The sequence below is a fragment of the Bacillus bruguierae genome (genome assembly GCF_037104725.1).
Taxonomy (GTDB): Bacteria; Bacillota; Bacilli; order Bacillales; family Bacillaceae_G; genus Bacillus_A; species Bacillus_A bruguierae.
On sequence record NZ_JBAWSX010000012.1, the window covers coordinates 57,672 to 164,716 of the forward strand.

Genomic DNA, 107,045 nt, shown 5'->3' on the forward strand with positions numbered 1-107,045 from the left:
GAAATGCCGCTCGTTATTCCATTTGCTGCAAGTTATGGGACGTATAAAAAGCGTGAAAGTATTGTGATAGAACTAATAGATGAAGAGGGACGAAGCGGTTGGGGCGAAGTGGTCGCTTTTTCGGAGCCTTGGTATACAGAAGAAACAGTCGTAACGGCGTTTCATATGCTGCAAGACTTTTTGTTGCCGGTGTTATTTGAGCAGGAGCTTTCCCATCCTTCTGATGTTACGTCTCTTTTTCAACATATAAAACGCAACAATATGGCCAAAGCAGGAATCGAGGGTGCATTATGGGATTTGTATGCAAAGCGCAAGAATCAATCGCTTGCCGCGCTGCTTGGCGGTGTAAAACAGGAGATTGAAGTTGGTGTAGTGATTGGCCTTGATACAGTTCCTAATATGTTAAAATGGATTGAAACATACGCTGAAGAAGGGTATAAACGTTTTAAAGTGAAAATTAAACCAGACAATGACTATGCTTTGCTTCACGAAATTCGCAGAGCGTTTCCAACTATTCCATTGATGGCAGATGCCAATTCTGCCTATACGCTGGCGGATATGAAGCAGTTACAAAGGTTGGACGAATTTGAGTTAATGATGATTGAACAGCCGTTAGCAGATCATGATTTTCTTGATCATGCCCGTTTGCAGCAGCAAATTGAAACGCCCATTTGCCTAGATGAAAGCATTCATTGTTTAGAAGATGCAAGAGTGTCCATAAGACTTGGGAGTTGCCGTATCATCAACATAAAACCTGGGCGAGTTGGCGGATTAACAGAATCCATTCGTATCCATGATTATTGTCAGCAGCATCGTATTCCTGTTTGGTGCGGGGGCATGGTAGAAATGGGAATTTCCCGGGCGCAAAATATTGCGCTCGCATCGCTGCCTAATTTTACAATTCCCGGTGATATCTCTGCTTCTAAAAGACATTGGGAGCAAGATATTATCTCGCCGGAAGCAACGCTGCAACATGGGAAAATTATTGTTCCTAAGCAAGCTGGGTTTGGATATAACATAAACCGGACAAGACTAGAAGAGATAACGAAACAATGCATTGTATGTGAGAGGTGAACATATGCAAAAGCATGAACAGGTGCTGCGTCATATACAAAATCGTTTATTAGAAACACCATTTGTAAAAGTGGCATACATTTTCGGATCTCATGCCAGAAAAGAAGCAACACCTTCTTCAGATTATGATATAGCGATTGAGACAACGCATATTTCAGTAGGTGAGTTTCAATGGCTTTTGTTTCAATTAATGGAAGAGCTAAGCGGAGTGGGAAAAGTAGATGCGGTTCATTTGAATACATTGTCCGATAGCGAGTTGAAGCGTCATATTTTACGAGAAGGCCGGTTGTTTGCACAGCGTATATAAAAGAGTGGCGTCATTCATATCGCCGCTCTTTTTGTGTGAAATAGCATTATTAGCTGAAAATACTTTCTCTTACTTTTTAATCTACTGCACTTTTTGGAGCGTTACCATGGATTGTTCCATCTTCATCTTTTTTCGAAATTCTTCATGGGAGTTTTTACTACGGGATCTGTTTGGAATCTTATAAGATCTTATATTAGAACAAGCCTGTTTTTAAAAAGAACAAGCTTCTTATTTTTGTCCTAAACATAGGATAAATGGAATCCACTGAAAGGATCCGACAAAGAATAAGGATTTTTATTAAAGGAGGAAAAGAGTAATGGGTGAAAGTTGCGAACATGGACATGGACATGGGCATCGTCACGGCAATGGCTTTGCGCTTTTAATCGTATTATTTATTTTGTTAATCATTATCGGCGCTAGCTGCTTTGGTGGCTGCGGTGGTTACGGTGGTTATGGTGGTGGTTATCCAGGCTACGGTTATGGCGGCGGCTTTTGTTGCTAATAAGCTAAAAACTATTGAAAATAGCCTTGTGCAGAGCACAGGGCTATTTTATTCACAGCTTAATATGTTGTGACAGTTTTTGAATGTAAAACGAGCGTATCAGGAAAAAGAAGATGATTTCAATAATGCCGAAGAGACCTAATATTAAAATTTCTTCTTTTAATAAAGAAAAAGAAAGTGTACTTTGTATGAATTTAATTGCAAATATTGTATGAATCGAAGCGATAACATAAGGAACGAAAAATAGAATTGCTAATTGAATGGTTGCTGAACATGTCATTTCGGCTTTTGTTAATCCAATCTTTGTAATGGTCTTATATTTTTCGGCTTCTCTAGTTAAATCGGTATACATACGGAAATAAAGAACGCTTCCTGCTCCCATGAAGAAAATAATGCCAAGAAATGTACCGATAAAGAAGTTGGCAACGTTCCAGCGTTTATCAACATATAATTCATCACTTGATGTAAAAATTTGAAAAGGAACCTTCTTATCTTGTTCTCCCTGCTGATCTGTATGTGGAGAAACACTTTTTATATCTTCTGTGGTCATATGCAAAATACGCTTTGTAAGCGGCATTGTATTTTCCCAATCATCCACTTGAAAATTATAAAACGTCATTGGTTCGAGATGTGGAATTTCGTTGTCGACAGCATGATCTTGCAGTACGATCAAGTAAGCATAAGCGTCCTCCGGTATAATCGGTTTGGTAGCTGTTTCTTTTATATGAAATTCTTTTTTATTAGATTGTAACGTAATCTTTGTTTGTTTAAGAAAAGGATTTGTTAATAGCTCTAATGGTATTGGTGAATATCTTGGAACTATATATGTTTCATGTCCCGTTAATTGAACTTGAGGACGGTTTAGAAATTTAGCAAGAATATTATAGTCACTTTGCTTTATAATCCAAATCTCTTCATTAGCAGCCTTATCTTTATAAATAATTGCTTTATGCTTTTGGTAAGTAAATTTATCTGTACGTAATTCTGTTTCTAATGCTGCAATATGCTTTGCTTCTAAAATATTTCCTTCGTAAGATACATAAGTAAATGGAAAAGGAAATGCCTCTAGTATAGAAGCCTTTGTGTATTTATTAAAAGCATATAATGTTGTGATAGTCGTAAAAGTTATTACAGATAGCATTGTTACTACAAAAAGCATATTAATATTGATGCGAACGCGTGATGCTAAATCAGAGATCCATAGCATATTCGTTTTTTTCATATAAAAGCGTCGACGCTTTTTTAATATCCAAATGAAAAGAAAACTAGCCTGGGAGAATAGAAAATACGTCCCAATTGTAACGAGAGGAATAATGGCCAGAATAATGAGTAGACCAATCCCGTTTGTTAAACTTTTTTCTGTTATATAGCTTTGTGGATAAGCTGCAAAAATATAACCAGAAAATAGACATAGTAAACTAAAAATTGAAATGATAACGGAAGGTGATCTCTCCTTCTTTCCGCGAATTCCTCCTCTTAGAAGATGAACGATTTTTTGTGTTCGAATTAAAGCAGGTGTAAAGATAGATACAATTGTAAAAAGTATGAGAAATGTCGCTACAGTTGTCTGAATTGCTTCTGATGGCCAATATAAATAAAGGCCGTTAATACCTGAAATTTTTGATGTAATCAATAAGAAAAAGTTAGAAAATACAAGACCAGCTTGAATGCCAACAAAAATAGAAAGAAGCCCAATAATCATATTTTCTAAAAAAATAAGTCGTTTAAGTTGCCTGTGTGAAATACCTAAAATCGTTAAAACGCCAAACTGCTTTTTGCGTACGTTCAAAAACGTTCCAATTGAGTACACCAAAAAGAAAAAAGAAAACAGTACAATTACAAATTGTGTAAAACCAATTAAAGTGAAAAGAGGTCCTGTTTCTTTATAGTTTTGTATATGTTGTAAACGTGGATGATACCGATACACAGCAAATGAAAAGAACACCGTAATAGAAAATGAGCTGCTTAAAAAATAGGCAAAATAAGCTCTGGCATTACGGATAACATTTCGTAATGCGAATTGCCAAAACTTCATCCGCGTCTTCCTCCTAGTAATGCTAATACATCTAATATTTCTTGATAGAACTTTTCGCGGTGCAGGCCGCGGTGCAGCTCATTATAAAGCTCACCGTCTTTAATAAAAATGATACGGTTGCAATAACTAGCAGCAAATGGGTCATGTGTCACCATTAAAATTGTCGCTTGTTCTTCTTTATTTAACTTCGTAAATAGCTCCATTACATCAGTTGCAGCTTTCGAATCTAAGTTTCCTGTTGGTTCATCAGCAAGCAGTAATGAAGGTTTATGGATGACTGCACGGGCCACTGCGGTACGCTGTGCTTGTCCTCCGGAAACTTCAAAAATTCGTTTATTTAAAATATGATCGATACCGAGTTTGTTTGAAATAGTATCTAGCTTTTCATCCATTTCCGCAAGCGGAACATTATCTAACGTCAAGGGCAAGACGATGTTTTCTCCAATTGTTAATGTGTCTAATAAGTTAAAGCTTTGAAATACAAATCCTAACTCTTGCCGGCGAAAGATAGCTAATTTTTCGTTGCGAAACGTATGAGGCTGCTTTCCGTTAATAAAGACTTCTCCTGCTGTAGGAGAATCGATAGTCGAAATAACATTTAATAAAGTTGATTTCCCGCTTCCGGACGGGCCCATAATCGCAACAAATTCTCCTTTATCTACATGTAAATTAATATTTTTTAAAGCAGTATGAGGGACTTTCCCCTCATACACTTTCGATACATTTCGAATATGTAATACTTCTTCCATATATCAATCACCTTTCTAACGTTATAAATCCATTTTAATTTTTCAACATATAAGCTATTGCTATGCAGGAACAAAGGCTCTCGTTCATCTAAAAAAGGGGAGCGATTTTTTGCCTTATATTTTTTATAGTTTAATATGCTGGGACAACTTTTGCATATATAATGAACGAATTAAAAGGAAAAAGAGAATTTCAACCGTTCCAAAAATAATAAGGACAACACTAACCTCAGTAAACAAGGATAGTTTGATTATGCCTTTCCACATTTTTGCGGCAAACATCGTATGAATGGAAGCCATTATATATGGCACAAAAAATAAGATAGCAAGCTGAATGGTAGCTGACCGCTTCATTTCTGATTCTGTTAAGCCAATTTTTGTAATCGCAATATACTTGTCTTGTTCATTCGTTAAATCTGTATACATACGGAAGTAAAGTACGCTTCCAGCCCCGATAAAGAAGATAACACCAAGGAATGTACCAATAAAGAAAAAGGAAGCATTTTGTAGTTTCGTTTCATATAGTTGATTGCTTCCTTCAAAAGCTTCATATAAACGTTCTTCAGAATGAATTTGTTTGCGATCTGCATAAAGCTTTTCGATGAATGCGGCGGCTATTGTATGTGTATTTTCCCAATTTTGTACTTGGAAATTGTATAACGTCATATGTTTCATAGCATGTGATAGCGATTGTACCGTATTGTCGGATAAGACGAGTACATTTGGAATAATTCCAGAGGGTATCACATTTTTATCACCAATACCTTGCACGTGTAATTTCAAGGAATTTGGAGAAAGAGTAATTGACTGTTTTTGGTAGTCCCACTTACCAGTTATAATTTCATAAGAGTACCCAGGGAGTACATACGTTTCATCATCTTTCAAGAAAATCTTTTTATGATGGAGTGCAGTAGCTAACTGATTATAATCACTTTGTTTTAATACATACACTTCATCTTCATAAGAGGAATTTGTTCCTTTTTGTAGCGATATACCATATAAGTCTACTTTTATTTTTTTGTATTCAAATTTCTCATCTTTTAATCGCTGTTCTAACCAATCGATATGCTGCGAAGCGATTGGATTAGCATCATAGGAAAGATAAGTAAATGGAAATGGGTTATCTTTCACAATTTGTGTTTTTGTGAATTTACCAAAACCATATATGAAGGTCATCATGGTAAAGGCGAGAGTAGACAACATTGTTACTACAAAGAGCATATTAATATTTGTACGAATACGGCTTGCTAAATCAGAAATCCATAGCAAATTAATTCGTTTCATATAAAATTTCCGTCTTCTTTTCAACATATGAATGAGCAGAAAGCTAAATTGTGAAAAGAAAAAATATGTCCCGACTGCCACCAGTGTTGGAATGGAAAAAATACTAGATAAAATGTATAGTACACCAATCATATCACCTAGTGACATAAAGTACTTTGGACACATTGCTAGTGTGTATCCAGAAAGCAAGCATGAAATGCCAAACAAGGAAATGATAATGGATGGCTTCTTTTCTTTTTGATTTATTTTTCCTTCTTTTAAAAGACGTACAGCTTTTCTCGTTCGAATTAACACAGGGGTAAAAGCTGATACGAAGATAAAGAGTCCAAGAAAGGTTGACGTTGTTAACAGAATTGCACCTTTTGGAAAATATAAGTATAATCCGGGCATGTGTGTAATTTTTGCTGTAACTAATAAGAAAAGTTGTGAAAAGACAATCCCAACTTGAATTCCGATAAAAATAGAAAGAAGTCCAATTAACATATTCTCAATGAAAATGAGTCGTTTTAATTGCTTTTTTGATATACCTAAAACAGTTAAAACGCCAAATTGCTTTTTTCGAACCTTTAAAAACGTACCGGTAGAATATAATAAAAAGAAAAATGAAAAGAATACAATAACAGCCTCAGATACCCCCATTAAGGTGTCGATACCGGAAGTTGTGTCAGCATTTTGCAAACGAGGATGAAATAAATACACGGCAAATGAAAAGAAAATTGCAATGGAAAAGGAACTGCTTAGAAAGTAGGCAAAATAAGCACGGGAGTTACGTGTTACGTTCTTAAATGCAAATTGCCAAAATGTCATATTTTTATCCTCTCAGTCTTAAAATCATTCTTATATGTTGCAAAAGTGTATGAGGAAAGGATTCCTCATACACTTTGTCATAGAATTTCTATAAGCTATATAAATTCATTTTGATCTTTTAACATATAAGTCACTGCTATGCAGGTCAAAAAATGACCGCTACTTGTTGTCTCACTTTGTTTAAACCTTGCATGTGGCAGGGAAAGGCCCTGACCGCTTCTATGCATGGCCAGATGTTCTTGCCTGTCTAAAAAGAACAGGTTTTTATGTCGGTTTTTTAACTTATATTTCTATAAGTTAACCTTCATCTGTTTTGTTTATAGCATTATGGAAAATAATTTTGATACTTGTACCTTTGCCAACTTCAGAGTCTAGTTTGACAGAATGACCTAAATAGGAGCAAATTTTACTCACAATATATAAGCCCATACCAGTAGACTCTCCAAACATTCGTCCATTCTTTCCTGTATAAAACGGTTCAAATACACGGCGAATATCTTCCTGCGGAATACCGACACCTTCATCACGCACTTCTAAAATAATATCTTTTCCGCTTTGAACAGCAGATAAGAATACTTTTTTTCCTCTTTCTCCTGAATATCGAACCGCATTTGTCATTAACTGATAAATAATGAATTTCAGCCACTTTGCATCAGAAGCAACCATTAAATCAGAATGCACTTCTAAAACAGGAAAGACACCGTTTCGAATAAACAGCTCTTTTAAGCTATTTATATTTTTGGTGACCGCGTCTTTTAAAGAAATGGTTTCTACATGAAAGTCTTCATGGAAATTATTTAACCGTGCCATATATAATGCCATATCTAATCCTTGATTTAATTTTTCTAGCTCTTGTTTAAATTTTGGAATAAGATGTTCATCTTCCATTTCAAATACCATTAGCTGCATAACAGAAACGGGCGTTTTCATTTGATGTACCCATTGATTAATAAACATTTGATGCTCTTGCTGTTTTACTTCATATGCTTGCAATTCTTTTTGGAATAGACGATATTGTGTACGAACAAGTTCATTTACGCCATGCGGCATAGGAGCAGTTGCTCGCTCAATGAACGCATCTTCTATTTTGTCAGGCAGTTCACTTAGTCGTTTATATAATCTACGATTTCGAACGTATCGATAAGCAAGAAAACAAATGAATAGATACAAACTTAGTACAATAAAATAAAATTTATTGTTTTTAAACCCATCAACGGAATCATACAAAATGAAGATGATCCCAAAGTTTAAAATATAAAGAAGTAAAAAGCCAATGTGATCACGTAAAAATAACTTCATTCTCTATTCACTCCAAGTTGCGTTTAACCGATAGCCTAAGCCACGTACCGTCTCGATCGCATTTTCAATTCCGAGCTCAGTAAACTTTTTACGAAGACGTGTAATATTTACGTTTAGTGTGTTCTCTTCAACAAAGCTTTCATCATCCCAAAGTGCAGATAACAAATCTTCTCGGCCTGCTGTACGAGGATGTTTAGATAGAAGCATTTCTGCTAGAATTGCTTCTTTTTTCGTTAGTAATACTTGCTCATTCTTAAAATGAAGTTCTGGTCGTTCAGGATATAGTTTTAATCCTTCTACTTCAACAATACGTTCTGTCATACTTGGTGCATAGTCACCGTAAATGCGGCGTAATTGACCTTTAATTTTTGCCATCACTACATCATAGTGGAATGGCTTTGTAATATAATCATCAGCACCGCTTTCGATTGCCATAATTTGCTCCATTTCACCAGCGCGAGCAGAAATGAAAACAATTGGGCAAGTGGATTCATGACGAATTTGACGGCACCAGTAGAAACCATCAAACTTTGGTAAATTTACATCTAATAAAACAAGATGTGGTTTTGTATGATGAAATGAAGCCATAATATCATCAAAGTTATCTGCAACAACTGCTTCGTAACCGTATTTTTGAATGTGAGATTGCAGTAAAGATGAAATACTTGGATCATCTTCTATAATTAAAATCTTGTACATACGTAAATGCCTCCTCTAACTTTGTGTATATATAGTGTAACATTTGTTTTCTTCGTTTTCATTATGTTGAGGGTACCCCATGTATAAATTTTCTCAACGTAAAGAGTACCTATATTGCTAATGAATCTATTTAAAATTACAAACCATTAATTTACAATTATTTATGAACTTTAAATGCCTTAACAATATTTTATAGTAGAGGAGTCTATAAATGAAAAAAGCATGTTCCTTCTTGATGATTGTATGGGTGTGTATATTTGTATCTGCTTGTTCCAGTCAAACAAAATCAGAGACAGAAATGAAATCTGATCGTGAGAAAAATTCCACAACGTCTCAACCGAATGTAAAAGTTAAGCCTTATAAAGAACCATTAACTCAAGTAGGGGATAAAGCACAACATCCACTTGGAATGTTTGTCTTGAACCAATTGAGTGAACCAAATACGACTATTGAACTAGGACCGCTCAATATCAAAGTGGAGCGAATTAAAATCGTACGGAGCACAGAATTAAGTGATATCGGAAAGTATAATTTAGAAGAACGAGGATTGAATACAGAGGAAATGAATGCAATTCAACTAACAACCACTTTAGAAAATACTTCGGATCAACCGCTTGATTTGGAGAAAGGTCCCATAAAAACACTAGTTTTAAGTAACGGAGAACAAGTAGATGTGTATAAAATGAGTGCAGATCCGAAAGAGCGGAGCTTAAAAGCAAGAGAAAAAATTAAATTTACGTTAATCTGTTTTCTATCACAAGTTCCAGGGGATTTAAAGGATGTAAAAGTGACTACAGACGTAGTGCGAGATAAAACGACCAATAATGAGGTAAGCGCTCTGAAAACCGTAGAGATTAAAATGTGAATAAAAAAGGGATGAACCAAGCCCACATGGCTTGGTTCATCCCTTTTTATTTTATAATTAAAATGTACAATAACTAACAACTGGACTAGATGAACCCGTTTTAATAAAATAATCAGGAGCATAACCATAATCTAGATCGCCGCGCCAATAATTATCATGTACCAAATCCCAAACTTTACTTCCATAGTAGGATTCACCATTAACATAGCAGTATAAAAAGAGGCTGTTCCCATCTGGAATATCTGTTTCAGTCCGCGTACCATTTATTGTTGGAGTGTTACGAAGATCCAAGCCTGCACCACCAGTTTTTTGAACTGGATAGAACCCCTGAGCATGGGATATATCCTGATTTGCAAATAAAACAGAACCAGCCACTGCTATTGAAGCTATTGAGAATGCAATCTTTTTAAACATGTCCTACCTCCTAATATATTTTGTTTAGTTTAATAGGGGATTTCCCCCTCATGCCTATCAAACTAAGATAGGTAAATATTTAATTTTTCTTGGTAAGCATGAGGGAGTATCCCCTGAAAATATATTGCTCTACTATAAAATACATATAAAAAATGGTAAAAACAACAATAAAAGTAAGATTTCGTTATTTCTCAACTTTCGTCTTTACTTATTATTCTCAAACCAGTTTTTAAACGTTTCTCGAGATTGTTCTCCTAAAATTCGATTCATTTCTTTTCCATCTTTATAAGAAATAATTGTAGGTGTCCCTTTTATTTGAAACATATTCCAACCATTTGGATAATCTTCTAAATTCATAACTTGCATATCAATATTCATATTTTTAGCCAAAGGAACTACAATTGGGGAAATTCTTGAGCAATGAGGACATGCTGGCTTGTAAAAATAAACAATTTTTGTTTTGTGATTTGAAATATCTTGTTGTAATTGTTCTGGTGTAATTTGATTTTCATAATAATTAATTGTTTCTACACTTGTTGTTTTCTCGCTGTTTGTTTCCTTATTTGTGATAAAAGTAATGATTACAAGTATCGAAAGAATAGTGATAGCAAAAATAAGCATTTTTTTCATATACTTTGTCTCTCCCCTATTTCATTTAATAAGAATACAATTACAAATGATAATGATAAGAAATGCTATTGTTATAAATCCAAATTAAAAAATTGACATAAAACCCTTTTCTTTTTCGATGAAAAAGAGCATCTGGCCATGCATAGAAGCGGTCAGGGCTTATTTCTGCTATATGCAAGTTTTAAAACAAAAGGAGAAAGTAAGTAGCGGTTATGTTGTATTTTGCATAACGGCGACTGATATGTCGAAAAATTAAAATGGATATATAGAGAACTTATAATTACAATGAAGAGTTCAAAAGTTATTATAAATTATTGATTGATTATTTCGAATATTTTTTATGGAATATTCCCAAAATTGATATTGAGAAAATTTTACTTCCAAATATTGGTTTTCTATGTATTGATGCTCCCGCGGTTAGGTACAGTAGTGATGAAATTGACAAATTTAAGAAATGAATTTAATATTTAGATAAATATCTAAATGTCTAATTAATGAAAGGAAGAAAGACATTGAATCAAGCATTTAAAGCGTTAGCAGATCCAACAAGGCGCAAAATTTTAGACTTATTAAAAGAAGGAAACTTAACAGCAGGAGAGATTGCCGATCACTTCAACATGACAAAGCCGAGTATTTCTCATCACTTAAATGCGCTCAAAAACGCAGAGCTTATTCAAGATGAGAAAAAAGGACAGTTTGTTGTGTATTCATTAAATACGACTGTGTTTCAAGATTTGTTAACATGGGTGTTTACGTTTACGAATAGAGGAGAATAGAGGAGGATGGAAAGTGAGGAAACATATTGTTCCATGGCTATTAATTTTTACAATCGCAATAGGCTGGTATATAGCCTGGCCGTATTTACCAGAGCAAATTCCAAGGCATTACAATATCGAAGGAGAGATAGACGGATATTTTTCTAAAGTAAGCATTATATCTTTTTCGATGGGAAGTATGATATTTTTCTATATTGTTTGGATTTTCATAAGAAGAATTGATTTAACAAAAGGAGGGTATAAATACTTTGCTAAGGCCCTTTCAAAGATTAATTATATGATTCTTATCACCATATTTGGTTCTAACATATTGGGTATACTTCATTCCGTAGGTTATGATGTAAAAGGTTCTGTAATAGTCAATTTTGCACTTGGTACGCTATCGATTATATTAGGAAACTATATGCAACAAACGAAACCAAATTACTTAATTGGGATTCGCACATCTTGGACATTAGAGAATAAAGAAGCCTGCGATTACCATCGATTTGCTTCGAAATCAATGGTAATCGCAGGCTTCTTTGTATATGCTGCGGCTCTTTTGAAAGACCCTATTAATCTATTTATTGGGGCAGGTATCGTGCTATTAGGTGCTATTATCCCGACGATAAAATCTTACTCTATTTATAAAAAAGAAATAGGATTAGAAGGCAAATCATAAAAGTATGGTAGGGGAGAAGAAACAAAATGAAGAAACACATTCTTGCCATTATATTTATTAGCATAACAATATTAGCTTGGATTATTTCTTGGCCACATCTTCTAGATACAATCGCTACGCATTGGAGCGGCGATACTCCAGATGGTTATTCCCCTAAATTAATTGGGATGTTGTTGATGGTTGGAATTATGATTGGAACTTATATATTACTAAATGTTGTTCCAAAGATTGATCCAAAGAAAGAGAATTATAAAAAATTCTCGAAAAGTTTTATGATGATCACTTACAGTGTCCTCGTTGTATTGTTCATCGCGAACATGGATATTATTGCAACTGGATTGGGCTATAATTTATCGATAAATCGTTTTTCAGGATTGCTTGTTGGTATTTTGTTTTTAGTGATAGGTAACTATCTGCCGCAATGTAAACCAAACTATTTCATCGGCATTCGTACTCCATGGACATTAAGCAATGAAGAAGTATGGCGCAAAACCCACCGTTTTAGCGGAAAAGTATTTATGATTTTAGGGATTATCATGTGCGGAAGTATTTTTGCTCCTGTTACTTGGGAATCATATATCATACTGACTGTTGCTTTAGGTGGTGCGGTCATCACAATGCTGTATTCTTATTTTGCTTATAAGAAAGAAATATTTTGATAATAACGTAAAACAAGGAAAGAGAGTAGCTTTCCTTGTTTTTATATGTAAATGGCTTTCACCTGAACTGCCGTGGATAGGCTCCAAGTTTTTTAGAATAAGAGACGCTGTTACTGTCCCATTGCGAACAGAACGAATCAATGGCAATAAATCATCTCAATGTTCTTTTATGTTTTTATATGAATTGTCCCGCCAATCATAAATTCCAAGTATGGTTGTTTTGAGGGCTTGTTAAAAATATAAATTTTATTTTTACCAATTGTTTTAATTTTAGGAAGAGAATTTAAAACACATTTTAATATGAAATATTGCATATTAAAATGTATTGATAAAGGTGTGTGCGCTTACTATAATAAAAGCATAAAGACGTAACACATCTTAATATTTAAAAAGAGGAGGAAATAATATGGCAATCGCAATGGCAGTTTTAAAATTTTTAGGTGGATTACTTCCATTCGTACAAGAGCTTTTAAAAGCATTTATGTAAGTTCATTATTTAGCAATTATGTATAGCAATTATTATACAAATGACCTGTATATCAAAGATGAATTGATGTGCAGGTCATTTGTGTGAGCAAAGTCCCTTATTGTAATGTAAAACAGGAGCGATTAGAGTGCCAATTATATGGAAAGCTAATCGCTATTTTTTTATGCTCCTCTACTATATTTAAAATGCGTCAACTTCTTTTGAAAAAGAAGAAAAGAGAATGAAACGAATATAAGCAATTAGAATGATTCAAGATCATTTATATTTGTTGTATCAAGCTATATAACAAAACAACAAGCATAAGGTATGAAAAAAAAGTTCTGTTTTAAAAGAGCATTTTCCCTAATATAAAGATATAATATTATATTGAAATAGTTATATTGAGGTGTAATCATAATATGAATCTTATATCAGTAATCTATTTATTATATTTTATTTAAATAACAACAAGGTTTTCGAAAAAAGACAGAAAGAAAAAAGCCACTTTTCCATTTAGAAGAGTGGCTTTTTTAAACCTTACATAAATGTAAGGTTTATGTAAGAGAAATAGATAGCCGGTTATTATTGAGAATGTTATAGTAGCAAGGTGCTTTGGAAAGAAATTCTAATATAATTTTTTATATAACAATTCAAATTGTGTAAGGAAGTGTGATCGTGGCAACAGTAATGATGAGATAGGATAAAGCGAGGGATATAGTAATGAAGACAGTGTTAGAAGCTAAAGATATTAGAAAAGTATATAATACCGGTGGAAATAAATACGAAGCGTTAAAAGGCATTAACTTGCAAGTGAAAGAAGGCGAGTTCGTTGGAATTATGGGGCCGTCTGGATCAGGGAAAACAACTTTATTAAATGTTCTTTCTACAATTGATAACACGACGAGCGGTGAAATTTTAATTGATGGAAATGATATTGTGAAAATGAATGATGATAAATTAGCGTTGTTCCGTCGTGATCACTTAGGGTTCATTTTCCAAGATTATAATTTATTAGATACGTTAACGGTAAAAGAAAACATTGCGCTCCCACTTGCACTATCAAAAGTAAAGACAAGTGAAATTGACCGCCGTGTTCTTGAAATCGCGAAAAAGTTTGGCATTGATCATATTTTAGATCAATATCCATACCAAGTATCTGGTGGGCAAAAACAGCGCTGTGCAGCTTCTCGTGCCATTGTTACAAATCCAAGTATGATTTTTGGAGACGAGCCAACGGGGGCGCTAGATTCTAATTCTGCAACTGATTTATTGGAGAGTTTGAAAGCATTAAATGAATATGACCAATCGACAATTTTAATGGTTACACATGATGCATTTGCCGCAAGTTATTGTAAGCGCGTTATTTTTATTAAAGATGGTGAGTTATTTAAAGAACTGTACAAAGGAGAATTAACACGCAAGCAGTTTTTCGAGCGAGTATTAGACGTAATGTCTACGATCTCTGGAGGTGCAGTAGATGACGTTATCTAGTATTGCCTTTCGCAATATAAAGCGTAACTTTAAAGATTATGCTTTATATTTTATGTCGATGATTTTTAGCATCGTTATTTATTTTACATTTGCATCGCTTCAATATAATACGCAAATGGAAAAAGCAGCGGAAGGATCAAAGAAAATTAGCGGTGCATTCCAAGTTTCTAGCGTGATGCTCATTATTTTCGTAGCGGTATTTATTATTTATTCCAATGGTTTCTTTACACGTAAACGGAAAAAAGAAGTTGGTTTATATTCTTTACTAGGAATTCGTAAACGCCAAATTGGGAAAATGTTGTTTTATGAGAATATGTTAATGGGGTTAATGTCGCTAGTAATTGGTATTGTAATTGGCAGCGTGCTGTCTAAGTTATTCCTTGAATTATTAGTAGGCTTGATGGGACTTGATTTACAAGTTCATTTTGAGGTGCCGCTAGCGGCGATTATAAATACAGTTATTGTATTCTTTTTTATTATTTTATACACGTCGTTGCAAGGATATCGTTTAATTTATCGCTTTAAACTTATTGAGCTGTTCCGTGCTGAGCGTGAAGGAGAACAAATGCCAAAAGAATCTATTATGATGGCATGTACCGCTGTATTCTTAATTGGATCTGGGTATTTCTTATCACTTATGTTTACGAAAGCTATTAAATACGCAGACTTCATGATGATCACATTTTATATTTTATTTGCGACCGTACTTGGTACGTATTTATTATTTATGTTCTTTACAGTTGTTGTTTTAAGAAGAACAAGAAATCATAAATCATCCTTTTATAATGGAATGAATATGGTAACAACATCTCAGCTTTTATACCGCATTAAAGGAAATGCAAAATCTTTGGCGACAATTGCTATTTTGAGCGCGGTAACATTAACGGCTGTTGGTACATCTGTTACAACGTATTATAATACATTTACTCAGGCGAAAGAGTTTGCGCCGTATAGTTTTTCTTATGAGAAAAAAGATGCCGCTTTCGAACAAAGGGTGAATGCACTCTTCGCAGAAGAGAAAAAGCATAATCCAATTACAGAGCAATTTGAAATTGAAATGGTTCCAGTGAAAGGGAAATTTACAGGCGAAAAAGCAGATATAAGTATGAATGTTCATTATATAATGACAGAGCGATATCAACTTGTATCGCAATCTGCCTTCAATACAATTGCGAAAAAAATGGATGTGGATGCGGTAAGTTTAACTGCTGAGGAAGCATTTGTATTTGATGGCATGTACAGCGAAGGACATGAATTTAGTACAGCATATAAAGGAAGCAAAGCAGTGTTTCCTATTTGGAATGAAACGAAGACATTAACAATTAAAGGTGCTGAAGGTCGTAACGTTACGAATTTAGGAGAATTAGTTGTTGTTGTGCCAGATGACGTATACGAGCAGGCGAAAAAGACAGCTGAAACAAGAGTTGTTAAAAATATTAATGTGAAAAATGAGAAAGACAGTAAATCATTAACGGAGAAGTTAGTAAAGATTATGCCAAGAGAGTCTGAAACTGCACCGGTCTTTAGAGATTTCTATACAGGATTTAAAGGCGGAATGGAAGCAACGGGGATGATGATATTTATCGGTGTTTTCTTAGGGCTTGTATTTTTACTTGCAACAGGGTCTATCATTTACTTTAAACAGTTAACAGAAGCAAATGCAGACCGTGACCGTTACGTCGTTCTTCGTAAAATTGGGGTAACGAAGCAAGAAATGAAGAGAGCAATCGCAAAACAGATCTTCTTTATCTTTGCGATTCCATTGCTAGTTGGAATTTTGCATAGCTTATTTGCGTTAAAAGGATTATCAAATTTATTACCGTTTGAAATTTTAATTCCATTATTAATGAGTATTGGAGTATATAGTGTTATCTATATTGGCTATTACTTTTTAACAGTTCGTTCTTACTTGAAGATTGTAAGTGAAAAGTAGTAGAAAAAGGAGTTGATCAAAAAGTAGACTTTTTGGTCAGCTCCTTTTTTGCTAAGTATGTATGTCGTATTATTTATCTGTTACAACTGATGCAATATACGGTAAGTTACGGTATTTCTCAGCACAGTCGATGCCGTAGCCAACGATGAATTCATCCGGGATCACGAAGCCGACATATTCAGCTGTTAAATCAACTTTACGGCGTTCTGGTTTATCAAGAAGCGTACAGAATTTTAACGTTTTTGGTTTATGCATCAAGAAATGGTCTTTTAAGAAATGAAGCGTTAAACCAGAATCAATAATATCTTCTACTACGATTACGTTTTTATCAGTAATATTTACATCGATGTCTTTTAGTAACTTCACTTTTCCAGTTGTTGTTGTTTGGTTTCCATAGCTAGATGCAGAAATGAAGTCAATTGTTACATCATTTTTAATATGGCGAATTAAATCTGCTGCAAATACGAAAGAACCTTTTAATACAGCAATCACAAAAATTTCTTCTCCTTCAAAATCACGTTCAATTTGCATTGCTAATTCTTTTACTTTTTCTTGCAGTTGTTCTTGTGAGATTAAAGTGTCTTTTATTTGAATATCCATTGAAAGCCTCCTACATTATAAAACTTATGAACAGTTTGACTGTAAAGGATTGATAGGAAAAAGTCAAAAAAGAGAGTACTTACTTTAAATGGAATGTACATAATATTTAGAATATAATAGAGTAAAAAAGCAGGTGAACTATGCGGAAACTTATAGCGAGTCTTGTTCATATTTGTTTGCTTATGGTGACATTTACGATGTTAGTCTGTCTGCCAACATTATTTGTAGATGGAAAAGATGTAGGATTTTATGTGAAACCGTTTCTCTCCCAAATTGCAAATGTTTTCTCTTCGATATTACATCCTTCGCAGCTAAAGATGACCATTGGAACGCAAGTGAGGACCATTCCGGATCATGTAGAAGTATTTGCGGTGCAAAAAAGAGAATACCCGCTCTTTCCTGTTGTGATAAAGCCTTATGTATATTCAATTGGACTTATTTTTGGCGCATTTGTTGTATCCGTTTTGTTAGCGGTTATCAGTAGTATAGGAACTGCTATGCTGCCAAGAAATATTCGCATAATAATAGAGGGATTTGTATCCATTCTTAAAACAGTTCCAGATGTTTTTTTTATTTTCTTTATGCAGCTTCTCGTTATAAGTGTATATCGAAATATAGACTTTTTAGTATTGAATCCAATTTCTACAGAACAAAATCCATCCATCGTACTACCGATCCTCATTCTATCTTTTTTACCAACTATCTCATTATTTCAATTGCAACTATTACTTATCCGTGAGGAACAAAAGCAAGATTATGTTACTTTCGCAAGAGCGCGAGGCTTTAGTGAAATGTATATTTTATGTAAGCATATTTTTCGTAATGTTATTGTTTCTGTTATGAATCACGTGCAATATATATTGCTAGTTCTCGTGACAAATTTGCTTATTTTTGAATATCTGTTTCATGCAAAAGGGATATTGTCCATTATAATGAGCGGTCAAGATCCAGCGGTCATTGTGTATTTGCTTTTGCTTTTTATCGTACCTATTTATGGAGTCGTTCTATTTCTACAATGGGGAAAGGAGAAGATGTATGCATAGGTACTTCCATATTATATTTGTTACCGTTGTTTTTCTTTTGCTTCTTATAAGTTTTTTCCTGCCATATGTCCAGCATGAACCTGCGGTGAAACAATATCGTTATGATGAAAGTGACACACTTGTAGAAGCGGCACCATTCTCTCCATCTCGTAAGTATTGGTTTGGAACAGATCGAAGAGGAGAAGATTTATTTTATAAGATAATGGACGGGGCAAAATATACGATTTTCATTGCGTTATTTGTTGCGGTTGTAAGAGTCATTGTATCGCTATGTATAGGTTTTTTAATGAGTAATGTAAAAAGAAAATCAGCTTTCTTCCATCACTTTGTGATGAATTTGCAGTTATTTCCGCAAACAATATTTTGCTTTTTCTTACTCACTCCTTTCGTTATGTATGAAATACGGACAGAACAGGTCGTCACAAATATTCAATTATTATATATACAAATTGCTGTGTTCATTCTCGTTGCCGTTCCGAGTTTAACACGGTTATTTCAGCAAGAAATTCAGCAGCTTTGGCAGAAGGAATATGTGCAAAGCTCATTCTTATTGGGTGGAAGTAAAGGGCATGTATTTCGAACGCATCTTATTAAAGCATTAGGCCCACAAATTGTATTTCAAGTTGGAGAGCAAATGGTACAAGTGCTCCTTCTTATGCTGCATTTGTCTATTTTTAAATTGTTTCTCGGAGGAACGAAGATTGTTTCCGGACAAACGCACGATGAATTTAATTTGTATTTCCCATATTTAAACGAATGGTCCAATTTAATTAGCTATTATTATGTAGAGCTCATGATTGAACCAAGAATTATTATGATTCCAGTTCTGCTTTATATGATTCTATTATTTTGTATGACGAAAATTGTGAATGGGTATAAGGAATTACAGTTTGAGAAAGGAAGATTGTAGGGAATAAAAAACAAATATCTCTTTATATATGAGTTGAAAAAACAACATCAAAACCCCTTTCTTTTTAAGGGAGGACGAGAGCATCTGGCCATGCATAGAAGCGGTCAGTTCCTTTTTCTGCCACATGCAAGGTTTGAAACAAAAGGGGAAAGTAAGTAGCGGTCATGTTGTACTCTGCATAGCAGTGATTTACATAGGATTGCAAGCGGAATTTTTATATTTATATATCTTTATTGACTATTATAACCTTACAAAAATGTAAGGTTTTTTGTAAGGTAAATCGATAGTTTAGCGGTATTATTTTGAATAAACTTATCTATGTAAGACACACACATTTTAGGGAAAAAAGACGTTAGGCACTACAACTGAAAGGAGAAAGAGAATGGAGAAGCGCTCAGCGGCTCTTGCTTTATTATTAGAGAATGACGCGATTATGTTGGCTAATAATAAGGATTGTACAACTGTAATTGATCGGCAAGAAAGGCCAGTAGATTCATGCGATAAAATAGTATGGTACAAATGGAATGAGAATTACAAAGAGAACATAAATGAGCAATATCACATAGGGTATGATGTGCATAGAGTTGTTTTATGGAATGAGATGAAATCTTGGATTCATAGGCAAAACGGTAAGGATAATTTTGAAAGCAGCCGCGCACTCCATTCTCAAACTCCTGAAATGGTAAGAAACAGAGAGTCACATTAGGAAAGTAATTTAGAAAACTGAGACACAAAAAAAGATTGCTGTTTAAGCAATCTTTTTTTGTGTCACCTGACAATTCTTTTAACAATTGTCAGGTTGTTTAGGTTGGCTAGATAAAGATTCCGTTAATGCTAAATTGACTTGGAACCTTGTTTAACGATTTAGGATTGGAGTCCCTGTTTTTTATTGTATTCTAGCTCTTTTGCTCCGCGATGGGCCAATATACAGCATATGATGCAGCAAACAGTTGCTGCTAGTAATACATAGAAACCACCGTTCCATCCTACCTTGTCAACCATTACACCAAAGAGGGTAGTACCTAAAGATGCACCTAGAATGTAGCTCATAAAACCTCGCAAGCCAACTGCAGAGCCAACGGCGAAAGATGGAACTACCTCCATAGTTTGTACTGAAGCTAGAAACTGTGGAATGTAAATCAAGCATCCAATAATAGCTGCGAAGATAGTCACCCAATGTAAAGATGTGCTTTGCCAGTAACCAATGATACAGATAAGTATCATTGTCATAGCAATGATTGCAGGCGGCATACGGTGCCCTTTGAATAACTTGTCTGATAGATAACCAGCCAGAAGAGTAGAAGGAATAGCTGCCCATTCAAAGAATAAAAAGGCAACACTCATCTCTTCTTTAGTGAAATGTTTTACATGTAACAAATAAATAGGCAACCAGCTTATGATGCCGAAACGAACCATGTAAACGAAGACATCTACGAAGGAAACGAACCATGCATTTTTGTTAAATAAAACATAATTCTTAAAAATCTGCCAGGCACTCATGTCTACTGGCGGTTTTGAATCAGCGCTTTGTTGCACTTTCGAATCGGATTCGTCCTTGATAATTTCGCTTAACGGAGGCAAGCCCTCACTTACCGGTGAGCCTTTAATAAGGGTTAGTATTACCAATGCCATAACAATGGCTATAGCAGCTGGAACTTGGTAGCTTGCCGTTTGCCAGTGATTGGAGCCTAACATAGCAAAACTCATACCAACGATAGGTGCTACGATACCTCCACCTATATTGTGAGAAATATTCCATATAGCACCGATAGTTCCTCTTTCTTTACGAGGAAACCAATTTGCAATAGTAATAAAGCTAGGCCCAACTCCCATTCCTTGAAAAAACCCATTGAAAACAACGAGAATTGCAAACATCCAAAATGCCGTGCTGAAGCCCATCATAATATTAACCATAGCGCACAGAAGTAAACCAAGCGCCATATACCTTTTAGGATTAGCTTTGTCGGCTAAACTACTCATCAAACCCTTACTAACTCCATAAGCGATAAGCATGGAACTGCTTAATAAACCTACTTCTGTAGCACTAAGGTTGAGTTGTTCCTTCAGATAAGGAGTAGATAAGGCAAAATTGTTACGTACTATATAGTAAGCTATGTAACCTAAGAACACTCCTAGTAAAGATTGTAGTCGGAAAAGCTTATAGGTTTTTTGAACCTGATCTGGTGCTATTTTTGTAGTAGCAATTTTAGGTTTCAAAAATGAGAACATACTATCTACCTCGATTTCTTTACTTTGATTTACAGAAAAAACTTAGACTAGCATGAAATTTAGTATTTCAATAGAGTGCCAGTTTGGTGAAGACGTTTTCAACAATACTTGTGTTACATCGTTCCCCCTTTGTTACATTATCTTATATGTCAATTCGGTAAACTATCAGTAAATATCTGATTTTATGTAAGATAAAATAGTAGGGTCTTTCAGAAATTATCTTACAAACAATATTCATACCTATATAAATCTGTTTTCATTTTCCAACATATAAGTCGGTGGTATGCAGAACAAAGTATGCCCGCTACTTGCATTCTCCCTTTGTTTTAACCTATGCATGTGGGTAGGGAAAGGACCTTCATTCTATGCATGGACAGATGCTCCGCCTTCCTAAAAAGAAAATGGTCGTTTTTTATTTGTATGTATATAATTTCTGTCACAACTCTGACATGAAAAGTAGTGTTGTATACAATCTTCCATAGATTTCGCGGATCGTTCTGAAGTAATATATAAATATAAATTTCAAAAACCTTGAATCAAGCAGGATTCGGTAAATCGGATTCAATTAGGGTAGTTTCACATAATACATAAAGTGAAACGTCCATCAGTGGGGGAAGCTTCATTTCCCGCTGATGGAAAGCTCTCACCAATCGGGTTTTTACGGGCAGTTATTCCTGCCTGCAAGAATGGAGGAAAGTATGATAAATTGGTTGAGGCTTTTTTTAATATTACTTATTACTATACTTACAATAGGATGTCAGCATGAGCGTTCAAGCCCTCAAATTTTTTTCTCCGAATCTGATACCATGCCTGTTGGTTCACAAGACGACAAGCCCTCACCTGTACGGATCGCAATTTCAAGTGTGTTATCAAAGGCTGATACAATTATGTACTATAGGAAAATAGCTAACTATATTGGAGAGAAGCTCCATAGACCCGTAATTCTAATTCAGCGCAAGAGTTATAATGAGATTAGTATGTTGATGATAAATGGAGGTGCCGATATAGCCATCCTTTCAACAGGAGCATATATTACCTACAGACATGTTGAAGGGCTCGAAGCAATTGCCATGCAAGAGCGAATGGGGGTTCCATATTATTATGGTTATGTCGTCGTACACCGGAAAAATGAAATATCCAGTATAAATGATTTGAGAGGGAGAGACGTTGCTTTTACCGATCCAACCAGTTATTCCGGATATATTTTTGTGAGGAAAAAATTAGCTGAATTAAGTGAAACGCCAGAACATTTCTTTGGTCGTTATGTTTTTACATATAATCATGAAAGCTCACTAAACGCTGTGATAAATGGGGTTGTTGATGCTGCAGCTGTTGATAGTTTAGTCTTTGAGCGCACCAAACTTAAAAATCCAGAACAGATTAAGGATTTGAAAATCATTGCAAAAACAGAACCGATTGGTACTGGTCCTGTTGTCATCAACAGTAATTTACCTGATGAAGAGAAGCGAATTATCAAAGAAAGTTTCATTTCTATGCATGAACAAGAAATAATAAAACCAGCATTTCATGGATTGTTCATTGATCGCTTTGTTCCATTTGAACCAAAGCTATATGAGGGTCACCTATGAAATGGATGAATAAATTACAAATAAACCAGAAGATATTTGGAGCTATACTCGTTTCGTTACTCTTTCTCGCTCTAGTATTGGGATGTATCATTTGGGAATCACTCACAAAAATCATGACAGAGGATTTAAAAAAACGTGGGATGAATATTGCCGAAAATATTGCGGCATTGTCCTCGGATTATGTTTTGACTGACGACTACTATTCGATTCATCTTCTCATTACCCGGGCACAGGAAGCTAACAAAGATGTTCGTTATATACTGGTCATTAACAATAATAATGTTCTTGTCGGAAATACATTCTCCAAACACCTACCGAAAGGAATATTAAACGCACATAAGCCTGATGGTATCAATACCGAAAATTACGCTATTCTAACTTCAGATGAAGGAAATATCCATGACATACTTGTTCCAATCGAAGAAGGAGATGTAGGATTTGTTAGAGTGGGAATGGCAGAGAAACAGGCGAAAAGCTATATTTTTACTAAAATAATAGAATTGGTTTTTGCTACATTTTTGGTCTGTATGGGAGCGGCAGGTATAGCTTATTATGTGACTCGTATTATTACTCGACCAATCAATAGTTTAGTTGATACAGCAGCAGGCATATCGGCCGGTAATTTATCTTTAAGGGCTAAAGCAGTGGGGGATGATGAAGTTGGAAAACTAGCACGGGCTTTTAATGAAATGGCCGACAATCTGATTAGTTCCAGCACTGCAGTAGAAAAATTATTGAAGGAACTTCAAGAAAAGGACGCCCTTCGAGATACGTTGATTTTGAAACTATTATCCGCGCATGAGGAGGAGAGAAAAAGAATTTCTCGTGAACTTCATGATGAAACAAGCCAAGCCCTTACTTTTCTAATGGTTACAATGCGCATTTTGGCTAATGAAGCTAAAGATGCCGAGCAACAAGAATTGCTTAATGCAAGCCGAGAGACAGCAGCCGGTATTTTACGAGAAATTAGAGATTTAGCGGTAGAATTAAGGCCACCCATCCTTGATGATATGGGGTTAATTCCCGCATTAAGAAAATATGTAAGAAAGTTTGAAGAAAAATTTGCCCTTACAGTAATTCTACATGTTCCTGATGATGACGCCTTCGTCATAGATAGTCATACTGCTGTAGCACTATATCGAATCGTTCAAGAAAGTCTTACTAATGTAGTGAAACATACAGTAGCAACTGAGGTTGTGATTAACATGGAGATAAGGGATTGTTCTATCGAGTTAAATATTCATGATAACGGTCACGGTATAAATGAGAATGATTTTGAAAAAGCTCGCCAGCAAAATCGAATCGGAATATATGGAATGAAGGAAAGAGCAGAATTATTAGGTGGTTCATTTTTTATCAGAACTCACAATATCGGTGGAACTGAAGTTATGGTGTCGATCCCATTAAAACAGAGAGAAGGGTGTCAAGATGGAAAAGACAATCAGCATAATGCTAGTTGATGACCACGCTTTAATGAGAGCGGGTTTAAAACTACTATTACAAAAAAGGCCATCTTTAAAAGTTATAGGTGAAGCCTCTGATGGATTTGAAGCACTCCGACTTTACGTCGATTTAAGGCCCGATATTCTGATATTAGATATATCTTTGCCACGCGTAGATGGAATTCAGGTTCTAACAGAGGTTAAATTACGTTATGAACAAGCAAAAGTCATAGTGCTTACCATGCATGAAGATGAGGATTATATAACATTAATCATGAACGCGGGAGCTTCAGGTTATGTCCCTAAAGCAGCTGTAGATGAAGAATTATACAATGCTATTGATTCCGTTATGGACGGGTACATATACCTTCGTCCAAAGGAAATTTCAACTATGCTAAAAAAAATACAAAACGAAACAGATTCTCGAAATCCGTATGTAATTTTGAGTCCACGTGAACGAGAGGTATTGCAACTTCTTGTTCAAGGTTTTTCAATGTCTGAAATTGCTCGAGAATTAACGATCAGTATAAAAACGGTTGATACTCATAAGACGAGAATGTTGAACAAACTTAATCTTTCTAAAAAAAGTGAACTTGTTCAATATGCTATAAAGTATAATTTAATAAACATGATATAGCGGGATAATGTTTGTTATAAAGTAAAACTTCCATCAGTGGTTTTTTTCATCTCCACTGATGGAAGTTTCATGTTATCTACAATATTTTTCTCTTAAAGCTAGTATATAGTCTACAGATTGTTGAACACCTTTTTCTTGATCTTCAAGCATTTGTTCTAATAGATGTTCAGGTGGATAATAGTAATCTGCTGTCTTCAGAACATTTAAGTCATATGGAGGATTTTCTACTTTGAATGCTCCCGTGCCGACTTCATATACGCCTCCAGTTCCTTTTGGACGTTTAAATGGAGCTACATATGGAAAACACATTTCTACATTGATTCTTGTTAGTGTTGATTCATTCACTAATATTTTAAAGCATTCTTCTAAGTCAATATTTCCAGTTCCTGCTGGGACCCCACAAACTATATGATCTTCACCGTCATGAATGACAATATGATCTTTAAAATGAGTTGTGTAGGCATACGGAGCTAACTTTCTTACTGCTTCAACTGGATCTTCCCATGCCATCATTCCATTTCCTAAATCACAATGTGCTCCAACCCAAGGGCTATTCACTTCTTCAATAATTTTAATTACTTCAGCTGTTGTTTCTTCTTCGTGGTTTTCAACACCAAGTTTAATTCGATATTTTTTTAATAATGGCACGACTTGTTTAAGTTCTTCAGGAGCTTTAGCCATCTTTTCGGCATCGTATTCACCTACACAAACGTAAGTCCGGATAACATCTGCACCAATTTGATTTGCAATGTCGATTACTTTTGTTAAATGCTCTATGTCTGTACCTCTTGTATCAATTTCAGCATATAAACCATATTTTTGAATTTCATCTCGAACCTTTTTCAAGTGATCAGGCTCGTTCCCGCCAAGCACTCCCCACTCTGGATGTAAATGTTTGTCTGCCGCATTTGTAATAATATTAATTTGTACTCCATCCAATCCGAGTTCAGCAGTTTTTCTTATAAAGTCAAAAATATCCATACGTTTGTTGTGAAAGAATAAATGATAGCTTTCTGTTTCTAATCCAATTTTCATGATAATCTCACCTTTCCTATCTCCATATTATTAATCTCATGCTTCATTTAAAATTGAACTTTCCTCATTTATTTGTAATTCTTTTTTCTTTTTGACAATTCGAACTAAATAACTACTAATAATTAGACCAAGTACGGAAAAAGCAATCATTGTTAAAAATACATGTTTATAACCAGCCATTCCTGGTGCTCTATCTAACATGTTTCCGTATAGAGAGAATGCAAACATCGAAGGTGAATATCCTATTAAACAAGCAATGGAAACAGATGCACCACTGATTTCTCTTGGGATTCCCACCTCATCAATAGGGGCAAAAAATACTGCTCTTTGAGTAAAAATAATTGTGCCAAAACTAAGTGTAAAGATCATTCCAGTATATACATTCATCGTCTCGTGAGGTAAGAAGATAAAAATAGTCATTCCAATAATTGCGACTATAAAAGCAAGTCTCAAATATTTAGATGGAGACTTAAATTTTTTATCAGCTAAGAACCCTCCTAGCGGACCACCAACCATTTTTATAGCGTATTGATTGATAATTCCATAAGCGCCTACTAGTGCAACAGGCATACCATAGATATCTTTTAAAAACGGAATAAAATATGTTAAACCTATATAGACGGAATAAACAGAGAATATAGTAAATGCTACGGCCCATACTTCAGGCATCTTTAATGCTTGTAGAGCGCCGTCAAGTGCAGCTTTACTTTTATTAATTTTATTACCTTGTTCATCAGTATCTATTATTTCATCGTCTTCTACTAAGAAATAAGAAATGATGCCAATAAAAATTGCTGCTGCTGCAAGGAAAATAATTGCACCTCTAAAGCCAGCTTCTCCTGATCCTAACCAACTAAAAATTGCAAGGGCACCAAAAGCGATAACTGTATCAACCACGCCTCTTCCTGCTTCAAGGAACCCGAACACTCTACCTTGTTCATCTTTATCTCCTAATAACCTTACAGCTTTAATTAACGCAGGCCAATAAGCAGTCTCTGCAAATAAAGCGAAAACAATCCAAACGGTTAAAACGCCATAATAACCAGGAAATGTTGTTAAATACAACCCTGATATTCCAACACCAATTAAGCTGAACGGTATGATTTTCTTCTTGGAAAACCTGTCTACTATGTACATCGATGCGATATAACCAAATGCTTGGATAATTCCATAAACTGATAAGATTACACCTATTTGAGTATGAGATAAGTGAAAATATTCCATCATGGGAATATAAAAAGCATCTTTTAAAAACGGAAGTTTAAAAATTGTTCCTCCACCTAAAATCAGTACGACAAGTGCAAACCACTTATTTTTTTTTGGAGTATCCATCCTTTTCCCCCCCTCAGAGGTTAATTTTTTAAAAAGATAACGCTTTCATAAAACTTAAAGTTTGTCACTCCATCACTATAAAGATTAAGTATTTTAATCGTTTAATAATAAGGGAATGTTATCTGATTTTTCCTATTTAATTTTTCTGCATGAAAACTTTATAAAGTTGCAATCATTCTTTTCCTCTTCAGAGATTGATTTTTTATAAAAGATAGCGCTTTCATAAAGGTTGGAAATTTATCACTCCATTACTATAAAGATTAAGTATTTTAATCGTTTAATAGTAAGGGAATGTTATCTCATTTTTCCTATTCAATTTTTCAGTATGAAAACTTTATAAAGTTGCAATAACTTCGATCTCAACAAGTGCATCTTTTGGTAATCGTGCGATTTGAATGGCACTTCGAGCAGGGAAATTTTCTGTAAAGTAAGTAGTGTAAACTTCATTCATTTGTGCAAAATGATTCATATCTTTTAAAAATACGGTTGTTTTAACAACTTTACTTAAATCGCTGCCTGCTTCTTCTAGGATGGCTTTTACATTCTCTAATGATAGTGTTGTTTGCTCTTTAATTGTTTCAGGCATTTCTCCAGTTTTAGGGTCAATCGGCAGTTGTCCAGAAGTAAAGATAAAATTACCAGCTTTCATCGCTTGTGAATAAGGACCGATTGCACCAGGTGCATGTTGAGTAGAAATAACCGCATTCATCTAAAAAACCCCCTGTGATAATAATTTTTTTTTATTATAATAATTTTTTAACACAAGTTTATTTTAACGTGGTCTTTTTCTTATTTCAATACATATTTTAAAAAAAGTTAAAAAATAATAAAAAATTATCATTGATATAATAATTTTTTATTGATAAATTTGTACTATAGACAGGAAAAATAAAGAAAAATTGGGAATAATTCATCTTGTTATCTTCAAGGAAGGATTGTGTAGTAATATAGTAATGGTTAAAGTTTTTAAGCCAGCTTTCTTTATGTCTTTTTAATAGATATAGGAGGTTATGTTTTTTGTGTTGTATACTATAAAAGGAAGAAAGCAAAGTGTTGATACGAAATTTTATACTTTCTTCTTATCTTAAAAAGAGGTGCGATATCAATGGGAAATAAAGAAAAGTTAAAGCGGTATATTCCTCTTGTTCATTTCATTGCAGAAGTAATTGGAGAAAATTGTGAAGTTGTTTTGCATGATGTTACGAATCCAGACGAATCTATAATAGAAGCTGTGAACGGACACCTTAGTGGAAGAAAAGTTGGTGGCCATTTAACAGATTTAGCTTTAAAGTTTATACAAGAAAAGAAATATATAGATAGACATTTTATTTCCAATTACAAAGGAAACTCAAAAAATAATCAAACGTTTCGTTCGTCAAGTTATTTTATTAAAGATGAAAACGACAGCATAATTGGAATGCTGTGTGTAAACATTGATATTAGTAATATGATAAAAGCAAGAGACTGGTTAGACGGTATAATTATGAGTAATACTAGCATGAATGAAGAGGAAGAGAAGGTTCATCCTAATCTTGAATTAGACCTTTCTGAGAACTTAGAAGAAAATCTGGATAGTCTTCTTTCATCACTTATTACAGGAGTTTTATTAGAATGCAAAGTTCCGCCTGAGAGAATGTCTCCTGATGAAAAAATGGAAGTGATAAAAAAACTTAATGATAAAGGGGTATTTTTACTTAAAGGCGGCGTAAGTGAAGTAGCTAAGCATTTAAAAGCATCAGAAGCAACTATCTATCGGTATTTAAACAAGGTAAAGTAAATGTGCCATTTACTTTACCTTGTTTTGTCCTATTAAGCGATCTAACTTAAAAAGGCTAAAATCAGCAGGGCTTATTATGCAAATTTATACCTCTTATTTAATTAGGGTTTTATAAAATACAATAACATTATAAGGTAAATCGATAGTTTGTATTGCTCTTTTTTCTAGGCTTAAGCGCGTTTCGTAAATAAGCGCGGTGCTGTTGTAAATAAAGCGACAAGTAAAGCCGCACATAATGCGAAAGAACCAATCATTGTAATACCGTTAAAGATAAAGGAATATAAAACAGCCGATTGTCCTTTTGGTGCATATTGTCCAAAGAAAATAAAGCCGGCAATGAAGTGCCAAAAATAACGAGCTAGGCTGCCAATAAACGCAGCGATAATGACATACATGATTGCTTTTGCTTTTTGTTTATTGACAATTGCTTGTTGAATTGGTGCATGAAATAAGCCGGCAAAACCAATAAAAGCAAAGGCGACGAAGTACTCAATAAACGCTTGCACCGGCGTAAAAATAGATGCATCCGCTGCGACAATTTGTAATAATCCCCAAACGAGACCACTTAAGAAACTTGCTTTAAATCCCCAACGGTAAGCAATAATAAAAATTGGAATCATAGCAAATGAGATAGAACCGCCTGTTGGAAGTTTAATAGAGAGCGGCAAAATGTCGATGACTAATGCAAATGCTGCGAGAATCGCTGCCTCTATCATTGCTTGTAAATTTGTGTTACGCATGTGAAAATCCCCCTACATCCAAGTTACAAAAGAAGAATCATGATCATAGGGGGATGAAGATATACAAATTGTAAAACACTACTTATGTATATACGTCTGCACAATTCCTACGTTAGCATTAACTAACAGGTTCAAAGGGTCGGAACAAAATGTTCCCTCTCAGCAACGCGGCTCCCCCTGTGACAACGAGATTCTTAGATTGTTAGTTTCATTGTAATGAAGTTAGAAAAGAATGGCAAACAAATTGTACATAACTTTGTTTCGTAACATAAAAACGCTGGAATTGTACGAAAATAGTAATAAATTCACATAGAATTGTATAGTCTTTACCAAAAAAAACATGATATAATTTTTTTGATAATAATTATCGTTATCTTTTGGGGGAATAATTTATGAACTTAGTTGATATGAGTATAGATGAAAAAGTACGTGTAAAAGATTTACAATCTCTTGATACATTATTAAAACGCCGCTTGGCTTCATTTGGATTTTCTGAAGGGTGTGAGCTTTGTGTAAAACAAAAGGCAATGTTTAATGGTCCGTGTACATTAGAATGTCGTGGGCAATTAATTTCTATTCGTCATTGTGATGCGAAAATGATAAAGGTGGAATTAGCGTGAACAAGGTTGCTTTACTAGGAAATCCGAATACGGGAAAAACATCATTGTTTAATGCGCTTACCGGTTCTTATGAATATGTTGGAAACTGGAGCGGAGTAACGGTAGAAAAAAAGGTTGGTAAGTTAAAAGGTAAGCAAGGAATGTTAATAGACTTACCAGGTATATACGATTTAAATCCTGTATCCCGTGATGAAGGGGTTGTTACGCAATTTTTATTAACAGAAGAATTTCACCATATGTTAAATATTGTAGACTCCTCTCAATTTGAACGTAATATGCATTTAACATTGCAATTATTAGAGTTTGGAAAACCACTTTCTATCGGTTTAAATATGATTGATGTGGCAAAACAACGCGGGATTACGATTGATGTCAAGAAGTTAGCTGAAATATTAGGTGTAACAGTTATTCCTGTTATAGCAAGAAGTGGGAAAGGTTGCGAGGAATTATTAGCTACTCTTCATGAAAGCGATAAGGCGGAGCAGAAACCGTTTATTCTTTCATACGGTAAAGCGGTAGAGACAGGAATCCAGCGAGTTATGGATAAATTGCAGCAGGAAAATGATGAGCATGCAAGGTGGCTTGCGCTGCAATTTTTAGGAAATAACGAAGTGGTAGAGAAAGAACTCGCCAAGTCGCATGTATATAATGAACTTGTAGCAATTCGCTCTGCATTAGAAGCAGAATTAGATGTTACGCTAGAGCAGCACATATACGGAGTACGTGCAGCGTATATTGAAAAGCTGAAAACAAGTGTGATTCGTCAAGAAAAAGAAGGAAGCATTCCTTTTTCGGAAAGAATTGATAAATTAATTACGCATAAAATTTTGGGACTTCCGATCTTTTTAGGAATCATGTTTTTAATTTTTCAGGTTACGTTTTCGTGGATTGGAACACCTTTATCTGATCAATTTGATGCATTTGTCGGCGGTCCATTTACGGATTGGGTAACAGCAGGACTTACGAATATTGGTGCGTCTGATTTCATTCGAGCACTCATTACAGATGGAATCATTGCAGGTGTTGGTGCGGTATTAGTATTCGTTCCGCAAATTTTCGCATTGTTCTTCTTCATTTCATTGCTAGAAGATTCCGGATATATGGCGCGTATTGCCGTTGTAATGGATCGTATTATGGAGTTTTTTGGACTAAACGGAAAAGCGTTTATTCCTATGATTATCGGTTTTGGCTGTAATGTACCAGGCGTTATGGCAGCGAGAACGATTGAACAGGAAAAAGAGAGGCTGCTTACGATTTTAGTGACACCGTTTATGTCATGTTCAGCCCGTTTACCTGTATATGCATTATTTGCAGGGGTCTTTTTCCCACATAGTCAAGCGATTGTTGTATTTTCTTTATATCTTATTGGTATTATCCTTGCATTACTTGTTACAAAAATTATGTCTGTTACAGTTTTAAAAGAAGAGAAGTCTATTTTTGTAATTGAACTTCCACCTTACCGTGTGCCGCAAGCAAAAACGTTATGGCGCAGTACGTGGGAAAAAGGAAAAGGATTTGTACGCAAGGCAGGTACATTTATCTTTGGTGGTTCTGTTGTGATTTGGTTATTAAACTATGCTGGGCCATCTGGGTTCGGTGTAGATATGGGTGATAGTTTCTTAGCAATGATTGGCGGATTATTTGCTCCAATTCTTGCACCGCTTGGTTTTGGAACATGGCAAGCAGCTGCATCTCTGTTAACAGGATTTTTAGCAAAAGAAGTTGTTGTTTCTACAATGGCAATTATTTATTCTGTGAAAGAAGATGTATTAGGAAACGTAATCGGTACGCATTTTACAACATTATCAGCATATGCGTTTATGTTCTTCATTTTATTATACGTACCATGTTTAGCAACAGTTGCGGTTATTCGCCGCGAAACAGGATCTGTAAAGTGGACGATTTTCTCTGTTGTGTATCCGCTTGTTGTTGCATACGTATTAACACTAGTTATATACCAAGTTGGATCCATGCTCGGATTCTAAAAGGAGATGTATCATAATGATAGTCAATATCGTAATTGGAGCTGTCATTTTTGGATATGCAGGATATACGTTAATTAACTTTGTAAAGAGAAGTAAAAAAGGGAAATGTGCAGCATGTTCCTTAAATAAATCGTGCCAGTCAAAAACTTGTATTCCTGATATGGAGCAAGTCGTGAATAAGTAGAAAAAAAGCTTTGCGAATTTCGCAAAGCTTTTTTTGGGGATTACTTTTTGATCTTAACAAGTTGTACAGCTTCTGTTTCTTTAGTAGTATCTTGGATTTTATCTTTAGGGTCCTTATCAAATTTCAGTACACCTACAGATTTCTCTTCACCATTTACTTTTCCATATGCAGCATCATCAACGATTGCAAACATATCTGCATAAGAACGAGCGTCACCGATGATTGTGTTGCCTTCATATTTTAATTTCGTTCCATCAATTGTCGCATTTTCTACTGTTTCTTTTGCAAATAATACACCTTGATCCGCTGTTACAGTTGGTAATTTATCAAGTGTTTATGTTTTAACCTCAGCTTTTGATTTCATTTTATAAGAATAATGTTCTTCAAACTATCGACTTAGCTTACATTAAGATTACAATGATGTAATTTAGTGAAAAGAGTTTAAAATGTGATAAAAGGGAGAGGATTTGGAGGAAATCAAAAGTAAGTGTATAGTATGTAGAAATGTTGTAATGGGAATGTCATATTATTGCTTGTATATTTAAAAAACAAGATGTAAGTGCATTTTATTTTTGATATAATGTACACATAGGTTTAAAGTGTGAATATTCTTACTGTAAAGGAAGATTTTTGGGTTTTCCAAGTACTGAATTTGAAATATGAAGCAATTTATTAGGAGGAATTAGAATGTCTGTATTTAAGCGCTTAAGAGATTTAACGATGTCAAATGTGTATGCATTAATTGAAAAAGCAGAAGATCCAGTTAAAATGACAGATCAGTATTTACGTGATATGCAAGAGGATGTACAAGAAGCGGAGAAAAGCGTAGCAGCACAAATTGCGCTTGAGAAAAAGTTTAAATTATTGTTTGAAGAGCAAGAAGCACTTGTAAAGAAACGTGAAGAACAAGCGCATATGGCTGTTCAAGCAAATAACATTGATCTTGCACGTCGTGCTTTAGAAGAAAAACAAAATGCAGAACAAAAAATGAATGAATATAAAGCAAGCTATGAGCAAAATAAAGCGGCTGCTGATAATCTTCGTGCGAAATTAGAGGAAATGCGTAAGCAATTAACAGAGTTAAGAAATAAACGTGAAACGCTTGTAGCGCGTGTGAACGCAGCAAAAGCACAAAAGAATATTAATCAGGCAATGTCTGGTTTTGATGCGAATACAGCAAAAGCAGGTTTAAGCCGTATGGAAGAAAAAGCTCTTCAATTAGAAGCTGAAGCAGAAGCGAGCGGAGAAATTTATAAAAAAGAAAAGTCATTAGATGAAGAATTTGCGAGTTTAAACAAAAACTCAGCTGTAGATGATGAATTAGCTCGTATTATGAAGCAGTATGAAAAATAATCTATATAAATACAAGTTGAAAAACTGACATAAAAAAAGCTTTCCTTTTAAGGCGGACGAGAGCAACTGCCCGTGCGTAGAAGCGGTCAGGGCCTTTTCCTGCCACGTGTAAAGTTTAAAACAAAAGGAAAAGGCAAGAGCAGGTCATGCTGTATGCTGCATAGCAGCGATGTATGTGTGAGGAATTTACAATGGATTTATAGAAAATAGGCAAGAGAACCGACATGTCATAGAAGGAAATCATGTCGGTTTTCTATTATTTTTTCAGAGGTGGTTTTTTAATGACAGGGATGAATATTTTAGCCATGCTTGTATGGACAGGCGCAAGCGCTATTCTTTTATTTCTATTGATGTGGATTGATTCATTTTTTACTAAATATAAAGATTTAGAAGAAATTAAAAAAGGGAATATGGCGGTTACGACACGCTTTGCTATGAAGTTGTTTGCACAAGGGTATATTTTATCGCAATCGATTACGAAATCAAACGATTTATGGCAAGCTTTACTTGCATCAGCAGTATCTTTTGTAATTTTATTATTTGTAGAAATGTTTGTTGAACTTATTTTGCGAAAAACAGTTCATTTAGATTTAGATGAGGGGACGAAGCAAGGATATGTGGCGCATGCTCTCTTAGCTGGTTCGTTACATATTGTCGGTGCCCTTATTTTAGCAGCATGTCTATAACGAGAAAAGGATGGGTAGGTCAATGAGCTTATTTAAACGTATTAAAAATATAATAAAAAGTCCGGAACCTGCTAAACCTGAGAAAACGGTACTCACGTTAGCACCTGGTGACATGATTGAAGTTTCATTAGTAATGTATGAAGTGATTGGAAAAACAAGCATGCACTCTCGAAATGAAATTGTTTTAACATTGCGAGATGGGAGAACCATTCGGTATTTAAAAATTGAAAATCGCGAAAACACTTATTATAAGCTGTATGCACCTATTGATGGACGGTTAGATTCTATCAATGAGGTTCCAACGACAATTGAAATGGACGATATAGGATATCATATGGAAGAGCAATATAATGGGCGTGTTGTTGTCATGGGGAAAACACCATTTGCAGCATCTGATGAACAATACGTATGGGAGTTCCAATCTGATAATCGAAAGCTGCTTCGTATTGAGTGGCAAGATGGACGTACAATGATGTATGAGGGAGAATCGATTCTTTCAGCTGATGTACAAATTATAAGAGCAACGTAAGGGGGGACGTAATCATGTCAAACCGATTGTTTTCCATGATTAAATCGTTTGCAATCCCTATACTTGCCATTGTTATGTTACTTGTAATTGCAGGTTTTGCCTTATCGGGATGCCAAAATGGAAAGTCGATTCAAGACCGTTACCCGTTAGAATCAGTTGCGAAAGACGGTAAGCAAGAATCTTATGTGTATCGAGCTGCTAATCAGACAGTTCCTCAAGTTGCAAAAGAATTAATGAATGAACAGGAACCAAAACAAGCGTCTAAAGAAGACGAAAATCAAATGTTCCTTGTGTATTCTGACAAAATTTATAATCTTCAAAAGGATAAAGAGAAACCGTCGGATACATTAATTGAAATCAGTAATAAAGAATTTGTTCGTCAAAATTATCAACCATCTTTCTTACAAGGGTATCTGTTAGCGAGTATACTAGACGATATATTTGATTCGCGGAAATCGTATCACGGAGATTACCGCGGGTATACAGATAGACAAAATCATAAACCGGTTATTACGCAACGACCACCGACAAAAGAAGAGAAGAAAACACCGCCGCCAATTACAAAGCAAGGTAAAGGCTCTATTATTAAAAGAAGTGATAAAGTAGAACAAAAACCATCTGTAGGTGATACGGGAAGTATTACGGAAAAAGGCACTCAGACTGTTCCGCCTTCTACGGAGAATAAAGGGAAAATTATAAAATCACCAGGTGGTTCTAGTGAATCCGATGTGCAGCCGAAATCATCGATAAAAAGCCCACCGAAAAATACATCACCTCCGAAAACAAAAGTTGGCGGTTCGGGGAAAGTTACGAAAAGAAGGTAAAGAAAAAAGCGCAAGAAGCATACCATTGCTTCTTGCGCTTTTCTTATGTGTTAGGAGAATAGAAAACTAATCGCTGAAAGGAGTACAGAGAATCCTAAGATAACTCCTACAACCTTAATATGACGTTTACGACCCATGACAACAATCGCAATATATTCTCGAATCATCGCGTTTGGCCAATCAGAAAAACCATCCCCGGATAGAGGATGGTTCATAATTTTTAGTGATACCCTTTTGCAGAGTCTTTATGAATTTTCTCTTTAAAGATTGTGTAGCTCCATAATTGATAGCCAATAACGATTGGTACCATTACCATTGCGACAAAGAACATAATTTTTAAGTTTAATTCACTACCAGCTGCTTGGAATAATGTTGTGCTGTATGCATCATTAATACGAGATGGCAGCATTCTTGGGTACATACCAGCAAAACCAGTTGCCATAAACGTAGCGATTGTTAAGCAAACAAATGTGAAGGCTAAGCCAATTTTACGTTTGAACACCATTGTCATTGCGATAACACTTAGTAACATCGCAAGTGCTGGAATTAAGAATAGTACAGGATATTCCGTAAAGTTTTGGAATAAGTTTGTACGATTTGCTGTTGCAACGTAGAAGATAGCTAGAATGATTGCTGCTGCCATTGAAAATGGTTTCGCAATTTTATAAGCACGATCTGATACTTCACCAGTCGTTTTAATCATAATCCAAAGAGCACCGGATACGACGAAGATTGCCGTGAAGAACAGGCCGCCTAAAATGCCGTAAGGGTGTAATAAGCTAAGTAAATTTCCTTCATAGCCATGTTTACCGATTTGTAGTCCGTAGTAAAGGTTAGCGAATGTAACGCCGAATAAGAAAGCAATTAAGAAACTGCCAACGGTATATGTCCATTTACAAACAGTTTGCCAAACTGGTGAATCATCTTTATGCATGAATTCTAGTCCTGCTGCACGGGCAAACAGAGCGAGTAATACTAAGAATAACGGTGTGTATAAGTAACTGAACATGTTTGCATATGTGATTGGGAAAGCAGCGAATGTTGCTCCCCCAGCTGTAATTAACCATACTTCGTTTCCACCCCAGAACGGTCCAATTGCTTCTTGCAGCTGATTGCGTTCTTGGCGATCTTTCGTAACGAATGGGAAAATCATTCCGTTACCAAGTGCATAGCCATCCAGAATAAAGTAAACTGTCCAAATCACACCCCATAAGCCGAACCAAATAATTGCAAGTGTATCATGAGACATGAGCGACACCTCCCTCTGTAGTCTCTTCTAATGCTTCAGGTCCTTTTTTCGCAAATTTTAACATAAGGTATACATCAGCAATTAATAGTAAAGTGTAGAATAATACTAAGCTAATTAAAGAGAACCAAATTTGCGGTACAGAAATTGGTGAAACTGATTCTGCTGTTCGCATTAGTTTGTATACTGTCCAAGGTTGACGTCCCGCTTCTGCAACAATCCAACCAGCGTTAATTGCTACATATGGAAGTAATACAGACCACATTGTAAGTTTTAAGAAACGTTTTGAGTTTTCTAGTTTTCCTTTGCGGCTTAAATAGAAGCCAAACCATGTAAGTGCCATAAAGAATGTGCCAAGTGCAACCATTAAACGGAAGCTATAATAAACAAGATTTACGTTTGGACGCTCGTCCTTCGGAATATCTTTTAAACCGACAATTTTTCCATCAAATGAGTTTGTATAGAAGAAGCTGCCGAGTTTTGGAATTGTTAATGCTTCGAAGTTTTTCTCATTTTTCACATCAGGAATTTGAATAATTGAGAAACCTTTTCCTTCCCCAGTGTCCCAAACAGCTTCCATTGCTGCACCTTTTGCAGGTTGCATTTTCGCTGCGAAAGCACCGGATTCGTGACCGATGAATGGTGTTGCAGTTGCTGCAAATAAACCAAATATTAAACCGAACTTAAATGATTTTTTAAAGAATTCAACGTCATTTTTACGTAGTAAGTGATATGCACTAATTGCCATAACGAAGAATGCACCAACGATATAACAACCAACAACAGTATGGAAGAATATATGCCATGCATATGGATTTGTAACCAGTGCCCAAAAGTCATTTAATTCAGCGCGGCCATTGCGGACTACGTAGCCAACTGGGTTTTGCATGAATCCGTTCGCTGTGATGATCCAAAGTGCGGAAATATTTGTTCCAATTGCGACCATCCACATAGAGAAAGCACGGAACTTTGGTGAAATTTTATCTTTACCGAACAACCAAATTCCCATGAAAGTAGATTCTAAGAAGAAGGCAACAAGTGCTTCTATCGCTAACGGAGATCCGAAAATATCTCCCATATATTTCGAGTACTCAGACCAGTTTGTCCCAAACTGGAATTCCATCGTAATCCCGGTAATGATCCCCATTACGAAGTTAATAGTAAATAACTTACCCCAGAAATTTGCCATTTTTCGATATGTTGGATTTAATGTGCGTGCATATTGCGTTTCCATAAACGCTACTAAAATAACAAGTCCGAGTGTTAACGGTACAAATAAGAAATGATAAAAGATTGTAATTGCAAATTGAAAACGACTCAGTAACAGAACGTCGGACATAATAAAGCTCACTCCCTCTTTTCATTATCTACATTTAGTTTATAGTGAAAAGGTGAGCGAAGTACGATGTAGTTGTTACAGAACTGTGTGGAAATTATGGAAGAATTATGACTGTTGTCTGAAAAATTGTATTCTTAAGATAAAGCAATACATTTCTTGTTTTTTTTGTTCTTTGGTAAACTTGCATTGTAGGTACATAAAGAAAAAGGGGGATTGACTATGAAAGCTCTAGAAGAGATTTTGCAATATAATAAGGAATTTGTTGAAAGTAAAAAATATGAAGAATACGAAACGGGTAAATTTCCAAATAAAAAAATGGTAATTATTTCATGTATGGATACGCGTCTCGTCGAACTATTGCCAAAAGCGATGAACATGCGTAATGGTGATGTGAAAATTATTAAAGTAGCTGGCGCTGTTATTTCACATCCATTTGGAAGTATTATGCGCAGTATTTTAGTTGCGATTTATGAACTTGGTGCAGATGAAGTGTGTGTAATTGGTCACCACGATTGCGGTATGGCAAAAATTCAAGCGAGCAGCACAATTGAAAAGATGAAAGAGCGCGGTGTTTCAGAAGAGAAACTAGACACACTTCGTTATTCTGGAATCGATTTAGAGAAGTTTTTACGTGGATTCTCAAGTGTAGAAGAAAGCGTAGAGCATAGTGTTTCTATACTTCATAATCATCCGCTTATGCCAACAGAAGTTCCTGTACATGGACTTGTTATTCATCCGGACACAGGAAAGTTAGATATTGTTGTGAATGGTTACGAAGGTTAATTCTTTTTTTGTTTCTTCTCTGGGACAGGATCGAATCCCCCTGGATGAAATGGGTGGCATTTCAAAATGCGTTTCACTGTCAGCCAACTTCCCTTTAATGCACCATGAGTTTGAATAGCTTCAAGCCCATAGTGAGAACATGTTGGATGGAAGCGGCACGTCGGCGGTGTCATTGGAGAAATAAACTTTTGGTAAAAGCGGATGATACCGATGAAAATGCGTTTCATAATAAGCTCCTTTCCGGCATATGCTGTAAGTATTATAGCACGGTCTGTACATAATACTTTACTAATTTGTAATTCCGTTATATCATATTGGATATATAGGGATTAAAAATGAAAGCGGGAGAGATGAATATGCCATCAGTAGAAAGCTTTGAATTAGATCATACAATTGTAAAAGCGCCTTATGTAAGACATTGCGGCGTTCATCAAGTAGGCAGCGACGGTATCGTAAATAAATTTGATATTCGTTTTTGCCAACCAAATAAACAAGCGATGAAGCCAGATGTCATTCATACGCTAGAGCACTTATTAGCATTTAACTTACGTAAATATATCGATCGTTATCCACACTTTGATATTATTGACATTTCGCCAATGGGCTGCCAAACAGGATATTATCTTGTCGTAAGCGGTACGCCAACAGTACGCGAAGTCATCGATTTATTAGAGTTAACACTGCAAGACGCAGTGAAAATTACCGAAATTCCTGCGGCAAACGAAACGCAGTGCGGTCAAGCGAAACTTCATGACTTAGAAGGTGCAAAACGCTTAATGAATTTCTGGTTAAGCCAAGATAAAGACGAACTTGAGAAAGTATTTGGATAATATGTGGGAAAGCTGCCTGGGAAAGGCAGCTTTTTTATTAGTAAACGTATGTTTAATTTTGTCGAATCGCCGGTATAAAGTAGTGAGAATATTACCGGAACATTTTTATGAGGGCGACAAAGGATATAAAGATAGCACCACAAATGAGCAAAATCCCCATTAATTTGCGCTGCTCTTTTATCTCAGAAATCCCCCATGTTAAGAAGGTAAGACTTAGGAATATTTGTATATAAAAAAGCAACTGATCTCCTTCATGAGAAAAGGAATAAATAACTAAAATTAAAACAATTGTACTGAATAGAATGCGAAGTACCCTTAGCATCGTAGTCCCCCTTATCACTTTTTGTGGTCGTTGCACTCATATAGTGTTTTGTTTAGCGAAAGAACTGTGAGAGCGGTACATATAACGTAAATGCGCCAGTAAGAAACAGGAAAATCCCAGCAGCTGTTTGTTGTTTTTGAAATTCCGCAATACTAGAAATGAAACACATGAGTCCTAAAGAGATGAGCATATAAGGTAAAATGAATGGAATGTTATCTGTAAAAAATCCGAATGCTCCTAAAAGTAGCGTGATGATGGGAAAAGTAATCCGTAATATTTTGAGCATGTTATTTCTCCTTTACATTTTCTTCTTGATACGGATTATCCTCGACAGAATCTACTGAATGTTTATAGGAATATCCTTTATTAATTGTTAGTACTGAGAGCAATAGCACAACAATGACTACAATGATTGATATAATTAATATCTTCACCATAGAAAGACCTCCTTTTTCTTTATTTTATCATCGCAGATACCTCTCTTTACATATTTTTGTAAAAAATGAAAACAATAGAAAGTAAAGTAGGTGAAAGAAGGGGCGTTCTATGGATAAAAAGACATACTATATTTCAGTTGCAAATGGCGAAATTTCACAAGTGAAAACGGCCAATACATATAGTTTTACGATTGAAGCGACGGATGAGGAAATTTTGAGGCTGCGAGAGTACTTTGATAATGCGTATCGTGAAGATCTTGGGACGTTTGTACGTTCGCATGTGCCGTTTGTAGAATATCATCATGATTCCAATAATGATCGGTATGATGCACAGCTGCAAAAAGCGTATCGAATGATTTACGAGCTTGGGGACAATGAGGCGAAAGAGTTAATTGCACAGATGGGTATTATCGATGGGTTATGATAGGATAAGATTAGTCATACTAGTCAGAATGTGCTACAATTTATGGTAAGAAATTTGTAACCATCAATAGGGGAGTAGGGCATGTACACATTTAAAGATTACTATCATAACACTGTACAATTATCGTTTGAACGTTACCCATTTTCTCCTGAGCCAAAGCATGTGTGGGTTGTGTGCCGGTACGGGGATCAATGGTTATTAACCCATCATTTGCGCCGTGGTCTTGAATTTCCAGGTGGAAAGGTAGAAGAGGGAGAAACACCGGAAGAAGCAGCAGCTCGTGAAGTTCACGAAGAAACGGGCGGTATTGTGTCGAGTTTAACGTATATCGGACAATATAAAGTATCCGGAAAAGACAAAATAATCATTAAAAACATTTATTTCGCAACAATTAGTGCCGTAGAACAACATACGCACTATGAAGAAACGAAGGGATCTGTATTATTAACACATATTCCAGAGGACATTAAAGAAAATAGACGCTTCAGTTTCATTATGCGTGATGACGTACTAGCGCGCACAATGCAGCATATAGAAGAAATCGGCTGTTTTACAAAGTAGAGCAACCGATTTCTTTTTTATTTTACAGAAGTAGGTCTGTTAGTACGGGATAAACAGTTGCAGCGAACGACGTCGTCTATAAATCCATTTCATTTTTTCGACATATAAGCCGCTGCTATGTAGCATTTCTCCTTTTGTTTTAAACCTCACATGTGGCAGAAAAAAATCTGACCACTTCTATGTATGGCCAGATCCTCTCGCCCACCCTAAAAAGAAAAGGTTTTTATCAACTTGTATGTATATAGTTGATTCGTATTATTGTATCTTTTGCCAAAATTGATTATGATTTCAATGACATAATAGAGTGCAAGGAGGACGTTATGAGGAAACACTATATTCATTTTTTATTTTTGCTCCTATTTATTTGCATAATTAGTAGCTGTAGTAAAGCAAATAATGTTGTAAAAGAAGTATGTAAAACAAAGGAAGAGTGTTTAAAAACCGGGGATGCATTCCTTAGTAAGATTAATAAAAACATGCAGGGAATCTCTGAACTAGAAACATATACAGAAGTAGAAAATAAAGACGAAATAACAGCGTACGAAGAACAAAGAAAAGATGACGAACGTTACTTCTTTTTAGCATCTTATTATATTGATAACAATGAATTAGTAGATCCGTATTTTGAAAAGCTAGATAAAAAAAGATTACAGAAAGTTTTTGCTGATGATAAAGAGGCGAGGGAAGAAATTAGCGCATTTCATGAAGACACGGATTATCACCAAATATTATGGGATATGTACAGTGTTTTAATTCCAGCAAAATATAGAGAGAATATAAAGGAATTTGATATTGTATCGGATGGATATGATAATGTCGTTGCTCATGTGATGCAAAATGAAGATAATCCTGAGGACTGGATATTAAGCTTAGATGCACTAGATTCCAGCATTAATATAAACGAAGTGGTGAAAACGTTAATTCATGAAACTGCTCACGTTGTAACGTTAAACAAAACGCAAATCCCTGTAGATAAAAAGTATGTAAAAGCCGTTACAGAAGAAAAAGATATCTCCGCATATGAATCGAAATGTACGACGCTGTTTTTAACAGAAGGCTGCACAAAGAAAGAGTCGTATGTGAATCAATTTTATGAGCAGTTTTGGAAACCGCTTGAAAGTGAATGGAAAGAGAAGAAAGTAGAAACAGATATAGAAGCGCAAATGCAGTTTTTTGAAGAGCATGAAGACAAATTTGTTTCTGAATATGCAACAACGAACGTCGCAGAAGATATTGCCGATACATTTACAGCATTCATTTTACAAGATTCTCACAAGGTGAAAGAATCAAAAGAAGTAAAGTATCAAAAAATTGCTTTCTTTTATCAATTCCCAGAGCTTGTGAAGATGAGAGCGGAAGTGTTAGCAGGGTTACAGGAAATTTCTGAGGAAGTGGAAGAAGCGTAGAATGAAAAAATGAGATAAAGTCATGATATAAAGAGGGTGAGAATGCATCAGTTATGAATAATAGTGTAACGAATCTATTAAAAAATAAATTTATTTTAATAGTATTTATATTAATCATATCTTTTCATTGGACTAATTTGGGAATATTTTTGTTAACTATATTTGGTGTTTCTATGTTTTTAGACGCTCCAAACGCTGAGTTTCCACCTATAGTAATGTTACAGCTATATCCTCCTTTGATTGGTTTCTTATGTTTATTTATATCTATTCTTTTCTGTTATTTTTATCAAAAGTTTGCCCCAGAATCGCAATGGAAAAAGCAAATAGTTCAAGGGATTTTTCTTGTTTTTGCACTTATCATTCCTGCATGCTTAGGTGCATTTAAAATACCACTTGTGGGAATGTTAATGAAATGGTAATGAGTGAGTATCTCTGTTGATTTGATGTGGAAAAAGCAAATTATCCTAATTAATTAATAATAAGGAAAAAAACGTAAAATTATCCCTAAATCTGTTATACTGTAATATAGTAAAGGTTTGTAGTTTTAAGACTTTGCGAAAAAATGTTTTGTATAAGTGTTGTTGTTTATTAAGTGATTTTTAAGAACACATTTTTAAGTCGATCTTATTGGGTTTAAGACAATTTATAATATATTGCTAAACTAGAATGTACAAGAGAAAAGGAGAGTATAATATGGATCAACAATCAGCGGGGTTTTGGAGAAGGCTTGGGGCTAACATTTTGGATGCACTTATATTTCTTCCGTTTTATTTGATTTTCAGGCTTCTAAACATGTCCGAAGATATAGTAGAGGGGACATTGAATATTTTAGAAGTGTTATATACCCTAATTGTTCCTGTCGTATGGATAGGGTATACGGTGGGTAAGAAAGCTGTAGGAGTTCGAATTGTACGTATTGATGGACAGGAAATTACGATTTGGACTACGTTAAAACGTTACCTATTAGCTGGAATGGTATATGGAATTACGCTTGGAATTGCTATTATCGTAAGTGCATTTATGGTGGCACTGCGAGAAGATAAACGTTCTATTCACGATTTCATTGCAGGAACACAAGTTATTCATGGCTAATAAGAAAAGCAACCTAGTTAACTTAGGTTGCTTTTTTCGTGTGCGTAATGAACTTTTCAAATGCTGCGACAAGCACATACATAAGCGTGGCGAGAATACATGTAAGAAGGACACTCAGCAAGACGAGTGTAAAGTTAAAGACTTGAAAACCGTAGCTAATTAAATAGCCGAGCCCTTCTTTTGAAATGAGCAGTTCACCGAAAATAACCCCGACCCAAGAGAGACCGACATTTACTTTTAATGTGGAAATAATTGCTGGGAACGATGCTGGTAAAATCACTTGTTTATAGCATTGCCATTTGTTTGCGCCAAAGGTTTGCATGACTTTCAAATAATTGGCGTCTACTTCTTGAAAAGCGCTATAAATGACAAGGATTGTAACGATGATGGAAATGATAACACCCATCGCTACGGCAGATGAAATATTTGGCCCGAAGATGACGATAATAATGGGTCCGAGCGCTACTTTTGGCATTGCGTTTAAGACGACAAGGTACGGATCGAGTACACGAGCAATGAATGGGCTCCACCATAAAAAGGTTGCGATGCACGTACCGAGAAGTGTTCCAAGGATAAAACCGAGACACGTTTCAAGGAGCGTTGTATATATGTGCGGCCAAAGGGAATGATCTTGCCATTTTGTGATGAGTAAATGAAAGATGCTAGAAGGTGAGCTAAATAGTAATGGATCAATCCACTCGTTTCGGCTAGCGATTTCCCATAATGCGAAAAAGAGAATGAGCATGAGCAGCTGCAATGTTCGAACGGCAAATGTCCGCTTCGTTTCACGTTTTTGAAAGTCTTGATGAAATTCTTTTATCTTATCCAAGTCGTTCCAACTCCTTCCATATTATCTGGAAGAATGAAGGGAAATCACGGTGCTGACGTGCTTCAAACGGCGAGAGGGAGCGAATGGTTTCTGGAACCGAAAACACTTTGGCAATGCGACCTGGCTTTGCTTGTAACAAGTAAATGCGATCGCTCATCGCAATTGCCTCTTCAATGTCATGTGTAACGAGGAGCGATGTTTTCTTATATTCTTTTAAAATAGAAAAAACGAGTTCTTCTAATTTTAATTTTGTTTGATAATCAAGTGCAGAGAACGGTTCGTCTAGTAATAATATTTTCGGGTTTGTTACAAGCGTCCGGACGAGAGCAGCGCGCTGGCGCATTCCGCCTGATAACTCACGTGGATATTGCTTCTCAACACCTTGCAGGCCAACTTGTTCTAATAGTTGCAAGGCATGTTGCTTCGTCTTTGAAGATAATGTTTTCGTAATCTGTAAGCCGACGAAGACATTATCTTCAATTGTTTTCCACGGAAACAAGTAATCTTGCTGGAGCATATAACCGATGGAGGACGTTGGTTTTGTGATGCATTCACCATCTAGAAAGACACTCCCTTTCATTGGCTTCAGTAAGCCTGAAATGATAGAAAGTAATGTAGTTTTGCCGCAGCCGCTTGGACCGAGGAAGGAGATAAATTCTCCTTCCTCGATTGTTAAGGAAATATTCGATAAAACGAGGCTGGCATTTTCTTTTGAGAAGAAGCAATGAGATACGTTAGAAAGCTGGAGAAGGTTCATTGTCTGCTCCACTATTTCTTAATAACGCTTTCTGCAATGGATGTGTTTACTAACTCTTTATGTTGCACTTCTTTCGGTAATTCGCCAGCTTCTTTCATAATGCTTTGTAGTTGTTTCCATTCTGCCTCGTCTAACAATGGATTCGTTGCGTATGAATGTTGTTGTTTATAACGATCAATGACTTTTACCATAATATCTTTTGACGTATCTTTAAAGCGTGGTTCAACAGCTTTTGTAATTTCTTCTGGGCTATGTGTATCGACCCATTGCTGTGCTTTATAAATAGCACGTGTAAATTTTTCGGCAACCCTTTTATCTTTCTTTAAGAAGCTTTCTTTTGCCATAAAGGTTGTATACGGAACAGTTCCAGATTCAACGCCAAAGGAAGCAACGATATAACCTTTCCCTTCTTTCTCGAAAATGCTAGCAGTCGGTTCAAAGAGCTGTACGAAATCACCAGTGCCAGACGCAAAGGCATTCGCGATATTCGCAAATTCGATATTTTGAATTAAATTTGTATCTTTGTGCGGGTCAATTCCATGCTTTTTCAGTACGTATTCCCCAACCATTTGTGGCATCCCGCCTTTACGCTGACCGAGGAAAGTTGCGCCTTTCACATCATTCCAGTTAAAAGAATCCAACTTTTTGCGAGAAACGAGAAATGTTCCATCTGTTTGTGTTAATTGTGCAAAGTTAATTGCCGGATCTTTTGCCCCTTGCGCATGAACATAAATAGACGTTTCTGAACCGACAAGCGCGATATCAATGCCATTTGATAATAAAGCTGTCATCGTTTTATCGCCGCCAGCAGTTGTTTGCAGATCAACTTCGAGTCCTTCATCTTTAAAAAATCCTTTTTCCATCGCGACATATAACGGAGCATAAAATAATGAATGTGTCACCTCACCAACGCGCACTTTCTCTACCTTTGCACTTTCTTCTTTTTTATTACATGCAATAAATGTAAAGGCAGTAAGAAAAACAATTAAAAAACACGCTAGAATTTTTCGCAATGTATGACACCTCCCAAAATACATTTACTTTAATGTATGTGGGTAAATGCCTATATGTGAGTGGACAGAGGAGGAATTTTTTGAAATAGGAAAGAAGTGAAAGGTAAGAGGGAGCTAACAAAGAAATAAGGAGGATTTCTATGATTGATTTTCTTTTTTTCTTTTTAATATTGGCTACCGGTTTCACAGTACTACAATTTCTGATTCATAGGTATGCAATGAAAAGCATTCAAAAGTATAAGGAAGGAAATTTTATTCATACGTTGTTAGAGATGCATGTGAAGAAGGGACCAAGATTAGATTTCAGTGATTATTCACTCATTTTTATCGTGTGTGTACTGTGGAAATTTTGGATTTTTTTGTCATAAAAATGAAAGTGTCACTTTGTTAAAAGAGATAAAGGAAATGTACACGGAAAAGAAGAGAAGAGGTATATAACATGAACGCAAAAGTCAAAGAAGCAATGCAGTATTTTAGAGGAAAAGAAGAAAGCTGTGTAAAGCTCTCTAGCGGATTTCAAAATGAAGTATATGAATATACATTGCAAGATTTACAGTACCGGATTGAACGTGAAATTCCATATACAAATGTAGACTTTTTGACGTTTGTTTAAGAAGTGTTTTTTTTTAACCCTGTTTAGTAGCAGGGTTCTTTTTGTGCATAAAAAAATACAGCAATCGTTACAATAAAGTACATACAAAGATTATGGAGGATAAACGTGGAAACGAAAGCGATTATAGCACTAGGGATTTTCTTGATTACATACGCTGGGATTATTTCGGAAAAAATCCACCGTACGCTTATTGCTATGTTAGGTGGAATCATGATGGTGGTCTTTGGGGTTATCGATCAAAAAACAGCTATTCATCATATTGATTTTAATACAATTGGTTTGTTAGTTGGGATGATGATTATTGTATCGATTACTGCTCAGACAGGTGTATTTGGATACATTGCTATATGGGCTGCGAAAAAGGTGAAAGGAAATCCAATTCGACTTCTCTTTGTGCTCGGACTGATTACTGCCCTCGCATCCGCTTTTTTAGATAATGTCACGACAGTTTTACTCATCGTTCCAGTTACATTAAGCATCACATCGCAACTAAAGGTAAATCCTACTCCTTATTTAATTACCCAAATTTTCGCTTCGAATATCGGCGGTACTGCCACCATGATTGGAGATCCGCCCAATATTATGATTGGTAGTGCTGTAAAAGAACTAACATTTCTTGCGTTCATGAATAATTTAACATTTATTAGCTTTGTTATTTTATTAGTGTCTCTTGTTATATTTACTCTCATTTATAGAAAAAAGCTAAAAACAACTCCTGATTTAATAAACGAATTACTGAACAAGGATGAAAGAAACGAGATTAAAGATGCAAAGCTGTTAAAAAAGTGTTTCTTTGTGATTGCAGTGACAATTGGCGGTTTTTTTCTTCATCAATTTATTCATATTGAAACGGCTACAATCGCCTTATTTGGAGCTTTTCTCCTGTTGCTGATGACCGGTGACAAGTATTTAGATAGGACATTAGAAAAAGTTGAATGGACAATTCTTTTCTTTTTTATCGGTTTATTCGTTATAGTTGGTGGATTGGTGGAAACAGGACTTATAGCAATGGTAGCAAAAAAAGCTATGGCTCTAACCGGCGGAGAGGTGAAAATGACAACGCTCTTAATTTTATGGATGAGTGCGATTGTTTCTGCTTTTGTGGATAATATTCCATTTGTAGCAACAATGATTCCTATGATAAAAGAAATGGGTTCAATTGGAATAACGAATTTAGAGCCCTTATGGTGGAGTTTGTCGCTAGGGGCGTGTTTAGGTGGTAATGGAACTCTGATTGGAGCAAGTGCCAATTTAGTAGTAGCTGGGTTAGCGGCAAAACAAGGTCATCATATCTCTTTTATGAAATATTTAATAGTTGGCTTTCCTGTGATGATTATCTCCATTATCTTATCAACTATTTACATATATGTTAGGTATTTAATGTGAAGAAAGAATAAAAGAGCAGTTTTCCTTAAAAAAATGTATAGGAGAAACAACTATGAAGAACAAACAAAAAATAATTTATATGGATCCTCCGAAAACGTTAGTAGCAGGATTTGCTTTCATTATTTTCATCGGTTCGCTCCTGTTAACTCTTCCGGTTGCAACAACAGATGGTCAAGGTCTTCCTTGGTTAAATGCATTGTTTACAGCTACGTCTGCTACATGTGTAACTGGGCTTGTCGTAGTGGATACCGGAACAACCTTCACTTTGTTTGGCCAACTCGTTATATTGTTTCTTATTCAAGTAGGCGGTTTAGGATTTATGACGTTTGCTATCTTTTTTGCTGTTTTGTTAGGAAAAAGGATTTCTTTGAAAGAACGGCTGTTATTACAAGAGGCGTTGAACTATTTATCCATTTCCGGTATTGTCCGTTTGGCAAAGAGAATTCTTATTTTTACAGTCGTGATTGAATTGATTGGCGCGATTTTACTAGCGATTCGTTTTGCGTTTGATATGCCGCTTTCTAAGGCTATGTATTACGGGATATTCCATTCCGTTTCAAATTTTAATAACGCAGGATTCGATATAATGGGAGAGTTTAAAAGCTTAACTGAGTATGTAGAAGATCCAATTGTTACATTGGTAGTTTGTGCGTTGATTACATTAGGCGGTATTGGTTTTATTGTTATGAATGAGGTATATGAATATAGACAAATTGGGCGCTTTTCCTTACATACGAAGGTCGTTCTTTTTACAAGCTCCCTGCTAGTAATAGGAGGAACGATTCTTATTTTCTTGTTGGAATTTCATAATCCAAAAACGTTACAACCGTTATCCATGTTTGGTAAATGGTTAGCTTCTTTGTTTCAAGCTATCACACCAAGAACAGCTGGGGCAAATACGCTAAGTATTTCAGATTTACACCATTCAACCCTTTTTATTATGATTATTCTCATGTATATCGGGGCTTCTCCCGGATCTACGGGTGGAGGAATCAAAACAACTACATTTGCAATCCTTTTAGGGGCAGTACGTTCGCAAATAAAAGGAAAAGAAGACGTGATCTTTTTTCGAAAAAGAATTGCATACGATACAATTTATAAATCACTTACCGTTATGTTAGCTGGGCTGTCTATCGTTATAATCGCTGCCATGCTGCTAACAATAACAGAGCCAGGAAAAGATTTTTTAATGATTCTCTTTGAAGCAACTTCTGCTTTTGGAACGGTAGGTCTCTCTATGGGACTGACCCCTGAATTATCTCCTCTTGGAAAAATTATCATTACTTTAACGATGTTTGCAGGAAGAGTAGGACCATTGACCATCGCTTTTGCCGTTACACTGCGAAGAAATTCAGATCCGTTCAGTTATCCGAAAGGAAAAATTATGATTGGTTAGGTGTTCATTCATCCTTAGAGGAGCGATAGGAATATGAAAAAACAATACGCAGTCATTGGACTCGGAAGGTTTGGTTCAAGTATTGTAAATACATTAGTCGAAGCAGGACATGAAGTATTGGCAATAGATAGCAAGGAAAAACGTGTAAATGAGCTTGAGGATGCTGCTACCCATGCTGTGATCGCTGATGCGACAGATGAAGAGGCATTAAAAGCAATCGGCATTCGGAACATTGATACAGTCATTGTCGCAATTGGAAATGACATTCAAGCAAGTATTTTAACGGTTTTAGTACTAAAAGAATTAGGAGTAAACAAAGTTGTAGTCAAGGCGCTTAATAAACGACACGGCCAAGTGTTAGAGAAGGTAGGCGCGGACTGGGTCGTATTTCCTGAGTGGGACATGGGAGAACGTGTAGCACATCAGCTTATGCTACCGAATGTTCTTAATTTTATTGAACTCGCCAAGGATTATAATATTGAAGAAATTAAAGTCCCTCCTAACATGTCAGGGAAAAGTCTGAAAGAGCTGGATATTCGAGCAAAATTAAATTTAAATGTCATTGCCATTAAAAGTAAGGGCAGAATCAATATTTCTCCTTCCCCAGATGAAGTTGTGCAAGAGGGAGATGGTTTAGTTATGATTGGAGAAAAGATAAATTTGCATCGTTTTGCAGACTTTGAATAAGCAGTAAGCTTGAAAAAGATGTAACCGACAAAAAAAACCTTTCCTGCCACATGCAATGTTTAAAACAAAAGGAGAAAGCAAGTAGCGGTGTGTAGGATTTTTAAATCATGTTCTGTTAGGTTGATAGGCATGGGGTATCTCATGCTCCTTAGCTTGATGGCGATGTTTCCGTACCCCTTCATGCTCTATATAAACGAAAACGAAGTTTGCAACAACCAAACTTCGTTTTTTCGACGTAAAGTATAATAAATTACAACAATTTTTTCTGTCTAAATTTTCGGGTTCAGTTCATTATATTTTCTACTTTGTCTTTATATACAATGTATTCTTTCCCATCCACTACTGCTACCACCGCAAATTCATCTTTTGGATTGAATGAAAGCCAGTCAGCCCACATGCTTGTATTTGGTCCTCCACTCCACATGTTATGAACAGTGTTTTTAGTTAAATTCATAACTTTATAAGACGCATTTGGTGCATTTGTTCCAGTCTTTATTTCAAATGTGTATGCGTTATGAATTTTTTTATAAAAGTAGAAAACGTTTGATGGACGAAGCTGATTCATGAGATCCTGTTCTTTTTTCTCTGCAATTTTCATCCCTTCTTGTAATGTGACAACATCTGTTCTTAATGTTTTCCAACTGTCTTTAGCTGAATTCAAGTTAGGGGTTAAGAATTTATATCTATTTTGATCAGCTTTTTGAGCTGCTTTATCAATATGTCCCAGTACGCCCGAATATTGAGAGTCTAAATCATCCCATTGCGTGGACATATAAGTAAGAGCAGTAATAGCATTATCAATCGTACTATGCATATCACTAATATTATGAAACGCAACTCCAACTACACGATTTAATGTTATTTTATAATCTACAGTCTTACGTAATTCTGTTAATGTAGGCTCTAATCGGCCTAAATTATCTCTTGCTGTACCTATCATTATACCACCAGAAATCAACGTGGGAATAAAAGGGATTTTCACCATTGTTAATCCATCAGATTCTAATTTTTTATAATAGTTTACTTGTCCTAAAACTTCATCTAAACGCTTTTGGTCAGTTTCCACATCAGCACCTTGGTTTTTTAAAATCGATTGCAAGGTCTCTTTATGGCTTCCAAATGCTCTGACATCTTCTCCAATATCGTTTTTTAATTTAGTTAATTCTTCTATTAATGCTTTTGCAGACTTTTGATTTTGTTGAATTTCCCCCCGTAAATCTGTAATCCCTGTTTTTAAAGCATCTCCATTCCCTGTATTAATCGCCTCTACTAATGTTCCGTAGTAATTTTCAAATTTTGTATCGTATTCAATAATGTCTGTCCATGTATCTAAAAGTTGTTTTTTTACTTTCGTATTCCATGTAACAGCATGTGCTCTTGCGTTCTTTTGATCTTGTACAATTTTAATAGGTAAATCTGCATACCCATTAATAGTAATTCCTTCAAAACTCACATCTGGATTATGAATTAACAAATACGAATACTCATTCATAGATTTTGCAAATACCCCAGCATCTTGCAAAGCTTTTTTCATCTGTTCTTCATTTGCTGAAAGAGACATATCTCCATTGTTAGTTTGTTCAATTTCACTTGCAAAAGTTGCTACTGGTGTGACTGCATAAGTTGTTGTTATAGTTAAAAACGTCGATACAGCGAGTAGTTTGTAAGGGAGTTTTTTCATCATTTCATATTCCTCCTATATAGGTTTTGATTGTAAGTTCTATTCTTCTTTTGAAGCGCTGTCTTTCGAAATGAATTCTGCATCTTTATGAATATCATTCCAACTTTGTTTAGTAGTGTTTAAATCATCAAATATTACAGAGAATTTATGTTCTTGCATAGAGGCGATATGATTAAGTAAATCTTTATAATTGGCTCCCATTGTTGTTGAATATTTGTTAGAATGTTAAGCTTAAGAAACTCTCGTTATTATGTACTTTCATAGAATGTAAGGACCTTATGCCCTCATTTAAACATTATGTTTTTAAGAAGTAAATAATAAAATTTCACCATATATATTATTAAATTTATATATTGTATATTACGGTAAAGAAAAACATTATAGCTAAAAAATGAAATACTATGAATCACTTTACTAGGTGAAGTAATTATAATCTGATAATTAAATCAAAAATATAATAATGTTCATTTATCCATATGAATTATTTGATAAAAAATGTTTTTAATATAATTAAATAGTGCTTTGTATGTTGATTTACTTTATTTAGGAAATGCAAAATTGCATATAAATAGGGCCATATCAACGATACATAATCCAAAATATTATTATCCTATGAATAGTAATTATATTTCGCGTAAACATTACAGGGGAAAGTTTCTTCTATAGGGAATGAGATGAGATATGCTAAAAATATTTCTAAACGTATAGGTACAAACTAGATAGATCCGGAGAATACAAAGCAGAAAACAAGGATAACGATATAGGAGATAAAACGTTTGAAGGGGATAAAATGAAAAGTAATACAGAGTAGAATTTGATCTCTCATTAACGGACAGCAAGACCCTACTTTAAGATTGAGAAAGAAGCAAAGAAGATAGGTGGGGGATAAAACATTATGAAATGAACAGGTTCTGTTGTAAAGGTTTTAAAAATAAGCAAAACGGCACGGCTATCTTGGCATTTGGATGAAACTTATATAAAAGTGAAAGGCGAAGTCTGTAATCAGACTCCGCCTTTTCGCTTTTATATAAGGAATTATTAATTGCTGTATGAATATTTAACAATGTAATCCTAGATTCTTTGTAACAGAACTGATATTTCCTTATTTTTGCGGGGTAACAGGTTGCACTTTTAATTCTTTTATCCCTTCTTTTATTGTGACTGAATCTTCGTGTAATGTGTTCCAAAGACCTTTAGCTGTCTTCAAGGTAGGTTTTAAGTAGCCAAATTTATTTTGATCAGCTTTTCCAGCTGCCTTATCAATCTGTTGCAGTACTCCAGCATATTGATTATCTAAATCAGTCCATTGCGTGGACATATAAGTAAGAGCATTAATAGCATTATCAATCGTCTTATGCATCTGATCAGTATTATTATACGCAACTCCAACTACACGATTTAATGTTGTTTTGGAATCTACAGTTTTACGTATTTCTGCTACATACGGCTCTAACTTGCCTAAATTATCTCTTGCTGTACCTACTATTATACCACCAATCCACCATAGGCCAAAAACGCCAACCTTCATTGTTGTAAATCCATCAGATTCTAATTTTTTATAATAGTTTACTTGCCCCAAAACTTCATCTAGACGTTTCTGATCGTCCTCAAGCCCAGCTGTTTGGGTTTTTAAAATCGAGTACAATTGTTCTTTATTGCTTCCAAATGCTCTAACATCTTGTCCAATATTATCTCTTAACTTTGTTAATTCTGTTATTAAATCTTGTGCAGTCTTTTGGTTTTGTTGAATTTCAGCTCGTAAATCTGTAATCCCTTCTTTTAAAATATCTCCATTCCCTGTATCAATAGCATCTACTATTGTGTCATAATAATTGTTAAACGTCGTATCGTATTCGACAATGCCTGTCAATGCATCTAAAAGCTGTTTTTTTATTTGCGTATCCCATGTAACAGCATGTGCTCTAGCATTCTTTTGATCTTGTAAAATTTTAGCAGGTAAATCTGGATACCCATTAATCGTAATCCCTTCAAAATTCACATCTGGGTTATTAATTAACAGATAAGAATATTCATTCATAGATTTTGCAAATAATCCAGCTTTTTGCAAAGCTTCTTTCATATTCCCTTCATTTGCTGAAAGGGACATATCTCCAGTGCTAGGTTGTTCAATTTCACTTGCAAAAGCTGCTACTGGTGAGACTACAGAAGTTGTTGTCATCGTTAAAAGCACTGATGCAGCAAGTATTTTGTAAGGGATTTTATTTAGCATTTCATATTCCTCCTATATAGGTTTTGATTTTTAGTTCTTTGCTTCTTGTGTAAAAGCGATGTCTTTCGAAATGAATTCTGCATCTTTATGAATGTCACTCCAGCTTTGTTTAGCAGCTTTTAAATCATCAAGTATTAAAGAGAATTTATGTTCTTGCATAGAATCGATATTATCATGTAAATCTGTATAATTGGCTCCCATTTTATTCCATTGTTGTTGGATACCTGTTAGAGATATTATTGCTTGATCCACTGTTTGATACAGATCTGTCAAAGTTGCTTTCGCGTTAGTAAGCGAAATAACTGCTTGGCTAGCAAGATCGGCTTTCGTACCTAATTCTCCGATTTTTTTAGAAATTTCGTTATAGGAGTCCATATGTTTAGACGCTGTGACACCAGCAGCTGTTCCTAAACCGATACCAGCTGCACCTAGAGCCGTAAGGCCACCAACAACAGCAGGTGTTGCTGTACCGCCAGTCACAACAATTACTACCGTTCCTGCAATGGCTGCAGCAATTAAAATGAATGCTCCCAATCCACCGCCAATTGACCATGCTAATACATTGTTAAAATGCTCTGTCTGAGTAGAACGTAGTTTCTCAATTTCAGCTTGAATTTGTGGAATCAGGGCATTTTTTCCGGCTAATAGTGCTGTTAATCCACCTTGTCCATCTGGGCCACCAACATTATTTTTAAACCCTGTAGAATTGTCATACAGTTTTGCTTTGAAGTCTTGTAACATCTTAATTACTTCTGTAACTTCTTTTGAATTTGTATTAATTGTAGTGATTAAATCATTTAGGCCCTCTTTTAACTCTGCTTTATCTTTCTTTTGTACAGCAGCTTCCAATATATCGTAATAATTTTTAAATTGTTCATCGTAATTTACAATATTACGTGCTGTTTTTTGAATCTTTGGCTTCGCTGTATCTAACCAATAATTTGCATTGATTCGTGACAGTTCCTGATTAAGGTGAATATTTTTAATTAATTCTGCTCCCTCTGAACCTAAATCAATATTGGATAAATTTACATTTGGTTGTTTAATCATTGTTTTTGCGTACAAATCCATTACAAGAATATTAGATCCTGTTGCAGTTAATGCTTTCTTCAGCCCTTCAGGCCCTAATTCATAATTGCCTACTTTTTGTTCTTGAGCGGTCTGTTCTTGAGCAAGTACATGAATAGTGTTACCGTTCGTAGCAGTTATAAATGTTGCTAGAGTGGCTACAGCTAACACTTTAAATGGAAGTTTTTTCATAAATATTCTCCTTCTCAGTTTTTCAATAGATTCCTATTATTTTTATATTATGCTCATTGGATTCGTAATATTAAAACTTATTGGCTTGTTCTTCAAGATAACTAGTTACATTTTTTAATTGTCTTAATGTATCTTTTTGAGACTGCTGGTCAGTTGTATCAACATTAGTAGATAATTTTGTAATATTATTTTTGATTAGATTTAAATCTTCTTTATAGCGTTTTAGTAAGTTAAGTTCTACATCTACTTGATTAGCAAATGTATGTAAATCATTTTGCATAATAAGAAGCATTGATTTTTGTAAATCTGCTACTGTTAGGTTCTTTGTTAAATCATAAAATTTTTGGTTTTGTGTCTCTAAATCAGCTAAATGTGCTCGTTGCTCTGCTGTTAGTTTATTTACTTCAGCGAAGGCACTATATGTTTTTTTAATTTGTTTAGGGTCAATAACTTTCGTAAGGTCATACTCTTTCGTTTTTGCAACTGCAGCTGCAGCTATTTCAGCTTGTTTGCTTTTCTCAATTGCTTCACGAGCTGCTTTTTTAGCCGATTCAATCTCTAAAGCAGATTTACCTTTTTCTGTCGCTTCTTGCTCTGCTTTTTTCTCTGCTTCTAAAATAGAGCTGTTAATTTCTTTTCCTTTGTTATACGCTGCCACCGCTGTTTGAGCAGCAGGTTCAATGATATTTTTTGAAAGATCATAGACTTCTTTGAAGATAACAAACCCTTGTTCATTTAAAGCTCCTGGTAATAACGCTATTTGTTGTAAATCATCTTGAATTGATTTTTGGGTATTTAGTATTTCATTTTTTAGCTGGTTAATTTTTCCTGTTCCATCTGAACTTAGTACACCCTGCGCTTTTGTAACATCAGTATCGAGATCTTTAAGTTTTGTATCAAGCTGTAATTTAAGATCTGTTAATTCATTAATTTGACGTTGTACGTTGTCTTGGTTCGTCATAGTCATGTCTTGAAGAACTTCAAGTCTATCCAAAAACCCCTCTTTATCTTCTTTACTGTCTACAAACGCTTTTAATGCTGGATAATAGCTATTAAATTTAGTTGCAAATCCTTTACTTTTTGAATTTAATAGAATTAATTTTGGATAAAGTTCCGTTGACCATTCGTTCATATCTTTCTTGATTAGATCTTGGTTTGTATTTAAAGATGGGACTTCCATAAGCTGTACATTAGGACTCATTAAAGCTTGATCTATATATGTTTGGATTAATTTAGATTGTGCACCTAATTTTCGTAATGATGAGGAAATATCTGTGTTCTCTTGTTGCGTTTCTGCCTGCGCGATTGGCGTTGCAAGAGTATTGATAGGAATAGCTGCCCCAGTAACAATGGATGTTATTAAAAATCCTGTAATTATTTTATTTTTCATTCCGTACACCTCTTCACTATTGTCTTTTTACAATCTTATTTATACATTTTGAACGACTTAGCGCTTGATTCTTTCCTTGCGCACTTCAGAAAGGAGAATTCTTTCGGATAGAGTGTTAAAAGTAAGAAATTCTCGTTATTATTTACTTCCGTAGAATGTAAGGACCTTACGCCCTCATTTAAACATTATGTTTTTGATAAGTAAACAATAAAATTTTAATATTTACATTCAAAAATATAAATATTAAATATTGTTATTAGAAAAAACATTATATCTAAAAAATTAAATATTAAAAATCACTTTACTAAGTGAAATAATTATACTCTGATAATTAAATATAAAATGTAATGGTTTTCATTGATCTATATGAATTACTTGATAAAAAAATGTTTTTAATATAATTTAATAGCGCTTTATATGTTATTTACCTTTATTTAGAAAATGCAAAATTGCATATAAATATGGTCATATCAACCATAAATAATCGATAATATTATTATTTTATGAATAGTAATTATATTTCCCGTAAACATTACAGGGAAAGATTTCTTATACAGGGAATGAGATGAGATATGCTAAAAATAGTTTTCAATGTATATCTTTACAAACGTATAAGTATGCACTAGATACATCAGAAGAATACAAAGCGAAAAACAAGGATAGCGATATAGGAGATACAACGCTTGCAAAGTATAAAATGAAAAGTAACAAAAAGGATTCGCGTTCAAGCGAATCCTTTTTGTTTGAATCCTCGAAAAGACAAATATCTGTAACATAAACATGCTACAACAGTTGTTAAATAGTAGTTCTTTTATGATACATACAGAGGTGAACGTATGAAAGTGAATATAGAACAACAAAAAGGGAATATTTTTCGCTGGAAACTTAAGAGGATGTGCGCCATTTTCCTTATAATCTTCATTTTTCCGCTCGTTACTTATTTATATGCATTTCAATTTGAACCTAAATCATTGTCTATCACGTGGACCGATATTAAGAATTCAAATATTCCAGAAGGATTTCAAGGTGTAAAGATTGTGCAGTTTTCTGATACACATTTTGGGCCTCATTTTTCTCATAAACAACAGCAAATGCTAGTTGATCAAATCAATGAGCTGAAACCGGACATTGTAGTGTTTACAGGTGATTTAATTGATAAGTTTGGAGAGTATGCTTCTGAAAGAAAAGACTCACAAACGATTTTGTCACAAATTCATGCTCCTCTTGGAAAATATGCGGTGTTTGGTAATCATGACCGCGGAGGAGGCGGAGGGTATTTGTACAAACAGTATATGGAAGAAGTTGGTTTCACTGTGTTAGTCAATGAAACGAAAAAAATTAAGGCAAACAATGGTGATTATATTACCATTTCTGGACTAGATGACTTTTTACTTGGTAAGCCTAAAGTGCAGCAAACCCTTCAGCATCTCCGGGAAAAGGATTTTAACATATTGCTCGTGCATGAGCCTGATGTAATAGAGAAAGTTCTTGCATATCCAGTCGATTTTCAACTATCTGGTCATAGTCACGGGGGACAAGTACAACTTCCGTTTATTGGGCCAATCATCACGACCTCACTAGCAAATCAATATGTAGAAGGGCTGTATTCAATACAAGGGAAGATGAAACCACTACAACTGTACGTAAATCGTGGTATTGGTACGACGAGAATGCCCTTCCGTTTTTTTAGTAAGCCGGAACTCTCTGTTTTTTCTCTAAAGAATTAATAACGTTATAGAAAGACATTTGCAAGACTTTTGTAATAGTTACGAGAGAGAAATGAAAGGTTTGTTAGATAAGATGAAATCAACCTTACTAGTAGATGTTCTAACGTTCCTAGAAAAAAGGAGGAAAACGAAGATGAAAAAATTGAAACCAGCATTTGCTGTATTAAGTAGCGTAACGATGGCATTGACTTTAGCATCCCCTGCTTTAGCAGACATACAACAGCCAAGTCCAGAAAGTAAAGTTGAGAAGTTTAAAGAGAACGCAAATGTAAAAGAAGAAAAAGCTATTCTTGGAACTGACGGAAAAAAAGGAGAGATTTCTCCTGAAAAAATTGAAGTGCAAAATAACGATTGGGATAACGATGGCATTCCTAATGAGTTAGAAGAAAAAGGATATAAAATTGAATTTAATTATCAAACTGGGAAAAATGAAGCACAAGCATGGAATCCAGAGAAAGACAAAGGAAAATTAAAATTTATCACCAACCCTATGAGTGCGAATTCGGATGGAGATCCTTTTTCGGATGCGTATGAAGTTCAGTATTATGGCAGTGATTCTGATACTGATTTTAATCCAATGGTTGCCAATATGCCGAACTTACAAATTGGCATCAAACGTATTGGAGTTACTCCTATTAAGGAGATTACAGATTCAAAAGGTGGATCTATTAATAAAGGTTGGGAGAAAAGTGTATCCACGCAGCATTCTTTTAATGTTGGTCTAACTGTGGGAGGCGGTGTTGAAGGTTCAGCAGCGGGACCTGTACCAAAAGGCGATGCTTCATTAAATGTAGGCTATGGATATTCAAAAACTGATACGGAAACAGAAAGCTACTCTAATAATTTTGATTGGTCTACTGCAACAACAATTGATACAGCAAAAGCAGCAAAAGTAAGCTTGCAGCTAGAATATAAAAATACAGGTACAGCATCGGCTGAAAATGTTTCTCCTCATTTTAACATTCGCTTAGGAGACAAGATTATTAATACAGTAAAGGCAACGCAAGATCGTTATAAAGCACAGCATTTAAGCACAGAAAAAGGCGGAAGAAATAAAACAGAAGTATTAATTGACAGTTTAGAAGGTCAAGCGGATGTTAATATTTACCTAACGTTAGATGAATTAAAAGCTGTTGAGCAAGGTGCGCTTCTTTCTGTTGAAGTATTACCGACTAGCACAATGGACGTGTCTATCGAACAAGACGGGGAATTTAAAAATTTAGGAGATGCAGGGAAATATGAATCTCGTGTAAATGCTTCTACTGCATTACTAGAAACAGATATCGGAAATAAACCGAAGTTTAGAGTGTATGCACCAGACGGTGTTGGTGGGAATACAAATTTAAAATTGAATGAGGTTTTAAAGCATATTAACGTAGACTCTAAAAAAGTAAATGCGCTTGTAGAAAATAGCGGTGGAAAAGCAAACATCTTTGAGAAAGACTCTTTAGAAAATGTAAAAGAAGAGGCTGTAACAAAAGGTTGGAGAGTCGGTGCTTTTGAAAAACTACAGCCACCAACATTATCATATAGTGCTTATGATCCAATTAAGAAAAAGCTTTATGCAGCAGTCGTACCGGGCTTATTTGGAGCAAGTAATGAAATCACCGCTTCTTTTGAAAAGAAAAATTCTAAAACAACACAGAAAGTAACATTGGTGAAAAATGGAAACGTATATGAGTCTAAAGAAACTGTAAGTTTAGATCAATTCGATCCATCAAAAGAAGTTACATTTGAAATCAATGATGCACAAAAGAAACTTCCGACACAAAAAACTTCTACAGTCGTTAAGTATAATAAAGAGTTCGATAACTTATTAGTAGATAATAAAGGTGAATTTATTGTAGAAGGAAAAGAATATTATTTGAAAACAATTGCCAACTTACCTAACGGTGTAAATGAGTGGTGGTCAGTAGGTAATCTACATCAAAATATAAGTGGAAAATATGTGCACTTTAGTGTAAAAGGGAATAATTGGGATGGATTAAGGATTGGACCTAAAAATCAAGAAATACATGGAAAAGATATTCAAGCTACATCAGTAATCATTGAGAGAAAAGGGCAATCTAAACCAGGAGAGCCAATTCGAAAAGATGAAGAAGTATTCCTTAAGTTTACGAACAGCACTCATGGTGGCTATCAGTATCTTAACGTTGGAAATGGATATGATTATAGCTGGTTAGACCAAGAACGTAATAGATCTACAGTTAAGTTAGATAAAATCTCGAATGAAAAGAGCTTCTATTTAAAATCTGATTCTACTTACATCACATATAGAGACAATGACTGGTTTAGTAGTGTCGCAGATAACGGGATTGCCCCAACTGTATTCGGTCATGAAAAAGTTTTAAAACCTGAACATACAACTTCACCGGGCGAGAACCATAAATGGGAATTAGAAAGTATTAAGTAAAGCAAGAAATCATAAGACTGCAAAGCGTTTCTTTCAGAAAGCTTTGCGGTCTGTTTTTATTTTTGGGTGAGAGCAAAGCAGTCTGGGTTTGTTACTGTCACATGCAAAGGTGAAAATAAAGGGAGCAAGCGAGAACAGGTCATGTTTTGTTTTGCGCACCTGTTTTTTCTCTAAAGAATTGATAACGTCATAATAATCATGAAAGATATTTGCAAGACTTTTGTAATAGTTACGAGAGAGAAATGAAAGATTTGTTAGATATGATGAAGTCAAGATGAATGAGAGAGGAAAACGAAAATGAAAAAAACATTTAAAACAAATGGAATTGGAAAGAAAATAATTCCTGCTACAGCGGCATTAGGTATTCTTTTTTCTATGGCTCCTATTGCAGAGAATAAGGCTAGCGCAAGTATAGCTACTGTGCTCGATGTGGGGATTACTTCATTAGGCATCGTGAAAGACATTTATGAAGCACTTGGGATAGAGGTGGGGGATCCTGACTTAACGGATTACACTGGCCCTTATGCAGAAAATGTATCTTATAGAGCTCCTAGTTTTAAACCTGGAGAATTTAATATTTCTATGCATCATACGAAAGATGATTCGAGTTTTACTAAACCAGTTAAAGTACTCTATCCAAATGGAAAAAGTGAAATTCACAAATTAAAATCAGGACAACAGCTTAAGATTACAGAAGCGGGTACAATTATAGATTTAAAGCCCTATGCAAAATCTACTTCAGAACATGATCTTCTTTACATTACACAAGCACAATTGGATGAAGGAAAAACTGGAGTTGCGCTTAATCAAGAGATCACCTTATATGTAGAAAAAACATCTGGTCAAAATAAAGTTCTTGTTGACGAGTTTTATAAGAAGAGATTTGGAGCAAATTCTCTTGACGGCTTTAAAGGTTTAGGGGTAGACCGTTTTTCTTATTTAACAGAAGAACAAAAGAAGGTAGCAACATTGACTTCGCATCCAGTAGGAAGAGAAGTTCTTTCTAATTATGTTATGAATAACCCTAAAGCTCTTGCAGATTTTAATGACCGATCAACGAATATATTGGCGGAATCTACTAATATCTTAGAAACATCTATTGCACTACCATTCAGTACACTAAATGACGGTAAATCTTATCAGATTATCCCTTATAAAAAAGGGACGAATAAGGTATTGATAAAAACAGGTTCAAAATATCTTTCAGGGAAAGAAGGAAAAGCGCTTCAATATTCCGATTCGATTGGTGATGATGAAGTGTTTGAACTTGTTCAGACAGGCAATTCTTATGAGGGGGCATTCCAGTTCCATTTAGTAAATAAAAATGGAGTACGTTTGGCTGGTAATGCTTACGTTCAACAATTTGGTACGGATTGGAGTTTCAAATCTGAAATTCGTTTCACTTCAAAAAACAACAATGAAATTCACAACTGGTTAAGAGACTGGTATCCGGGGAAAGAAAATGAAAAGCAGAAATATGACGAAGTAGAGATCAAAGATGATGAAAAGGATCTTACGAAATGGTCTGCAAAAGATTCTTCTGGGAACGTGATAAAGAACAGTTGGGTAAACCGAGGTTCTGATTATTATTATGCAGGTTCTGATGGAGTTTTCTTAAAGGGCTGGCATGAAATTGAAGGTAAGAAATATTATTTCCATCCAGATTATTTTGGGGCAGTATTATCGACAAGTGGCTCTAATGGAAATCATGAGATTGATGGGAAGTACTACCACTTTGATGATAAAGGTGCTTTGCAAAGATCAACGTGGAGAGATCAAAACTATTCTGACGAATCTGGAGCGTTTATTAAAGAAGGTTTCCGAGAAATAGATGGAAAAACGTATTACTTCCAAAATTACGTGCCTACTACAAAGCAACTACGTCTCGAAGATCAACATGTCATCCTTCACTTTTCTGACAAAGGTGTGCTTGAGAGAGCTACTGATTTGAATGGAAACGCACTAACTAGTCCTAAAACGATTAGTCTTGACGGAAAACAAGTAACATTTGAGAACGAGGGTTCTAGTAGAAAACCAGGATTGACTGGAAAGAGAGCGTTCCCTCAACCTGATGGAACGAAAAAGGATGCAATCCACTATTATAGCTTAGAAGATGGTGCTACTTATACTGGTTGGAAAACAATTGATGGTAAAAAATATTATTTCAAAGATGGTGTAAACTATACTTTCGATGGTCATCAAGAAATTGACGGAAAAAGATATTATTTTAACCATGACGGAGAAGCTAAGCTAACAGGGTTTGATAAAGTTGATGGTAAGATCTACTATTATGACGATAAAGGCGTAACGCAAACAGGCTGGAGAGAAATCAATGGTAAGTGGTATTACTTCCAGAATTCTGGAGAAGCTGCGATAGGCAAGTTCCAAGTTTGGGGATACTTCTTCCCTTATTATGGATATTTCCAATACTACGCTAAAGACGATGGTTCAATTTATCAAAACGAAACAGTTAGACTTGATACAAAACATGGATATAGAGATTATATCTTTGATCATAATGGACATTATAAGGTGAAATGGAATAGTTAGAATAATACCCAAAATTAAAGTAAGAAATTATAAGCCTGCAAAGTATTTCTTTTGGAAAACTTTACAGGCTGTTTTTATTTTTGGGTGAGGTAATATATAAATCCAAATTAAAAAATTTTCTGTTTAGATAGGCAAGAACAAAGCAGTCCGGATGTGTTTCTGCCACATGCAAGGTTTCAAACAAAAGGAGAAAGCAAGTAGCGGTCATGTTGTATTCTGCATAGCAGCGCCTTATATGTCGGAAAATTAACATGGATATATATAGCTTGTTCATTTTCTGTCATTCTTACAGAACTGTCATCTTTATGTAAGGTTATTAGATAGTTTACTTAACGTTTAAATGTAATAATAAAATCATAAGAAGTGATAATAAATTTTTTAGAGATTATAGGAAAGGGTTGTTTTTTAGGGGAAACGAGAGCATATGGCCGCACATAGAAACGGTCCGGCCTTTTCCTACCACATGCAAGATTTTAAACAAAAGGAGAAAGCAGGTGTAGGTCATGCTGTATTCTGCATAGCAGCGACTTATATATTGAAAAATAATATTGACATAAAAGTGGATAATTAATAAAATAGTGTAAAATTACACTATGTTGGAGGTTTGACACCATGAATCCAAAAAGCTTAAATATAAAATTATCTATCATGCAATTATTTGTTTTCGTACTTAACTTATTTATCTTCTCTTCAACGATGCGTTTTTTACCTTGGTTTGTTGAGGATGCTTTTGGTTGGTTTGGGATTTTGATTACTGCTCCATTATTATTAGGTATTGGCGTCATTATGATTTATCTCCAGAAGAATAAAGGATATGCAGTAACAGCAACGAGAAAAATTATTCCTTTTCTTGCTTCAATCTTTTCAATTTGGATTGTGTTATCATATATCACTGATTTATCTGTTATAATAGCTCTTGCAGTCAATTTTGGGATGGCTATCATAACATTTGTATTTTTGCTACAAGATGTTTCTAAGCTTAGTAGAAATTGATTATAGTATTGATCATTTGTAACAAGGTCTTCATTGATAGCGATGGAGACTTATATTATGTAATAAAGCCTTTCCACTTCTATGTCTAAAGTTTAAAACTTCGATATTTAATCCTTCAAGGATTGTAAATATACAGTATTCTCCTTTTAATTATGTCACCTAAATTACATAATTATTTTTCGTAATTTTTAGTGAATGTATGACTATGGCACTTCACTTGGAATGAATAGATTACTAATTATTATATCTATATGAAAGATTACTATAAGTATTTTAAATAAGAAAAATGTTTTTACATTATTAGAAAAGAGCAACGGGGGATCTACATATGAAGCAAAGAATTGTAATTGTAGAAGATGAAGAGAATATTAGAGAAATATGTAAACGGTATTTAGAGAGAGAAGGATATGAAGTATATACAGCTGAAAATGGAGCAGAAGGCTGGGAGGTATTTCAACAATATCAGCCAGATTTAATTATTTTAGATTTGATGATGCCAAAGAAAGATGGTTGGGAACTATGTGAGGAAATTCGTGAACAATCTAACGTTCCTATTATTATGTTGACCGCTAGGGGAGAGGAAAGAGATCGAATTTTAGGTTTAACAATGGGAGCGGATGATTATGTGACAAAGCCGTTTTCACCTCGTGAGTTAGTATTAAGGGTTCAAATTATATTAAGAAGAGGAAATCAGCCAGTAGTGCAAACGAAAGAACCTGAATTAGAAATGATGGAGTTTCCGGATTTGAAGATTTATCCAACGAAGAGAAGCGTGTTTGTTTGTGGACATGCAGTTGACTTAACAGTTAAAGAATTTGAAGTACTTTATACGATGGCAAAACATCCAAAACAGGTGTTTTCTCGTTCACAACTTCTTGAACAAATTTGGGAATTTGAATATGAAGGGTGTACCAATACAGTAACGGTGTTAATGAGTCGTTTACGTGAAAAATTAGATAAACATACGACAAAGAATCGTTGGATTCATACAGTTTGGGGCATAGGGTATCGCTTTGATCCAAATGGAGGAAATGAAACATGAAACTACGTTATCAATTGTTACTAATGAATGTATTAAGCACAAGTATCATGGTCATTGCGATATGGTATGGTGATAGAAAAATGCTGTTGGAGCCGGAACAAACACGGTTATTAACAGGAATTGCGATTGTAGCAATGATTCTTTCAACTTTTATCTATTGGCTATTAACACGTCCGATTATGAGATCCATTCAAAATTTAATTGCATTAACGCAACAATTTAGTGATAGACATTTTGGAACGATGTATATAATTGGAAAGGAACCACAAGAGTTTAAAGAATTAGCAACAGCTTTTCAGAAGATGGCTAAAAAGTTAGAAGAAGGATTTACGAAGTTAGAAGAAGGAGAAAAAGCGCGTACAGAGCTGATTGCAAATATTTCACACGACTTACGAACACCTATAGCCAGCATACAATTGATGATAGAAGCACTACAAGATGATGTAATTGAAGACCCGGACATGAAAAAGCAGTACTTAGCGACAATATTAAAGGAAATGCAAAGATTAAATGGCTTGATTAATAACTTATTTGATCTTTCCAAGTTAGAACTTGGACAAGAAGAGTTTCATCCAAGTTTAACATATGTGGACAGAGTGTTAATAGAAGTACTAGATGCACATTCTATCTTACTTGAGGAAAAACAGATGCAGTTAGAAGTACAGGTGTCTGATACATTGCCTCGGCTTTGGATTATGCCGTGTAAAATAGTGCGGGTTATTAGTAACTTGTTACATAATGCAATCCGGTATTCTCCTGCATCTTCCACAATTGATTTGATTGTGAAGGAAAATAAGCGGCAGCAACATGTTCAATTTATTGTGCGTGATGAAGGAGAGGGCATTGCATACAATGATCAATTACGCATATTTGAACGTTTCTATAGGACGGATCAGTCCAGAAGTTCGCAATCTGGAGGATCAGGGCTTGGATTAGCTATCGCAAAATCATTAGTTGAAATGCACAAAGGAGAAATTGGTGTGCGAGATCGTTCAGATGGGAAACAAGGAAGTGAATTTTGGTTTACCCTTCCTATTACATCAGAAAAGAAATAAGATTGCTGAAAGACTTTTGTAATAGTTATGTTATGAAAATGAGAGGTTTTCTTGCTAACATATAAGTGTTAGAGGAGGGGACTTACTTTATGAAAAGAAAATATATATTCTTTATAGGAGCATTCTTAATTGTTGGGGGGATATTGTGGTCTTTGTTCCGCCCAGAGAAATTATTTATTGATAAGAAAGTAAACGAAACATTACCGCAAACAGAAATGAAGTCAAAAGAAATAAAGCAAGAACAAGTAATAAGCGAAGGACAGTTTCAAAGCGGTGTTCATGAAACAACTGGAACAGCAACAATCTATCAATTAGCAGATGGAAAACGTATTTTACGCCTTACTCATTTTGCAACTTCTAACGGTCCAGACGTTCGAGTTGTATTGGTTCCTACGAAGCAATTGAAAAATAATGAAGATGTTAAAAATTATAAGTATGTTGAATTAGGAAAGTTAAAGGGAAACAAAGGCGACCAAAACTATGAGATTCCTGAGGGGATCGATGTAAGTGCATACGGCGCAGTTTCTGTATGGTGTAAGAGATTTAATGAGAACTTTGGTGCAGCTTATTTCAATACAAATTGAAAAAACTAACCTAAAAGCCCTTTTCTTTTAGGTGGGAAAGAGCATCTGGCCATGCATAGAAGCGGTCAGGGCCTATTTCTGCCACGTGCAAGCTTTAAAACAAAGGGAGCAAGCAAGTACAGGTCATGTTGGATTCTGCATAGCAGCGACTTATATGTCGAAAAATGAAAATAGATTTATATAAAAAACAGGTGATAGAATCAAAATCTATTACCTGTTTTTTTACTTTTTACAGAGGTTTGTTTCTATATATAAGTGCAAAAACGACATAAAAACTTTAGGGGGGCGGTGCACGGAAGCGGTCAGCCACATGCGAGGTTAAAACAAAGGGGGCAAGCAAGTGTAGGTCGTGTTGTGTTCTGCATAGCAGTGACTTATATGTCGAAAAATGAAAATGGATGTATCCCGCTATTTGTGGGCAGTAAGCCCCCCACCTCAAAATTGAGAGAATCGAAGAAGATAGATGAGGGATAACTGCCCGTAAAAGCCCGATTGGTTTAACTAACCATCAGTGGGGGATGAAAAAAACCCCCACTGATGGAAGTTTCACTTTATATACATATAAAAAGCTAATAAAATATGAAAAAAATAATGCAAACGATTGCAATAAATGATAATATGTAAGCGTATACATGTGGGTTTGTAATTACAAGCATAGAATGAAATCCTTTGCTTTCATTTAAGTTTTTGTTATTAGTAGTCTTAATTTTTAGAAAAGGGGAGAGCGTATGAAAAAATATTTAAAAGGCTGTAGTATTGCCATGTTATCCGTTCTTATGTTGCTTGCTTCTTCAATATTTCCAAGCCAGAGTCATGCAGCTGTAAATGGGCAATCGATGAACGGAAATTACAAAGCATATATTATGGCACCGCTAAAGAAAGTGCCGGATATTATGACATGGGAGACGTTTGAAAATGATTTACGCTGGGCAAAGCAAAACGGTTTCTCTGCTATTACTGTTGATTTTTGGTGGGGAGATATGGAGAAGAATGGAGATCAACAATTTGATTTTTCTTATGCGCAGCGCTTTGCACAATCTGTAAGAAATGCTGGTATGAAAATGATTCCGATTATTTCAACGCATCAATGCGGCGGTAATGTTGGAGATGATTGTAATGTACCGCTTCCTTCTTGGATATGGAATCAAAAATCAGATGATAGTTTGTATTTTAAATCGGAAACAGGAACAATTAATAAAGAAACATTAAATCCGCTAGCTTCAGACGTAATTCGAAAGCAGTACGGAGAATTATATAATGCTTTTGCACAGGCGATGGCTCCGTATAAAGATGTCATTGCGAAGGTTTATTTATCAGGCGGGCCGGCTGGAGAAACACGTTATCCATCTTATACGTCAGCTGATGGATCAGGTTATCCGTCTAGAGGAAAGTTTCAAGCTTATACAGAATTTGCGAAAGCACAATTTCGTTCTTGGACATTACAAAAATATGGATCTTTAGCAGAAATAAACAAAGCTTGGGGGACAAACCTGACTTCTATGTCACAAGTACTTCCACCATCTGATGGATATCAATTTTTGGCAAGCGGTTATCAAACAAAGTATGGTGAAGATTTCTTAAAGTGGTATGAAGGTGTGTTAGAAGAGCATACAAAATTGATAGGAGAATTAGCTCATTCTGCATTTGATAATACGTTCCATGTACCAATTGGAGCGAAAGTTGCCGGCGTTCACTGGCAATATAACAATCCAAATCTTCCGCACAGCGCTGAAAAACCAGCGGGATATAATGATTATAGTAGTTTGTTAGACGCTTTTAAGAGTGCAAAATTGGATTTAACATTTACTTGCTTAGAGATGTCAGATAAGGGAACATATCCAGAATATTCAATGCCAAAAACACTTGTACAACAAGTAGCTAAGCTTGCGAATGAAAAAGGGATTGTACTAAATGGCGAAAATGCGTTAAGCATAGGAAGCGACAATGAATATAAGAAAACAGCTGAAATGGCTTTTAACTATAATTTTGCGGGATTTACACTGCTTCGTTATCAAGATGTTATGTACAATAATACATTGATGGGGCAGTTTAAAGATATTTTAGGAGTCACTCCTACTCAACAAACAATTGTTGTAAAAAATGCGCCAACAGCTACTGGAGATACAGTGTATATTGTTGGAGATCGTGCCGAGTTAGGACAATGGGATACAACGTCATACCCTATTAAATTATCGTACAACTCTACTTACGGAGATTGGAGAGGTACAGTTTATTTACCGGCTGAACGTAATGTTCAATTCAAAGCATTTATTAAGCGCCAAGATGGAACGATTAAAGCATGGCAGCCAAATCAGCAATATTGGACGCCAATTCCGGCGACTTCTACTGTGTATACGGATTTGTGGTAGTTTCATTGCTTAAAAGAAATTTTTAGCATGAAAGTATAGTGGCTTTGTTGAAGTAAATAATAAGAGCAAAAAAAGCAACCAAATATATGATAAATTTGGTTGCTTTTTTTCATACAGAAAGAATACCGCTTTCTATATATACAAGTTAAAAAACCGACATAAAAACCTTTTCTTTTTAGGGGGATGAGAGCATCTGGCCGCGCATAGAAACGGTCAGGGCCTTTTCCTACCACATGCAATGTTTAAAACAAAAGGAGAAAACGAGTACGGATGATGCATGAATAGTAAGTCTCTAGCGGTTCCTTCAGCAAGAAATCTATTTAGTACCTCGTCGGTTGGAAATACAGCTAAAAAGATGTTGTGAACAGTATCTGCTCCTCTTAACATGATTCCGTTAAAGTATGTTACGAAATCATCTTCAAAGAAATTTTGCCACGGAAACGAAATAGGATTATAAACAGTGGGAATAAAGCGGCTAAATGTAGGGCCTATTCCGTATTTGTTTATGGAAAATAAAGTATCTCATTGATAACGAATTTTCTGTATATAAAAATCGAATCGATTTATAAAAAAAGAATGCTACAATAGGATAATCTCGATATATGTAGGAGGAAAACCAATGAATGTTACAGTGACGGACGCAGCATATGCGAAAATAAAAGAGATGATTCCAAGTGAGGCAAAATATATAAAATTATTTTACGATACAGAAGGATGCGGCTGTGTAATGAGTGGGATTATTGACTTAGTCGCTGTATCTGAAAAAGATGAGCGCGACGTAGAAATTTCATCAAACCAGTTTCAGTTTATTGCCGATCGAACGAAGCTTGTTTTTATGGATGATAACTTGACTGTTGATTTTTCTGAATCCGGAGGAACTTTTCAATTAAAAAGCCCGAGTCAATATTATAATCCGAATATGAAATTGCATGTTCGGGTGTAATTGCTGGAAAAGAAGAAAGCAGATAAAATTTGCTTTCTTCTTTAATCTATTACTCAATATAAAGTTTCACTTTATGCATATTTCATTATAGAATCCCCACTATGCTGCTGTTCTTTATTTCTTATAATACTTCTTAAAAGAATGAAAATCATCAACAAAATGAAAGTAGTAATAGACGTGTAAAAGGAGAATTTTTGAATACCTGTTCCTGGGTATGATATTTCCATTTTCCCTTTTCCTTGGATTGGTACTTCTATCAATCCGTTGTTAGACATTTTTATCGGAACGATTTTGTTGTTAATTTTCACTTCATAGCCTTTGTAATAAATCATTGGAAGTTCTAAGATATCTTTATTCTTTGCATCAAAATGTATATAAAGTTCATTGCCATCCTTTACTATATGACTTAATTTCGTTGTACGATTTTTTGTTTTAACTTCGTCTTTCTTTCGTGATTTTAAAACATCGATCTTTGTAACAGAAGGTAGGTATTCAGAACCTGCGCCTATATTGTATGAATCTTTAAAAGTTTGCTCTCCTCTAAATTGATTTTTGTCATGTATGCGAAAATCTTTATAATATTGAGCTATTGTCGATGCATTACTGATTGATAGGGAAAGAACAATAAATAGCAAACCGATTGAATGATATTTTTTCTTAACAGAATAGCCTACATAAATCGAACAGCTAAATGCCATTAATAACGTTACAAGTGCAAAAAGCCTAAATGTGAATTGTATAACGTCTAACGTATGGAAGTGTTGCCATGGGAAATAGTTTGTTGTCATTAGTAAAAATATCATTGCGATTAATAAGCATTTGTCAGCAAAATTTATTATTGTATTTTTCTTTTTAATTTTAAATCTGTATATTAATGGTAAAAATAGAACGTATCCTAATCCTATAATTGAAGAATCTTTATAATATAATGTAATACTTCTCCATAATGTCCCGAGTGAATATGTCGTATTGCTAGGTGTTGTTAAAGTATATGTATTGAGATAGAAGGTATTCGATGCCATTTGCTCTACCATTGGAAAAATAAAAAAAGCTGATAATAAAATTGTTACTCCGCCAGCAACAACAAAATAAATTATTTTTGTTTTATCCTCCCGGAGTCTATGAATTGAAAGGAGTAGGAAGAGCAGTAGCATGCAAAAAGCTAATACACTTGATAAAACATGAGTATAAATGATTCCAGTGAATCCAATCGTTAAAATGTACCACTTTTTTTTCTGTCCATATAAAATTTCATAAATTCCATACAATATAACAGGGAGAAAGATAAACGCCAATGATTCCCCAAGCGCGGCTCTTTGATAAACATCAAATGCTCTATAGAGCGAAAAAACATACAATATAGTCATAAAGCTTGATGAAGTTACTTTTTTGCTCATTTTATAGGTGCAATAATAAGTTACGCACGCTGTTGCTATTGTATAAATGATTATATAAGTTTTATAGGAAACTACTAAACTGTATCCTAAATTCAATAAAATAGCCATTGGAAATAGAAAGAGGTTAGGATAAAACCAATTTGCTGCGTAACCATATCCATTTAAAAAGGTACTATCAATATAAAATGGGTAGTGAGATGTTTTGATTGCTTCAGCTAATCCAAATACACGATTTAAATGGAATCCTATATCATCTCCCGTCAATACTAAATCTTTGTCCCAAAATAAATTCATTTGAATAATAGAACATATTAATATAGAGAGTATGATAGCGGAGAATGCTAAAGCATCTTTTTTATTAACCTTTATTAACTTCACGATTTTTTATCCCCCGTATATTTTGATTTTTCATATATTATATAGGAATATAAGGTTGTCTTACCTAACCTATATTAGCAAATAAACGGTGAATACTTTGTCGTATTTTGTCGAATTTGCAAATGAAAGGAAGAGAAAGGTATCACTTATAAATATAGTACTCAAGATGCAGAGAGAAGCGAGGAAGATAGGTGGGAGTAGTTCAATGGTCCTATGGTTTGTAAAGTCAGAGAAACAGTAACTTATAAAATAAATTATATCAAAATAAGAAAGCAGATCTACTCTGCTTTCTTATTTTTTGATTTTCGGTAATAAAATTAGATACAAAATAGCTATAACAAATGGAATCCAGTTAAGAAAAGGGAAGCGGAAATAAGTGACGAGAATCATACCGGTGAGAAGAACGCTGAGGACGGCATAGAAAACACTATGCTTAGGTGTGTACCAATATAATGTTAAGCCGACGAGAGCCGGGATAACGAAATGAATAAGAGCGATGAGAAAGAAGAGCAATGGAAGTCCCTCCTTTATTGTGTACTTACTATATCATATCCATATTTTGTTAGATTGATATCGTATTTTGCAAGAATCATAAAAAAATGTTTACAAAAACGACACAATTCGTCATGCTGCTCGCAAAAGAAATCTTATATAATGTTATTTCGCGCAAATATTTTAATAATGTAAACACTATGTGAATAGTAAAAACTGTTTTGATTATCCAATATATAAATCACTGCTATGGAGAAGTAATTTGCTTTTGTATTGCACGTGGCAGGAAAAGGACCTGACCGCTTCTATGCATGGCCAATCACTCTCGCCTACCTAAAAAAGTGTTTTTTCAATTTGGATGAAGTTTGATATAGAGATTTTGCAGTAGAGGAGTCACAACATGATTAGCATGTCGTTACAAACATTTAAAGTACAAACTTATTATATTTTAGCACTTATGCTGTTAGGATGGGCATTTACTCCTTTTTCTCCGCATTTTTTAGGAATTGGTCTTGGTTTTCTGGTGAGCACATATTGTGTTTGGATTTTAGGACGCCGCATTGAAAAAATTGGAGAGAGTATAGTGAAAAAAAGTAAATCACCAACTCTTGGTATGATAAACAGATTTGCAGCAGCGATACTTGGTGCTATTATTATGTACGAAATTGAGCATCATATGGTAATGTGGGCATTTGCTGTCGGGATTATGGGCGGATATATATTAATCGTTATTAATTTAGCATATTATAGTATGAAAGATACGAAGAAATAGGGAAGAGGCTTGCGAGATTACTCGTAAGCCTCTTTTTATATGTAAGTATGTGCAATGACAAGAAAACGTGGGCTTTGTCGGTGAGTACTTGTTTTCTTGCAATAACAACATACTTATTCACATGATTTAGGATATTTCACAGTAAAGTCAGGTTAAGCGATTGGACCGCCAAGGTTTACAATTGTTTCAGAAACAGTATTAAATTTCTTGAAGTTTTCTTTGAACTTATTTGCAAGTTCAGTTGCTTTTACTTTGTAAGCTTCTTTATCAGCCCACGTTTGTTCTGGCATTAATACTTCATCAGGTACACCAGGAACATGAAGTGGTACTTCAAGGCCAAAGATATCATGTTTTACTGTTTCAGTGTTATCAAGCTCGCCGTTTAATGCAGCTTGCACCATTGCGCGTGTATGACCTAAGTTCATACGTTTTCCAACGCCGTATTCGCCGCCAGTCCAGCCAGTGTTCACTAAGAATACTTTTGCATCATGTTTCTCAATTTTTTCACCAAGCATTTCTGCATAGCGAGATGCATCAAGCGGTAAGAACGGAGAACCGAAGCATGTTGAGAATGTTGCTTGTGGTGAAGTAATACCGCGCTCAGTTCCTGCTAGTTTACTAGTGTAACCGCTTAAGAAATGATACATAGCTTGCTCTTTCGTTAATTTACTGATTGGAGGCAATACGCCAAATGCATCAGCAGTTAAGAAAATAATTGTATTTGGATGACCTGCAACGCTAGGTAATACGATGTTATCAATTGCATCAATTGGATAAGCTGCACGTGTATTTTCTGTTAATGCAGTGTCATCGTAATTTGCAATGCGTGTCTGATCATTAATCATAACGTTTTCTAAAACAGAGCCGAATTTAATCGCGTCAAAGATTTGTGGCTCTTTCTCGCGAGATAAGTTCACACATTTCGCATAGCAACCGCCTTCGATATTAAATACACCGTTATCAGACCAGCCGTGCTCGTCATCACCAATTAATTTGCGGTGCGGATCAGCAGATAATGTTGTTTTCCCTGTTCCAGATAAACCGAAGAATAAAGCAACATCGCCTTCTTCACCTACGTTTGCAGAGCAGTGCATAGATAAAATATCTTGCTCTGGAAGTAAGTAGTTCATAATAGAGAAGATTGATTTTTTCATTTCGCCAGCGTATTCGGTACCCCCGATTAACACGATACGCTTTTCAAAAGAAACAATAATAAACGTTTCTGAATTCGTGCCGTCGACTTCTGGATCTGCTTTGAAGTTTGGTGCAGATACAATTGTGAACTGTGCATCATGACTTTTTAATTCTTCTTCAGTTGGACGAATGAATAATTGATGCGCAAATAAGTTATGCCAAGCGTATTCATTAATAACTTGAAGAGGAAGACGGGAGTTGCGGTCTGCTCCTGCAAATCCTTTGAATACGAATAGTTCTTCTTTATCTTTTAAGTATTCTAGCACTTTTGCATATAATTTATTAAAATGCTCTTCAGAAATTGGTTGGTTTACAGATCCCCAAGCAATTTTATCCGTAACAGATGCTTCGTCTACAATAAATTTATCTTTCGGAGAACGTCCTGTATATTTTCCTGTTGAAACAGAAACAGCGCCAGTAGAAGTTAATCGACCTTCTTTTCTCATTAATACCTTTTCCGTTAATTGCGGAACGCTCAATTGAACCTGTGCATTGCTTCCGTTCAATAGTTCATGTAATCCAATTTGGACATTCGCAGTACTCATATTTATATACCATCCTTTATTTGATTTATGAATATTCATCGTAATCCCCACTAAAAGTATAACACAATCATATAAATAATGTATACTATTTATTTATTTTTGTTTGTGTTATTATCTTATTTTTTCCATAAATTTCTGTGGTTAAAAACTTATAGGAATATGTGTATATGGATTGACAAATGAAAGTCATTTCTTTAGTATAGTTGAGGACGGATACTCTCTTATCCCGAGCTGGCGGAGGGACAGGCCCGATGAAGCCCGGCAACCTCACTTGCATGCAAGGCAAGCAAGTGAATAGGTGCTTAAACCTGTGCGAGGCTAATGGTCTCGAACGATAAGAGCGAAGGGCAAAAAGCAGTATGCAAGTAGCAAATAAAACCTTTCCTCTATAAGGAAAGGTTTTTCTTTTGCACTTGTATGGGAAAATACATGAATGTCGCAGTTTGTGGCAAATTAAGGATGAGTTCCGTACAATATATACAATTACTGTAGGGAGGTTTACCACATGACAAAAAAACGTCATCTGTTCACATCTGAATCTGTAACTGAAGGACATCCAGATAAAATTTGTGACCAAATTTCTGATTCTATTTTAGATGCAATCTTAGCAAAAGATGCAAACGCACGTGTAGCTTGTGAAACAACAGTAACAACTGGTTTAGTATTGGTAGCGGGAGAGATTACAACTTCTACTTATGTAGATATTCCAAAAATCGTTCGCGAAACAATTCAAGGAATCGGTTATACTCGTGCAAAATACGGATTCGATGCAGAAACTTGTGCAGTTTTAACATCTATCGATGAACAATCTGCTGACATCGCAATGGGTGTTGACCAAGCGTTAGAAGCACGCGAAGGTCAAATGACTGACGAAGAGATTGAAGCAATCGGTGCTGGCGACCAAGGTTTAATGTTTGGTTTTGCATGTAATGAAACAAAAGAATTAATGCCACTTCCAATCTCACTAGCTCACAAATTAGCTCGTCGTTTAACGGAAGTTCGTAAGGATGATACATTACCATACTTACGTCCAGACGGTAAAACACAAGTAACAGTTGAGTATGATGAAAATGGTAAACCAGTTCGCGTCGATACAATCGTAATTTCTACGCAACATCATCCAGAAATTGCTTGGGAACAAATCGATCGCAACTTAAAAGAGTTCGTAATTAAACCAGTTGTACCAGCTGAATTAATCGATGAAGAAACAAAATTCTTCATTAATCCAACTGGCCGCTTCGTTATCGGTGGACCACAAGGGGATGCTGGCTTAACAGGTCGTAAAATTATCGTAGATACTTACGGCGGATATGCTCGTCACGGCGGCGGTGCATTCTCTGGTAAGGATGCAACAAAAGTTGACCGCTCTGCAGCATACGCAGCTCGTTACGTTGCGAAAAACATCGTAGCAGCAGGACTTGCTGACAAAGCAGAAGTACAACTTGCATATGCAATCGGCGTAGCACAACCAGTATCTATCTCTGTTGATACATTCGGCACAGGTAAAGTATCTGAAGAAGTACTAGTAGAACTAGTTCGCAACAACTTCGATCTTCGCCCAGCTGGTATCATCAAAATGTTAGACTTACGTCGCCCAATTTACAAACAAACAGCAGCTTACGGCCACTTCGGACGTACTGATGTAGATCTTTCATGGGAACGTACAGACAAAGCTGAAACTTTAAAAGAACAAGCTGGTCTATAATATAGGAAGAAAAAAGCTTTGCGCGTGTGCGCAAAGCTTTTTTTATTTTTGGAAATACATTAAGTTCTCTTTATAAGCTGTGTTCAAACAATGATGTATATTCTTATAGAGAATAATTGCTTATTTTAAAAATATGCAAGGCTGTTTGACTATGTTAGATGGTGTTGTTTCACAAAAAAATGCAAGAAATGACTTGATTTAGCGGTCGAATCTTGAAACAATACTCGATTTTTAATGTTGATTTTTTAGTAACTTATGAAATAAATGTTTCTGTAGTTACCCGATTTTAAGTTAATTAGTAAGCTTAAAGCTTGTATAGTTACATGGACACAATTTAGCTAAAGCTTTATAATCTTCTTTAAGAAAGAGCATGTATTTATATATGGACTGTAGGTGATAAATATAATTACGTTTTTAAAGTAGTGAGTGGCGAATGAAAGAAGGAACTTTTATTGTTTAAATAACGTATAAGCTAAATAATTATCTTTATAAATGACAAACTGAAGGAGGCCAAATTGATGAAAATTTTAAAACGATTAGATAGTGATATGAATGATTTACACCTAATTTGTTTTCCATTTGCTGGAGGATATTCTGCCTCATTTCGTCCACTGCATAAATACTTGCGAGGTACTTGTACAATGCACGTAGTAGAGCCGCCTGGACATGGTACAAACACGATGCCTTTAGAATCTAATTTTGAAAATCTAGTAAATTTATATAGACAAATGTTGTTAGAGTTCAAAAATGATCGTTTTATTTTGTTTGGACATAGTATGGGGGGACTAATGGTCTACCGTCTTTTGCAAGAACTAGAGATGGAAGGTGTGTACCCAGAAGTAGCTATTATTTCTGCTATTCAAGCTCCAAATATAAAAAGGAAGAAAATGTCACAACTCGGTCGCGAGGAGTTTGTGAATTATGTTGCTAAATTAGGGGGAATACCTGAAGAATTATTAGAAAATAAAGATATTTTGGATTATTTTTTACCTTCTTTAAGGTCAGACTATCGTGCTTTAGAAGAATTTAAACATAAAAATCATACAATAGTTCAAACACCAGTACATATATTTAATGGTAGGCAGGATTATAAATGTTTTAATAACCAAACAGAATGGAGTCAGTGGATACAGACGGTAAATTATCATGATTTTGACGGTGGGCATATGTTTCCTTTGTCAAATCCTGAAAAAGTAGCATTAAAAATCCAACAAATTCTTCAAAATATAGGGATATATCATTATTAAAGAAGTAGGTTAAGTTCCTACTTCTTTCATTTTAAACAAATCTGTATAGTTTTTGATTATAATCTCTTTTGGAAAGTATGGATTCGTAGCACACACAGCCATATGATAGTTAGTATCAATTGGATAAGTTTTCAGAAAGACATCGGGTTGCATTTTGGGTACATCAATAGAGGCACCCTTTTTTGGATCGAATTGGACTGAAAATGAATTAAGTGGAATTGTTAATCCTTTTCCTACTTGTTTTACATAGCTTTCCTTCATAGACCACAGTTGGTAAAAGTAAGAAGTTCTTTTAGAAATATCCGTATTCATAAGATCTAAATATTCTTTTGTACTAAAAAAATGTTTTGCAATATCTAAGTCAATAGATTTTACTTTCTCAATATCGATTCCTATAGGAGCATGATCTACAGCAAGAACAACCCAACATCCAGAATGAGATATATTATAGTTAAAGGACTCTAAATTGACAGCGTATGGCTTGCCATAACTATTATTAGAAAAATGAATTTCATGGTTAGAGATTCCGAACTTTTCTTTTATAATGTGACGAACGAGTATTTCCCCAATTAAAGTCCTTTCCATATCTTCTCTAAATTTATATCTTTCTATTTTTCTCCGCGTACTTAATGAAATAATTTGCATCATACGCTGAAATTCATCATCCGAAGGTGATTTATCAATATGAACGGCATATATTTTCATTTAACCCACTCCTTTGTTGGAATTATTAAAAAAATAATAATACACTCAGCCAAGAAGAAATTAACATAGCTCCTTTTTAATAATTTATATATATTTATTTTAATTTTCTGACATAGGATTACTGCTATGCAGAATACAACATGACCGCTTCTATGCATGGCCATATGCTCCCGCCCACCTAAAAAAAGGAGGGTTTTATGTCGATTTTTTAATTTTATATATACTAACTAAATTAGTATAGAGATTTTTAGCTTTATTATATAATCCGCGTGTTAAATATTCCATAATATTCTAAATCTATAACGAGATGAGAGTAGTTGTATGAACACAACTTAGCGAAGTCCTTGCAATAATGGACTTCAGGCAAGTGATGTTTGTATGTTAAACAAGAAATTTGATACATCATTCAAAGAAATAAATTATATCATTTAGGATCATCATGAAAAGAATCAACCAATAATTATCATATGTAAAGGGATATATGATAATCATACATATAAGTGGTTGAAGAGGGGAATCTCAATTGAATAAGTCAATAAAAATTATAGACAAGGCATAAAAAAAGAGTAGTGGTCATGTTGTGTTCTGCATAACAGTGACTTCTATGCCGAAAAATTAAAATGGATTTATATATATTTTGAAAACTAGAAAAATATTTCTATAAGAATATAAATATTTTCTACGTGAATCATTTTTATAATAATTTTGTAGGAAAGTTTATTTTTAATTGAGTACAGGTGTTATTGCTTTATACAATAAGGTGTTTTTGTATGGGGATTAAGTTTATATGTTTTTTTGAATATTGATGTAGATTATATATCAGTAAACCTATATAAAAAATGCTTTTTTTATATTAGGATAGTGAGGATTTTAATAATAAAATTTTAAGGCAAATTACTACAAAAAAAGACATTGACTGGATAAAAAAACAAATATAATCTGTAAATAATTCTAAAAATTTACAATGATTTTACAAAAAAATACAAAATAGTGTGTTATTTTTATAACAGCCCTGTGGTTTTGGAAGTATTGATTGAATATTTAGATTCCAGTTATTGTCAACGTTGATTATTAAATGTCATTAAAAGAAGCCAAATTCTCAGCTTTTATTTGTATTTCAAATGTAACCAGAGAGGTGATTTATTTATGGAAATTGCTATGTTATTTCCAGGGCAGGGCTCACAGTACATAGGTATGGGGAAAGATTTGTTTGAAAACTATCGGGAAGCCCGTTTAGTCTTTGAAGAAGCCAGTGATCTTTTAGGAATGAATATTAAATCGCTATGCTTTAATGAACATGATTTGTTAACGAAAACATCCTATGCACAACCTGCTATAGTCACTGTTAGTTTAGCTGCTTATCAAGCCTTTATGAGTGAATTTGGGATTAAACCCGTTATTTTTGCAGGGCATAGTCTAGGTGAATACTCCGCCTTAATTACAAGTGGTACTTTAAAACTTGAAGATGGATTAAAGCTTGTTAAGTTAAGAGGAGAGCTAATGCAGCGAGCTTCTGAGGACAGTGATGGTAGAATGATATCAATTTCTCATTCAAAGCTAGATGATTTAAGAGGGATTTGTGACAGTTTAAAAAATGAAGGGTATTTTGCTGTGATTTCCTGTTATAACTCTACAAATCAATACACTATTTCTGGAGAGAAAAAAGCAATAGATAAAGTTATACAATCTTTACAGCATTTTAATATTAAATATACAACTTTAAAAGTTTCAGGAGCATTTCATAGTTTATTAATGCAAGAAGCAGCAAATAAACTAACTAAAACTATCAAAGCGATTGATTTTGGATCGGGATGTAATGTCATTTCAAATTTAGAAGGATTACCATATTTTTGCCCTGAAGATGTTAAAAGGGGATTAATATTACAAATTACGCATCCAGTACAATGGTGGAATACAATGAAATATATTAGAGAAAAACATATTATTAAAGCGATAGAAATGGGGCCAAGGGCGGTTTTAAAAAATTTATGGAATCAATTAAATGGCCCAAACCATGCTATTTCAATTACAAACTCAAACGATATGAATCGAGCAAAAAAATGGCTTGATGATATAGAAAGAAATAAGGATGAATCATTTAAAGCAGTTTTATCATCAACTGTTTTATAAGAGGTTGAAATAGGAAATTACATATCTAGAATTATAAATTAAATTTTATTTTTAACATAAAAAAATATATTAGAGAAGGATTTAGGGAATATATTTTATGAGGCCTTGTCATGATTAAAATCGGTATGATTATAACAAGAAGGCACTTAAAGAATATTTCCTTAATACAATGGCTATATTTGAAATATTAATTAAGGAGTGTATTTCTATTGCTAGCTAATCAAACTTTAGTAGATGTTATAGTGGGATTGAAAAATGAAAATAAAACTGGAATTACTTTTGTAGAAAATGGAAAAGAAGAAACTTTTTTATCTTATCGTGAATTGTATATGGAGTCAATGAATGTCCTAGCAAATTTACAATTAAGAGGATTAAAGCCAGGAGATGAACTCGTATTTCAAATTAATGAAAATGACCAAAGAGCTTTTTCGACAGTATATTGGGCATGTATTCTTGGGGGAATTATTGCGGTTCCTGTTACGGTAGGGAGTAATAGCATTCATAGAAAAAAATTGTTTAATATATGGAAAATAATGAACAACCCTCATATTATTACAACTCAACAAATTATAGATAAACTCTTTTTTTATACAAAAGAGTTAGATGATATTGCGATTATAAATGAAATTAATCAAAAAGCAATTCTAATTGAAGAATTTCACGATTCTACCGTAGAAGCTAGTATTAATCAGGCGAATCAGGAAGATATTGCTATGATTCAATTTTCTTCAGGTTCAACAGGTTCACCTAAAGGGGTAACATTAACACACAAAAATCTTATTTATAATACAAAGGCACTTAATGCTCGCATGGAGGTAGGTATAGAAGATAGTTTCTTAACGTGGATGCCGTTGACTCATGATATGGGGTTAATTGCTTTTCATATTGCTCCTCTTGTTGCTGGTGTAAATCAGACTTTGATGCCAACTGCACTATTTATAAGAAGACCTTTGCTTTGGATTACAAAAGCACATGATCATAAGGCGACTATTCTTTCATCTCCTAACTTTGGCTATAAATATTTTTTAGAAAGAGTAAACAAAGAAAAACTAGAGAATTTAGATTTATCTAGTGTGAAAGTGATTTTAAATGGTGCCGAACCAATCAATGCTGATCTTGTTGATGAATTTTTAAAATATCTTGAACCATACGGATTAAGGCAAGATTCAATGCATATGGGTTATGGAATGGCTGAAGCTTCGGTTGGAGTTTCAATTGGTCGTTATCACTTTGATAAGATTTATTTAAATAGGCACATTTTGCAAGTAGGTAGACAAGTTGAGGAAGTTAAGCCACAGAGTGAAGAGGGACTAGTATTTGTGAAAGAAGGATTCCCTATCAATGATTGTAAAGTACGTGTATGTGATGAAAACGAAGAAGTATTACCTGAAAATGTTTTAGGTAATTTGCAAATAAAAGGGAAAAATGTAATGAGAGGCTACTATAATAATCCAGAAGCTACAGCAGAAGTGATAACAAGTGATGGTTGGATTAGAACTGGTGATTTAGGATATATAAGTTCAGGGGAGATTGTAGTAACAGGTAGGGCGAAAGATGTCATATTTGTTAATGGACAAAATGTTTATCCGCATGATATTGAGAGAATTGCAGAAGATATTGAAGGAATTGAACTGGGAAGGGTAGTTGCTTGTGGTGTAAGGAATTCTGAAACACAAGTAGACGATATTGTGATTTTTGTTTTATATAAAAATAGTTTAGATAACTTTATACATTTAGCAAAAGAGATTCGTAGCTATATTAATGAACGTACAGGATGGAAAATTTCTGATGTAATACCAATTAGGCAAATCCCAAAGACTACTAGTGGGAAAGTACAACGTTATCAATTAGCTAAGGATTATTTAGAGAAAAAATATGAAGATATTTCTAATGATTTAAAAAAATTAATATCAAGTAATGATGAGCAATTTAAGGAAGAGACGGAGAGTAATAAGAAGATTGATATAGAAAGAATAAAACAAGTTTTTTTAAGTGTTTTGAAAATTAATGAAGTTGATGTGAACGGAAGATATTTTGAAATGGGGATATCATCTATTCAACTTGTCCAAATTGCAGAAGCAATTGAAAATGAGCTTAATATTAGTTTGGAAGTGTCTGATTTTTTTGAAAATCCGACAATTAGCTTGTTAACTAAATCAATAGAGAAATTGGAAGGCGATAGACAGAAAGAAAAGAAGGGACAAAAGGAGAAGCGTATTAAAGATGATATCGCTGTAATTGGGATGTCTGGGTTGTTTCCAAAATCGAACAATATTGAGACTTTTTGGAGAAATATTGTGGGTGGAAAAGATTGCATTGATTCCCTTTCGTCACAAAGACTTAAAGATACTCAGCATTTTATTCGTAGTTTAGGTTGGAGAACAGAAGATATTACCTTATTAGAAGGGGGATACTTAGAGGACATCGATAAGTTTGATTATTCGTTTTTTAATATGACCCCTAAAGAAGCTAGTTTGATGGATCCAAATCAAAGACTATTCTTACAAATAGCTTGGAATACGTTAGAAGATGCAGGATATGGTGGAGGAAAGCTTTCAAAAAAATCTGTAGGTACTTTTGTAGGTTTTTCTAAAAATGGATATGACTATGAACGTCTTTTATCAGAAACTAATCCGGAATCTTTAGCACAATATGCAGTTGGTAACTTAGCTTCTATTATTTCTGGCCGAATTGCTTATTTATTAGATTTTAAAGGTCCTGCGATGACAATTGACACTGCTTGTTCATCTTCTTTAGTGGCAGTTCACTCAGCTTGTCAAAGTTTGTTAAGTGGAGAGTGCGAAGTTGCTTTAGCTGGAGGAGTAAAAACAACAATTTTACCTATGGAAGTAGGAATTGGAATTGAGTCTTCAGATCAGCGAGCTCGACCTTTTGATAATGAAGCGGATGGAACAGGGCTTGGTGAAGGTGTAGGGGCTGTATTATTAAAACCACTGAAAAAGGCAATTGAAGATGGTGACCATGTGCATGCTGTAATTAAAGGAAGTGCTATTAATCAAGATGGGACGACCGTTGGAATTACAGCACCAAACTCTCAAGCTCAAGGTGATCTTATTGTCCAAGCTTGGAAAAACTCTGGAATTGATCCGAAGACTATTGGATATTTAGAAGCTCATGGAACTGGTACTTCTTTAGGTGATCCGATAGAAATTAAAGGGATTAAAAGAGCTTTTGAACAGTTTACTGATCAAAAGCAATTCTGTGCAGTTGGTTCAGTTAAAGCAAATATTGGCCATCTTTATGAGTGTGCGGGTATAGCCGGCTTAATAAAAACTATATTGTGTATGAAAAACAAGATGATACCACCATTAACTCATTTTAATAAACCAAACAAAAAAATTCATTTTGAAGATTCGCCATTATACGTTCCAACACAGCCGACAATGTGGAAAACAAGTGACCATCCACGTAGATGTGGAGTTAGTTCATTTGGATTTAGTGGAACGAATTGTCACGTAGTTTTAGAGGAGTTTATAAAAGATAAAAATGTGGACAAAAAAAATGCGGATTTAGAAAATATGTACACTTTATCTGCACACTCAGTAGCTACTTTGAAAGAAATGGCTCAAAAGCATGTTGAATATCTTCTTTTGAATACTGAGGTGTCTCTTGAGGATGTATGTTATACGTTGAATACAGGTAGAAGGCATGAGCGGTATAGATTAGCAATTATGGTAAAAAATATTGATGAACTAATAAATAAGTTGACTTCCTTTATTCAAGGAAGTGAAGATACTTATCTGTATACTAATGTATTAACTGTAGATAATGAGTCGTATGGCTTACTACAGCAAACAAATGAGCTTATAGAGAAGAGCAAAATAAATTCTAATAATAGAAAAGAGTTTATAACATATTTATGTAAGTTATATATTTTGGGGAAAGAAGTAGATTGGGAACATATATATAGTGATGGTCAGAAGAGGAGAAGAATTTCTCTTCCAGTTTATCACTTTGATCAACAGAGATGTTGGGTTGAACAAGAAAAGCAAGTAATAGTAAAAACAGAAGAGGTGCCAGATATGATATCAACTGATCGTGTTATATCCGTATTAAAAGAAATCATACAAAAAACAACTGGTTTTTCGCTGGATGAGATTAATAAAGCGAGTAATTTTTTAGAAATGGGACTCGATTCAATTATGCTTACTCAAGTGAGAAAAGAGATTATAAAAGAATTTAACATTGAAATTCCAGTTGAAAATTTCTTTGAGTCACTTACGACGTTGGATAAATTATCTATGTTCATTGCTAATTCGGGTGCAACAATAGTGAATCAATCTGAGCCACATGTGAAAATAATAGAATCAAAAACTAATAGTAAAGATATAGAAAAATCTAATAAATTAGAAGAGCCAGTTGAGCAGATGGCTAAACCACAGTTCGTTCAAAATTCAGTAATGGGAGAGATTATAAGTCAACAGATTGCAACACTTAATCAGCAACAACAAAGCATGACAAATCTTTTTAATCAGCAATTACAATATCTAGGGCTTGAGCGTACAACGGTAGAGTCTGCAGCATATGAGCAAGTTGCGACAAGTTTAGAAGTTCCAACTTCTGAAAGAAGGAATGAGGTAACTAGAAAAAAAAAAATTCTAACTAATGTAATTGAGAAGGAAAAGTCTAAGCCATTTATTCCGTATCAGCCACTTATTCTTGAAGAAGAGGGAAACTTTACACTAGAGCAAAAGGAATTTCTTAATAAATTTATCGAAAATTATACAAAACGTACAGAAAAATCAAAACAATATACTCAAAAGACTCGTTATGTACATGCTAATAATCGAAATGTTGCTGGATTTCGTTCTTATTGGAAAGAATTAAATTATCCAATTATCGCAGAGAAATCATCTGGGTCTAAAATGTGGGATTTAGATGGAAATGAATACGTTGACTTAACTATGGGGTTTGGAGTTAACTTATTTGGTCATAATCCAAAATTTATAAACCGTGAATTAATGCGAAAAATTGATACTGATTTCCCTCCATTAGGCCCTATGTCTAATACTGCCGGGAAAGCGGCGCAATTAATTAGTGAATTAACTGGTGTTGAACGCGTAGCTTTCTACAATTCAGGAACTGAGGCAGTTATGGTAGCTTTGAGATTGGCAAGGGCAAAAACGGGTCGTTCTAAGATCGTTCTGTTTGCAGGCTCGTATCATGGTACGTTTGATGGTGTACTAGCAGTTTCCGATCCGAATAGTGATGAAGGGAACGCATTGCCGATGGCTCCAGGCGTAACTGCAGGAATGATGGAAGATATAATTATTTTAAATTATAACAATCCAAAATCTCTAGATATTATTAGAGAACAAGCCCATGATATTGCAGCGGTCTTAGTTGAACCGGTCCAAAGTAGAAGACCAGACCTTCAACCAAAAGAATTTTTACAAGAGCTAAGAGATATCACACGAAATTCGGGCACAGCACTGATTTTTGACGAAATCATTACTGGTTTTAGAATTCATTTAGGCGGAGCTCAAAAGTGGTTTGATATCGAAGCGGATTTAGTAACCTACGGAAAGATAGTTGGGGGTGGCTTACCTCTTGGAATTGTTGCTGGAAAAGCTAATTTTATGGATGGAATAGACGGAGGTTTTTGGAATTTTGGTGATAAATCTTATCCGGTAAATGCTGATAAAAAGACATTTGTGGGAGGAACATTCTGTACACATCCACTCGCTATGGATGCCGCTATTCAAGTATTGGAGTATATGAAGCAACATGGAAACGAATTACAGGAGAAACTAAATCAAAGATGTGAACAGTTAATAGAAAAACTCAACCAAGTATTTAAACAAAACGAGATTCCTATTTATATGGTCAACTTTGGATCATTATTTAGATTTGTATCTTTTGGTGATATAGAACTTTTCTTTTACTTACTTCTTGATAAAGGTATATATATATGGGAAGGCAGAAACTGCTTTTTATCAATTGCCCATACTGATGATGATATAAATCGTATAATACAAGCAGTTGAAGCTACAATTAAGGAATTACAAGATATCGGTTTTTTTCCTAAGAAGAATATGAAGGAAAGCAAAAATGAACACGTTTTTGATGAAAATGCTCACAAAAAAAATAAAATTATTCCATTAACAAAAGAACAGCAGCAAATATGGTTTGCAGTTAATGCTAGAGAATCTGATTCATCTGCTTTTATAGAAACTGTTGCCTTGGAAATTAAAGGTGAAGTAAGAATAGATATTTTAAATCAAGCCTTTGAAACGATCGTCGAACGTCATGAAGCACTGCGTTCAGTTATTGATTTGAACGGTGAATATCAAGAGGTTTTATCAAGCATCGACATTCCTGTTGAATTTACAGATCTATCAAATAATAAATCGCAGTCTCAAGGTAGGGGATTAAAGAAGTGGTTTGAGGAAGAGGGGCTTGCTCCATTTGATTTTGATTGTAAAAAACCATTGTTCAGAGTGCACGTTGTAAAGCTGGACTATAATCATTATGCACTATTTGCTTCTTTTCACCACATTATCATTGATGGTTGGTCAATTGCATTAATTGTAAAAGAGTTAGAGCAGCTGTATACATCGTATTGTCGAGGAGAAAGAAATGTTTTACTATCAAGCCCGGCTCAATTTCAAGAATATAGCTCTTGGCAAAAAGAACAATTATCATCTTTATTAAGTGAAGAAGCATTATCTTATTGGGAAAATAAGTTACCTGCATCACCGATAGGATTGAACTTACCCTCTACACACGGTGGAATCATAAAGAAGAATTTTAAAGGAAAAAGGGAAAGTTTAAAAATTGGTCCAAGCTTAACAAGGAAATTGAAGGAGTTTAGCCTCCAACAAGGCAACAGTTTATTTGTAACTTTACTAGCGGTATATAAAGTGTTACTTCACCGTTTAACAGGGGAAAAAAGGTTGATTGTCGGAGTCCCAACATCAGGACAAGCACAAATGGACGAGTATTTATTAGTTGGGAACTGTGTAAATGTATTACCTATTTATACTGAAATCAGTGAGAAAGAGATCTTTACTAACTATTTATCTAAAGTGAAACAAGTTATGAAAGAAATGAATAAGTTTCAAAATTTCTCGTTTGCTAGCTTAGCAGAACAATTTGAGAATGCTGTAGTACCGGAAATTAACGCCGTTTTTAATATGGATAGACCATTAAAACAGTTATATTTTAATGAGGCAATAGTAAATGTAATTCCTTCTGTTATCCAATGTTCAAAATACGATATTTTCTTAAATGTTATGGAACAAAGTGGTGAACTGAGTTTTGACTTTGATGTAAATACGGATATTGTGACACCAGGAGTACTTTCATGTTGGAAAAACTATTTTACTAAATTAATTGAGAGTTTAATAAATGAAAGCAATGAAGAGATATCTAATATATCCCTTTTGACAAATGAAGAATTAAGAAATCGGGATAAGTTGGAAAGCGGCACTCATTTATTAGATCAATATGGAAACCCATCTTTAGTTGGTGCAGTGGGTGAACTTTATGAAGCGGATAAACATCAATCTAATAAAATGAAATCTACTGATTTACTAGGTTTATATAATGAGGATGGTAAATTCGTTCATATGGGATCTGTAAAAGAGCGCAAGTTGATTAAAGGGCATAACGTCTATTTAAGTAAGCTGCGGTCCTATTTAGAATCTAAAGAAGAAATAGAACAAGCGTATGTCATGGAATATATAGAAGACAATGAAACAGAGAAAGCAATAATAGCCTTTGTTAAAAGTCATAATAATAATAGTGATGCTGCTCATTTGAAAAAACAATTGTCAGATGAAATTACTGAATATTATGTACCTAAGGAGATAATAATTGTTGATACATTTCCTAAAAAAGCAAACGGAGATATTGATGAACGGGTGCTTGTATCATTAAGAAATAAAACAAGATCTATTGAATTTGAAATATTAACAAAGACTGAACAAGCTGTACTAGAAATCTGGAGAAATGTGTTAAAGACTCATGATATTAGTAAGGATGATAATTTCTTTAATTTAGGCGGAGGTTCTTTAGAAGCAACAACTATACTTGCGCGACTACAAGGTAAGTTTGAGAAAGAGTTGCCAATTAGTACAATTTTTAAGGCTCAGACTATAAAAGAGCTTGCTGAGTTTATAGATGATGCCAAAGAGGATATATATCAACCGATCATTCATTTAGAGGACAGGGAATATTTTGATATATCAACAGCTCAAAGACGGATGTTCATTATGAATGATATGGGTGGTGGTACAGCATATAACATCACTGGTAGATTAGATATTGATGGAGAGCTAGATGTAACGCATTTTCTAGCAGTATTAAATGAATTGTTAGAAAGACATCAATCATTTAGAACATCGTTTGAAGTTAGAGGAGATCGTATTGTTCAAACTATAGATAAGAGCATAGAATTCGATATTAAAGTGACCAATATTAATGAATCTGAATTAAATCAGGTGGTTACTGATTTTGCAAGACCATTTAATTTGAAGAAAGCTCCTTTAATTCGAGTAGAGCTATTTTGTATAAATCCAAGACAATATGTTCTAATGCTAGATATGCATCATATCATTGCTGATGGGGTTTCAATGTCAATTTTTATAGAAGAATTAATAGACTTATATACAGGTAAAGTACTACCTGTAAATAAAATAGAATATACAGATTTTGCTTATTGGCAAAACTCTAAGTTTTTTCAGGATAAAAAAGCGAAGCAAGGCGAATATTGGATAAATAAATTAAAGGATAAATGGCAACCAAATAAATTATTGCCAACTGATTTTACAAGACCAAAATTTCAAAGTTTTGAAGGAGCAGTATTAAAATATGATTTAGATTCAGAAGTTATTAATTATTTACAAGAGATAGCTAATAAAAATGGTGCAACACTATACATGGTATTTATGGCAGCGTACCATATATTATTATCTAAAATAAAAGGAGAACAAGATATTTCTTCTGGAACGGTAGCAGCTGGAAGAACACATTTGGATTTTGAACGTATTATTGGCATGTTTGTCAATACATTAGTTATTCAGAGTAATCCGAATATTGAAAAGAAATTCATGTCATACTTAAATGAAATGAAAGAAAGTTGTATTCAAGCATTTGAAAATCAAGAGTATCCATATGAAGAGTTAGTTGAGAGCTTAAGAAGAGAAATTGATTTAAGTGAGGGGCAACTTATAGATACACTTTTTGTTATGCAGAACTTTGATATGGGAGAGAAAGAAGCTAAAGGTATTACTTTTTCCCCTAGTGAAATTATTCCAAGTGTAGCACAATTTGATTTGATCTTTAGTATTGACGAGTGGAGAGGGAAGTACGCTGTAAGAGTGAATTATTCTTCAAAGTTATTTAAGGCTGAAACAATAAATAACTTAATGGAGCAGTACAAGTACTTACTTAAATCAATTGCTGTTAATAGTGAATCTACTATTGAGGAATTGCATAATAAACTGGAAATAGGAGAACAAAGTTGCATGACGATTCAATCACTTTTCCAATTACAAGTAGAGAAAAGCCCGAATCAAATTGCAGTATCATTTAATGGTCAAAATATCACGTATCAAGAATTAAATGCAAAAGCAAATCAAATTGCAAATGCTCTAACAAGTCGTGGAGTGAGTAATGAAAACGTAGTAGGTATTATACAAGAGCGTTCGATTAATAATTTAATTAGTACGTTAGGTGTGTTAAAAGCAGGCGCCGCATATTTACCTATTGATCCTAATACTCCTAAAGAGCGAATGAAACATATGCTTTCAGAAAGTAAAGCAGATTTTATCATTGTACAGGATCAATTTAAAGATATAGAAGGTTTATCTTGTAAGGTATTAAATATAGCGGATTCATCTTGGTTCAGGGAAGAAAAGACAGCTAATTTACAAGTGACTTATGAACCTAGTCACTTGGCATACGTTATCTATACTTCTGGAACTACTGGTCTACCTAAGGGGGTTTGTATAGAGCAATCAGCAATTACCAACACATTACTATGGAGAAAAGAAGAGTATGCATTTAAGAAAACGGATAAAGTAATGCCGCTTGTGTCCAGTTCTTTTGATGCATTTGTCTCAGCGTTATTTACTCCTTTATTGTCAGGTATAACAGTAATTCTACCTACTCATGATGAAATTAGAGAGCCCGTTTTAATAAAAAGACTAATTTTAAATAAAGAAGTGACGCATATAGTATGCACACCTTCGATTTATGTAACAATTTTAGAGGCCCTAACAGTTGAAGAAGCTAAATCAATACGTGCTATTACTTTAGGTGGAGAAAAAATAAGTAAACAATTATTAGAACGTAGTGAAACAAAGTTACCTCATATTGAATTAATTAATGAATATGGCCCTACAGAGTATAGTGTTATTACTACTTTTAATAGAAATATGAGTAGCAAACAGCTTAATAACATTGGGAAAGCAATTAACAATACTGATATTTTTATTTTAGATGAACACTTACAAGTTCAACCAGAAAATGTACCAGGTGAATTATGTGTAGGAGGAAAAGGACTTGCTAGAGGGTACTTAAACAATGCACAACTTACTAACGAAAAGTTCATTGCTCACCCAAGCTATAAAAAATCAAAACTTTATCGTACAGGCGATTTAGTATGTAAACAATCCGATGGGACATTTGAATATTTAGGTAGAATTGATGAACAAGTTAAGATTAGAGGACATCGCATTGAACCTTCTGAGATTGAAAGTGTAATAATGACACATGAGGCTGTTAAGGAAGCTGTAGTTCTAGCAAAGGAAAGTAGCAGTGATACAGAATTATGGGCTTATGTAGTACTTGTTCATCCTCTATCAGAGGCTGAGTTGAAGAAATATTTAATGACGAAACTACCTACGTATATGATACCAACTAATATTATTTTCCTTAGTAATATACCATTAACGCCAAATGGGAAAATAGATAAAAAATCACTTAGTCAGTTAGACATAAAATCATTAGAACAAAAAGATAAGAACTCACCATCCCATAATATTGAGGCTAAATTAGTTGAGGTATGGAAAGAAGTATTGGATATAGACCATTTAGAAAAAGACACCCATTTTCTTGAATTAGGTGGGCATTCTTTAAAGGCTACGTTACTTACGGCTAAGGTAAATCAAGAATTTGAAATAGAATTGCTTTCGAGGGAGTTATTTCAAGCGCCAACATTTAATCAATATCTAGATGTTGTATCAAAAGCACAAAAGACTAAATACCAGCCAATGGAAGTTATAGAGGAGCAGGAGTATTATCCTGTCTCTTCTTCTCAAGAAAGATTGCTTGCAGTTCAGAATATGGATGAAACTGGTTTAGCTTATAATATGTCGGCGGCACTGATTCTTGAAGGAGAAGTAGATAAAGAGCGTGTAGAGAAAGTATTTAACACTTTAGTGGAGAGACATGATGCTTTTCGCACAGAGTTTGATTATATAAATGGAGAAGCAGTTCAGAGAATATCTAAGAATATTACTTTTAAAATGGATTATTTAGAAATTGATGATGTGAACGAATTAGAACCTTTAATCCGTAAATTTATTCGTCCTTTTAATGTTAATCAGGCACCACTATTACGTGTAGAACTTATTAAATTAAAAGGCCAGTACTTGCTCAATATAGATATGCATCATCTTATTGCAGATGGTATATCGGTGGATTTAATTATTTCTGAATGGAGCCGACTATACAATGGCGAAGAATTGCCACCGTTAAGAGTACAATATAAAGATTATGTATCTTGGGCTAACGCTAAAGAACAAAATGATATGCAAGAAAAAGAAAGATATTGGTTAGATCAGTTTAAAGGCGAAATTCCAATATTGGATATGCCGACTGATTATTTGAGACCTCAAATGCAAAGTTTTGAAGGTGACACGTACAAGTTTATGTTACCAGATGATATAAAAGAAGGTTTAAAAACCTTAAGTGAGACAACTGATACAACGTTATTTATGATTATGCTAGCTGCTTATCACACCTTGCTTTCTAAGTATACCGGCCAAGAGGATATTATTGTCGGAATTCCTGCTGCTGGAAGGATGCATGAAGATACAAAAGGTATTGTTGGCTTATTTGTAAATACATTAGCTATTCGAAATTATCCAATGGCAAATAAATCTTTTCATAATTTCCTAGCGGAAGTAAAGGAAACTATCTTAGGCGCTTTAGATCATCAAGACTATGCTTTTTCAAATTTAGTCAACAAATTAGGATTAACGAGAGATCTAAGTCGTAATTTCCTGTTTGATACGATGTTCTCGTTTTTCAATACTGATTCTCAGCAATGGGATACAAAAGATTTGAGTATTAAACCGTATGAATTTAAAACAAATATCTCTAAATTTGATTTGGTTTTAAATGCAGAGCAAAAAGCTGATGACATTTATTTAGAATTTGAATACTGCACAAAATTATTTAAGTCAGAGACTATTGAACAGCTTGGACGTCACTATATTCATGTATTAAGGGAAGTAATCTTAAAAGGAAATACAGAGCTTTCACAAATAGAAATTTTGGCTAATAAAGAGAAAGCGAGTATGGATTTCAAATTTAATAATACTTTTAAAGATCGTCAGGGAAGTCAACCACTACACTACTATGTTGAAGAGCAAGTACGAAATAACCCTAAGGAGATTGCAGTAGTATTTGAAGATAAAAAATTAACTTATAAAGAACTCAATGATTATGCCAATGAACTAGCAAACTTGCTCCTAAGTAAAGGGATTAATGCATCGCATAGAGTGCCAATTATTATGAACAGGGACCTTGAAGTAGTTGTATCAATGTTAGCGGTTATGAAGATAGGTGCTTCATTTGCACCTATAGACATAAACTGGCCAATTAATCGCAAAATAGATGTTTTAAAAGAACTAGAGAGTCCAGTGGTTATCACAAATGAAAAGTTAACTAATTTTAATGGGGAACTACCATATGAATTTTATTATATCCAATTGGAAAACTTTTCAGGAGTAGATAAAAATCCTGATGTAGAAGTAGATAAAGAGGATCCTCTCTATGTCATCTTTACTTCTGGTTCAACAGGAAAGCCTAAAGGAGTAATTGTTCCGCATAGAGGTGTGATAAATCGTTTACTTTGGATGAATGATTATTATGGTATTGAATCGGCAAAAAGCGTACTTCAAACAACTGATCATATTTATGATAGTGTAGTTTGGCAAATTTTTTGGCCGTTGATGAATGGTGGTAAGACAACTCTTACAAATAAGGAAGATACTTTAAATGCTGATTACATTTGTTCAATTGTACATGAACAGAAAATTACAATGACTGATTTTGTACCATCTGTGTTCAATACGATAGTAAGTCAACTTGAAAAAAATCAGGTTATTCATGAGAAGTTAAAATCTCTTATGCAAGTCATTATTGGGGGAGAAGAAATTACACCTAAGACTGTTCAATATTTTATTAAGGTATTTCCACATGTAAAAGTTACAAATTTATATGGTCCTACGGAAGCGAGTATTGGTTGTATATTCTATGAAGTTAATGGTCATGAGGATAAAATTCCAATTGGTAAACCAATAGATAATACAAAGATTTATATTCTAGATCAATATTTAAAACGCGTACCAGTGGGTGTTCCAGGGCATTTATATATATCAGGTGAACCACTTGCAATTGGGTATTTAAATAATGAGAAAGCTACACGGGAAGCCTATATTGAAAATCCTTATGGAACAGAAGGCTATAAAAAAATGTATAAAACGGGTGATGTAGCAAAGTACTTGCCGGATGGAAATATTGCATATCTCGGAAGGTCAGATCTTCAAATTAAAATTAGAGGATATAGAATTGAATTAAATGAAATTGAATTTTATTTAGAACAATTTGAAGAAATTAACGAAGCGATTGTAACAACTCAAGAAATAAATGGTACTACGTTCTTATTTGGATATGTTGTCGGAGAGAAAAACATCGATTTAGAACAAATTCTCGAAGCGCTGGCAAAACAATTGCCTGAATATATGATTCCGACTAAATTAATGCAAATAGACAAAATCCCAATTGCTTTTAGTGGTAAAGCGAATAGAAAAGCATTGCCGAAGTTTGATTGGACGGATAGTGTAGTCTCTTATGAATCTCCTAAAAATGAGATGGAGGAATTATTGACGCAAATTTGGATAGAAGTTTTAAATATATCAGAAGTAGGGACTCATGATAACTTCTTTCATATAGGTGGAGATTCAATAAAAGGTTTGCAAATTATTTCAAAACTAAAGGCTAAGGGTTATGAATTAACGTTAAAAGACTTATTCCAAAACCCAAAGATTCAAAATCTAGCACTATACGTGAAAAAGAATGCAAGAATACCAAATCAAGGTCCTATTGAAGGAGACGTGATTCTGTCTCCGATACAAAGCAGGTTCTTTAAAGAACAGGGGAAAAGTTTGAATCACTTTAATCAATCTGTAATGTTATTTAATTCCGAAGGTTTTAATGAAGATTACATTAAACTTGTATTTGAAAAACTATTAACACATCATGATGCATTGCGAATGAAGTATGAAAATGAAAGTGGTTTATTTAAACAAACGAATACAGGTATAGATAATATTACTGTAGATTTAATTGTCAATAATTTTGAAGATTATGATAATGTCGATGAATTAATAGAATTAGAGGCAAATCAAATACAAAGTAGTTTAAACATTTTTGAAGGTCCATTGATGAAAGTGGGTTTATTTAAAACAAGTGATGGAGATCATTTATTAATTGTTATTCATCATCTTGTAATAGATGGTGTATCGTGGAGAATTATATTACAAGATTTGGAATCCCTGTATACAGGATTAATTACAGGAAATAAAATTCAATTACCACCAAAAACGGACTCATATCAAAAATGGGCAAATCACCTTTATCAATATGCTACAAGTGAAGAACTTTTAGTAGAAAAAGAATATTGGTTAAATGTTCAACAAGATCCAGCTCACTTAATTCGAAAGGATAAATATGCAGAAGATGATACTTTTGGTGTAAGTTCAAATATCGAATTTACTTTAGACAATGAATACACTAAAAAATTATTAAACGAAGCTCATCAAGTATATAACACAGAAATCAGTGATATTTTATTAACTGCATTAGGATTAAGTATGGCCGAGTGGAAAAAATCTGGACAAACATTAATTTACTTAGAAGGTCATGGGAGAGAATCCTTTATAGAAGATATTGATATTTCTAGAACAGTTGGATGGTTTACGTCTTTATATCCGGTATTACTGGATATAGATGTGGAAAAGGAACTTTCCTACCAAATAAAGCATGTGAAGGATAGTATTAAGCGTATTCCTAATAAAGGATTCGGTTACGCTGTACTGAAATATTTGAATGAGGCAGCTAAAGTAGAGCTAAACCAAAAACCAGAAGTTAGTTTTAATTACCTTGGTCAATTTGATACGGATGTAAACACAAGTTTATTTAACTATTCGAATATCCCAAGTGGTCAAGAAATTGGTAAGGATATTGTTAGATCAGTTGTTTTAGATATTAATTGTATGATTAAAGATGGGCAGTTAACGGTTGTTTTTAATTACAATACAAAAGAATTTAAAGAGAGTAATGTTCAACAACTTGTAGAGTTGTATCAGCAAAAATTAATTGAAATTATTAATCATTGTTGTAATAAGACAGCTGTAGAAAAAACACCAACAGATTTTACCTATAATCAATTATCTATTGAGGAATTAGGGAACCTTGCTAATAAATTGTCTCTAAAACTAAAATCTTAAAAAGGTGGTTAGCGCATTGAACGAGGTAGCTATAAAGAATATCTATCCATTAACTCCTATGCAGGAAGGGCTACTATTTCATGACATGTTGAATAATGAATCTGAAGCCTATTTTGATCAGACTGTTATTACAATCAAAGAAAAGCTAGATTTAGATTTATTTAGAAAAAGTTTTCAATTGCTAGTTAATCGACATGATGCTTTACGAACTTTATTTGTATATAAAGAAACAAAACAACCCCTCCAAATTATCTTGGAGGGGCGGGATGTAGACGTTAAATATGAGGATATTTCATATTTATCGCAGATAGATCAAGATAAATATATAACGGATTTTACTTCTCAAGATCGACAAGATCGTTTCGATCTTGAGAAGGACACTCTAATTAGAATGACAGTATTAGATTTAAATAAAAGCAGTTGCAAGCTAATCCTTAGCTTTCACCATATTATAATGGATGGTTGGTGTATTGGAACAATTATCAAAGATTTATTTCAAATATATAGAGCGATGAAACAGAATACGGAATTAAATTTGGATCCTGTTTATCCATATAGCGAGTATATCCATTGGCTTGAAAAGCAAAATAAAATGGAGGCTAAAGCATACTGGGAACAGAATCTTGAGGGGATAACAGGTAAGAGTACAATTTCAGGTGATAATCAACTAAATAAAATTACCGAATATAAATTAGAAAATAATATTTTTACATTTGATAAGGAATTAAGTTCCAAATTAACTCAAATTGCTCAATATAATGAAGTTACTATGAGTACTGTTTTTCATGCCTTATGGGCCATATTACTTCAAAAATATAATTATACAGACGATGTTGTTTTTGGATCAGTAGTTTCTGGACGACCACCTGAGGTTGAAGGTATTGAAAATATGATAGGGCTATTTATCAATACAGTACCTATACGTGTACAAGCTAGAAATCTTAATACTTTCTCTGAACTAGTACTTCATGTTCAAGAAACAATGATGAATGCAAATAAGAATCATTATATTTCTCTTGCAGATATTCAAGCGCTTAGTCCTATAAAAAGCGATCTAATCCATCACATTATTGCATTTGAGAATTATCCAGTATCTGAAGAGATATCAGGTGAAGGTACAGAGACAATTGTTCAAGTTGGTGAAGTGGATGGTTTTGAACAAACTAATTATGATTTTAATATAGGGGTTATACCTGGAGAGGAATATAAGATTAAGTTTGCATACAATGCTTATATTTATAGTCAAGATCATATTGAAACATTGAAATCTCATCTTAAAGAAATTGCACTTCAAGTTGCAGAGCATCCAATGATAAAGCTAGAAGATATTCATATGATAAACCTTGAAGAGAGACAGCTTATTGTATGCGATTTTAATAACACTAGTACAAGTTTTCCTGAAGACAAAATGATTCATCAGCTCTTTGAAGAACAAGTAAAGAAAATGCCTGATCGACTTGCTATAGTATCAGGAGAAGAGAAGCTTAGTTATAAGGAATTAAATGAAAAATCAAATGATCTTGCTCATATTCTAAGACAAAAAGGAGTAGAGGCGGATCAAGTTATTGGAATAGCAACAACACGCTCATGTGAAATGATGATTGGGTTAATGGCTATTTTAAAGGCCGGAGCTGCCTATTTACCAATTAATCCAAATGATCCAGTAGATAGGATTCGATATATTTTACAAGATAGTGGTGCGAAAGTGGTATTAGCTCAACAGCAGTTTGTAAGCCAAGTAAGAGGTTATGATAATCAATTAGATATTATTAATATCAATAAGGATAAGAGTTATAATACTCTTGATTTAGAGCCAGTAGCTTCTCCAAATCATTTGGCGTATATTATATACACTTCGGGTTCAACCGGTAGGCCTAAAGGGGTAATGATTGAACATAAATCGTTAATCAATCGTCTAAATTGGATGCAAAAAAAATATCCACTTAATGAAACAGATGTGATTTTACAGAAGACTTCTTATACGTTTGATGTTTCAGTTTGGGAGCTTTTTTTATGGGCATTAAGTGGTTCAACTTTATGTATGTTAGCACCAGAAGAAGAGAAGGATCCAGAAAGTATTGTACAAGCAATAAATAAGTATTCAGTAACTAACTTACATTTTATTCCGTCCATGCTATCTGTATTTTTAGATTATGTTCAGGCTAAGCGAGTATTTAAAGAACTTCGCAGTATTAGGAGAGTTTTTACAAGCGGTGAGGCGTTACTACCAGTTCATGTTGAACAATTTAACAAATTATTATATGAAGAAAATGGGACAAGTTTGCATAATTTATATGGTCCTACAGAAGCGACAATTGATGTTACTTATTATGACTGTCCTATAACTGGTGATGTTAATATAGTACCGATTGGAAAACCAATTGATAATACTCGTTTATACATTGTAGACCAAGCTGGGAAATTATTGCCTATTGGTATCCCCGGGGAACTTTGTATTGCTGGAGTAGGTTTGGCAAGAGGATATATAAATAATCGGAAATTAACAGAAGAAAAGTTTTTATTAGGACCTGTCGAAAATGAACGAGTATATAGAACTGGGGATTTAGCTCGCTGGCTACCTGATGGAAATATTGAGTATTTAGGTAGAATGGATCACCAAGTTAAAATTAGAGGATTTAGAATTGAATTGGGAGAGATTGAAACTAAATTACTGAATAATCGGAATGTAAAAGAGGCTATTGTGGTTGCATATGATGATTACAAATTAGGAAAGTATTTATGTGCATACTTGGTAACTGAATTTGATTTAGAACCTGAAGCGGTTAAAGAGTACTTAAGGCTTTCTTTGCCAGAGTACATGGTGCCAACACATATGGTTATATTAAATGAATTACCGCGTTTATCAAATGGAAAATTAAATCGTAAGGCGTTACCAAAACCAGAGCAATTAGTAAGTAGTACTACTTATGTTCCGCCAAGTAATGAAATAGATCGTAGATTAGTAAAGATATGGGAAAATGTTTTAAACATGAATCATATTGGAATAAAAGATCATTTCTTTGAATTAGGTGGTCACTCTTTAAAGGCAACTTTATTGTTAGTAGCAATTAATAGCGAGTTTAATATCAACATTAAATTAAAAGATATATTTGACTATCCAACTCTTGAAGAGCTGAGTTCTTTAATAGCAAAACAAGATCAAAGTTTAGCATATAGTGAAATTAATCCAATTGATGATGGTAGAAGTTATTATCCAGTATCATTTTCACAAAAACGACAATTGGTATTAACGCAATTAGAAGATACTGAATTATCTTATAACATGCCTGCCGCTCTAATGATTCATGGTGAAATTAATAAAGACCGAGTTGAAGAAGTTTTGCAAAAAATTGTAGATAGACATGAAGCATTTCGAACTTCTTTTCATTGGAATGAAGGGCAACCAGTACAAAAAATTCATGAGAATATTGAATTTGAATTAGATTACAAAACGATATCTGAAAAAAATAAACTAGAAAAAGTAATGATAGAGGATGAGATAAGAAGCTGTATACATTCATTTGATTTAGAAGTTCCGCCCTTACTAAGAGCAACGTTAATAAAATTTGAAGAAACTAAGCATTTATTAGTAATTGATATGCATCATATTGTTTCTGATGGTGTATCTATATCAATTTTAGTTAGTGAATTCAACAAATTATACAGTGGTGATTCTCTCGAACCTTTATCAATTCAATACAAAGATTATGCAGTATGGCAAATAGAAGAGGTAGAGAAGGGGAAAATGAAAGAGCAAGAGAGTTATTGGATGAACATTTTTAAAGATGAAATTCCTATTCTAAATTTGCCGACGGATATGTCCAGACCGACACTACAGACATTTAAAGGATCAACAATTACTAGAATATTAGATAAAAAGATAACAGAAAAAATTAGTAAAGTAATGAAGGAACAAAATGTGACACTGTATATGGTCCTTTTAACAGCATATAACGTTTTGTTATCTAAATATTCAGGACAAGAAGATATTATTATAGGCTCACCTGTTTCAGGGAGAAGGCATCCAAAAGTTAATAATACGATAGGAGTATTTATTAATACAGTAGCTCTAAGAAATTTTCCTTCTGCACAAAAGACTTTTGCTGAGTTTTTATTAGAAGTAAAAGAAAATACTTTATCAGCATTTGAACATCAAGAGTATCCATTTGAAATGTTAGTAGAGAAATTAGATTTGCGAAGAGATATTAACAGAAATCCAATTTTTGATACGATGTTTGTTATGCAAGAAGGAAATCAGCAAATTAAAGTAGACGGCACACGAATTACGCCAGTTTCTTACAATCCTGAAGTATCTAAATTTGATTTAACATTAAGTGCAGCTGAGGATCATGAAACAATACAATTAAATTTTGAATATAGTTCCGCGTTATTTTATCCACAGAGTGTGGAAAGAATAGCTAATCATTTCATGCAGATTTTAGATAGGTTATTAGAGAACCAAAATGCTAAGATTAACCAAATTAATATGGTGTCATTATTAGAAGAAAATACTCTTATTAGGGAGTTTAACCGGACAAATAAATACTATCCAAAGAATGAAACGATTCATCAAATGTTTGAAAAGCAGGTAGAGAGAACACCGGATCGTATTGCGGTTCGATTTGAAGGAAGCACGTTGACTTATCGTCAATTAAATGAAAAGGCCAATCACCTTGCCCGAGTACTACGTGGAAAAGGTGTGGCTAAGGATCAGATTGTAGGAATTTCCGTACATCGTTCTCTTGAGATGATGATTGGTTTGCTTGCCATCTTAAAAGCGGGTGGGGCATATTTACCAATCCAGCCGGAAGATCCAACTGAACGTTTTAACTATTTAATAGAAGATAGCCAAACGAATCTTGTTTTAACACAAAGACATTTGAAAGATGAACTTGAATCTCGTCTAAGAGATGTTGAAATAGTTTCAATTGAAGATGAGTTGTTAGTTTCAACTGTTGAATCCAGCCAAAATTTAAACTTGGATTATCATGAAAATGATATGATGTATGTCATTTATACATCAGGATCTACCGGAAAGCCAAAAGGTGTTATGGTTGAACACGCTTCCCTTATTAATCGTTTGAATTGGATGATTGATGCGTATCAATTCGACCAAAATGATATTATTTTACAAAAAACACCGTATACCTTTGATGTTTCTCTTTGGGAACTATTTGCTTGGGCACTTCAAGGTGCATCAGTTAGCTTCTTACCTCCAGGTGGTGAGAAAGATCCGTCTATTATTACAAAAACTATTGAAGATAGTAAAGTAACCATTCTTCATTTTGTACCGTCTATGTTAAATGTATTTTTAGAGTACGTGAAAGAAAGCGGTACGGCAAAACGGTTACAAGGTGTACGATATGTTTTTGCCAGTGGAGAAGCATTGATGTCAGAACATGTAAAACGGTTCAATAATCTGTGGCATCATGAATGTGGAACAACATTGCATAACTTGTATGGACCAACTGAGGCGACAGTAGATGTATCGTATTATGACTGTCCTACTGAAAATGAGGCTGTACCAGATTTAATTCCAATTGGCCGACCAATTGACAATACTCGTTTATATATTCTTGATCAGCATAAACAAGTTGTACCAATTGGGGTTTCCGGTGAATTACACATTGCAGGCGATTGTCTCGCAAGAGGGTATTTGAACCGGGAAGAATTAACAGCGAAGACTTTTGTGAATGATCCATTTGTTGAAGGGGAAAAAATGTACAAAACAGGTGACCTTGTACGCTGGAAAGAAAATGGAGAAATTGAATATCTGGGGCGTATTGATCACCAAGTGAAAATTAGAGGCCATCGTATCGAGTTAGGAGAAATTGAACAAACGTTATTACAACATGAGGTGGTTCAAGAAACTGTAGTTTTAGCTAAACAAAATAAAAATGAAAGTCCAATATTATGTGCATATATTGTAAGTCATACACCAATTTCAGAAATAGCATTTAGGAACTATTTAAATAAGCGATTACCTGAGTATATGGTTCCAAAATTGTATATTCAATTAGAACAAATGCCACTTCTATCAAATGGTAAAGTAAACCGTAAAGCCTTACCAGATCCAGCAGGACAATTAAAGGTTACTGTCAATTATGTACCACCTGCAAATGAGATTGAGAAATTATTAGTGAACATTTGGAGTGAAGTACTAAATTATGATGGAGAAATTGGAACTCATCATAATTTCTTTGAACTAGGAGGAGACTCGATTAAGGCAATTCAAGTTGCAACGAGATTAAATAAATTTAATTTAAAAATGAATATTAAAGATCTTCTTCAACTTCAAACTATAGCAGCGCTTTCACCTTATATAAAAGAAGAGCGTCGTAAAATCGAACAAGGAATAGTTACAGGAAAGGTTAAACTATCACCAATTCAAAAATGGTTCTTTGAAGAGTCATGTGAAGATATGGAACATTGGAACCAATCTGTTATGCTCTACAGTGAAATGAATTTAGAAAAAGATGTTTTAAAAATAGTATTCGAAAAATTGGTAGAACATCATGATGCTCTTAGAACAACTTATAAGATAGAGGAAAAAGATTATATAGGTGTAATAAATGATGTTACACATACTGCGTATTCATATGAAGTAGTAGATTTAAGAAAAGATAGTAACTATTTAGAGGAAATTGAGCGTATAGCAAATCAAACTCAAAAACAAATAAATTTATATGAAGGGCCTTTGGTGCATACGAAGGTGTTCCAAACAGAAAAAGGGGACTATCTATTAATAGTTATTCATCATTTAGTTATAGATGGTATATCTTGGAGAGTTATTCTAGAAGATTTAGAGAGCGGTTATATGCAAGGGGTAAATGGAAAAGATATTGTTTTTCAAGATAAGACAAATTCTTGGAAAGACTGGATTAATGAAATTTATGAATATGTTCAAACAAACGAGTTTAAAAAACATAAAGGGTATTGGAGTAGTATTGAAAATAAGACATATCATAATCTATTTAAAACTGTATCAGATAAAGAACGAACTTTTGAAAATATGGACCAATTTACAGTGGCTTTATCCAAAAAAGAAACGGATCTTTTATTGAGTGAGGCACATTATGCATACGGGACAGAAATAAACGATTTATTATTAACTGCACTCGGTATGGCTCTTAAGAGTAGTTTTAATCGATCTGATTTTACCATTACTCTTGAGGGGCATGGTAGAGAAGAGTTATTTAAGGATATGAATGTCACAAGAACTGTTGGTTGGTTTACAACAATGTATCCTATTCATTTGGATATGCAGTTTAGCGAAAGTTTATCGTATCAAATTAAACATATAAAAGAAAGTTTACGTCGTATTCCTAATAAAGGAATTGACTATGGTATTTACAGATATATAAATCCAAGTACATTAAATCAAGCTATAGGACAAGAAATTAGATTTAATTACCATGGTCAGATAGAGCAAGAAACTAAATCGCATATATTTGCAAATTCAAATTTATCTACAGGGAAATCTGTAAGTCCAAATGCTATGGCACCGTTTGCTTTAGATATTAATGGAAGTGTTGAAGAAGATTCATTACTTATAAAAATTGAATTTAATAAGTATCAATTTTCAATAGAAGATATTATGAAACTGGCAAATGAATTTATTCACCGTTTGTTGGAAGTGATTAATCATTGTACGAATAAGACTGAAAAGGAACTAACACCTAATGATGTTGGCAATGCAGATCTATCAATAGAAGACCTAAATAGTATTTTAAATTTTTATAATGATTAAAAATGTGGGGTGGATTGTTTGATTCCTAAATTACAAGTACAAAGTGTATTTAATTTGACACCTATGCAAAACGGAATATTATTTCATGAGCTAATGGATAAAGAATCATTTGCTTATTTTGAACAAGTTAGTTGTACGATAGATAGAACACTAGATATGACAGTATTAAGAAAAAGCTTAAAAATCCTGTTTGATCGCCACGAAAATCTAAGGGGAAATATATTTTACAAGAATATTGAGGAGCCGAAGTTTGTTGTATTTAAAGAAAAAATTCCTCATATTCAATTTGAAGACTTTTCAAAACTGGATGACGTAGAATGTAAATTATCTGTTGAACAGTTCTTGAAAAAAGATAAAGAAAAAGGATTCAATTTACTTACAGATGATTTATTAAGAATTTCTGTTCTTATAATGAATGATAAAAGTTGTAAATTTGTTTTAAGCTTTCATCACATTATAATGGATGGTTGGTGCGTAGACATTGTTTTAAAAGATTTATTTGAAGTTTACGAATTACTTCTTAAGGAGAAACCGGTTCTTCTAGAACCTGTTTCTCCTTATAAAGGATATATAAATTGGTTAGAGCAACAGGATAAAGAAGAGGCATTGTTTTATTGGAGAAATCATCTTAGTGATATTGAGGAAAAAAGCTTACTTCCTTCAAGTTTACGTAATAGTAGTAATAATAGGTACATGTTAGAAAATTATACGATGTCTTTCAGTGAAGAAATGACAGAAGGATTAACAGAACTTGCTCGGAAATTTAGGGTAACTTTAAGTACAGTTGTACATACATTGTGGGGAGTCCTATTACAAAGATACAACAATACAGATTGTATAGCCTTTGGTTCAGTGATTTCTGGAAGACCTTCAGAAATTCAAGGAATTGAAAATATGGTCGGTTTATTTATTAATACGATTCCTTTAGTAGTACAAAGTGGAATTTCAGAAACTTTTTCAAGTTTATTAAATAAAGTACATCAAAATATGATAAATGCTAATGAGTATGGTTACATTTCTTTAGCGGATATACAAGATGTTAGCCCTCTAAAAAATAATTTAATTCATCATATTATGGCATTTGAAAACTTTCCAGGAAATGATGAATTAGATGGGAGTTATGAGGAAAATTTTGAAGTTTTAGATATGGATGGTTTCGAACAAACGAATTATGATTGTACTATTTCTGTTATTCCTCGTAAAGAGTTATGCGTTAAATTTAGTTACAATGCATTGGCTTACAAGGAAAGCAAAATTAAAATGATAGCAAAGCATTTTAGGAGAATTGCACAACAGATAATAGAAAATCCCGATATTGCTATTTCAGATATGAAAATTGTGTCTAAAGAAGAACAAGAGATTCTTCTGAAAGACTTTAATCATACAGTGTATGAGTATCCTAAGCATGGAACGGTTCATCAATTGTTTGAAAAACAAGTGGA

Annotated in this window: 82 protein-coding genes, 7 pseudogenes and 2 riboswitches (1 of these 91 only partly in view); of the genes and pseudogenes, 54 read left to right on the forward strand and 35 right to left on the reverse strand. The window is 34.3% G+C overall.

From position 1 onward, the window contains the following. The 3 genes from menC to WAZ07_RS18380 form a co-directional block, all read left to right on the forward strand. Positions 1-1,074, forward strand: the 3' portion of a protein-coding gene (gene menC / locus WAZ07_RS18370) for an o-succinylbenzoate synthase (protein ID WP_336473594.1). Its footprint begins 33 nt before the window's first position; only the last 1,074 of its 1,107 coding nucleotides appear in the window; its start codon lies off the left edge, out of view; it ends in the stop codon at positions 1,072-1,074. Positions 1,075-1,078: 4 nt separating this feature from the next. Further along, complete coding sequence (locus tag WAZ07_RS18375) at positions 1,079-1,381, forward strand: nucleotidyltransferase family protein (RefSeq protein ID WP_336473595.1); 303 nt, start codon at positions 1,079-1,081, stop codon at positions 1,379-1,381. Between the two features lie 316 nt (positions 1,382-1,697). After that, positions 1,698-1,883 carry a YjcZ family sporulation protein gene (locus WAZ07_RS18380; RefSeq protein ID WP_336473596.1) on the forward strand — a complete coding sequence of 62 codons (186 nt, stop codon included), beginning with the start codon at positions 1,698-1,700 and terminating at the stop codon, positions 1,881-1,883. Between the two features lie 52 nt (positions 1,884-1,935). Here the strand turns inward: WAZ07_RS18380 and WAZ07_RS18385 are convergent, their stop codons facing one another. The 5 genes from WAZ07_RS18385 to WAZ07_RS18405 form a co-directional block, all read right to left on the reverse strand. Next, entirely contained in the window at positions 1,936-3,918 is a 1,983-nt protein-coding gene (locus WAZ07_RS18385) for an ABC transporter permease (RefSeq protein WP_336473597.1), read from the reverse strand. Further along, positions 3,915-4,667 carry an ABC transporter ATP-binding protein gene (locus tag WAZ07_RS18390; protein WP_336473598.1) on the reverse strand — a complete coding sequence of 251 codons (753 nt, stop codon included), beginning with the start codon at positions 4,665-4,667 and terminating at the stop codon, positions 3,915-3,917. Before WAZ07_RS18390 ends, WAZ07_RS18385 begins: the two co-directional genes overlap by 4 nt. A 123-nt stretch (positions 4,668-4,790) precedes the next feature. Further along, on the reverse strand, positions 4,791-6,755 hold the full coding sequence (locus tag WAZ07_RS18395; protein ID WP_336473599.1) for an ABC transporter permease: 1,965 nt from the start codon (positions 6,753-6,755) through the stop codon (positions 4,791-4,793). Positions 6,756-7,052: 297 nt separating this feature from the next. Continuing rightward, complete coding sequence (locus WAZ07_RS18400; protein WP_336473600.1) at positions 7,053-8,054, reverse strand: sensor histidine kinase; 1,002 nt, start codon at positions 8,052-8,054, stop codon at positions 7,053-7,055. Between the two features lie 3 nt (positions 8,055-8,057). Then, entirely contained in the window at positions 8,058-8,753 is a 696-nt protein-coding gene (locus WAZ07_RS18405; protein ID WP_336473601.1) for a response regulator transcription factor, read from the reverse strand. A gap of 211 nt (positions 8,754-8,964) precedes the next feature. On the opposite strand from WAZ07_RS18405, the gene WAZ07_RS18410 reads away from it, so the two are divergent. Then, the gene (locus tag WAZ07_RS18410) at positions 8,965-9,618 is read left to right on the forward strand and encodes a hypothetical protein (RefSeq protein WP_336473602.1); all 654 of its coding nucleotides are present in this window, start codon (positions 8,965-8,967) and stop codon (positions 9,616-9,618) included. Between the two features lie 57 nt (positions 9,619-9,675). On the opposite strand, the gene WAZ07_RS18415 is transcribed toward WAZ07_RS18410, so the two are convergent. Both WAZ07_RS18415 and WAZ07_RS18420 read right to left on the reverse strand, forming a co-directional pair. Continuing rightward, positions 9,676-10,032 (reverse strand): hypothetical protein, encoded by a 357-nt coding sequence (locus WAZ07_RS18415; protein WP_336473603.1) that lies wholly within the window; start codon positions 10,030-10,032, stop codon positions 9,676-9,678. A 204-nt stretch (positions 10,033-10,236) separates the two neighbouring features. After that, entirely contained in the window at positions 10,237-10,662 is a 426-nt protein-coding gene (locus WAZ07_RS18420) for a thioredoxin family protein (RefSeq protein ID WP_336473604.1), read from the reverse strand. 512 nt (positions 10,663-11,174) lie between these two features. On the opposite strand from WAZ07_RS18420, the gene WAZ07_RS18425 reads away from it, so the two are divergent. From WAZ07_RS18425 to WAZ07_RS18435, 3 genes are read left to right on the forward strand one after another with little or no spacing between them, the layout of a single operon-like run. Beyond that, positions 11,175-11,438: an autorepressor SdpR family transcription factor gene (locus tag WAZ07_RS18425; RefSeq protein ID WP_090916650.1), complete on the forward strand. Its 264-nt coding sequence runs from the start codon at positions 11,175-11,177 to the stop codon at positions 11,436-11,438. A 13-nt stretch (positions 11,439-11,451) separates the two neighbouring features. Continuing rightward, positions 11,452-12,099 carry an SdpI family protein gene (locus tag WAZ07_RS18430; protein ID WP_336473605.1) on the forward strand — a complete coding sequence of 216 codons (648 nt, stop codon included), beginning with the start codon at positions 11,452-11,454 and terminating at the stop codon, positions 12,097-12,099. Between the two features lie 26 nt (positions 12,100-12,125). Beyond that, positions 12,126-12,758: an SdpI family protein gene (locus tag WAZ07_RS18435; protein WP_336473606.1), complete on the forward strand. Its 633-nt coding sequence runs from the start codon at positions 12,126-12,128 to the stop codon at positions 12,756-12,758. Positions 12,759-12,825: 67 nt separating this feature from the next. Here WAZ07_RS18435 and WAZ07_RS18440 read toward each other — a convergent pair. Beyond that, a pseudogene (locus WAZ07_RS18440) lies at positions 12,826-13,033 on the reverse strand (Tn3 family transposase); the annotation flags it as partial. Positions 13,034-13,058: 25 nt separating this feature from the next. Between WAZ07_RS18440 and WAZ07_RS18445 the strand changes: the two are divergent. The 4 genes and pseudogenes from WAZ07_RS18445 to WAZ07_RS18460 all read left to right on the forward strand — a co-directional run bounded on the left by WAZ07_RS18445 (position 13,059) and on the right by WAZ07_RS18460 (position 16,648). After that, positions 13,059-13,245 (forward strand): annotated as a pseudogene (locus tag WAZ07_RS18445) (hypothetical protein). Positions 13,246-13,349: 104 nt separating this feature from the next. After that, a pseudogene (locus WAZ07_RS18450) lies at positions 13,350-13,528 on the forward strand (IS4 family transposase); the annotation flags it as partial. A 416-nt stretch (positions 13,529-13,944) separates the two neighbouring features. Next, the gene (locus tag WAZ07_RS18455; protein WP_336473607.1) at positions 13,945-14,715 is read left to right on the forward strand and encodes an ABC transporter ATP-binding protein; all 771 of its coding nucleotides are present in this window, start codon (positions 13,945-13,947) and stop codon (positions 14,713-14,715) included. After that, complete coding sequence (locus WAZ07_RS18460) at positions 14,702-16,648, forward strand: ABC transporter permease (protein WP_336473608.1); 1,947 nt, start codon at positions 14,702-14,704, stop codon at positions 16,646-16,648. Before WAZ07_RS18455 ends, WAZ07_RS18460 begins: the two co-directional genes overlap by 14 nt. Before the next feature lie 69 nt (positions 16,649-16,717). Here the strand turns inward: WAZ07_RS18460 and hpt are convergent, their stop codons facing one another. Continuing rightward, positions 16,718-17,248, reverse strand: a complete 531-nt coding sequence (hpt, locus tag WAZ07_RS18465; protein ID WP_336473609.1) for a hypoxanthine phosphoribosyltransferase — start codon at positions 17,246-17,248, stop codon at positions 16,718-16,720. Between the two features lie 140 nt (positions 17,249-17,388). On the opposite strand from hpt, the gene WAZ07_RS18470 reads away from it, so the two are divergent. The 3 genes from WAZ07_RS18470 to WAZ07_RS18480 all read left to right on the forward strand — a co-directional run bounded on the left by WAZ07_RS18470 (position 17,389) and on the right by WAZ07_RS18480 (position 19,907). After that, a complete protein-coding gene (locus tag WAZ07_RS18470) occupies positions 17,389-18,291 on the forward strand; it encodes an ABC transporter permease subunit (protein ID WP_336473610.1) in 903 nt (300 codons plus the stop codon). Next, positions 18,284-19,201, forward strand: a complete 918-nt coding sequence (locus WAZ07_RS18475) for a peptide ABC transporter permease (protein ID WP_336473611.1) — start codon at positions 18,284-18,286, stop codon at positions 19,199-19,201. The genes WAZ07_RS18470 and WAZ07_RS18475 overlap by 8 nt, the downstream gene beginning before the upstream one ends. 382 nt (positions 19,202-19,583) lie before the next feature. After that, entirely contained in the window at positions 19,584-19,907 is a 324-nt protein-coding gene (locus tag WAZ07_RS18480) for a hypothetical protein (protein ID WP_336473612.1), read from the forward strand. A gap of 158 nt (positions 19,908-20,065) precedes the next feature. Here WAZ07_RS18480 and pgtP read toward each other — a convergent pair whose 3' ends face one another. Then, positions 20,066-21,430, reverse strand: a complete 1,365-nt coding sequence (pgtP, locus tag WAZ07_RS18485) for a phosphoglycerate transporter PgtP (RefSeq protein WP_090916630.1) — start codon at positions 21,428-21,430, stop codon at positions 20,066-20,068. Positions 21,431-22,128: 698 nt separating this feature from the next. Here pgtP and WAZ07_RS18490 point away from each other — a divergent pair. Genes WAZ07_RS18490 through WAZ07_RS18500 form a run of 3 tightly spaced genes read left to right on the forward strand, consistent with a single transcriptional unit; the run spans position 22,129 to position 25,098 of the window. Next, positions 22,129-23,019, forward strand: a complete 891-nt coding sequence (locus WAZ07_RS18490) for a substrate-binding domain-containing protein (RefSeq protein ID WP_336473613.1) — start codon at positions 22,129-22,131, stop codon at positions 23,017-23,019. Further along, complete coding sequence (locus WAZ07_RS18495; protein ID WP_090916626.1) at positions 23,016-24,479, forward strand: sensor histidine kinase; 1,464 nt, start codon at positions 23,016-23,018, stop codon at positions 24,477-24,479. Before WAZ07_RS18490 ends, WAZ07_RS18495 begins: the two co-directional genes overlap by 4 nt. Further along, on the forward strand, positions 24,448-25,098 hold the full coding sequence (locus WAZ07_RS18500; RefSeq protein WP_336473614.1) for a response regulator transcription factor: 651 nt from the start codon (positions 24,448-24,450) through the stop codon (positions 25,096-25,098). The genes WAZ07_RS18495 and WAZ07_RS18500 overlap by 32 nt, the downstream gene beginning before the upstream one ends. A 72-nt stretch (positions 25,099-25,170) precedes the next feature. On the opposite strand, the gene WAZ07_RS18505 is transcribed toward WAZ07_RS18500, so the two are convergent. The 3 genes from WAZ07_RS18505 to WAZ07_RS18515 all read right to left on the reverse strand — a co-directional run bounded on the left by WAZ07_RS18505 (position 25,171) and on the right by WAZ07_RS18515 (position 28,174). Next, entirely contained in the window at positions 25,171-26,133 is a 963-nt protein-coding gene (locus tag WAZ07_RS18505; RefSeq protein WP_336473615.1) for a sugar phosphate isomerase/epimerase family protein, read from the reverse strand. A 36-nt stretch (positions 26,134-26,169) separates the two neighbouring features. Further along, positions 26,170-27,465 carry an MFS transporter gene (locus WAZ07_RS18510; protein WP_336473616.1) on the reverse strand — a complete coding sequence of 432 codons (1,296 nt, stop codon included), beginning with the start codon at positions 27,463-27,465 and terminating at the stop codon, positions 26,170-26,172. A 334-nt stretch (positions 27,466-27,799) separates the two neighbouring features. Then, positions 27,800-28,174: a RidA family protein gene (locus tag WAZ07_RS18515; RefSeq protein ID WP_336473617.1), complete on the reverse strand. Its 375-nt coding sequence runs from the start codon at positions 28,172-28,174 to the stop codon at positions 27,800-27,802. Between the two features lie 396 nt (positions 28,175-28,570). Between WAZ07_RS18515 and WAZ07_RS18520 the strand changes: the two genes are divergently transcribed. Then, the gene (locus WAZ07_RS18520; RefSeq protein WP_336473618.1) at positions 28,571-29,242 is read left to right on the forward strand and encodes a helix-turn-helix transcriptional regulator; all 672 of its coding nucleotides are present in this window, start codon (positions 28,571-28,573) and stop codon (positions 29,240-29,242) included. A 170-nt stretch (positions 29,243-29,412) separates the two neighbouring features. Here WAZ07_RS18520 and thiT read toward each other — a convergent pair whose 3' ends face one another. After that, the gene (thiT, locus tag WAZ07_RS18525) at positions 29,413-29,982 is read right to left on the reverse strand and encodes an energy-coupled thiamine transporter ThiT (RefSeq protein WP_336473619.1); all 570 of its coding nucleotides are present in this window, start codon (positions 29,980-29,982) and stop codon (positions 29,413-29,415) included. Between the two features lie 86 nt (positions 29,983-30,068). Beyond that, positions 30,069-30,170: riboswitch (TPP riboswitch) on the reverse strand. A gap of 204 nt (positions 30,171-30,374) precedes the next feature. Here thiT and WAZ07_RS18530 point away from each other — a divergent pair. From WAZ07_RS18530 to WAZ07_RS18540, 3 genes are read left to right on the forward strand one after another with little or no spacing between them, the layout of a single operon-like run. Next, positions 30,375-30,602 (forward strand): FeoA family protein, encoded by a 228-nt coding sequence (locus WAZ07_RS18530; protein WP_336473620.1) that lies wholly within the window; start codon positions 30,375-30,377, stop codon positions 30,600-30,602. Then, positions 30,599-32,587 carry a ferrous iron transport protein B gene (feoB, locus tag WAZ07_RS18535; RefSeq protein ID WP_336473621.1) on the forward strand — a complete coding sequence of 663 codons (1,989 nt, stop codon included), beginning with the start codon at positions 30,599-30,601 and terminating at the stop codon, positions 32,585-32,587. Before WAZ07_RS18530 ends, feoB begins: the two co-directional genes overlap by 4 nt. 16 nt (positions 32,588-32,603) lie before the next feature. Beyond that, positions 32,604-32,771, forward strand: coding sequence for a FeoB-associated Cys-rich membrane protein (locus WAZ07_RS18540; protein WP_139207685.1), 168 nt, complete (start codon positions 32,604-32,606; stop codon positions 32,769-32,771). A gap of 40 nt (positions 32,772-32,811) precedes the next feature. Here WAZ07_RS18540 and WAZ07_RS18545 read toward each other — a convergent pair. Further along, a pseudogene (locus WAZ07_RS18545) lies at positions 32,812-33,102 on the reverse strand (lipoprotein BA_5634 family protein); the annotation flags it as partial. Positions 33,103-33,458: 356 nt separating this feature from the next. On the opposite strand from WAZ07_RS18545, the gene WAZ07_RS18550 reads away from it, so the two are divergent. The 4 genes from WAZ07_RS18550 (at position 33,459) to WAZ07_RS18565 (ending at position 36,163) form a co-directional block, all read left to right on the forward strand. Then, a complete protein-coding gene (locus WAZ07_RS18550; protein ID WP_090916613.1) occupies positions 33,459-34,124 on the forward strand; it encodes a PspA/IM30 family protein in 666 nt (221 codons plus the stop codon). A gap of 281 nt (positions 34,125-34,405) precedes the next feature. Continuing rightward, complete coding sequence (locus WAZ07_RS18555) at positions 34,406-34,810, forward strand: DUF350 domain-containing protein (protein WP_336473622.1); 405 nt, start codon at positions 34,406-34,408, stop codon at positions 34,808-34,810. Positions 34,811-34,832: 22 nt separating this feature from the next. Beyond that, a complete protein-coding gene (locus tag WAZ07_RS18560; protein ID WP_336473623.1) occupies positions 34,833-35,339 on the forward strand; it encodes a DUF4178 domain-containing protein in 507 nt (168 codons plus the stop codon). 14 nt (positions 35,340-35,353) lie between these two features. Beyond that, positions 35,354-36,163 carry a DUF4247 domain-containing protein gene (locus WAZ07_RS18565; RefSeq protein ID WP_090916607.1) on the forward strand — a complete coding sequence of 270 codons (810 nt, stop codon included), beginning with the start codon at positions 35,354-35,356 and terminating at the stop codon, positions 36,161-36,163. A gap of 50 nt (positions 36,164-36,213) precedes the next feature. On the opposite strand, the pseudogene WAZ07_RS18570 reads toward WAZ07_RS18565, so the two are convergent. From WAZ07_RS18570 to WAZ07_RS18580, 3 genes and pseudogenes are all read right to left on the reverse strand, one after another. Continuing rightward, positions 36,214-36,351, reverse strand: a pseudogene (locus WAZ07_RS18570) (YdcF family protein); the annotation flags it as partial. A 32-nt stretch (positions 36,352-36,383) separates the two neighbouring features. Beyond that, entirely contained in the window at positions 36,384-37,412 is a 1,029-nt protein-coding gene (gene cydB, locus WAZ07_RS18575; RefSeq protein ID WP_336473624.1) for a cytochrome d ubiquinol oxidase subunit II, read from the reverse strand. Then, the gene (locus WAZ07_RS18580) at positions 37,402-38,748 is read right to left on the reverse strand and encodes a cytochrome ubiquinol oxidase subunit I (RefSeq protein WP_336473625.1); all 1,347 of its coding nucleotides are present in this window, start codon (positions 38,746-38,748) and stop codon (positions 37,402-37,404) included. The genes cydB and WAZ07_RS18580 overlap by 11 nt, the downstream gene beginning before the upstream one ends. A 219-nt stretch (positions 38,749-38,967) precedes the next feature. Here WAZ07_RS18580 and WAZ07_RS18585 point away from each other — a divergent pair, with 219 nt between their 5' ends. Next, entirely contained in the window at positions 38,968-39,531 is a 564-nt protein-coding gene (locus tag WAZ07_RS18585; RefSeq protein WP_336473626.1) for a beta-class carbonic anhydrase, read from the forward strand. Here the strand turns inward: WAZ07_RS18585 and yidD are convergent. After that, on the reverse strand, positions 39,528-39,758 hold the full coding sequence (gene yidD, locus WAZ07_RS18590) for a membrane protein insertion efficiency factor YidD (protein ID WP_020061405.1): 231 nt from the start codon (positions 39,756-39,758) through the stop codon (positions 39,528-39,530). The two genes, WAZ07_RS18585 and yidD, sit on opposite strands and share 4 nt — an antisense overlap. A gap of 129 nt (positions 39,759-39,887) precedes the next feature. On the opposite strand from yidD, the gene luxS reads away from it, so the two are divergent. Then, positions 39,888-40,361 (forward strand): S-ribosylhomocysteine lyase LuxS, encoded by a 474-nt coding sequence (luxS, locus tag WAZ07_RS18595; protein ID WP_090916597.1) that lies wholly within the window; start codon positions 39,888-39,890, stop codon positions 40,359-40,361. Between the two features lie 91 nt (positions 40,362-40,452). Here the strand turns inward: luxS and WAZ07_RS26300 are convergent, their stop codons facing one another. The 3 genes from WAZ07_RS26300 to ytzI are packed head-to-tail and all read right to left on the reverse strand — an operon-like array spanning position 40,453 to position 41,120. Next, positions 40,453-40,683 (reverse strand): YczI family protein, encoded by a 231-nt coding sequence (locus WAZ07_RS26300; protein ID WP_396549073.1) that lies wholly within the window; start codon positions 40,681-40,683, stop codon positions 40,453-40,455. 52 nt (positions 40,684-40,735) lie between these two features. Then, a complete protein-coding gene (locus WAZ07_RS18600; protein WP_336473627.1) occupies positions 40,736-40,969 on the reverse strand; it encodes a DUF3953 domain-containing protein in 234 nt (77 codons plus the stop codon). 1 nt (position 40,970) lies between these two features. Next, a complete protein-coding gene (ytzI, locus tag WAZ07_RS18605; RefSeq protein ID WP_090916591.1) occupies positions 40,971-41,120 on the reverse strand; it encodes a YtzI protein in 150 nt (49 codons plus the stop codon). A 109-nt stretch (positions 41,121-41,229) separates the two neighbouring features. On the opposite strand from ytzI, the gene WAZ07_RS18610 reads away from it, so the two are divergent. The 5 genes from WAZ07_RS18610 (at position 41,230) to WAZ07_RS18630 (ending at position 44,603) form a co-directional block, all read left to right on the forward strand. Next, positions 41,230-41,544 carry a hydrolase gene (locus WAZ07_RS18610; protein ID WP_336473628.1) on the forward strand — a complete coding sequence of 105 codons (315 nt, stop codon included), beginning with the start codon at positions 41,230-41,232 and terminating at the stop codon, positions 41,542-41,544. Positions 41,545-41,625: 81 nt separating this feature from the next. After that, the gene (ytkD, locus tag WAZ07_RS18615; protein ID WP_090916587.1) at positions 41,626-42,105 is read left to right on the forward strand and encodes an RNA deprotection pyrophosphohydrolase; all 480 of its coding nucleotides are present in this window, start codon (positions 41,626-41,628) and stop codon (positions 42,103-42,105) included. 320 nt (positions 42,106-42,425) lie between these two features. Next, positions 42,426-43,511: a recombinase family protein gene (locus WAZ07_RS18620; protein ID WP_336473629.1), complete on the forward strand. Its 1,086-nt coding sequence runs from the start codon at positions 42,426-42,428 to the stop codon at positions 43,509-43,511. 53 nt (positions 43,512-43,564) lie between these two features. Then, positions 43,565-43,930 (forward strand): hypothetical protein, encoded by a 366-nt coding sequence (locus tag WAZ07_RS18625; RefSeq protein ID WP_336473630.1) that lies wholly within the window; start codon positions 43,565-43,567, stop codon positions 43,928-43,930. 274 nt (positions 43,931-44,204) lie between these two features. After that, a complete protein-coding gene (locus WAZ07_RS18630; protein ID WP_336473631.1) occupies positions 44,205-44,603 on the forward strand; it encodes an RDD family protein in 399 nt (132 codons plus the stop codon). 22 nt (positions 44,604-44,625) lie between these two features. On the opposite strand, the gene WAZ07_RS18635 is transcribed toward WAZ07_RS18630, so the two are convergent. Genes WAZ07_RS18635 through WAZ07_RS18645 form a run of 3 tightly spaced genes read right to left on the reverse strand, consistent with a single transcriptional unit; the run spans position 44,626 to position 47,202 of the window. Further along, the gene (locus tag WAZ07_RS18635) at positions 44,626-45,432 is read right to left on the reverse strand and encodes an ABC transporter permease (RefSeq protein ID WP_336473632.1); all 807 of its coding nucleotides are present in this window, start codon (positions 45,430-45,432) and stop codon (positions 44,626-44,628) included. Continuing rightward, positions 45,425-46,189, reverse strand: a complete 765-nt coding sequence (locus WAZ07_RS18640; protein WP_336473633.1) for an ABC transporter ATP-binding protein — start codon at positions 46,187-46,189, stop codon at positions 45,425-45,427. Before WAZ07_RS18640 ends, WAZ07_RS18635 begins: the two co-directional genes overlap by 8 nt. Before the next feature lie 11 nt (positions 46,190-46,200). Then, positions 46,201-47,202 (reverse strand): ABC transporter substrate-binding protein, encoded by a 1,002-nt coding sequence (locus WAZ07_RS18645; protein ID WP_336473634.1) that lies wholly within the window; start codon positions 47,200-47,202, stop codon positions 46,201-46,203. Positions 47,203-47,342: 140 nt separating this feature from the next. Here WAZ07_RS18645 and WAZ07_RS18650 point away from each other — a divergent pair, with 140 nt between their 5' ends. The 5 genes from WAZ07_RS18650 to WAZ07_RS18670 all read left to right on the forward strand — a co-directional run bounded on the left by WAZ07_RS18650 (position 47,343) and on the right by WAZ07_RS18670 (position 51,284). After that, the gene (locus tag WAZ07_RS18650; protein ID WP_336473635.1) at positions 47,343-47,570 is read left to right on the forward strand and encodes a hypothetical protein; all 228 of its coding nucleotides are present in this window, start codon (positions 47,343-47,345) and stop codon (positions 47,568-47,570) included. 71 nt (positions 47,571-47,641) lie between these two features. Further along, on the forward strand, positions 47,642-47,815 hold the full coding sequence (locus tag WAZ07_RS18655) for a hypothetical protein (RefSeq protein WP_170857732.1): 174 nt from the start codon (positions 47,642-47,644) through the stop codon (positions 47,813-47,815). A 105-nt stretch (positions 47,816-47,920) separates the two neighbouring features. Continuing rightward, on the forward strand, positions 47,921-49,201 hold the full coding sequence (locus WAZ07_RS18660; RefSeq protein ID WP_336473636.1) for an ArsB/NhaD family transporter: 1,281 nt from the start codon (positions 47,921-47,923) through the stop codon (positions 49,199-49,201). A 52-nt stretch (positions 49,202-49,253) separates the two neighbouring features. Continuing rightward, on the forward strand, positions 49,254-50,597 hold the full coding sequence (locus WAZ07_RS18665; protein WP_336473637.1) for a TrkH family potassium uptake protein: 1,344 nt from the start codon (positions 49,254-49,256) through the stop codon (positions 50,595-50,597). A gap of 33 nt (positions 50,598-50,630) precedes the next feature. Beyond that, positions 50,631-51,284: a potassium channel family protein gene (locus WAZ07_RS18670; protein ID WP_336473638.1), complete on the forward strand. Its 654-nt coding sequence runs from the start codon at positions 50,631-50,633 to the stop codon at positions 51,282-51,284. Positions 51,285-51,567: 283 nt separating this feature from the next. On the opposite strand, the gene hblB is transcribed toward WAZ07_RS18670, so the two are convergent. The 5 genes and pseudogenes from hblB to hblC all read right to left on the reverse strand — a co-directional run bounded on the left by hblB (position 51,568) and on the right by hblC (position 57,845). Beyond that, positions 51,568-52,968, reverse strand: coding sequence for a hemolysin BL regulatory component HblB (gene hblB / locus WAZ07_RS18675; RefSeq protein WP_336473639.1), 1,401 nt, complete (start codon positions 52,966-52,968; stop codon positions 51,568-51,570). A gap of 36 nt (positions 52,969-53,004) precedes the next feature. After that, positions 53,005-53,169 (reverse strand): annotated as a pseudogene (locus WAZ07_RS18680) (hemolysin BL lytic component L1); the annotation flags it as partial. Positions 53,170-54,067: 898 nt separating this feature from the next. Next, positions 54,068-55,195 (reverse strand): hemolysin BL binding component B, encoded by a 1,128-nt coding sequence (hblA, locus tag WAZ07_RS18685; RefSeq protein WP_336473640.1) that lies wholly within the window; start codon positions 55,193-55,195, stop codon positions 54,068-54,070. Positions 55,196-55,225: 30 nt separating this feature from the next. Continuing rightward, positions 55,226-56,455, reverse strand: a complete 1,230-nt coding sequence (gene hblD, locus WAZ07_RS18690; RefSeq protein ID WP_336473641.1) for a hemolysin BL lytic component L1 — start codon at positions 56,453-56,455, stop codon at positions 55,226-55,228. Positions 56,456-56,525: 70 nt separating this feature from the next. Then, complete coding sequence (gene hblC / locus WAZ07_RS18695; RefSeq protein ID WP_336473642.1) at positions 56,526-57,845, reverse strand: hemolysin BL lytic component L2; 1,320 nt, start codon at positions 57,843-57,845, stop codon at positions 56,526-56,528. A gap of 836 nt (positions 57,846-58,681) precedes the next feature. Here hblC and WAZ07_RS18700 point away from each other — a divergent pair. The 9 genes from WAZ07_RS18700 (at position 58,682) to WAZ07_RS18740 (ending at position 70,578) form a co-directional block, all read left to right on the forward strand. Then, positions 58,682-59,572, forward strand: a complete 891-nt coding sequence (locus tag WAZ07_RS18700) for a metallophosphoesterase (protein WP_413788916.1) — start codon at positions 58,682-58,684, stop codon at positions 59,570-59,572. 133 nt (positions 59,573-59,705) lie between these two features. Beyond that, positions 59,706-61,985, forward strand: a complete 2,280-nt coding sequence (locus tag WAZ07_RS18705; RefSeq protein ID WP_336473643.1) for a binary toxin-like calcium binding domain-containing protein — start codon at positions 59,706-59,708, stop codon at positions 61,983-61,985. A gap of 297 nt (positions 61,986-62,282) precedes the next feature. Beyond that, on the forward strand, positions 62,283-64,535 hold the full coding sequence (locus WAZ07_RS18710) for an N-acetylmuramoyl-L-alanine amidase family protein (protein ID WP_336473644.1): 2,253 nt from the start codon (positions 62,283-62,285) through the stop codon (positions 64,533-64,535). A gap of 424 nt (positions 64,536-64,959) precedes the next feature. Continuing rightward, positions 64,960-65,106: a hypothetical protein gene (locus tag WAZ07_RS18715; RefSeq protein ID WP_336473645.1), complete on the forward strand. Its 147-nt coding sequence runs from the start codon at positions 64,960-64,962 to the stop codon at positions 65,104-65,106. Between the two features lie 41 nt (positions 65,107-65,147). Then, positions 65,148-65,528 carry a hypothetical protein gene (locus tag WAZ07_RS18720; protein ID WP_336473646.1) on the forward strand — a complete coding sequence of 127 codons (381 nt, stop codon included), beginning with the start codon at positions 65,148-65,150 and terminating at the stop codon, positions 65,526-65,528. 328 nt (positions 65,529-65,856) lie between these two features. Next, positions 65,857-66,570, forward strand: a complete 714-nt coding sequence (locus WAZ07_RS18725) for a response regulator transcription factor (protein WP_336473647.1) — start codon at positions 65,857-65,859, stop codon at positions 66,568-66,570. Continuing rightward, positions 66,567-67,625, forward strand: a complete 1,059-nt coding sequence (locus WAZ07_RS18730; RefSeq protein WP_336473648.1) for a sensor histidine kinase — start codon at positions 66,567-66,569, stop codon at positions 67,623-67,625. Before WAZ07_RS18725 ends, WAZ07_RS18730 begins: the two co-directional genes overlap by 4 nt. An 89-nt stretch (positions 67,626-67,714) precedes the next feature. Then, positions 67,715-68,209: a DM13 domain-containing protein gene (locus WAZ07_RS18735; RefSeq protein ID WP_336473649.1), complete on the forward strand. Its 495-nt coding sequence runs from the start codon at positions 67,715-67,717 to the stop codon at positions 68,207-68,209. Positions 68,210-68,937: 728 nt separating this feature from the next. Next, positions 68,938-70,578 (forward strand): family 14 glycosylhydrolase, encoded by a 1,641-nt coding sequence (locus tag WAZ07_RS18740; RefSeq protein ID WP_336473650.1) that lies wholly within the window; start codon positions 68,938-68,940, stop codon positions 70,576-70,578. Between the two features lie 267 nt (positions 70,579-70,845). On the opposite strand, the pseudogene WAZ07_RS26305 reads toward WAZ07_RS18740, so the two are convergent. Beyond that, positions 70,846-71,085, reverse strand: a pseudogene (locus WAZ07_RS26305) (Nif3-like dinuclear metal center hexameric protein); the annotation flags it as partial. A 112-nt stretch (positions 71,086-71,197) separates the two neighbouring features. Here WAZ07_RS26305 and WAZ07_RS18745 point away from each other — a divergent pair. Then, on the forward strand, positions 71,198-71,521 hold the full coding sequence (locus tag WAZ07_RS18745; protein WP_090916540.1) for an iron-sulfur cluster biosynthesis family protein: 324 nt from the start codon (positions 71,198-71,200) through the stop codon (positions 71,519-71,521). Positions 71,522-71,592: 71 nt separating this feature from the next. On the opposite strand, the gene WAZ07_RS18750 is transcribed toward WAZ07_RS18745, so the two are convergent. Beyond that, positions 71,593-73,296: a 6-pyruvoyl-tetrahydropterin synthase-related protein gene (locus WAZ07_RS18750; protein ID WP_336473651.1), complete on the reverse strand. Its 1,704-nt coding sequence runs from the start codon at positions 73,294-73,296 to the stop codon at positions 71,593-71,595. 291 nt (positions 73,297-73,587) lie between these two features. Beyond that, the gene (locus WAZ07_RS18755) at positions 73,588-73,809 is read right to left on the reverse strand and encodes a hypothetical protein (protein ID WP_090916538.1); all 222 of its coding nucleotides are present in this window, start codon (positions 73,807-73,809) and stop codon (positions 73,588-73,590) included. 379 nt (positions 73,810-74,188) lie between these two features. Between WAZ07_RS18755 and WAZ07_RS18760 the strand changes: the two genes are divergently transcribed. Further along, on the forward strand, positions 74,189-74,560 hold the full coding sequence (locus WAZ07_RS18760; protein ID WP_336473652.1) for an ATP synthase subunit I: 372 nt from the start codon (positions 74,189-74,191) through the stop codon (positions 74,558-74,560). Between the two features lie 152 nt (positions 74,561-74,712). On the opposite strand, the gene pckA is transcribed toward WAZ07_RS18760, so the two are convergent. Further along, a complete protein-coding gene (pckA, locus tag WAZ07_RS18765) occupies positions 74,713-76,299 on the reverse strand; it encodes a phosphoenolpyruvate carboxykinase (ATP) (RefSeq protein WP_090916667.1) in 1,587 nt (528 codons plus the stop codon). A gap of 218 nt (positions 76,300-76,517) precedes the next feature. Then, a riboswitch (SAM riboswitch) is annotated at positions 76,518-76,640 on the forward strand. A 164-nt stretch (positions 76,641-76,804) separates the two neighbouring features. On the opposite strand from pckA, the gene metK reads away from it, so the two are divergent. Next, on the forward strand, positions 76,805-78,004 hold the full coding sequence (gene metK, locus WAZ07_RS18770) for a methionine adenosyltransferase (protein WP_090916536.1): 1,200 nt from the start codon (positions 76,805-76,807) through the stop codon (positions 78,002-78,004). A gap of 515 nt (positions 78,005-78,519) precedes the next feature. After that, complete coding sequence (locus WAZ07_RS18775; protein WP_413788918.1) at positions 78,520-79,251, forward strand: thioesterase II family protein; 732 nt, start codon at positions 78,520-78,522, stop codon at positions 79,249-79,251. Between the two features lie 9 nt (positions 79,252-79,260). Here WAZ07_RS18775 and WAZ07_RS18780 read toward each other — a convergent pair whose 3' ends face one another. After that, positions 79,261-79,956 (reverse strand): 4'-phosphopantetheinyl transferase family protein, encoded by a 696-nt coding sequence (locus tag WAZ07_RS18780; RefSeq protein WP_336473654.1) that lies wholly within the window; start codon positions 79,954-79,956, stop codon positions 79,261-79,263. Positions 79,957-81,102: 1,146 nt separating this feature from the next. On the opposite strand from WAZ07_RS18780, the gene WAZ07_RS18785 reads away from it, so the two are divergent. The 4 genes from WAZ07_RS18785 to WAZ07_RS18800 form a co-directional block, all read left to right on the forward strand. Further along, the gene (locus WAZ07_RS18785) at positions 81,103-82,086 is read left to right on the forward strand and encodes an ACP S-malonyltransferase (RefSeq protein WP_336473655.1); all 984 of its coding nucleotides are present in this window, start codon (positions 81,103-81,105) and stop codon (positions 82,084-82,086) included. 209 nt (positions 82,087-82,295) lie between these two features. Further along, positions 82,296-97,853: an amino acid adenylation domain-containing protein gene (locus WAZ07_RS18790; protein ID WP_336473656.1), complete on the forward strand. Its 15,558-nt coding sequence runs from the start codon at positions 82,296-82,298 to the stop codon at positions 97,851-97,853. A 16-nt stretch (positions 97,854-97,869) separates the two neighbouring features. Continuing rightward, positions 97,870-105,603, forward strand: a complete 7,734-nt coding sequence (locus tag WAZ07_RS18795; RefSeq protein ID WP_336473657.1) for an amino acid adenylation domain-containing protein — start codon at positions 97,870-97,872, stop codon at positions 105,601-105,603. An 18-nt stretch (positions 105,604-105,621) separates the two neighbouring features. Then, on the forward strand, positions 105,622-107,045 hold a 1,424-nt coding region (locus WAZ07_RS18800; RefSeq protein WP_336473658.1), incomplete at its 3' end, for a condensation domain-containing protein.

Coding starts and splice junctions, on each gene's coding strand:
- WAZ07_RS18375 (WP_336473595.1), top strand. CDS start 1,079: ATGCAAAAGCATGAACAGGTGCTGCGTCATATACAAAATCGTTTATTA.
- WAZ07_RS18380 (WP_336473596.1), top strand. CDS start 1,698: ATGGGTGAAAGTTGCGAACATGGACATGGACATGGGCATCGTCACGGC.
- WAZ07_RS18385 (WP_336473597.1), bottom strand. CDS start 3,918: ATGAAGTTTTGGCAATTCGCATTACGAAATGTTATCCGTAATGCCAGA.
- WAZ07_RS18390 (WP_336473598.1), bottom strand. CDS start 4,667: ATGGAAGAAGTATTACATATTCGAAATGTATCGAAAGTGTATGAGGGG.
- WAZ07_RS18395 (WP_336473599.1), bottom strand. CDS start 6,755: ATGACATTTTGGCAATTTGCATTTAAGAACGTAACACGTAACTCCCGT.
- WAZ07_RS18400 (WP_336473600.1), bottom strand. CDS start 8,054: ATGAAGTTATTTTTACGTGATCACATTGGCTTTTTACTTCTTTATATT.
- WAZ07_RS18405 (WP_336473601.1), bottom strand. CDS start 8,753: ATGTACAAGATTTTAATTATAGAAGATGATCCAAGTATTTCATCTTTA.
- WAZ07_RS18410 (WP_336473602.1), top strand. CDS start 8,965: ATGAAAAAAGCATGTTCCTTCTTGATGATTGTATGGGTGTGTATATTT.
- WAZ07_RS18415 (WP_336473603.1), bottom strand. CDS start 10,032: ATGTTTAAAAAGATTGCATTCTCAATAGCTTCAATAGCAGTGGCTGGT.
- WAZ07_RS18420 (WP_336473604.1), bottom strand. CDS start 10,662: ATGAAAAAAATGCTTATTTTTGCTATCACTATTCTTTCGATACTTGTA.
- WAZ07_RS18435 (WP_336473606.1), top strand. CDS start 12,126: ATGAAGAAACACATTCTTGCCATTATATTTATTAGCATAACAATATTA.
- WAZ07_RS18455 (WP_336473607.1), top strand. CDS start 13,945: ATGAAGACAGTGTTAGAAGCTAAAGATATTAGAAAAGTATATAATACC.
- WAZ07_RS18460 (WP_336473608.1), top strand. CDS start 14,702: ATGACGTTATCTAGTATTGCCTTTCGCAATATAAAGCGTAACTTTAAA.
- hpt (WP_336473609.1), bottom strand. CDS start 17,248: ATGGATATTCAAATAAAAGACACTTTAATCTCACAAGAACAACTGCAA.
- WAZ07_RS18470 (WP_336473610.1), top strand. CDS start 17,389: ATGCGGAAACTTATAGCGAGTCTTGTTCATATTTGTTTGCTTATGGTG.
- WAZ07_RS18475 (WP_336473611.1), top strand. CDS start 18,284: ATGCATAGGTACTTCCATATTATATTTGTTACCGTTGTTTTTCTTTTG.
- WAZ07_RS18480 (WP_336473612.1), top strand. CDS start 19,584: ATGGAGAAGCGCTCAGCGGCTCTTGCTTTATTATTAGAGAATGACGCG.
- pgtP (WP_090916630.1), bottom strand. CDS start 21,430: ATGTTCTCATTTTTGAAACCTAAAATTGCTACTACAAAAATAGCACCA.
- WAZ07_RS18490 (WP_336473613.1), top strand. CDS start 22,129: ATGATAAATTGGTTGAGGCTTTTTTTAATATTACTTATTACTATACTT.
- WAZ07_RS18495 (WP_090916626.1), top strand. CDS start 23,016: ATGAAATGGATGAATAAATTACAAATAAACCAGAAGATATTTGGAGCT.
- WAZ07_RS18500 (WP_336473614.1), top strand. CDS start 24,448: ATGGAAAAGACAATCAGCATAATGCTAGTTGATGACCACGCTTTAATG.
- WAZ07_RS18505 (WP_336473615.1), bottom strand. CDS start 26,133: ATGAAAATTGGATTAGAAACAGAAAGCTATCATTTATTCTTTCACAAC.
- WAZ07_RS18510 (WP_336473616.1), bottom strand. CDS start 27,465: ATGGATACTCCAAAAAAAAATAAGTGGTTTGCACTTGTCGTACTGATT.
- WAZ07_RS18515 (WP_336473617.1), bottom strand. CDS start 28,174: ATGAATGCGGTTATTTCTACTCAACATGCACCTGGTGCAATCGGTCCT.
- WAZ07_RS18520 (WP_336473618.1), top strand. CDS start 28,571: ATGGGAAATAAAGAAAAGTTAAAGCGGTATATTCCTCTTGTTCATTTC.
- thiT (WP_336473619.1), bottom strand. CDS start 29,982: ATGCGTAACACAAATTTACAAGCAATGATAGAGGCAGCGATTCTCGCA.
- WAZ07_RS18530 (WP_336473620.1), top strand. CDS start 30,375: ATGAACTTAGTTGATATGAGTATAGATGAAAAAGTACGTGTAAAAGAT.
- WAZ07_RS18540 (WP_139207685.1), top strand. CDS start 32,604: ATGATAGTCAATATCGTAATTGGAGCTGTCATTTTTGGATATGCAGGA.
- WAZ07_RS18550 (WP_090916613.1), top strand. CDS start 33,459: ATGTCTGTATTTAAGCGCTTAAGAGATTTAACGATGTCAAATGTGTAT.
- WAZ07_RS18555 (WP_336473622.1), top strand. CDS start 34,406: ATGACAGGGATGAATATTTTAGCCATGCTTGTATGGACAGGCGCAAGC.
- WAZ07_RS18560 (WP_336473623.1), top strand. CDS start 34,833: ATGAGCTTATTTAAACGTATTAAAAATATAATAAAAAGTCCGGAACCT.
- WAZ07_RS18565 (WP_090916607.1), top strand. CDS start 35,354: ATGTCAAACCGATTGTTTTCCATGATTAAATCGTTTGCAATCCCTATA.
- cydB (WP_336473624.1), bottom strand. CDS start 37,412: ATGTCTCATGATACACTTGCAATTATTTGGTTCGGCTTATGGGGTGTG.
- WAZ07_RS18580 (WP_336473625.1), bottom strand. CDS start 38,748: ATGTCCGACGTTCTGTTACTGAGTCGTTTTCAATTTGCAATTACAATC.
- WAZ07_RS18585 (WP_336473626.1), top strand. CDS start 38,968: ATGAAAGCTCTAGAAGAGATTTTGCAATATAATAAGGAATTTGTTGAA.
- yidD (WP_020061405.1), bottom strand. CDS start 39,758: ATGAAACGCATTTTCATCGGTATCATCCGCTTTTACCAAAAGTTTATT.
- luxS (WP_090916597.1), top strand. CDS start 39,888: ATGCCATCAGTAGAAAGCTTTGAATTAGATCATACAATTGTAAAAGCG.
- WAZ07_RS26300 (WP_396549073.1), bottom strand. CDS start 40,683: ATGCTAAGGGTACTTCGCATTCTATTCAGTACAATTGTTTTAATTTTA.
- WAZ07_RS18600 (WP_336473627.1), bottom strand. CDS start 40,969: ATGCTCAAAATATTACGGATTACTTTTCCCATCATCACGCTACTTTTA.
- ytzI (WP_090916591.1), bottom strand. CDS start 41,120: ATGGTGAAGATATTAATTATATCAATCATTGTAGTCATTGTTGTGCTA.
- WAZ07_RS18610 (WP_336473628.1), top strand. CDS start 41,230: ATGGATAAAAAGACATACTATATTTCAGTTGCAAATGGCGAAATTTCA.
- ytkD (WP_090916587.1), top strand. CDS start 41,626: ATGTACACATTTAAAGATTACTATCATAACACTGTACAATTATCGTTT.
- WAZ07_RS18620 (WP_336473629.1), top strand. CDS start 42,426: ATGAGGAAACACTATATTCATTTTTTATTTTTGCTCCTATTTATTTGC.
- WAZ07_RS18625 (WP_336473630.1), top strand. CDS start 43,565: ATGAATAATAGTGTAACGAATCTATTAAAAAATAAATTTATTTTAATA.
- WAZ07_RS18630 (WP_336473631.1), top strand. CDS start 44,205: ATGGATCAACAATCAGCGGGGTTTTGGAGAAGGCTTGGGGCTAACATT.
- WAZ07_RS18640 (WP_336473633.1), bottom strand. CDS start 46,189: ATGAACCTTCTCCAGCTTTCTAACGTATCTCATTGCTTCTTCTCAAAA.
- WAZ07_RS18650 (WP_336473635.1), top strand. CDS start 47,343: ATGATTGATTTTCTTTTTTTCTTTTTAATATTGGCTACCGGTTTCACA.
- WAZ07_RS18655 (WP_170857732.1), top strand. CDS start 47,642: ATGAACGCAAAAGTCAAAGAAGCAATGCAGTATTTTAGAGGAAAAGAA.
- WAZ07_RS18665 (WP_336473637.1), top strand. CDS start 49,254: ATGAAGAACAAACAAAAAATAATTTATATGGATCCTCCGAAAACGTTA.
- WAZ07_RS18670 (WP_336473638.1), top strand. CDS start 50,631: ATGAAAAAACAATACGCAGTCATTGGACTCGGAAGGTTTGGTTCAAGT.
- hblB (WP_336473639.1), bottom strand. CDS start 52,968: ATGATGAAAAAACTCCCTTACAAACTACTCGCTGTATCGACGTTTTTA.
- hblA (WP_336473640.1), bottom strand. CDS start 55,195: ATGCTAAATAAAATCCCTTACAAAATACTTGCTGCATCAGTGCTTTTA.
- hblD (WP_336473641.1), bottom strand. CDS start 56,455: ATGAAAAAACTTCCATTTAAAGTGTTAGCTGTAGCCACTCTAGCAACA.
- hblC (WP_336473642.1), bottom strand. CDS start 57,845: ATGAAAAATAAAATAATTACAGGATTTTTAATAACATCCATTGTTACT.
- WAZ07_RS18700 (WP_413788916.1), top strand. CDS start 58,682: ATGAAAGTGAATATAGAACAACAAAAAGGGAATATTTTTCGCTGGAAA.
- WAZ07_RS18705 (WP_336473643.1), top strand. CDS start 59,706: ATGAAAAAATTGAAACCAGCATTTGCTGTATTAAGTAGCGTAACGATG.
- WAZ07_RS18710 (WP_336473644.1), top strand. CDS start 62,283: ATGAAAAAAACATTTAAAACAAATGGAATTGGAAAGAAAATAATTCCT.
- WAZ07_RS18715 (WP_336473645.1), top strand. CDS start 64,960: ATGGCCGCACATAGAAACGGTCCGGCCTTTTCCTACCACATGCAAGAT.
- WAZ07_RS18720 (WP_336473646.1), top strand. CDS start 65,148: ATGAATCCAAAAAGCTTAAATATAAAATTATCTATCATGCAATTATTT.
- WAZ07_RS18725 (WP_336473647.1), top strand. CDS start 65,857: ATGAAGCAAAGAATTGTAATTGTAGAAGATGAAGAGAATATTAGAGAA.
- WAZ07_RS18730 (WP_336473648.1), top strand. CDS start 66,567: ATGAAACTACGTTATCAATTGTTACTAATGAATGTATTAAGCACAAGT.
- WAZ07_RS18735 (WP_336473649.1), top strand. CDS start 67,715: ATGAAAAGAAAATATATATTCTTTATAGGAGCATTCTTAATTGTTGGG.
- WAZ07_RS18740 (WP_336473650.1), top strand. CDS start 68,938: ATGAAAAAATATTTAAAAGGCTGTAGTATTGCCATGTTATCCGTTCTT.
- WAZ07_RS18745 (WP_090916540.1), top strand. CDS start 71,198: ATGAATGTTACAGTGACGGACGCAGCATATGCGAAAATAAAAGAGATG.
- WAZ07_RS18760 (WP_336473652.1), top strand. CDS start 74,189: ATGATTAGCATGTCGTTACAAACATTTAAAGTACAAACTTATTATATT.
- pckA (WP_090916667.1), bottom strand. CDS start 76,299: ATGAGTACTGCGAATGTCCAAATTGGATTACATGAACTATTGAACGGA.
- metK (WP_090916536.1), top strand. CDS start 76,805: ATGACAAAAAAACGTCATCTGTTCACATCTGAATCTGTAACTGAAGGA.
- WAZ07_RS18780 (WP_336473654.1), bottom strand. CDS start 79,956: ATGAAAATATATGCCGTTCATATTGATAAATCACCTTCGGATGATGAA.
- WAZ07_RS18785 (WP_336473655.1), top strand. CDS start 81,103: ATGGAAATTGCTATGTTATTTCCAGGGCAGGGCTCACAGTACATAGGT.